The organism is Bacillus sp. K2I17 (assembly GCF_002209985.1).
GTDB classification, from domain to species: Bacteria; Bacillota; Bacilli; order Bacillales; family Bacillaceae_G; genus Bacillus_A; species Bacillus_A wiedmannii.
In genome coordinates, this window is record NZ_NJGF01000006.1 from 1 (window position 1) to 115,343 (window position 115,343).

Below are 115,343 nucleotides of genomic sequence, written 5' to 3' on the forward strand. Positions count from 1 at the left end.
TAACGGCTGATTCCGTCAATAATTACTAGATTACTCGTTCACTATTGAAGTTCAAAGGTGGTAAAACCATTTCTCGTGTTAGGAAGCTCACACCCTTGGCTTCCCTCTCTGTAAACCGTAAAAATGATTTCATGTCCTTATCATTACTTTTCGTTCATGTCTATTTGTTAACTTATTATAGTTATCAACTTTTTAAAAAGCAAGCCTATTTTTACTAACTATTTTCAAAATCTTTTTTTATTATATTTCACAATAACATTTTACAATTGCCGCTCGATTTACCTATTTTGCTATTTCTCCATTTTGTAAATCAACAGTTCATATATAAATATCCCATTCTAAAATGTGTACATATTCACCTTACAAAGATATATTAATAAAGTTTTTTAATACAATCTTTTCGTATAACTTTCTTCTAAAGAACGTGCAACATCTTCTTCTGAAGCATTCACTTTCGCATGCTCCAGCAACATTTTTGCTGCTGAAGGTAATTCTTTTTTATTTAACCAAAATTCTGAATCCCACATCTTAGAACGAATAAAAGCTTTTGCGCAATGAATATAGCATTCCTCTATTTCAACAACAATTCCAAGTAACGGATTGCGTCCATTTGCCTGCATTTCTTGCAAAATTTCTTCATCGTTTGTAATGAATGCTCGGCCGTTTATTCGGAGTGTCTCCCCAAGACCAGGGATCAAAAAGAGTAACCCTACGTGCGGATTTGAAATAATATTCAAAATGGAGTCTATACGACGGTTGCCTGGTCTTTCTGGAATAATAATTTTATTATTATTTAATACGTATACAAATCCAGGTGCGTCTCCTCTCGGCGAAGCATCACACTCTCCTAATTTATTTGCAGTAGATAATACTAGAAAAGGAGATTTAGACAGAAAATCTATGCAATGATGGTCTAATGATGAAATAACTTTTTTCAAAGCTCGCTCACTTGGTCGCCCCAATATTTTTCGTAACTCTTCCTCTGTTGAAATAATCGATTTTATTTCCTTATTCTCTATCCCCACTTATACCTACCCCTTTTTCTTTATTCTCCCAAAATTCAATACAGATATTGTATAATAAAATTTGCAGAAAGGGGAATTTAAATGACAGAGTGGTTAACAATATTTGATACTGAAAGAAATATACTTGGGAAGAAATTACGTGATGAAGTGCATCGTGACGGTGATTGGCATGAAACATTTCATTGTTGGTTTGTAGAAAAAGATGCTGAAGATATGTTTTTATATTTTCAATTACGCTCTAAAAATAAAAAAGAAGCACCGAGTATATGGGATATTACTTCAGCTGGACATATTATGCATGATGAAGAAGTACAAATTGGCGGTCTTCGTGAAATTGAAGAAGAATTAGGACTTTCCTTTCAAACTACTGATTTAGCATACAAAGGTATCTTTAAAATAGATTATGAAATTTCAAATCTTACTGATCGTGAATTTTGTCATATGTATTTTCACAATGTCATCAATACACTTTCATTTGCACCAGGTGAAGAAGTAGACGATGTGATGAAAATACATGCAACTTCTTTTCTACAACTATTAAAAAGAGAGATTTCATCTTTTACGGCTATTTCTGTTTTAAGCAATACACCGATAACAATAACATTTGAAGATATTTATCCATATGATCTTGCATACTATGAATTTGTTATAGAAAAAGGAAAAAACTTACTAGAAAATAATAGTTTATAAATAAAATAGGACTCCCATTTTAAAGTACTTGGGAGTCCTATTCTTTATAGTGGATGATTGACAATACCCGACTGATTTAAATTCCAGTTTATTTTCTCTCTTTCGATGTTTGGAACATACTTGGCAGCGTTACAAAGCGTGCCCCTTTCGTTTTTAACTGCGGAATAATTTTGTCTAGTGCCTCTACAGATCCTTGCAAATGCCCACCTGGTGTTGAATGCTGAAGTATAACACTGCCAGGAAATGAATTCCCTAACACATTATTTGTAATCGTATCAGCGCTTACTCCTTTCCAATCAACCGTATCAACACTCCATTGTACAATCATAAAATTTTGCTCTGTTGCCCACTTCAATTGATTTTCAAGTATTTCACCGTATGGCGGACGAATAAATTTCGGTGCATAACCAGCTAAACGATTTAATATTTCTTCGGTTTTCATAATTTGATTACGGTACTCAGCATCATTTACTTTCGCTAAATTTGGATGGCTATACGTATGATTGCCAATTACATGCCCTTCATTCGCAATACGTTTTACTACATTCGGAAACTTTTCTGCATTTTCACCAAGCAAGAAGAAAGTCGCCTTCACATTATGTTGTTTTAACTTATCTAAAATTTTCGGCGTAAATTCTAAATCTGGTCCATCATCAAATGTAAGAGCGACTTCCGCTTTATTGTACGGCCCTGAAAATGCGTACGCATATTTTTCGACCCACGAAAATGGCGTCCACGATCCACGCTCATATGCTTTCATTTGTACTGTATATTTTTGAGGGATATATGTGTATGGCAATGAACTCATATAGTCTCCATAATAAAATGAGTGATATGGCATATAGGCGTACGAAACATCTCGTTCTAGTCCCCATTCATATGGGGCAAACATTTCTGACGAATAAAAATAATACATAATAAAAACCTCCCTAAAATTTCATATGTGATTCATCTGCACTTTGTTAGAGAAATTATTATTCATGAACAAAAATAAGACTGTCCATAATTAGGACAGTCTTACTGCTATATACAATTAATAAATCGATGCACTATCTTTCGGCAAAGCTTTTACATGTTTTAAATAGCTTGTCACTCTGTCATCATCACCTTGCGGGTATTGATACCCATATGTGTTACCAATTTCGTTCGCAACTTTTCTAAATAAATCGCCCATTACAAAAAACGACTCCCAAATGTCTTCATATTCAGCATTCGAATAGGTCCTTTTAAATTGCTCCCACATATCTTTTTCAATGTATTGCTCGAAAAGCTTTCCAAACTTTCCTGCATTAACTGTAAAGTCTGTTTTCATACCAATATGCCATTCTAACATTACGATGAACATATCCCGCACCGGGCCATCAAGTATTCCTTTCGCATAAGAAAGTTCTTCTCTCCATAGTCCTTTTGCCACATTCGTACTACACCACCAAAATTCATTACAGCAATCTAAAAACTCTTTTTCTGTAGGCTTTTTTATTAAGTAATCCCTATCGCTTGCTGGTGGAAATTCGTCAATACAATTATCTTTATCCAGAAGCAGTTCACTTAAACTATCTTGTCCAATGAACTTATTTATCAAATCAAAGGGAACGAGCGTTAAATCAATTCGGTTTCCATCCATAAACTGCATTAAATACGGAAATTTCCCGTCTTCATCTGGTGGAACTAATGACATTTCTTCCGGCATTTGTACAATCATTATTTCGCCAAATCTATGAATCCAATTATGATTAGACGTAAAAGATTGTATATCATTTACAACATACATAATATCATAGTCTTGAAAACAATCTTTTTTCACATGTTGATTTACACGTGACCCATTCATGATGACAGCTCGAATTCTTCCATCCTCTTTTGCTGTACTAATAATTAAGTCTAACATTTCTTTTTCAGTTCTCATCTATTCCTAACCTCCAATTTTTATATAAACTTATATTTCCAAGTATGTTGGAGGTCCACGAGCTAGCTGTGTTGTACACGATACATGTTATAATTTTTGAAACATCTTTTTCATCTTTTTACCACCTTCCGTCATTCTTTTACGACTGCCATTACAAACCCATCGTATCCTTTACTTCCGACAGTTTGAAGCGCAGTAGCACTTACACGTGGCTCTGCAGCTATTAATTCATAGAAGCGACGTATCCCTTGTACGCGAGGATCGTTACTCGTATTGTCAATAACTTCTCCTTCACGTACTACGTTATCACCAATAATTATAGTACCAGGGCGTGATAGTTTCAGTGCCCATTCAAAATAGGTAGGGTTATTTTGTTTATCAGCGTCTATAAAAATAAAATCAAATGGTTCATACTTCTCATTTTCGATTTGCTGTAAAGAATCTAAAGCTAATCCTGTTCGCACTTCAATTCTATCATTCAAATTGGCACGCTCAATATTGCTACGTGCAATTTCAGCATGCTTTTCACTTGCCTCCAATGTAACAACTCTGCCTCCAGATGGCAATCCCCTTGCAAGCCATATCGTGCTATATCCGCCTAGAGTACCAATTTCCAAAATGTTTCGAGCTCCTTGAATTTGTACTAATAGTTGCAAAAACTTCCCTTGCGTTGGCGATACATCATGTGCTGGTAAATTAGCTGCAGCGTTTGCTTGAAGTACTTCTTCTAATGTAGAATCTTTCGGTATTAATACATCACTCACATATTGATCAACAGCCGTCCATTTCTCAATCGTACTCATGTAAATACCATCCCTTTCAATATTTTTCTACTATTCACATATTATTATACAGAAAATTCTGCCTTATAAACAAAAATAAAGAAGGGACATCTACTCCATTACAGAATAAATATCCCTTCTTTTGTTTATGAAATTATCCCTTACGGATTAGTAGACCAAAGTCCTGCTGATTTAATAAATGTACGTTTATTTAATTTCAGCTGCGCTACGATAAACTCTGCAATATCTTCTGCTTGCATTACTTTATCTGGGTTTCCATCAGTTAATCCTAAATCTACAGCCATATCAGTTGCTACTGTACTTGGAGTTAAAGCTGTTACACGAATATTATGTTTGCGAACTTCCATCGCTAACGATTCTGTTAAGCCAAGAACACCAAATTTAGAAGCACTGTATGCACTTGTTACAGGTGCACCTTTTTGTCCTGCTGTAGATGAAATGTTAATAATATCACCAGATTGTTGTTCAATCATACTTGGTAAAGCTGCACGAGTTGCATAGTATACACCCATTAAGTTTACTTGAATGATTTTTTCCCAATCAGCAACGTCTAATTCTAAAAACTTACCGAACTTAGAAATACCAGCGTTATTAATTAAAATATCGATAGACCCTAAACCATTTTTTAACGTTTCAATTGCAGTCGTTACCTCTTCATATGAAGATACATCAGCAGTCGCAATAACAGCTTTTACGCCTTCTGTTTCTACTTCTTTCGCTACAGCTTTCAAGTTTTCTTCTGAACGAGCTAAAAGACCTACATTTACGCCCTCTTTCGCTAATGCGATTGCTACAGCGCGACCAATTCCTCTACCTGCTCCTGTAATTAAAGCATTTTTACCTTGTAATAATTCTGCCAAGTATAACACTCCTTAATCATCTCAGTTATGTATTATATTAAAATTGTATCTGTGTTTATGTAAAAAGGCAATGATGCACTTTCATGTGCGTAGGTTACTTATAGGTAACTATGGAAAGTTTTTATTGATAAGTCTCATGTTTTTGCCATAATTCATGTAAAATAAAAATAAATCCAGCATAGGAGAGTGTATGTGTATGTGTATGAAAAGAAAGAAATGGTTCTTGTCACTAACTGCAGTCGGACTATGTATCATATTTTTGGCTATGTACTTTATATTTGGTAATCCACTACATTATAAAGTAATAGAAAAAGATACTAGCGACTATCTCTATACTATACAAGGCTATAAGCAAAAAGAAATACAAAGCATAACCGGAAAATATACTCCCATTTATAATATCGGCTATTATGCAGAGGTAGTATATAAAGACGAACCTTATTTTACATACTCTTATACATACGATAATAATAAGAAAATAATACAAGACAACGGCATTTTAGGAAGACATACTGAGTCATTTAAAAATCTTAATTTAAACTGGTCATTGTTTGACGAGTTAGTAGACGGTATCCATACTAACTTGCAAGAAAGAGGTTTAAGCGAAAAGAAAGATTATTCTATACGCTATGTTCAATTCATTGATATCGATGATGATACAAACGGTGCAGAAGCATATGTTGACTTTAAGAAAGATAAAGAATCAGATTATTCATACCGTATGAATGGCCAAGGAACAGCTTATCAATATAGTTGCAGTAACGGGGAATGTATTTTTAAAGAAAAATAGTGTTAGAAGATATCCTCCTAACACTATTTCTCTTCATAATTCGGAATACACACAATAAATTCTGTTCCATTCCCTTCCTCACTCTCGACTTTTATTTCTCCTTGATGAAGGTCAAGTACCTTTTTTACAATGGCCAAGCCTAAGCCACTTCCTCCATAAGCACGATTTCGTGAAGAATCCGCTTTATAAAACCGTTCAAAAATATGTTGTTTTTGTTTTTCAGATATACCAATTCCCGAATCATGGATACGTATTTCTACGTATTTCTCATATTCTTTTAACTGAATTGTAATTGTGCCACGACTTGGCGTAAATTTAATACTATTATGAATTAAATTAATCCACACTTGACTCATACTTTCTTGATCCGCAATTATATACACTTTTTCTAAATCAAGATCTAATTCAATTTCTTTTTCAGCCCAGAGCGGTTCACTATTTAACACAGTTTGCTTTAACTGTTGATCTAATCGATAAGTCACTCTTTCTGGTGTATACTCTTCCGACTCTAAAAGAGTTAGTTTCAGTAAATTTTGGCTTAGTTTAGATAATCTCGTCGTTTCCGTTTCAATAATGGTAAGATAATGCTTTCGTTTTTCCTCGGAAAGATTGTTATCTTGTAGCGCTCTAGCAAATCCTTTTATAGATGTTAATGGTGACTGTATTTCATGAGAAACATTCGATACAAATTCCTGGCGCATTTTCTCCATCGCATTCAGTTCATCTGTCATATCATTTATACTTTTTACGAGTACACCAATTTCTCCATCATACTTTTCTTCATTTCGTATTTTTACGGAGAAGTCTCCTTTTGCAATTTTTTGTATCGGTTCAATAATAGTCCAAATCATTGCCTCTCGTTTTGGTCTCATTAATATCCCAATCAATGTCCAGATAAGAACAATAAATACAAAACCGACCATATCACTAATTAGAAAGGCCACAAACGACGATACGTTTACTTCAAAAGCATTCAATATACTAGTTGCTACATAAAATGCGATAGACCAAATTATAGTGAGAAAAGAAAAAAGCGCTAATACCGCTCCCGTTACTTTCAACATCTTCAACTTACTCATTCGTTTTCTTTTCCTCATTTACTTACCTCTAAGCGATACCCTAATCCTCTTATCGTTTTAATACTAAACTTCGACTTCTCTTCTTGAAACTTCTCACGTAGTCGATTAATATGAACGTCTAGTGTACGTTCATTCCCTTCAAAATCATATCCCCATACATCTTCAATTAACTGCTCTCTCGCACAAGTTCTTCCTGCTTTAGAACCTAAAGTAAAGAGCAATTCGAATTCTTTTAGCGGTAATGTGACTGTTTGTTCTCCGGCTGTAACTTCAAATGTTTTACGATTTAACAGTACATTCCCAATTTGAATCGATTGCGACACTGTAATTTGGTAACGTTTCAATAACGCCTTAACTCTCACTACTAGTTCTATAGGATCAAATGGTTTTACAAGATAATCATCCGTGCCAAGGTGAAATCCTTTTACTTTTTGAGACGTTTCCCCTTTAGCAGTTAGCATCAAAATCGGAATATCATAGTACTTCCTTAATTCAAAACATACATCAAATCCATCCATATTTGGCATCATGATATCAAGAACAACCATATCAACTTTTACTTCGTCTATTTTCTGAAGTGCATCTAGTCCATCAATTGCCTCATATGTTTGAAAACCTTCTCGTTCTAAAAATACAGAAACAAGTTCCCTAATGTGCGGATCATCGTCCACTATTAAAATGTTAGGTATCAAAGAAACCATTTCCTTTCTAATTCGCATCCTTTATAAAACTTTTAAAAATGAATCATTAGTGGAGTAAAAACCCCACTGATGATTCATTTTATAATACGCCCTCTTTAATTTTCAATTGTTGCGTTGCAAATTCACGATACATATCATGTGTCTGTAATAATTCATCATGTGTACCGCTTCCTGTAAGATTCCCTTTTTCTATAAAGATAATTTTATCTGCATCCACAACAGTAGAAAGTCTATGTGCAATAACTAATGTTGTTCTGCCTTTCATTAAGTTATTTAACGCTTTCTGAACGACAGACTCTGATTTACTATCTAGACTGGAAGTTGCTTCATCTAACATAAGAATTTGTGGATTTCGAAGTAACGCTCGAGCAATTGCAATTCGCTGTCTTTGCCCTCCAGAAAGCTTCACACCACGCTCTCCAACTTCTGTTGCATATCCGTTTGGCAAATCATGAATAAATGCATCAACATATGCCATCGCTGCTACTTTTTCAATTTCTTCATCTGTTACTTCACCCTCAACACCGTAGCAAATATTATCACGAATTGTCCCATCAATTAACGGACTATCTTGTGAAACGTAACCAATTTGACGTCGCCATGATTGCAATGAATAACTCGTAATTGAGTCTTTTCCTAATTTAATGGCACCGCTAGTTGGCTCGTAAAAACGTTCTAATAGTGAGAATAACGTCGTTTTCCCGCTACCACTTGGTCCTACAATCGCTGTTACTTTTCCTGATTCAATTGTGAAATCAATATTCTTTAAAACTTTCTCTTCTTCGTTATACTCAAAATGTACATTTTCAAGAACGATTGGCTGCTTAGCATTTGTGACTTTCACACCAGTTTCATGATCTTCTACTTCATATTCTAAAATTGTATTAATTCTTTCCGTTGCACCAATTGCCTTTTGGAATTGTGTAAAGAACATAGATAATTGACTCATCGGCATTATAATTTGAACTAAATATAAAATAAATGCTACTAGTTCTCCTGTTGTTAATGCACCGCTAGAAACTCGCATTCCACCATACCCTACGATAATAACAAGTAATGCCATTAAAACAAACGACATAACTGGTGAAATTAACGCTTGCACTTTTCCCTCTTTCAAGCCAAATTGTAATAGCTTTTCAATACCTTTATTTCCAGTTTCATATTCCTTTTTTTCTGTGTTCGAAGATTTCACTAAACGAATTTCTGATAATACTTGTGTTAATACACTAGTAAAAGAAGCCGTTTCATCTTGAAGTGCTTTTGAAATCTTATACATTTTTCGTCCAAGTGGAACTAAGATGAGTACTGATAACGGAATAACCGTTAAAAGTAAAAGTGTCATTTTCCAATCTAAAACAAATAGTACAATTAATGATCCAACAATTGAAATACCGCCTGTTAATAAATTTGACAAATGCTCAGAAATTAACGTTTTCACAACTCCTGTATCATTTGTCATACGGCTAATTGTATCGCCTGTTCTATTTTGATCATAATAAGTTACCGGTAAAATAAGCACCTTTTTCCACAAACGTTCTCTCAGTCCAGCTACAATCTTCTGTCCTATATAATTTAGTAAATATATAGACAATCCCGCGGCTATAGTTTGCATAATAAAGAATGCAATTAGCCCAACAATTTGTCCTGTACTAATTGACGAAAGTGAAAAATTATCTACTAAGCCCTTCGTTAACATCGGTATAAATAAACTTGCTCCAGTAGAAAGTAAACTCATTAATAACGCAAAAGCAAGAATCCCCTTTGGAGGATTTGTATCTTGAATAAGGCGTAAAAACTGCCTCCATCTCCCTTTTTTCTCCATCTCATTTCTAACTTCCATTTTTGTTCATCTCCTCGTGTTCAACCAAACTGTTCTTTCTAAAAGTAGAATACAATACAAATGTAAACTGAATGTAAACACACTTTTTCTGTTTTTACAAAATATACATACAAACGCATCTTTACAACAGATATAAACATCTGATATTATTACCTGGTACTTAATATTATTCTATGTGAATTATAGATAACTAATTTACAATACTGTATAAATCTCCCGTTATTGAAAGGAGTATCCTTTTTGCAAACAAATATACATTCCGAAAAGGAAACAATCATTTTTATTCATGGATTAGTCGGCAATCGTCGTGCCTTCAAAAAAGAGCATAAGCGATTTTCCGCCTCTTACAACATTATTACTTATGACTTATTAGGTCACGGCGACGATAAAGGAGAAGCTATCGAATTTTCATTACAGCGCCTCGTAGATCAACTATTGAAATTATATGAAAAAGAAGGTATTACAAAAGCTCATATTTGCGCTCTAAGTTATGGCTGTTATATCTCTACAATTTTTGCACAAATGCACCCAGAAAAAGTATTAAGCATTTGTCATATTGGTGGACATTATAATAATCCATCCCTTTTATATAACGTATTTCAAAAATTTTGGGAGAAGCGCGGAGACGAATACTCTAAATGGCTCTCTCAATATGCAAATACCATTTTTCCAAGTGGCATACTAAAGGCAAATCCGTTCGCAGTCATTTCAAGAAATATTTATTACCGTTTCGGATTGCAATTACATTCATCAATTATTTCCCAATCATTACGGCATCGTTTAGAATTCGATTTAAAATCTAAATTAAAATCACTTCCCCACCCTATATTATGGGTAATGGGTGAACATGATCATCTCTATAAATCTTGTCTTTTTGATTTAAAGTCCGTTCTTCCTAACGTTTTATATAAAGAAATACCGTTAGCAGGACATGCAGCAAACTTATTTCGTCCCAACTACTTTCATGACCTATACGCTCGATTTTTAAATGGGAAGTTACAGTAAAAACTACTACATTCCCAATTTACTCAACTATAAAAAGGCTTCCCAAGTTTCCCTGGAAAGCCTTTTCTCTATACGAAAAGTATATAAACTACTTTTTCTTAGTATGCTTTTGTGTAACCTAACATGTGCTTGCTCCAGTAAGAGTTACTTACAGAACTAATACGTACACCAGTTGCATCAGTTTCTGCACTAATGAACTGACCGTTTCCTAAGTAAACACCCATGTGAGAAGGACCTGATTTATAAGTATTTTGGAAGTATACTAAATCACCTGGTTGTGGATTGCTAGTTTTTGTTTTAGAGCTCCAGTATCCAGCAACTGTTTGACGAGCGCCTTTATGACCAGTTTGATTTAATACGTAGTGAATGAATCCACTGCAGTCAAAACCAGCAGGTGTTGTACCAGCAGTTCTGTATGGTGAACCATTTAATGATCTAGCGAATCCAGCGATTGAAGATGTATCTCCACCTGTTGTTGGTTTTTGTACGTCTTTACCTGGTTGTTGAACGTTATTTGTAACGTTATTGTTATTTGTAACGTTGTTTACTCCGCCTTTTACAAACTTAACGAAGTCTGCACTTACGTAACCTGTACGGCCGTTATGGTTAATTTTGTACCAACCATTTTCAGCGCCAGTAACGTTTAATACTTTACCTTGTGTTACGCCACCGATTACAGCGTTGTATGTAGCTGGGCCTGTACGTACTTTTAAAGCACCAGTGTTAACAACATAAGAACCACCAGTTTGAACTGTAGTAGTATTGTTGTTTGTAGTTGGTTGTTTTGTTTCGTTAGATACAGCAGAACCACCTTTTGTTACGAAGTCTTTGCTTACGTATCCAGTTCCACCATTGAAGTTGATTTTAAACCAATCTTGTACTTCTCCAACAACTTGTACTGTTTTACCTTTATTTACAGAGCCTAATACTGTATGAGATGTACTTGGGCCTGTACGTACGTTTAGTGAAGAAACGTTTACTGTGTAAGTACCAGTTCCTTGTTGAACAGTAGTTCCTGTTTTACCACCAGTCGTTACGAAGTCACCACTTACATAACCAGTTTGACCGTTTACAGTTACTTTGAACCAACCGTTTTCTTGTCCAATTACTTGTAGTACTTGACCTGATTTCACTTTAGAAATAACGTTATGTCCTGTACCAGCACCTGAACGTACATTTAATACATCAGCTGTTACCGTGTATTTTAATTCAGAAGTTGTTTCTACCTTTTTTGTTTCAGTTACAGTCGTTTGAGTTTGTCCATTAATTTCTTTTAGCGCCTCATTTGAAACTTGTGCCTGAGCAGAATCCATACCTGGAACTGCAACACCCACTACAGAAGCTGCTGCTAAACCTGCAATTACTTTTTTCATAAGTTGTCTTTACTTCCTTTCCCTACTATCCTCTTAAAAAAACTTATAAACTTAATACATTACAATATTATCAAAGTAAAATATTCATTAAGTTCCATTTTTTAACAAGAGTTTTATTTTTCACACAGAGTTCATTTTAAATGAATGAAGTGAATTCCGTGTGAACTTCATGTGAACTTTACCATTAAACTTATTGTTTTTGCAATGCTTTTTTCAATTCTCTTATGTATTTCATTGAAAATTCGACATTTCATTCATTATCTTAATATACATTTTCTATCCACTTTGAAAAACTCTATTCATCGAATCCAATGCAAAGAATGTATTTTCTAGTAAAGTCCCTTACATAAAGCATACTCTTATCATGACAAAAAATGCTTTTTTAATCAATAGTATAATATTTTCAGAAAACTTTTTTTGATACTATCTATCACTTATAAAAGATTTGACGATTTGTAAGATTTAACTTCAAAAATTCTGTTCTAATTTGGCGAAAACACACACACCACTGCCTATTTTTCACTAACCATGGAATTTATAGGATATTTATATTATCATATATATAGTGGTATTTTAACCAATACAAATTTTATTTACCCTACACTGAAACCTATGGAACTTTTACAGGGCGGTACATTGAATTTTGAGATGGAAGTCTTATTGCCCGCAAATAATGGGATTAAAAAAGGAGGTATATTTATGAAAAACATAATAGATGATCCTATAAATAAAAATATAGAATTGTACTCTGCTTTTTTTCAATTCGTTTCAATTATTACCTTACAAAAAATATCAACTATTGAAACACGTAAAAACGAATTAAAAGATCAGATGAAAAATTCCTATCAAAAAAATCCTTATTACTTATAAAAGGTGAACAGGTTGTATCCCTGTTCACCTTTTATCTCGCATTATTTATAAATTTTCACACGATTTTCTAAAGGTTGGTATTCTTTTTCACCTGCAGGTACCACCGGTTTACCAAACGGCATTTGCGCAGTAAGTTTCCAGCTTTCTGGAACTTCCCATTCTTTTCTCACTTCTTCATCAATTAATGGATTGTAATGCTGCAATGTAGCACCAAATCCTTCAATTTCTAAAGCTGTCCAAATTGCAAATTGTAACATTCCTGAGGATTGCTGTGACCACGTTGGGAAATTCTCTTTGTATAATGCAAAGTTTTCTTGCAGTTCTTCCACTACTTGACTGTCTTCAAAGTATAAAACCGTTCCATAACCACTTTTAAATGCATTCATTTTTTCTTCAGTAGATGCAAAGTTATTTTCAGGTACAATTTTTCGTAACGTTTCTTTCGTAATATCCCATAACTTATCATGTTGTTCTCCTAGCAAGACGACAACGCGGGCGCTCTGAGAGTTAAAAGCTGAAGGTGTATGTTTTACAGCATGATAAATCACTTCTTGAATTTTTTCATCAGAAACTACTTGCTCTTTACTAATCGCGTAAATAGATCTTCTGTCTTCAATTGCTGTGTAAAAATCTTTTGCCATCATAATTCCCTCCAATTTTCATTTGAGGCTTTTTCATATGTATACATCATGTTCCGCCTCTTAAAACTTATCATTAATAAGCTTCTAACTTTATACTATCAACAAACAATAATAAACTCAAATAATAACACTCACATTTTTTACCTTTTTACTTCCTAATACTAACAATAAAAAGGCAATTTATTGTTACCGATAATAAGTAACAACAAATTGCCTTGCTTATATGATGATCCAACTCAGTATTTCAATTAATTAACTAAGCCAAAAGCATAAGACATTAGCTTGTTCGTCTCTGTAAAACGCTGCGTTTTACCTTTCGTTCCCATTACAACAGTAATAATACGAGTATCACCTTGTTTTGCTGTACCCGTAAAACAATACCCCGCGCTATCTGTAAATCCTGTTTTTAATCCGTCTATTCCTTCTATATATAAAGCTTTATTATTTTTGTTTAACATATCATTTGTACTTATAACATTAATATTATTAAATGCTAACTGACTTTGACGTAAGTGAGTCACTTCTAATATTTCTGGATAGTCTTTTATTAGATGATACGCCAAGTTTGCTACATCAGCAGCCGTCATCTTCGTCTCACTTCCATCAGGTTCTTGTAGTCCTGATGCATTTGCGAATTTAGCATAATCCGACATTTTTAACTCCTTCGCTTTTGCATTCATAAGCTGAACGAAATCTTTCTCCGTCTTAGCCATATGTTCTGCTAAAGCCACAGCCGAATTATTTGCCGATTCAATCATTAATGCATGGTACAAATCTTTAACAGTCAATGTGTCATTCACTTGGACTGGGATTCTCGCACCCTCTGTTTGTGCCGCTTTCGTACTCATTTTCACCGGATCTTCCCAGCGAACTTTCCCATTATGTACATTTTCTAATAGAAGATACGCTGTCATCATCTTAGACATGCTTGCTGGCGCAAAAGCTTCTTTTTCATTATGTTGATAAATAACTTCTCCATTACTCGCATCAATAATCATAGCTGCTTTTGCATCAATTTTCGGTGGTATGTACTTTGGTGGCACTACTTTTTCAGCTAATCCTGTTTTAGGTAGTTCTGCCACCTGTAAAGGTTGTCCCTCTATATTTGTTGCACTCTTTTGAGTTCCTTGGAATAAGAACCAACATATCCCTAAAATAATGACTACTAGGATCGTCAGCCTTCCCCATTTTAACCGCTTCATTTCAAAACTCCTTTAGCAAACCTTTTATACACTCACGTTTAACCATAACAATAATTACTTTATATCGTCAAGGTAAAAAGCATATTTATTCATCTAATACATTTATGTTACACTAATTATACCGAAATATAAGAATATTCAATGAAAATATTAGAAACTCATAATTCAATAGAAAGGATTCTTACGATGCTACTTCCAAAACCATTAAAATACGGAGACACAATCGGCATTTATTCGCCCTCTTCACCAGCAACCTACACTTCTCCTAAAAGATTTGAACGAGCGAAATCTTATTTACAACAGAAAGGATTTCACATATTAGAAGGTTCACTAACAGGTCGATATGATTATTATCGCTCCGGCAGTATACAAGAGCGTGCCGAGGAACTGAATGCTTTAATAAGGAATCCTAATGTATCTTGTATTATGTCAACAATTGGCGGTATGAATTCCAATTCCTTATTACCTTATATTGATTATGATGCTTTTCAAAATAACCCTAAAATAATGATTGGCTATTCAGATGCAACAGCTTTATTGCTAGGGATTTATGCCAAAACAGGAATCCCTACATTTTACGGTCCGGCACTCGTCCCCTCCTTTGGAGAATTTGAGCCTTTTGTAGATTATACATACAATTATTTTGTAGAAACATTACTACATGATCAATCGCTTCCTTACAACATAAAACAGCCTTTATTTTGGTCAGATGAATTTATTAATTGGGAAGTGAAAACGAAAGAAAAAGAACTTAAACCAAATAATTGGATTTCCGTAACAAATGGACAAGCTACTGGACGTATTATTGGAGGGAACTTAAATACAATAGAAGGAATTTTGGGTAGTCCTTATATGCCATGTATTCAAAATGGGGATATTTTATTTATTGAGGATAGTTCAAAAGATGCAGCTACTATTGAAAGAAGCTTTTCATTACTTAAAGTTAACGGCGTATTTGATAAAGTTTCAGGTATTATTCTTGGAAAACATGAGCAGTTTGATGATTGTGGTACAAATCGCAAACCTTATGAAATATTATTAGAAGTACTGCAAAATCAAAGAATTCCTTTATTAGCTGACTTTGATTGTTGTCATACCCATCCGATGATCACTATGCCGATAGGTGCTCAAGTGAACATGGATGCAACTAATAAAACAATACATATTTTAGAACAATGGAAGATATAAAAAAACACTTATATTATAGGAAGAAAATATTATAAACTTTTCCATTAGAAAACATAAAAAAGCTCCGTTCATCACAAACGGAGCTTTTTTATTATTGTCCTAAATTTTGAACCTTCTCTTTCAAATCACGAACTTGATCAATCGTCTGCATAAGCTCAGAGTTTTTAAATTGCTCTACATCCACTTTTCCTTCTTCTATCTTCGTCATTGCCGTATCAATTAATATATTTAACTTTTCGTTATATCCGACGATTTGCTGATGAAGATCCTTTGCTACATCAGGTGGTGTTAATTCATTGAAAGCGGGTATATCTTGTTTAATTTCACTAAGCTTCGTTTCTAACTCTTTTCGAGCTTCGCTATCATTAACAGCCTTTTCAGCTAATGCTGGTGCATCATTTGCAAATGCACTTATTTCATTTACATAGTCTGTCGCTTTTTGAGCATAATCTATGGAGTTCTTTCCTTGCTCTACTAGTGAACATCCCATTAAACCAATTGAAACTATACATACTAATAAAATTGATTTGATTTTCATTTTAGACTCCCTTCGCCTTTATAATTGTCTGCAATTTTCTCTATGCATAACTTCTAGCTAAATTACTTATAACCTTTTTCAAATAGCTATTTACCCTCTTACATGCCCTATTATCGTTACAGCATCTATTTCTATATTTACGCTAATAATATCTTCAATTATATCCATATATCCTTGTCCTATAGCTGTTCCATAGTGTAATGTAAGCCCCTTCTTTTCATACACTGACTTTGGCACCGAAAAAATAAACCTCCTCAAGTTACTTTCATCAGCTGGTTCCATAATTAAAACAATCCCATCCTCATCAAACATATATGCTCGCCCTCCAACTTTACATTCACTATGACTCAGTATTGCCTTTGTCAGCTAAATTTAAAACATAATAAGTTAAGATACAACTTTGCTGTATCTTAAAAATAAAAAACATTAATTCTTTTTTGTTAAGAATTAATGCTTTTTAAAAAATCATTTTCTGACTCTAGCATCTTTTTTTGACGAGGTTTTATTTTTTTTACGGGAACTCCAGCATAGATATACCAATCATCTAAACTCTCTTTTACCATACTCATCGCACCAACTGCTGTGCCTTCTCCTACAGTTACATTTGGAAAAATAATAGAATCAGCACCAATAATCGTATGCTTTTTTAAAATAACTTTTCCTGTTTTCACATTCCTATATTGATTCGGGACAGTTGGCCCCATTAATGTATTTCCACTGAAATCATCTAGTACTGCATATACGATTGTTTTAGCTGAGATATTTGCAAAGTCATACATTTCAATCCCAACTTCCCCTCCATATAACGCTGTATACGCTGATATATGCGAATAACTTCCAATTGTGATTTTACCACTTAAAATACAAAAATCATCAATTCTTACATTATTACCAACTGATATAACACCTGGATTATATATACTTGCTTTTTTACTAATCAATACATTTTTCCCAACAGATAAAAATCCAATTTTCTTTAGCTCTTCTTGACTATAAAAACTATTCATCTGCCGACACCACCTTCTGCCCTAAACAGATTACAATTTGTTCTACTATTTCTTTCGTCATTCCTTCCCATAAAGGTAAACTTACTATTCGTTTGGCTATTTTATTCGTTTCTATTAAATCTGTAGACTTATAAGTTCTAAAAAGAACTTGTTGATGGCATGATGGTGAAAAGTATAATCTAGCTTCTATTTTCTGTTTTTTCAGTTCTTCTATTACTTGTATGTTGTGAACTTCTTCCGGACAAAGAATAGGCATAAATTGTTGAATAACTGCTTCTGTCTTTTGGAGTTTCCATCCTTTTTTCATTAATCCATTACTTTGTAACAATTGTTTATACCATTCAGAAATACGGGTGCGTTCTTTTAATTTTTGATTCCATTTTTTCATAGTCGCAATCCCAACAGCTGCCGCATATTCAGACATTTTACAATTAAACCCCATCATCGTACATTCACGATTTTTATCAAATCCGAAATTACCCATTCTTTTAATACGTTGTATATCTTCTTCCTTTTTACTATATATGAGCCCTCCTTCACCAATTCCGAACGGCTTTGTTGCATGAAAGCTATATACGATCATACCACTAAAATCCTGACCGTAATGCATACTTCCATTCATTAACCCAAATCCCGGTGCCGCATCTACGACAACCGGAATACCCTTTTTCTCTAATTCTTCATATTTTTCTAAGTCCATCCATGATCCAAAAGTTGCGTACGGGACAACAATCGCAACCTCTTCTTTTAATTCTTCAATCTTATCCCAAAGTACTGTTTTATCCATATACCAATCATCTATTGAAATATCAATAAAATAAGGTTCCAATCCACACCAAATAGCCGCTAATGGAGTCGCAGGGAATGTAAAACTAGGCATGAGGGCATATTTTCCTTTTCTTCTTTTCTTAAGTTGAATAGCGGCCATTAACCCTAATGTTGCGTTTGCCACCGTTGTAACAGCGCCCCTGTTCTGAAAAAATTCCGACATAATTGTTTCTTCAAAACGTTGATTTATAGGTCCATAATTCGTATATATGTGAGATGTATCTATTTCCTTCAATTCGTCCAAATACTCAATTACAGGTACAGTTGAAGCACGCAAAAAAGGAATATTCTCCATATCTATCTATTCCTTCCTATCATTTTCGGACAATATAGAGCGTATCTGTTTCAGATAATCCAAATTTCCTAGCACTTTTCATTCCTTTTCTTTCAGCTACGTTATATAATTCCACCTTAAACCCTGCATTCATTAATCGTTGAATGAATCCCGATTGATTATAAATTCTCACATGATCTTCTTGACCAAAAGCTAATTTTCTCAATTGTGGTGTTACAATTAATTTATTTTCTATAATAGAATCTACATTCATTACGATTGGTACTTGAATAATTCCCCATCCATTTGGCTTTAATACTCTATATAACTCTCGCATTGCTTTGTCATCGTCAAGAACGTGTTCTAATACATGGCTACATAAAATTACATCAAAAGTATTACTATCATATGTAATGCTTGTAACGTCAATTTCCTTCATTAATGGATCCTTTGGTTCTATATCCCCACATACATACGTAATATTTTTATACTCGTTAAACCAATCTCTTAACTTCTCTTCAGGTGCAATATGAAGCATAGTGTATTCTCTACTTAACAAGTCCGTTTCCATTTCAATGTACGCACGATACAACCTTTCACGATCCATTGAACTACAAACTGGGCATATCCCTGTATCTTTATTCCACATCTCAAATTTATATTTCGGAAAATCATAATGTGCTGGCCAAGGTGAAAATTTTTCAAATTGCTGATTGCAATATTGACAATAACAAGATTCTTTCTCAAACATATGAGCGACTAGCTTGTTTAACCCTTTTTTTATCTTTTCATTATAAATTTGATCTAGTTCCCCATTTCTTACCGCATCCTTAACTATAAATCCCGCATTTTCTAAACAATAAGATAAACTCTCTTTATAATCTCTCTCAGAACTTAAAAATCCACTATTATATGCATCTATAATTAATTCAATCCACTCTTCAATTGTCATTAAAATAAAATGTATTTGTTTTTGATTTTGTCCACTATGTTGTCTAAAATAACTAAGAGGTTCTTGTATATAAACTACTTTTCCTTTCCTCATCATATCTAGCCAAGTTGCAATGTCATTAATAGAAGAATAAGCCTTTCCTTTAAAATACCCAAACTTCCCTTCAAACAAATCTCGATTAAACAGAACAGTTGTCGGCTCACCAACTATATTTTTTAAATTTTTTAATATGTAATTTCCTAATTCTTTTCCTTCAAAAAGTGTAGTTTCTTTCGCAATTTTCATATTCAATGTTGAGGGTGGTAATATCTCTCCATTCTCATCAATCAGTTCACGATATGACGTCACAAATGAAATATTTTCTAACATCAAAAAGTATTTCATCATTCTCTCGATCTTTTCATGATGAAATAAGTCATCATCTAATAAAAAGTTTATATAATCCCCGTTCGCAAGTTCTATACACTTATTAAAGTTTTCAGCAACTAACGGAGTTTCATTTTTAGCATATGTAATACACTCATATTCACGTAAATACGGTTGAATCATAGCATTAACTTCATTATTTGTACTGTCGTCAGAAATAATAATTTCAATATTTTCATATGTTTGATTCAGTGCGCTATTGAGCGCTAATTCCAAGTAATAAGGTCTATTGTAGGCGGGAATAAGTATACTTACTTTTGGTAAAGGAGAATTATTATTTATATGTTGTTTTTTCTTTTCTATGTTTATTTTCTTTCTCCTAATTTTTTGATAATAGTCTAATGTATACAATATCGATGATGGAACTATCCTTCTTGCATAATCTAGAAAATTAGTTATCGCTTTGTCTAATTCTTTTTCGTCGGATAAGAAACCATATTTTTTTCCTGCTATAATACTATGTGAAAAATCTTCTAACCCATCCATCATTTTATTAGATTCATTTAACTGTTGATCTGGATGTAATCGAAAGTAACTAAGTGTCTCTGCTATATATACTGCTTTTCCTTTACTTAATAAAGATAACCATGAAGCTATATCTACGTTACATAGATACCGCCTCTTATCAAAAATCCCATACGGTTCTTGTAAATCATTTTTACGAAATAAAACTGTTGTCGGTTCTCCGATATAATTTTTTTGATCCACAATTACCCTATTTGCTAATTCTGTTCCCTCTATAATCGTATCCTTTTCAAATAAACGGACAGTTGAATAAATATGTCGTAGTTCTTGCCCTTTATCATCAATTACTTGGCGATGAGATGTTACAAGCTTAATTTCATTCTCTAGATCATTCAAAAAATACTTCATCATTTTTTCAATTTTATTCACGTGAAATATATCATCATCCATTAAAAAGTTTACATACTCACCGTTCGTTTCATTAAATAACATTAGCGCATTTTCAAATTGTCCGAGAGTTGACCTGTTTTTTATATAAATAATATTTGAATGATTACATAAGTATTTTTGTAACACCTTTTCTGTTTCGTCATTCGTACTATCATCTCCAACTATAATTTCTATATTAGGATACGTTTGTTCTAACACACTACATAATGCCTTTTCAAAGTAGCGAGGTCGATTATACGTAGGAATTAACACACTTACCAACGGAAGTTGATCTACCACCTCTACAGTTCTTTCAATATGTGTTCTCATTTTACTCTCTCACCTCTTCGCATATTATTTGTATACGCGATGCAAAAATCACATTACTTTAACTGTATGGAGCCTATATACTTTTATGCAAATATGAATCGAAATATCATACTTTTCGTTCCTGAATAAACATATTTAATAACGCGGACATTTTATTTGCACCTTTTTTATTCATATGATCACTATCATAAAAATCTTCATCACAAAATAATGGTGAATCAAATAGATCTATGATTTGAAAAGAATATTGTGCTTGAAAATCATTTATAACTTTATAAAAATCTTCTTTTAATTTCTTACTACTACAATTGAAATAATGTGAAGTAACAGGGAAGACAACAATTAGTGGCTTTATATCATTTTTTAACAGTAATTCTAAATATGTTTTAAAAATCGTTTTATTTTCAACTAAAGTATGAGGATACGACAATTTAGCATGTGAAGCTGCTCTCATTTTCCCATGTTCTTCAAAAGGAATATGAAGGGGAGTGGTATTCCATTCAGCATTTATCCAAGGTAGTATCAATGATTCATCTTTTAGTTCGTCTAATAAAATATATTCAAAATGCAAAGTAAAAATAGAAAAAAGTGGTTTCGGACTATCTAGATGTGAGAATCCATCAGTGGGTAAAGGAGAATGAACTACAGTATGATGACCGTCTTGAAACAATGGATAATATACTTTGTGAATTCTATATGCTTCAGATGATAACGACATGTCAAAGTAAAAAGAGAAATAGGCTATTCCTATCAAACAATATTGAAATGAATGATCGTTTGATAGAAGTTGTGACGCTATTAAATAATCATAGTATAGATCTTGCGATGGAAGTGTTAATTTTATTGACTTTTTTGAGAGGAGCTCCGTACTTATGCCACAATGCGGATAAGACAAACCGGTAGCAAACAATTCATATGTGGGATCACTCTTTACTTTTTTCATAGACATGTATAAAAACATAAGATCCGGATTTATTTGATATATAGAAATTAATTTATTCCTCCATTCATACATGTATTTTGTTAAATTAATAATTTTTTTACTTTGCACGCCCTTGTTTATCAATTCATTTGTAAGTTTTTCTGCGTCCACTCTCCAAATGACTATATATTGAAAAGAATTTTCTATACGAACAATAGTTGAAACGTCTACAACATGAACTATTGTTTTACATTTATTTTTGTCTAATGCATTTTGAATCCTTCCCCCTGATACTTCATCACTTAAAACAATAATTTTATACTGCTCCTTCATGTATATCCCCCTCCATTATATGTATAATATGAAATTCATTTTTCATTCATAATGATCATATACATCTGCAATCCAACATTAAAAAAGAATAGAATATTCATTTCAAAACAAAAATAGCTCCACCATTTGGCGTAGCTATTTTACAATTATTACTTATTCAAACTATATTCCTTTATCTAACTCATACAGCTTTCGATACTTCTCGTTTTCTTTCAGAAGTTGTTCATGACTGCCTTGCATCACAATTTGACCACGATCAAGGAATATAACTTCATCTACATGTTCAATTCCTACAAGGTGGTGTGTAATCCAAATAACAGTCTTTTCTTCTGTTGCAGAAAACATTGTTTCTATTAAAGATAGTTCTGTCTTTGGATCTAAGCCGATCGTAGGTTCATCAAGTACAATAATTGGAGCCTCTTGCATTAGCGTTCTAGCAAAAGCAACCCGTTGTCTTTCTCCACCAGAAAACCTTTTTCCCATTTCATGCATTTTTGTTTGCAATCCATCTGGAAGAGAAGCTATATGCGAAGCTAATTGTGCTTTCTCTAAAGCTGTCCATATCTCTTCATCCGTAGCCTCTGGTTTACCGATTCGCACATTATTTCCAATTGTCGTATCGAATAAATGCGGCTTTTGATTCAATACAGAAATATATTTTGATAAAAGATTCGTATGAGCATGTTCACTATTCAATAAAACTTCACCATGTAACGGGCTTAGCGCACCTGCTAACAATTTTAACAAAGTAGATTTTCCTGTTCCACTTCTTCCTAAAATGGCGATTTTCTTTCCTGCCTTTATTTGCAGTGATACTTCTTTCAATACAAATTCATTACTATCTGGGTAACTATACGATACATTATTTAATTCAATGTCTATATATTTTGATGCAACATAATCTTTATCCTCATGTAATTCCTTTTCATCCTGTAAAACATCATTAGCTTCTACTTTATTTAGACGATGAGCAGATTCTACATATGATGGAATTCGATCGATAGCATCTGAAAGTGGAATTAACGCATTTGTCACAGATAACGTCATTAAGACGAAAGCCGCAATAACGGTAGATGCAATCTGTTCACTTGCTGCCTCATTTCCAGTCCATATGATCATTGAAATAACTACGATTCCCACTACTAATTGAATGATACTGTCCCGAATATGATTCCAGCGCTTCATTCTTTTTTCCGTTTTTAACAACTGAGCATTTTGCTCTACATACTTATCAATGAATTCATCTTTTCTACCACTTGCTTGCCAATCAGATAACCCAAAAACAGCGTCTGTTAGTTGTTGATACAAACGGCTTCTTCCTTGCTTTAAAGTAACATGATGTTGCTTCATTAAAAGTAATGATACAAACGGAAGAAGAAAAACGATAATAGCCAACATACATGCTGCAATAAGTGCAAATACTACGTCAAATGCTCCGATAACAAGTACGAATATGCTATATACAACTAACGCTAATAGACTAGGAAATATTGTACGTAAATATAGGTTTTGCAAATGCTCTATATCTTCGGATAATATACCTAACATATCGCCCGTTTGAAATCGTGAGCGGAAAAATAACGCCTGCGGTTCTACTATTCTGTATAGTTTCGTTCTCATCTTTTCTAATATGCGTAGTACGACATCGTGTCCAACTAAACGCTCTAAATAATGAAATACCGCTTGTCCTATACTAAACGCACGTGTTGCAACAATAGGAACATATACAGCCATTACATTTTCTGGTCTAAGAGCAGATTTAGAGATTAAATAACCTGAAATGAAAAGTAACATCGCACCTGAACTAACTCCAAGAAGACCAAGGAAAATAGTTACAGTCATTCTACCTTTATTTTGCTGTATATAAGGTTTAATCCAGTTACTCATCTCTATCCCCTCTCTTTCCTTTGAAAATGTAATGCCTCATTCTTTAAAAGTTCTTCATACGTGCCGCTTTTTATCATTTCCCCTTTATTTAAAATAAGAATATGATCCATCTGTTTCATCCAGTGAAGACGATGTGTTGCAAGAAATACTAGCTTACCTTCAAACAGACGTAACATCGCTTGCTTTATTTCAAATTCAGTTTCAATATCAAGATGTGCTGTAGGCTCGTCTAATAAAATAATTGGCTTTTTGCTTAAAAGTGCACGCGCCATAGCGACACGTTGTTCTTGCCCGCCACTAAGCATACGTCCACCTTCTCCAATTCTTTCATACATCCCGTTCGGAAGCGATGTAACGAGTGAACGAAGACCAACTTCATTAATAACTCTTTCCACTTCTGCATCAGTTGTATTTGTTTCATAGAAACAAATGTTATCTTTTAATGAAAGCGGGAAAATATAAGGTTGCTGCGGAATATAAGCAATATTCTTTTGCCAATCTTCTCGAGTAGACCCGTCAATTTTCACACCATTTATTATCAGCTTTCCACCCGAAGGAGTTAAAAATCCTGCTAATACGTCAATTAACGTCGATTTCCCTGCCCCACTTTCACCAATTACACCTATAGCGCCGGTGCCTTTCCAAGTAAAATCAATTCCCTCTAATATAGCTTTTTCAGATTCATTATTCTTTATTTTTACATCTTGTAATTTCAAGTTACTAGAGGCATTCCATATTAAACCTACATTAGATTCTTTCGTTCCTATTTCTTTTTGTTGCTGTAAAATCTCTTCTATTTGCTCCATTGCAAGTTGTCCATCTAACGTAGCATGATAATTCGCTCCAACTTGTTTAATTGGCAGAAAATATTCCGGAGCTAAAATTAAAATCGTAAGGGCTGGCAATAGTACAATTGTCCCATCTATTAAACGTATCCCTAATCCGACCGCCACAAATGCAATGGATAAGCTCGTAAAGAAATCTAATGCAAAAGAAGAAAGAAAAGCAACTCGCAAAGTACGCATCGTTGCTTTTCTATACCTTTTACTTACTTTTTCAATCTTTCCTTCGTGTTGTTTACTTTTCCCTAAATACTTTAATGTTTCTAATCCTTTTAACGTATCTACAAAATGATTAGAAAGTACTCGATGTGTTTCATATTGGCTATCTGCCATTTTCTGCGCTGCTAATCCTAGTAGGATCATAAATGTAATTACGATAGGAATCGTTACAACTAAAATGATTCCAGACTCAATATCTAACGTAAAAACATATAGTACAATTAGTCCCGGTACGATACTACTTCTAATCATTTTAGGAATTGTTAATTCAATATATGTTTTAAATTTCTCAATACCTTCAATCGATAAGGTAACCAGATGACCTGTTCCAGCAGTTTGAACATACCGTGGACCTAATGTGAAATATGCCTCTATTAATTGTTTTCGCAGTAGCGATCCTGTTTTTTCAGCGAAACGTTCCACTAATATTTGCGAAATTCGAACTAGCATATGACGTACTGCAAACGTGATTCCAAAATAAACCGTTTCATTTAACACAGATTGCACTGTTTCTCCTTGAAATAAAAACGTAATAGCCCGTGCTAAAAACACTGTTTGCCCAATAATACTTATAGCTTCTAAAATGCTAATGATTGTTAACACTACATATAAAACTCGGCTACCAGGATACGACGGAAGTCCTCTTTTTCTTTTCATTAGTACTCCAAATCTTTATCTGACTTAACAGGTTGTCTAAACACATAGAAACTCCATATTTGACTTCCCAAAACAAATGGCAATATAGCAATTGAAAAATACGTCATCAGTTTTAGTGCATAATCTCCCGATGCTGCATTATAAATCGTTAAATCGTATATTGACCCTAACGAGCTAATTAAGACACGTGGAAACATGCCGGCAAACACACTCGCACTTAGTAAAATGATTGTTAAACTCGTCATAACGAAAGCCCAACCATCTCTTCTTCTTTTATTTAATAATGTTGACGCACATAATGCTACAAAAGCTCCAATCGGAACCATAATCCACTCTGTACCATGACCAGTGAAAATATCTGTTTTCCATAACCCTACACCGGCAAAAATAAGAAGTGCTATAATTGCAAGCGGTGCAATTTTCAACGCAGCAATACGTGCACGTTCTCTTAACTTACCAGTTGTACGTATAGTAAGGAATTGCAATCCGTGAACAATACATAGCAGAAGGAACATAACTCCTCCAAGTAATGCAAATGGATGAAGTAATGGTAAGAATCCACCTACAGCATTTTTCGTTTCATCAATTGGAATACCTACCATAAAGTTAGCAATTGCAACTCCCCAAAGAACAGGCGGTAGTAAACTTCCTAAAAACATACCCCAATCCCAAAAACCTTTCCATTTATGATTGTCTATTTTCGCACGGAATTTAAAGGAAACCCCTCTTATAATTAAAGCAAGAAGCATAAATACAAACGGAATGTAAAACCCGCTAAATAAAGTTGCATACCAGTGCGGGAATGCTGCGAACATAGCCCCACCTGCACAAACAAGCCATACTTCATTCGCGTGCCAAAATGGGCCAATTGTATTTAAGTAAATTCTTTTCTCTAAATCGTTTTCCCCTAAAAACCTTGAAACTATACCTACACCGAAATCGAAACCTTCAAGTACAAAGAAGCCTACGAATAAAACTGCAATAATGATAAACCACAACTCATTAAGAGATAACATACTCTTCCTCCTTATCAAATGGATCATGGCTTTGAGAATCCTGTTTCGCTTTCTTATTCTCATGTCCTTTAATAATACGAACGAATAAGTAAATAGTGATTCCACCTATAATTAAATATAGTGATGTGAATGAAACTAAAGAGAATAATACTTCTCCGAACGTAACATTTGGAGATACAGCATCTTCCGTTTTCATAACACCGAAAACTACCCAAGGCTGACGTCCCATTTCAGTCATAATCCATCCTACTGTATTACCGATAAACGGTAGTGCAATTGCATACACCATTAATTTTAAATACCAAGTTTTTTCAGCTAAACGATCTTTTCTTGATAAGAACCATCCGTATGCTCCTAGAAGAAGCATAAATGTTCCACTCATTACCATCGCTCTAAAACTCCAGAACATAGTGTGTACTGGCGGTATATAATCTCCAGGCCCATATTTTTCTTCATATTGTTTTTGAATTTGATTCATCCCTTCTACTTGACCACTAAATTTATCAAATGATAATAGACTTAGCATATAAGGGATTTGAATTTCAAACGAATTTTCTTGCTTCTCTGCATCAATTTTCGCAAATACTGTAAATGGCGCTGGATCCTCACTCGTATTCCATAACGCTTCAGCTGCTGCCATTTTCATTGGATGCGTCTTAATTAATTGTTGTGCTTGCGCATGACCAAAGAATAATACTAACGCCGTTGTAAGTGTTCCAACAATGATAGAAATGCGGAACGATTTTTTAAACACTTCAGTTTCTTGAGCTTTCGTTATTTTCCATGCACTCACACCCGCAATAAAGAATGCACCAGTTGCAATCGCAGCTGTAATTGTATGCGGGAATTGTACCCATAATTGTGGGTTTTGAATAATCGCTAAGAAATCATTCATCTGTGCACGTCCATCTGCTGCCATTTCATATCCTACTGGCGATTGCATAAATGCACTTGCAGTTAAAATCCAAAATGCTGATAACATTGTTCCAATTGAAAGGAGCCAAATACATAACAAGTGAATTCGCTTCGGTAATTTGTCCTCACCGAATACCCATAAACCTAGGAATGTAGACTCTATGAAAAATGCTAATAAGCCTTCAATTGCAAGTGATGGACCAAACACATCACCTACGAAACGTGAATATGTTGACCAGTTCATGCCAAACTGGAATTCTTGTAAAATACCAGTTACTACACCTACCGCAAAGTTAACTAGGAATATTTGTGTCCAAAACTTCGTCATCTTCTTATAAATTTCTTGTCCCTTTACCACGTATAACGTTTGCATTAACGCAATGATAAAAGCTAAACCAATAGACAGCGGAACAAAAAAGTAATGGAAAATCGTTGTTGATGCGAATTGTATTCGTGCCAATTCGAGCGTTTCCATACTACAATCACTTCCTTCATAATTTTTTATATCGTAATTTCAATTGAGTTGTATGAATAAAACAACTCAAATCTTAGAAATATAGAAAGATAAATTTGTTTATGTACTTTTAGAAAATATAATTTTTCAGTTTTCAAGATAATTACAAAAGAACTTTCTCATAAAATTTACCTTTTCACTATTTCAGTAGTGTTTTATCCGTTAATCGAATTGTATAATATACCTGCATAGTAAATTCAGCTGATTTTTGACGTATTATTGACATCATTTTGTCTGAAATATGTCTTTTGTCATTTTTTTGAATTAGATTTTTCTCATTACTAAAATGTATTTTTTTAATATAAGACTTACTCTCATATCAATAAATAAATCATTTTTCTCTACATACGCTTGACTTATTCGCGAAAAAATGTCCTCTTTACCAATGAAGAAATCAGTTGCTTTTTTGTCAAGAGAAAAATACATTCCTAAAATTCAAACACGAAATAATGTTATTCAAAAATAGAAAATCCCTTCCCTCTTTCTAGACTAAAAATTTATTTTTTTGCCATTTTTTCAAACTAAATTAATACATAAAAAAATACCGAGAATCGATTAGACTCTCGGTATTTTTCAAATTATTTTGCTGTATGTTTTCTAACAGCCGGTAAAATTTCAGTAGCAATTAATTCGATATTTTTCTCAATTTTATTAAGTGGCACACCACCAAAATCAATTTGTGCCATAAAACGTTGTTGTCCAAACAATTCATATTGGTAAAGCATTTTTTCAATAATTTGTTGCGGGCTACCAACCATTAATGCGTCACGATAATCTACTGCATTTGTAAATTGTTGCTTCGGATACCCACCACCACGCAGTGTAAGCATACCAGCATTAATATGAGGATAGTATTCACTAAACGCATCTTGTGAATTTTTTGCTGTATAAAATAAACTCGTTGTTGCAACTGGCAAACTTGCTGGATTAAATCCACTTTGCGCCGCAGCCTCACGATAAGCATCTACTGATCCTTTAAAGTTAATAGCTGGACCACCTAGTGTTGTTATCATCATTGGTACACCCGCACGTCCTGCTTTAATCGCACTAGCTGGTGGGCCACCAACTGCACGCCAAATTGGTAAGTTATTATTTTTAGCTCTCGGAATAACCGATGCATGTGCAAGCGGCGCTCTGAACTGTCCGTTCCATGTTACATGTTCCTCTTTATTAATTTTTAATAAAAGTTCCATCTTCTCTTCAAATAGCTCTTCATAATCATTCACGTCATAACCAAGTAAACTATATCCCCCAATACGAGATCCACGACCAGCCACGATTTCTGCACGTCCATTAGAAATTAAGTCAATTGTAGCAAAATCCTCATACACTCGTACCGGATCAGATGTACTTACTATCGTTGCTGAACTTGCAATTTTTATATTTTTCGTAGCTTGTGCAATAGCTCCTAAAATAACTGTATGAGCTTGCGTTGTAAAATGCGTTTGATGACTTTCACCGACAGCAAATACATCAAGTCCAGATTCATCCGCTAACTTTGCTGTTTCAATTAATTCATGAATTCTTTGTTCTGCACTAATTTTCTCTCCGTTATGTGGATTTAAAACATGATCCCCAATTGAATATAATCCAAACTCTATTCCTTTACTTGTATCCATACGGTATTTTTCCATAGTTGCTCTCTCCTTTAATTCAGTCGTATTCATTTTCTTCAATCACCCATCACTTGATTAGTCAATTGATAGTGAAAAAAAATTACTCTTGCGGCAATTCTTTTTTTTCACTATGCTTATGAACTTTCGTCATCAGCTCGTATAATATTTTCTGCTCTTCTTCATTTAATACATCATCAAAAAACGATGATTGAAATGCAAGTTGCTCTGGCAACGCTCTCTCTAAAGCTGCTTCCCCTTGCTCTGTAAGACTAATTGTTTTCGTTTTCCAATCTTGTTTTCGTACAATATATCCTTCTTTTTCAAGACGAGTTAACATTCGAGAAATACCGCCTTGTGTAACAGTTACCTTTTCAGCTAACTCCATTTGTGTGAGTGGCTGATACGTACGTATTTGCAAAAGCACATCAAATTGAGCTGTCGTTAAATCAAACCGTTTTAAAAACTCATTTGACATCTGATTACTTTGGTTCGTAAATCGTATTAAACGTAACCATATTAATGACCCTATCGTATTATCACGCATATTTGATCACTTCCTATCGTGAATCTCACTATCACTTTACCACTCAAGTGATAGTAATGCAAGAAATAATTACATTTTTTATATAACTCAACTTACTTGTACTTAACTAAAGGCATCAATCGTGTAGTATTAGGTCTACTTGCCATTCTCTACATCTCCATAAAAAAAGGATTAAGCTCCAACGCCAATCCTTATCATGCATTTATTTTTCGTTTTCAAAACAGTATATTTGAAATTCACACCATCTAATCTATTATTTTCTTTTATCGTACCGTAAATTCATTTGAGCATACCGTCTTCATGTAAAACCTGTATAAGTTTGCATAAAAGGCCCTTGTTTACACCAATCGGACTTTTACGGGATAAATCATTTAAGCTCTACTTTTACTTCCTCTTTAGACATAACATCAGGTCTATAAATTAATTCAAGATTAGAATCACCTTTTTTCGCTTCAAATGTTATAGCTCCTGTTAACTTACCGTTTGGATCTACATCTTTAATTTTAAAAATATTTTTATTGCTAGTTGAAAATGTATGGTCCACAATACTTCCATCGCCTCTTTCAAGGTAAAAATCCAATGGGTTAATTCTAACTTTTTGATGACCAATATTCTCTACTGTAACATGAACAATAACAAACTCATTACCTTTTTCCAGCTTATCATATTCTGCCACTTGTGCTATTTGTACTTTATGGACTGTTAATTTTTGATTTCTAATTTCAATAGTTTTTTCAACATTATATTCTCTTGTATCTTCATTCTTCGTATTTTCTTTTTTGGCACTACTTTGCTCTTCCTTAGTATCATTTGATACAGTTTTAGCTACTTCTTTCTTCTCATCACATGCCGATAAACTGAAAGCTAACGTCCCTGCTAAAGTGACTGTCGCGATTTTTTTAAACATAAATTCCCTTCCCCCAATGTGAAAATGATAAAAATCCCCAAAAACTATATACTATACTAACAGATAAACGAACATTATATTGTCGCTATGTGTCGAATGTAGTAAGGCTATGTATAAGTATGAAGTCTTACTTTGCTTCATCTCTCAACTGTTCGACATATGATAAAATCTTAACAATAGATATCTACCTTACTTACGAACTCTTTCTTCCCATAACTATGAGTATCATAAAGTTTTAAATAAGAAAAAATTCAAATAAAATGATAAAATTAAACAAAGCACTAGTATAAAGGTGGGCAGAACATGCATATTTCTAAACAATTTATAAAACCATTTCCTGAATATGAAGACATATTTTATGATGATTTAGAACAACATAAAAAGCACTTTTTACCCATTTGTTCTATAAACTTACAATGTATTGAACCGGAATTGGACGAATGGTTACATATTGTGTCAGCAAAAGAAATCCATGATGGTTGCGTGGGTGATTTCACCAAACCATTTCACACAAATTTTACGAAAGCAGATACATTAGGATTCAATGTCATTAATGGAAAATATAAATTTGAAGCGGATTGGAATTATTTCGAAATCGAACAAAATAATTCTGACATAATAGAACAAGCCTACGAGAGTAATGAAAGAAATTATCAAATCCGTAAAGATTATTTTCAACGTAATCAAAAAATTTATCCTTATTCTAGCTTTAGAAAAGAATTTACATCTGTAGAAGTATTAGAACGAGAGTTTGCCGAAAAACAAACAAATGGCTGGGGATTAAATTATCCCGTGGTAAATGGTATCCTAAATGATGTTCGTTTTATGACAGAAGAAGGTAAAGAATTATTAGAAGACTGCGATAACGAAGACGAAATTTTTGACTTTACGAATCTTCTATATGTACCAAAAGATGAATATGGACATCCATTTACATATGTTGGATTTGTTACAGGATATTATTTTCAAGCTTATGGTGCCGATCGTATTTACTTATTCTTTAATAAAGAATTAAGAAAAGCAGTAATTTGTTTTGAATATACATAAGATAATTAAGAAAAGTCCATTTTGAACATTATTACTTGACTCAAAATGGATTTTTTATAAATAATTTATTTATATTTCAATTCCTCATCTACTGTGAAATGTGTAAAACCTCATATATTGTAATATCCTCCATCTCTTCAATTTCAGGCTTTACTTCATAAAATTCAAACTGACTATATCCCCACTTATCTGGGTTATACACTATTACATTCCCTTTACAATTTTCTGTATTCTGGACATTCTTATTAAAAATATTAAATTGAGTCCCAATCAATGAATTCTTTTGAGAAATACTTCCCACATATTCAACAACATACTTACATTTCTTAAAATCACCACTTAGATTAACAACTAATGGAACACCTATATTTATTTGTTGCCACCCAAAAGATTGTAAAATATTATCGTAATACCCTTCAAAGATAAATTTGTTCATTCCTTCATGACCATTCCAAATATATAAAGGTGCATAACAGTTATAGAAATTCCCTTCCATACCTACCTCAGTAATTAAATATGCTTTGAAATTCAATTCTTGAAAACCATCCGTTTTATGCCCATTATCCTTTACCCTTTTTTTAATAATCTCCATGTCATAATCCTTTGGCAAAATGACTTTATATTGCATTCCAATCATGTTTATCACTCACTTTCTATCTTATATACACAATGATAAACCGGTGATTGACTAACGTAAAATAGGTATAAATTATGTTTGTTATCATTTATAATGATACCGTATAAGGGGCTGTGATAAATGGAAATAAATGATCTTATTATATTCAAAACTGTAGCTAGTGAAGGTTCTATTAGTAAAGCTGCTAAAGAGTTAGGATATGTTCAGCCAAACGTAACTGAGCGAATCAAAAAATTAGAACAAGAATTAGAAACTCCTTTACTACATAGAGATAACAAAGGCGTTTCCTTGTTACCTTCTGGTGACATTTTATTAGGCTACACGAATCAAATATTAACTTTAGTAGAAGAAGCGAAAGATAAAATTAAAACGAGTGGTTCTTCTTATATAATCGCGACGTCACAATCTATTTTGACTAATTATGTAAGTAAGCGTATTAAAGAAAATTTCAGGAATTATCAAATATATGTAGAAAATAGTAGTCATTTACAAAAATTACTGCAACAACAAAAAGTTGATATGGTCATCACTTATGAGGATGATCCCGACGCAGCTTTTAAAAAAGTATTTACTACTTCAATTTCTATAGGCTTATTAAAAACGAAAGAAACACGTACCATTGACTATTCGCAGGAACTCTTCTTCGTTAGTAATGACAAAAAGTGCCCTTTTAGAAATAAGACGATACAATTTCTAAAAGAAAATCATTTATCTCAGCGTCAACTTCAACAATTAGATTCTTATTCGCTTATGGAAGAGTTTATTCAGGACGGAAAAGGAATAGCCTTTTTGCCGATTAGAAATGATACATTGGTACCAATTGAAAATGTTCCAATCGAGAAATTAGCTGTTCATTTTTTTACAAATGAAAACTCTTTAAAACAAATCCCTGATGAACTATTTGATTAATAGAATAGCTATAAACTAATTACATACACCAATAAAAATCCCTCCTTTACGAATTTAAAAGAGGGATTTTCATATTCTATACAATTGATTTTTCACACATTTTGCTCCACTTCTGCACTTTTCTCCTTCTTACTCTGTTTCACATTCTTCAGTCTCTTAATCGTGCCAACTAATCCTTTCGGAAAAACTAGCAAGACGATAATGTACAATAAACCAAGAATAATTGTCCATCTTTCAAAAATCGGATACGCTGTGGCTAGTTCTGATAAATAATATTTCAGTGATTCAATAATTCCAGCTCCAGCAATTGCTCCAATTAACGTTCCAACGCCTCCAATCATTGTCATCAATAATGCATTTAATGTCATTTCAATTGAAAATACAGTCGTATTAACAAAGCGTAGTGTGATAACAAATAAACCACCGCTAATCGTAGCAACTACTCCTGCAACAATACTAGCAATAATTTTATAATGAAGAACTTTATATCCTAATGCTTCAACACGTTGCTCATTTTGTGAAATTGCCTTTAATACTTTTCCAATAGAAGATTTTGTGAAAAGACGTAACAGAATAAAAATGACAATTAAACATATAAGTGTTACATAATAAAACGTAAAACGATCACGGAATAAGTCTGGTACACCAAATGTAAAACCGTCCCCTCCGTGAGTGAGTCCACGCCATTTTTCAGCAAGTACGAAAAACAACTGTGAAATAGCAAGTGTTAACATTGCATAAAAATGACTTTTCAGCCGTAACGAAAGCAAACCGATTATATAACTAACAATTGCTGAAATGATAATTGCAGCTACTATCCCTATTAAAAAGTTCGTTATGGATACTCCTTGCCGATCAAATAAAAGTGCTACCCCATACGCTCCTATTCCAAAGAACATACAATGGCCGAACGATACAATTCCTGTATACCCAAGCAATACATCAAAACTCATTGCAAAAATAGCAAAGATGAAGATTTGAGTGAACAAAATTAACAAGCTCCGTGAATCATTTACGAATGGAAATACACTTAAACAAATGAGCATAAATACTCCGAAGTATACTTTAATTCGATTTGATGTGCTGTTCACCATTTCACCCCTTTTCACTAACAAGTCCATTTGGCTTCACTATTAAGAAAAATAGTAACATTAACATATTGATTGCAAGTGATAAATCCGGTATAAAATACGCTGTAAAAGCACCCGCTAATCCGACAATTAAAGATGCGATTGCTGAACCTTGTACGCTTCCTAATCCTCCAATGATTACTACTATGAAAGCTAAAATCGCATACTGCATACCCATCTCGGCGAAAATAACTCCTGAATACGGTGCTAATAAGAAGCCTCCCAACGCTGCCATCCCTGCTCCTAATAAAAAGACGAAAGAAAATATCGCTTTTACGTTAATACCGAGCGCTTGAACCATTTCTTTATCCATTACACCTGCACGGATCATTAGACCTATCTTTGTTTTTTTAAGCAATAATAGTAAGGAAATATAAATGATGATCCCAATTAAAATTACGAATAGACGATATTTAATTAATATAATACCTTCAAATGTATAACTACCTTGTAACCATAACGGTAATTTAGCACCAATTGGATTTGGCCCCCAAAATACTTTAATACATTCACTAAGTACAAGCATTCCTCCAAGCGTCACAAGAAGCTGGCGAACATGATTTCCATATACCGGTCTAATAAGGAATCTTTCTAAAATGAATCCAAGAAACATCCCCATAGCAATTGCTCCAATTAACGCTAATACATAACTACCTGTCATATTAAATATCCAAACACCTGTAAACGCTCCCCAGGCAAATAAACCACCATGTGCGAAGTTTAGAACGCTCATTAAACCGAAAATAAGTGAAAGTCCTGATGCTAATAAAAAAATGAGCATCCCTGTTGAAATCCCATTTACAAATAAATTGATTAACACATCCATCCTTCTCACCTCGGATTCATGTTAAGAGATTCCTAAATATTTGTGACACATTTCCTTATCCTCTTTTAATTCATGCATAAAACCTTTATGAACAATTCTTCCGTTATCCATAATATAAAAGTAATCACCAATTTGACTAGCCATCATAAAGTTTTGTTCAACGAGTAAAACTGTTGTTTTCTCCTTCATTTTCAAAATGGCTATCATTAATTTTTCTATCATAATAGGGGACAAGCCTTTACTCGGCTCATCAATAAGTAATAAACCATCACTATTAATAAATGCTCTTGAAATTGCTAGCATTTGTTTTTGTCCTCCGCTTAAGAGTCCACTTTTTTTGTGCCAAAACTGCTTTAAATCTGGAAATAGTTCAAGCATCCACTCAATTTTCTCTTCTGCTTCTTCTCCCTTACCCCTAGCAAGAGCGAATGTTTCTTCTACTGTCAGATCGTGAAAAATACCTTGATTTTCTGGTACATAACCTATTCCTTTCCTTGAAATTAAATGTGTAGATAATCCATTTACTTGTGTACGATCATAATAAATTTCACCATGTGCGATATGGTGAAATCCCATAACCGAACGTAATGTCGTCGTCTTCCCTGCCCCATTTCTTCCAAACAGTACAGTAATCGTTCCTTTCTCAACAGCAAGAGATACCCCTTGTAAAATATGAAACTGATCTAAATACGTCTCTATATTATTCACTTGTAATAGTGCCACTATATAATCCCCCTAAATAAGCACTTTGTACACGCTCATCTTTCATCATTTCTTCAGGCAAACCTTCAGCCAATAACTCTCCATGGAACAAAACGATAAGATGGTCTGATAAACCTAGTACCATATCCATCTTGTGTTCAATTAGTACAATTGTACTCTCTGGATGTTTCTTAATATTTTCAATCACTTGTAAAATAGCCGGTACTTCCTCAACTGATATACCTGCCGTCGGCTCATCAAGTAGTAATACATCCGTTTTTAAAGCTAGTAACATCGCAAGCTCTAACTTTCGTTTTTCCCCATGTGCTAAATCTTTCGCTAATACATGTTCTTTCTCGTGAAGTAAGACTGTTTTTAAGAAACGTCTCGCCTCTCCCACTTGTTGCTTAAATTTTGCCGAACTCGGAAAAAAACTATAGTAATCTTGAACAAATGATTGAACACTTAAACGAACATTTTCAAGTACCGTTAACTCTGGGAATATATTTGTAAGCTGAAAAGAACGGCCGATTCCTAATCGAGTTCGATCCGAAATTGATAATTTTGTAATCTCTCGTCCTTTAAAATATACTTCACCCTTTGTTGGAGAAATTTGTCCACTTAGTAAATTAAATAACGTTGTCTTTCCTGCACCATTTGGTCCAATAATGGAAATAAGCTTTCCTTTTTGTACCGTTAAATTCACATCCTTAATAACATGATGCTCGCCAAAAGATACGCTAAGATTTTTCGTTTCTAGCAAATGTGTCACGAAATCCCTCCCTTTAAAGCTTTAAGTATGAAAGAAATACGTATAAAGAGGGCATCCCCCTCTTTATACAAAAACAACAGAAAATTCAGTTTATTTATTTTGAACTGGTGGTTCTGTCTCTTTCATCGTTAATTCTCGCTCTAATACTGGCACCGGATAATCAACACCATCTTGCTTTTTCAATGTGATAGAATAAAGTGTTTGCATCGCTTGGTGATCCTTTTCTCTAAACTTCATCTTTCCTTTCGGTGTATCAAATTCCATTCCTTCCATTTTCTTAATCAACGTATCAACATCTGTATCACCTTTTGTTTTCTTTAAAGCTTCTACAATAGAAATTGCCGCTGACATTCCACCTGCTGTAAATAAATCTGGCACCGCACCATTAAATCGTTTTTTATGTTCTTCAACTAACCAATCATTCACCTTATTTTTCGGGAGTGTATGATAATAAACAGAAAAACCTTGCATTCCTACTAACGCATCCATCGTTTTTAATGCCGGTATATCTGGTGCACCGGTAGAAATTTTAATACCTTGCGCTTCCACATTCATATCTTTCAACTGTTTCCAAGGTGAATTTGCCCCAGCCCAAACGATAAATAAATAATCCGGTTTTGAGCTAATGATATTTTGAATATTTGCAGTGAAGTCAGTCGAATTCGTATCAGCATATTGCTCGTTTACAATATTCGCACCTAATTTCTTCGCTCCAGCTTTAAATGCAGCAATCCCTTCACGACCGTAAGCATTATCTTGTGCTAACGTTGCTATTTTCACATCTTTTTTAGCAATTGCTGCAGCACCAGCTACTGCATCTTGAGATGAATTTCTTCCTGTTCTAAAAATATATTTATTCCAGTTCTTTCCGGTAATACTATCAGCTACTGCCGGTTCAACAACCATAATTTTTTCATATTCTTCAGCTAGTGGTAAAACTGCTAATGTATCACTTGAACTAGACGATCCGACTAAAAAATCAACTTTCTCTTCTTCTAATAACTTCGTAGCTTTCTTCACTGCTACATCTGCTTTCGTTTCCGTATCTTCTACAACAAACTTAATCTTCTTCCCTTCCACTTTCCCAGTCCCACCCGTTGCATAGTCTAACCCTAATTCGAATCCGTTCACTGTTTGTTTTCCATATGATTCTAATGGACCCGTTAATGAAGCAAGAACACCTACCTTAATCGTCTTGTCACCCTCTGTACTTGTTTTCTTTCCTGAACAAGCTGCCGTTATTAATAACGAACTTAAAACACAACCAGTAGCCATCATTCTTAGCCATTTACGTTTTTTCATCGACATTGTGATCCCCCCATACTTTACTTTCTGATAGAGTCAAACACGCCAAAGTTATCCACCCGTAATTATGACTTTTCCTCTGAATCATACAAACAAATCTGTTAAAAAAATTTAATGAAGTACCTTTACATTCGCCGCCATTTTCCAAATACCTCCATTCCCTATGTATTCATCTAGCATTTTTCACCACCTAATTACAGTCGCTGCCCACGTATATCCAGTCCCTGCACTAACTACTACTGCAATATCTCCGGCCTGTAATTTTCCTTGTTCATTTGCAAAGTGAAGACCAATGCAAGGATCAAGCGCTGACATATGTCCATAATGATCTAAATATACAACTTGTTCTTCTGCTAGCCCTAGCCCCTGTATCAATTCTATTAACATAGAACGTTTTGTATGCAGTGGTAACAATACTTTAATATCTTTAGGAGTAAATCCACTTTTTCTTAACGCCTCCCGAATAACCTTGTCAAAATTAGGAGTTGAAACCCTGTCTAGACGTTCTTTCATACTAATAGGATCTATTACATCAATATAATGCTGTCGATTCTCAACTGTATCGTAGCTCGCAACCTGCTTCGATCCACCTGCTGGAATACGAACATCTTCATGAAATGAACCATCTGTTATAATCGCACTTCCTAATATTTCACCGTTTCTAGCGTCTTTTTTCACTAAAGCTGCACTTCCGCCATCAGCGAAATTAAACATAAAACGCGAGCGTGGATTATCATAATCTACAATTTGAGATTCTTTACATCCACCTACTAATAATATATTTTCAATTGAGTTATCGGAGTAGAGCATATCTTTTGCCACTTTGAGAGCAATAGGAAAGCAAGAACTAACATTCATAATTTCAAAAGCATAAGCATTTTTTAATCCAAGTTCATGCTGAATTTTTGGGGCACTAGACCATACGTGGTAATCTTTATGTGGACTGCCAAAATAAATGACTACATCAATAGATTGAGGATCTACTTGTGATAATATTGGCTTTGCAGCAGCAATAGCTAAATCTGATGCATGCATCGTTTCATCTGCGACATGTTTTTCATATAATCCAAACTTTTCTATAATAATGTGCTCAGGAATACCTGTTTTTTTAGATAGATCTGCAGCCGTCTCTACGTCTTTTGGGAAGAAAACACCAGTCGCTTCAATCCCAATATTCATTAGACTACTCCTCCTTCTTTTGGCACCATCATTGTAGCTACACCTGTTAATACTAAATCTCCTTTTTGGTTATGACACTCCGTTAACAATTTCAAAACTCTCTTTTCTATTATAAATTCTTGTACTGTAGCCGTTGCTGTAATTGTATCTCCTATAAAAACTGGTGCTGTAAATTTAATAGTTTGCTCCATATAAACGGATCCTTTTCCAGGTAAATGAATACCAAGCAATTGCGATAATAGACTAGAAGTTAGTAAACCATGTGCTATTCTTTGATTAAATCTAGTTTTTTTCGCATACTCATGATCAATATGGATTGGATTAAAATCCCCACTTAAACCTGCAAATAATACAAAATCCGTTTCTGTTATTGTTTTACTACATGACGCCTTTTGACCCGTGCTGTACATCGTCATCTCTTCACCTACTTTTCAATTGATTTGCTAACTGTGTTTTTTGAATTTTACCAGTTGCATTTTTAGGCAATTCTTTTAGAAAAACAATCTCTTTCGGTATTTTATATTTTGCTAGAAATAAACGACAATGTTCAATGACTTCCTTTTCAGTTAATACACTGCTACTTTTTTTCACAATAAAGGCGATTGGAGTCTCTCCCCACTTTACATGTTGCCTACCAACGACCGCTACCTCATATACGTCCGAAAGCTTATTAATGACTTGCTCTACTTCAAGTGGATAAATATTTTCACCACCGGAAATTATCATTTCTTTTTTTCTACCGACAATGTATACAAAACCATCTTCATCAACTCTAGCTAAATCTCCCGTATATAACCAACCATCTTGAATCGTTTCTTTTGTTGCATCTGGCCGATTCCAATACTCTTTCATTACATTTGGCCCTCTTATAAGTAACTCTCCAACTTCACCAATCTCAACTTTATTTTTGTTTTCATCAATAAGTACATAATCACAAAACAAAACTGGTTTCCCAATTGAGCCTACTTTACGTCTTGCATCTTCTTCTGAAAGCATAAATACGGTTGGTGATGTTTCAGTCATACCAAAGCCTTGACCAAATAAAAATCCTCTATTTATAAATTCTCTCATCAACTCTTCTGGACACGGAGCACCACCGTTATAAAACCAGCGAACTGATTGCAAATTTGTAGTTCCAAAATTCTCACAATTCATTAATGCTTGATGAATTGTAGGTACTCCCATCACTACAGTCACTTTATGTTTTTCTATCATGGAAAGAGCTGTAGTTGGCTCAAATTTTCTCGGAACAATGATTACACCACCTGCAAATAAAGTTGGAAATGCGAATAAGCCAATCCCACCAATATGAAATAAAGGCAGTAATACAATGGAGCGATCGTGAATAGTTAGATCAATCGCAAATGTATTATTTAGCGCATTCCAAAACATATTTTCTTGTGTAAGTACAGCTCCTTTCGGTTTTCCAGTTGTCCCTGAGGTATAACATATAATAAAGGATGCGCTTTCATTTATCTCTTCAAAGTTATCAATTTTTCTATCTTCTATTTCTTTTAAACTTTTAATCGAAATCACACTTTGTACATACGATACCTTCTGCATTGACAGTGCCATATTTTGAAATGTTTCCTCTACAAATAAAACTGTAGTTCCACTATCCCCTAACTGAAATATAAGTTCATTTTCTGTTAACCGTATATTCAGTGGAACAGCAATACATTCTACTTTTGCTATAGCAAATAAAACCACAATATATTCCAAGCTATTTTGCGATAAAATAGCTATCCTTTCTCCTTTTTGCACATGTAAATCGTAAATTAAATATGCAGCTACTTTATTTACATACTCATGTAACTGTTTATATGTCATTTCCTCCTCATCTGTAATAATGGCAATGCGATCTGGATGTAAATAGGCCCGTTTTTCAATCCAATAAGCAATGCCTTGCATATTTTCCCCACTCCCTTATCTCTTTCTCAATCCTTCAAATATTAATGACATCGCTGCTTCAAATACATCTTCCGGAACATCTTTCTCTTCCCAATACCCCCATCGCATTCCTAGAAATTGCCCAATTGACATAAGACAATACGCAATTGTTTCTTTATCAAGTTGTTTAAACTCCCCCGCTTCCATACCAGCCGATAAACTTTTTAAAAATCCATTTGCGAGCTTTGCATAGTACCATCTATATAAGTTATCATCAACAACTACCGCCTGTTGTACAATGTTATATAGATTAGGACGATCTTTCACCCATCGAAAAAATGCTTGAAAACCTCTTCTTTGTGCCTCTTCGTAACTTGATATCCTCTTCATTTCTTCTTTAATAATTAAGCGTAACTCACGGTTCAATCTGCGAATCAATTCACCAAATATATCTTTTTTAGATGGGAAGTAATTATAGAAAGTTCCGTGCGCTACCTTTGCTTCTTGTGTAATATTCACGATAGACGCCTCGTAATATCCTTTACTACCAAACACTTCTTCTGCAGCACACAATAATTTCTCTCTTGTTTCTAACCCTTTTGTTGTTAGATTTTTTACATCCATTATTATCTTTTCTGACACCTGAATCACCTCTTAGATTTGATTATAAATACATTTCTGAATTTTACAATTATTATTGTTAGACAAAATCTGCAAGCATTTTTTATACCCCAACAAAGGTTGTCTTCTTTTGACCAGCTATTAATTAGTAAGAATTTTATAACACATCCCTAATCAGAATGAATCAACGCCCCGTCAGTTAACTTTTTATACTTCCCTCCCTCTTATAACACCAAATATATTTAAGCAATATTCCGAAAGTAAATCCATATTTTACAAAAACTAAATATACCAATATAATAAATAAGTGATTATCACTTAAAAGTAACGGATATGAGTGAGAAAATATTGTTTTATATACTTAGGAGGAATCATAATGAATTTTAAACATGTACTTGCAACAGGCTTAATTACCGCCACATTATTCGGTGCAACGAATGCTCATGCACAAACTGAACGTTTCATCGATGTACCAAAAGGGCATTGGTCTGAAGATTCGATTGACCATTTAACTGAACAAAATGTCATGAATGGTTATGGTAACGGAAAATTTGGATTTGGGGACAATGTAACTCGTGGGCAAGTAGCTGCGATTATTTCAAGATACTTAAAACTAGAAAATACCGGATCTACAAGTAAACATTTCTCTGATATTCATGGGCATATGTTTGAAAACAATATTAAAGCAGTTGCTCAAAAAGGAATCATGACAGGGGACAATAGCACTGACAAGTTTAGACCTGATGATACATTAACTCGATATGAAATGGCTGTTATCTTACAAAAAGCGTTTCATTTACCTGTAAAAACAAACGACCTTTTCTATGATGTTCCAAATAATCATTGGGCAACAAACTCTGTTCGTTCATTGTATAGTAATGGTATTACAAACGGAATTGGAAACTATCAATATGGCGGAAAACTGAATGTAACAAGAGAACAATTTGCAAAGTTTATGTATAGTGCAATTAATGTAAGTCCTTATTTTGTTCCTGATTCTATTCCTGCGAAAGATGAGGATAAGTATAAAGAAATTGAGAATATACTAATTGATTCTGGATTTTTCAAACGCTCTTCGGAATATATATATAATAAAAATGGTAAAGACGGATATGATAACATGATGTATTTTTATTTTTCTTCCTCAGATGATAGCGCATATAGAATGTATATTACAAGTGATGATCCGGTATTAAACGAGCCTGTGAAAAAAATCCTAAACACACTACTACCAACTAAAGCAGATTATCTGTACAGTCTAATTAAAAATCCTACTGCAAGCTCTCGAACAATAGAATTAGATGGTCGCAAAGTTGAAATTAGTAGAGGCTCTAATATAAGTGTTTCTCTTGGAAAACGAAAATACTAAAAGAGTGACTATTTAAAATGAATACAAGTATCTATATGCTTATTCACCAAAAATAAAAAGCTGCCACATAAGTCGTTTTCATCAACTTATGTGGCAGCTCCCTTTAATCTTAATTAGAATTAAGTTCCACTTTCTCTAACCCTTCAGCCAATTGTTTCTTATCTAGCCCTTCTCCTATTACTACCAAGTTCGTTGGGAAACCGAAGTCTTGTTCCAATAAAATCGGTACCCCGAACGAGTATTGGAATAAGTGAGGATATTTATCTCCATGGAATTTCACAAATCCTTTTACACGATAAATACTATCTGGTAAATTCGAAAGCCATTCATATAATTTATCTTGATCAATCGATTTCGTAAATTGATATGTCATCGTTTGTATATGCAAATGCTGTTTGACATGTAGTGTCTCATGTTCCCCATCATTCGTAAATTCAGCTGCTTCTATGTCTTCTAAAGATATATTACAATATTTTGTTTCAAACAATTTCGCATGATTATTTATTGCTTTCACTTCTTCAATTACTTTGTTCTTATCCGCATCTGTTAGTAAATCTGATTTATTAATTAAAATGTGGCTACCAAACTTCAGTTGCTCATGCAATAATTGCTGAACGTTTGCACTTAATACACTTCGATTTAACCACCTTACTGCATCTAAAACGACGACAATTGATTTCACTTCTAGGAAAGGTGCTAAAATTGGTGATACACATGCATCTAACACTTCAATTGGATGTGCAACACCTGTCGTTTCTATATAAATGACATCTGGTCTTTCTTGCTGATATAACGAATGTAATTGTATTTCAAGCTCTTCTTTTAGCGTACAACAAATACATCCTTTCAGAAGCTCTCTTAAAACATTCTCTTTTCCAATAATATCTGTATCTACCGAGTATTCACCAATTTCATTCATTAATACTGCAACTTTTCTATTCTTCTTTTTCTCCGCTAACAATAAATTTTGTAATAATGTTGATTTTCCACTACCTAAAAAGCCACCTAATATATGAATTTCTACTTTTTTCATTTGATCGACCATCCATTTCTTTATTTCAAACGTATTCAAAGCGTAATAATTACGATTTATATTTATTATTTTATTAAAAGAGTGGTGATTTGTAAATATATGTTCACTTTTCGTTTACTTCATGAGCAACTCGAATTCCAGACTCTATTGCTCCTTGCATCCACCCATGTGTTAATGTCGTATGCTCTCCGGCAAAATGCACTTTCCCAGATGGTGGTGTAATATACGGAAATAACTCGAGTTCTTGGCCCGGTTCGAAAGCTGTAAATGCGCCGCAAGAATACGGATTTTGACTCCAGCTAAAAGATGCCCCTGTAACAAACTCACTATAAACGATGTCACCGTATATTTCCGCTAAATTTCTTAATGCATAACGAATGCGTTCACTATTCGGTAAACTATCCCATGTTAACGCCTCATCTGCCCACGTATAACTCGCTAAAACGGTAGCTGCCCCTGGTGTATGAATGCCATAACTCGGATAATATGTAAACCGTATAGGTAAATCTGTAATAGATTTACCGCCACATTGCCCCACTCTTTCCCAAAATCTACTTTTAAACTCTATCGCAATTTTAGTTGCAGCAATATAATTTAATTCACGAATTGCTCGTCTTTTATAATAAGAGAATAAATGATACGGCCGAACTTCTACAAATCGTAACGCTGAAAATGGAATTGTGATAATAGCAATATCACTTGTTATAGTAAATCGCTCTAACGTTTGCTCACGATTTCCTTGTAACATTACTTTATTATCTTCTTGTATAATTTTCTCTACTTTATATGACATAAAAATATTATCCTTTAGCTGTGGCAAAAATGAATTGGGTAATACATCCATTCCACCCGTTATCTCATAATATTTCGTCGTTGAAGTAAAAAAAATCATTTCCCGTAATACTTCAATTAAAGACATTCCCATATAAGCTTCCATATCAAGAAGTACCCCAATCATATCTATTGCACCGTCTGAATAATATTCAGTTAAAAATGAGCCGAGCGAATATGTTTTATACTTTTTTTCAACGATAATCCAGTTTTTATTAGGATCTTTTTTTATAAAATTTAGTATGGGTTCTAATACTACTAACATTAACTCTTCTGCCGTTTTCCCTTTTTCGTTCTCTAAAACAGGATATCCAAGTATACTTGGATTTTTTTCGAATATGCTCAATCTCGTTTTAATATTATTCGTATAAATAATATCTGAAGCGGTTTTATTTATAAACAGATTTAACGGTAATTTAAATTTATGAATATAAGCTAAAGTTAACTCGTGTATTCCAGGAATTCGCATCGGCCCTGCATTAAAATATAAACCAGAGCTAAATGGTTCACGAATCGTATATATTCTTCCGCCTATTCGATTATTTGCTTCTAAAATTGTTATGTTATGCCCTGCTTCTTTCAATAACGATGCTGCAACTAATCCTGAAATCCCTGCACCAGCAATAATAATTTGCTTTGGATTCTTCGTTTTAACGAGCCCCACATTAATAATATGAAGCATTTTTCCCATCGTTAATGGCTGCATCATACCCTTTTCCCCTTTGATAAAGGATTTTATTGCATTATATTCCTTTAACTTACTTCCTATGTTTCATGCAAGAAATTGCAAGGATACATTTTCAAATACTTGAATATCTTTTATAAAATGTAATAAACTAGATATGACTCTATAGAAGTAAGACGTATTATCTTACATAATAAAATCAATGAAATTGCGAGGAATTTTGAAATGAAAAAAGGGATTAACCGTGTTGTATTAGTAGGAACAGGAGCAGTTGGATGTAGTTATGCTTACTGCATGATTAACCAAGCTGTAGCTGAAGAATTTGTTTTAGTTGATGTAAACGAGGCAAAAGCTGAAGGAGAAGCCATGGATTTAAGTCATGCAGTTCCATTTGCTCCAGCTCCAACTAGAGTATGGAAAGGCAGCTACGAAGATTGTAAAGATGCTGATCTTGTAGTCATTACGGCTGGATTACCACAAAAACCAGGCGAAACACGTTTAGATTTAGTTGAGAAAAACGCGAAAATCTTCAAACAAATCGTTCGTAGCATTATGGATAGCGGATTTGATGGTATTTTCTTAATCGCAACTAACCCTGTCGATATTTTAACTTACGTAACTTGGAAAGAATCTGGTTTACCAAAAGAACGCGTAATCGGTTCTGGTACAACTCTTGATTCTGCTCGTTTCCGCTATATGTTAGGTGAGTATTTCGATATTGGTCCACACAACATTCATGCTTATATTATCGGTGAACATGGTGATACGGAACTTCCTGTTTGGAGTCACGTATCAGTCGGTATTCAAAAACTACAAACGCTTCTTGATAAAGACAACACATACACGCAAGAAGATTTAGACAAAATCTTCATAAACGTTCGTGATGCAGCTTACCATATTATCGAGCGAAAAGGTGCAACTTACTATGGTATTGGTATGTCACTTCTACGTGTTACAAAGGCGATTTTAAACGACGAAAATAGCGTATTAACAGTATCAGCTTACTTAGAAGGCCAATACGGTCAAAAAGATGTTTATATCGGCGTACCTGCTGTTTTAAATCGCGGCGGTGTTCGTGAAATTTTAGAAGTAGAATTAAGCGAAGAAGAAGAATTAAAATTCGATCACTCTGTTCAAGTGCTGAAAGAAACAATGGCTCCAGTTCTTTAATATGCATAATAAAAAGCAATCCAATTTATTTTGGATTGCTTTTTTGTTTATTTTCTATTTTTTAATCGCTTCCTCATTATTTACATCAAGTACATCTAAGAAAAAGATGAAGATTGGTATCCCGATAATAAGCCCCCAGATTCCGAGGAAATGTTCTGAAAAGATGAGAATCATAAATGTATAAAAGATTGGTAAATTCGTTTTCGCAGACATAAACTTCGGATTTAAAAAATAACTTTCAAGAGCATGGATTACTGTAATGAACACAAGTATGTATACAACGTACATAACTCCGCCTACGTTATATGCAATAATACAAAGTGGAAACAAGGAAATGATTACCCCGGCAACAGGGATTAATCCAAGTAAGAAAATCATGACAGCTAATACGAGAAGCTGCGGAAATCCTAAAACAATTAATGCAATGACAGTAAGAATACAATTTACAACTGCAATTAAAAACTGCGCTTCAATTACTTTACCGAACGATCTTGCAAACCTTTCACCAAAATATGCAATCTCCTCATAAAAAACCTTCAGACTACTATCTTTAAATTTCGAAGTAAATGATATTATGCGTTCTTTTTCTAACAAGAAAAATAAACTTAAAATAAGTGAGAGTAATATTTGCAAACTGACTTTTCCTATATTTGCAATCGATTGATATATGACATCTACACCTTGTTCTATATATTTTGATACTTCCATTCCGTTAATTGTCGAAAGTGCATATTTAATGATTTCATTATCAGGTGGGTTTTGAAAAAACAATTTAAATTGATAAATCAATTGTGAAATTTGTATCGTTAACACAGGTAAATATTTATATAATGTCGTGCCAATAAAGGAAACTAATATGATATACAAACAGGCGATAACAATTTTCCGGTTCACTTTCAATTTCTTTGAAATAAAACGTTGAAAACGATCCATTAAAAATGTCAGTATAAACGTAATTAATATTAAATTGATCATACTTTTTAATCCATATAATACTAACGCTACTATTATTAAAACGAGAAACCGTTGAAACCCTCTACTTCGAAAGAAATTTTTCACTTCATTCATTAAGATTTAACCTCCCCCTTCAGTGGATGGAAATTGAATATATTACATTTTATGAACTTCTATAGACAATCTTTCTTACTAATTAGAAAGAATCCTTTTTTTCTTTTTATATTGTTAGATTCTATTTACATTAGCCACCTACTTACTTCAATGGAGCTCTTTTTTTCGTTTACCCTTTTACAATTTAGGTGATTTTCTATTTTTAGACTGCTGTTCATACGCATAACCAATATTGAATAGTTCCTTCTCACTGAATTGCTTCCCGACAAACACTGCACCTACTGGCTCTCCATTGTTATCATATCCTGCTGGCACCGCTAATTCTGGATAGCCAGCTACAGCTGATAGAAGAACTTCATCGTTGTTAATCATAACTAAAGCATCCAAACCTTTTTCTACTAAATATCTATCTAGCTCTTTTCTTGCATTTTCTTGACTCGTTTGCACTACTTTTTCAAACTCATCTTTCGTTATAACAGATTTTTCAGACGCCTCAATTAATGTTTGTCCATATTTTATTCGTCTATTACTATCCTTTTTATTAAACGCTATAATCTCTTCTAACGATTTTACCGGTACATTTTTTTGCTGTGAAAAATAATCGTTAACATTATGTTTGAATTCATATTCTAATGTTTGCAGATTATCTACACCCTCGCTGTTTAACTGAATATCATCAGTCAATATCGCACCTGCATCTTGAAGGTCTTTTCTAATCTTTTCTGCTACTTTCTTTCTATTCTCATCTTGTTGATCTATTGAAAAAAGAACCCCTATTTTTTCCCTTTCAATCCATCTATTGATAAATCCTTCGTATAATCAATTCTTTCTTTTTCTTTCATTTTTTCTGTCATAGTATCTTTTTCATCATAACTTACCATTATGTTAAATAACGTTGCCGCATCCTTTACCGTTCTTGCCATCGGCCCTGCTGTATCAAGCGTTTCAGCTAACGGAATAATCCCTGATCTACTCACCATACCTAGTGTTGGACGTAATCCAACTACTGATTGCTGCGTCGCTGGTGCTACAATTGATCCAGTCGTTTCTGTCCCGATTGCAAGCGGCGCAAAATCTGCCGCAACTACTGTAGCAGATCCAGAGCTTGATCCTGATGTATCAAACGTAATCGGACCGTACGGATTCAAATTTTGTCCTTTTTTCCCGCTATATCCGCTAGGCATTGTAAAGGATAAATAATTTGCCCATTCAGACATATTCGCTTTTCCTAAAACAAAAGCACCTTCTTCTTTCAACTTCTTCACGATTGTCGCATCTTCATCTGCAATCCAATCTTTTAACACATACGTGCCCGCACTTGTCGGCATCACCTTTTCTGTTTGTACATTATCTTTTACGATAACCGGCATGCCGTATAAGTTCGATTTCTTATTTGAAGACCTTTCTTTATCTAACTTTCGCGCTTCTTCCATTGCATTTGGATTAATCTCTGTAACAGCATTTAATGATATTCCATTTTGGTCATGTTCTTGTATTCTAAAAAGATAAATACTCGTTAACTCTTCATATGATAATTTTCCATCATCAATCATTTTTTGAAGCTCGTTCACAGTCGCATTTACAACCTCTTTTTCTTTTATCTTCAAATTATCTATGTTAATCCCTTTCAACTGATTATGTATCGGTTTTAACACTCTATCTTTATCATATACGATACGCTCAGGTTCCTTTGGAAAATAATTTTTATACACGTAATATCCTCCGGCACATGTCAATAGGACGATACCCCCAGCAATTGACAGCGTTATCTTTATCCACTTTTTCATGCTGTTTCCTCCGCTCTAAAAGTTGCTCCATTGTATTGAAAAAGAGAGTTATCCTCATAACTCTCTCTAATTAGAATGCTAAATGAAAAAATAAAGGATTTCAATTTCATTACTTCTTTTTTTGCATTTGCTTCGCTAATAATTCTTTCACTTGATTATATGATAATCCCGAATTTTCATTTAAACGTTTTACTTCTTCAACATCAGTACCTACCACTGTATACTTTTTCTCATCATTCATTTTCCCACTTCCCTTTCGATTATTTCTTATATTTTTCCCCTAAACTCTTATTAATTAACACAAATACAAATACGGAAACTGGACGAAATTCAATAGCTAAAGGGAATTCAGTTACATAAGAGGAAAAGATAAAAAAATGTCGAATGTATATACTTGTTAAATTTAAGGGCTTGGAGGGTACATTTTGAAAACATATGAGTTTGAACATAACATTCCAACATTAGAAGAGTACAAATATTTGTGTGATTCTGTTGGATGGACTGATTATATGAATTTTGATGTAGCAGATACTTCACTGAAGAATTCTATTCACTGCATCACAGTGAAAGATAATGAACAAATAATTGGCATGGGGCGAATTGTTGGTGACGGATCTATCTATTTCTATATTCAAGATATAGTAGTTCATCCGGATTATCAGAAACATGGTATCGGGAAAGAAATCATGCATCGTTTAGTTGCATACTTACATGAGAATGCCCCTGATAAGGCGTTTGTCGGTTTATTTGCATCAGAAGGTAAAGAATCGTTCTATGAAAAATTTGATTTTAAGGATTACTCACCAAACATGACGGGGATGTTTACTGTCATTACAAAACAATAAACATAACAGATTTTTAATTGTAAGGAAAAACTTCGATTCATATGAAGGAAATCGTTCTTGCAGTAAGAGTTTAACATTGCATACGAAAGGAGAGTACATATATGACTAATACGTACTCTCCTTTTATTTTACTTTTTATATATTAAATTTCTTAATAAAATTTCACTACATCTTCAGTAGGTAAGAAAGTTCTTTCTCCTGGTTGTTCATTTGGCTCACCAAATGGCATTTGTCCTACTAAGCTCCACTCTGCTGGAATGTTCCAAGTTTCTTTCACTTCAGCATCTACGATTGGATTGTAGTGTTGCAGGGATGCACCAATTCCTTCAGCCGATAATAACATCCATACAGTATGTTGTAACATTGCATTTCCTTGATGAGACCAGAATGGGAACTGATCTTTATATAATGGTGCATTTTCTTGCATTTTTTCTACTGTTGCTTGATCTTCAAAGAATAACACAGTCCCAACACCTGCATGGAAACCTTTTAATCTTTCTACAGTCGCTTCAAAGTTTTCTGCTGGTACGCGGGCTCTTAGTGTTTCTTTAACAATATCCCAAAACTTTTCATGTTCTCCATCCATTAATACAACCATACGACCACTTTGCATATTGAAAGATGTTGGTGCGTGTAAAGCTGTTTGTAAAACTTCTTCAATTCTTTCTTTCGTAATTGCATCGTTTTTTGTTACTTTACGAATAGAACGACGGTTCACGATTGCTTCTTTTAAATTTGTTGTAGTTGCTGACATTTTAATTCCTCCAAATATTTGTTTTATAATTTATTTTGTTATTTCATAACAAGCGAATTAGCAATATCCATCTGTATTACATTGCATACCTTCAAATGAATTTGTTTTATCCTTTTCAATTTCTTTATCGATGACTCTTTGTAGCGTTTCTTTACTAGCAAGCCCTTGAATGACTTCATCTCCAATCATGACAGTTGGAACAGCCATAATATTTGCTTCATCATATGCATGCTGAATTGCTTCTTGATGCTTTTCTTTATATTTACGAGTTACTAAAGCATCTTTAAATTCAGCTTCAGGAAGACCTACTTCTACCGCTAATTTTGTTAAAACATTAATATCTTCAATGTTTTGCTCTTCTTGGAAAAATGCGGTGAATACGCGGTGATGATACTCATTTCCTAGTCCACGTTCTTTCGCAAATTGACATCCTTCGAAAGCTAAATGTGTATATGGATGCGGTGAAACACGCGGCAAACGCATATCGATTCCTAACTTCTTCGCAGTTGGAAGAATAAAAGCATCCCATGAGCCTAATTTTTCTGGCTCATTCCATGGATCTATTTTTGAATATGGACTTGGACGTAATTCAAATGGCATCCATTCAATTTCTACATCTTTCTCTTTCGCTACTTCATCTAATGGACCTTTTGCTAAAAAACAAAATGGACATATAAAATCTGAGTATACTTTCATTTTTATAGTCATACTTTTACACCTTACCTTTATAGTTGTAATTAAATTAGTTACATTAATAACAAAAAAATATAAATATGATTTAAGCATTCATTTTTTCTTGCAAAGTTTCAAACAAATGCCCCATCGTAATATTTCTCAAAATTTCTTCCATCGCAGATTGCGCTTGTATTAATATAACTTCTAACACCGCTTGAATATTTGCTCCAATTGGACAATCTGGATTTGGTTGCTCGTGAATATGAAATAGTTTGTCTTCTTTGACTACATTTACTGCATGGTATACATCTAACAATGTGATTTCGTGTAAATCCTTTAATAATCCGGCACCACCTGGACCGCGATTTACATATACAAAACCAGCTTGTTTCAAGTACGACATCATTTTACGAATGACTACTGGATTTGTGTTTACACTTTCAGCTATATAGTCTGAAGTACAAAGTGAAGATGGATTGTTTTTCAAAATAGATAAAATATGAACAGCTATAGAAAAGCGGCTACTAATTTTCATCGTGATCACCACCTCGATGTAATCATTATAGTTACAATAAAAAGATAAGTCAATCCTTTTCATAGATTCTTTATAAGCAAATTAAAAAGTGTCCCATTATGATATATGAGACACCTCTTTTTATTCTGCAAATAGCGCTTGAAATTCTTCAATAAATAGCTGCACAGCGATTGAGGAATCCTTTAATGAAGGAACAGCTAAAGCAATTTCTCTCCATACTTGTGGTTCCAATTCTCTCGTTTGCACATTCTGTGGTAAATTCGTTAAAGATAATTCGGCTAATATTGCAATACCTAACCCTTCTTGAATCATATTTAAAGCTGTAGTAACGGTCGATATTACATACTCAGCCCGAAGTGGTACGTTGGCTTGTTTAAACATATCAATAATGGGTGGTTCGTATCCACCCTTACATAATATGATCGGTTCATTCTCTAAATCACTAATTGCAATAGAGTCCTTCTTACAAAGAGGATGATCATCTCTTAAGATAGCAACCATTTTCCCCTTCGTTAATGGGACAATCTCCATCTCTTTATTAGGCAAAATGACAATTCCTATATCAACAACCCTCGATACTAACCAATCTTCAACTTCTTTAATCGTTCCTTCACAAAGAACGACTTCTAAGTTCGGATACTTCTCCTTAAAAAGGTTTATCATTTTGGGTAAGAAATGTGCAGAAGCACTCGGAAAACTCCCAATTCGAATCGTCCCAACTTCGTGTCCTTTCTCCATCGCAACTTCTTGTTCAATCTTCTCTACACCGTTCAAAATCTCTCTAATATGCACAAGAATTCTGTTTCCTACATCCGTAACGATTAGCCCTTTTCGTTTATCACGTATAAGAATCGTAACTCCTAACTCTGACTCAATACTTGAAATCGCATGACTTACAGCTGGCTGCGTCATATTTAACACCCGAGCAGCCTTCGTAAAACTACCTAACTCAACAGTTTTTATTAATACTTGCAGTTGTGTAATGGTCATAACTAATCACTTATACTCCTTATAAAAAAGATTCATTTTATTTATTACAGTCGATATCATATCATAGTGAAATGAATAACAACAAGGAGGTCTTACCGTGACACAGCTTTCTCGAACTAAGACGGCCATAATCCTTACCTTTCTCGTTTTCATGTGGGGAATCAATTGGCCTTTATCTAAGTTTGCCCTGCATTATACACCACCCGTTTTATTTGCAGGCGTTCGAACTTTAATTGGAGGATTCATTTTACTTCTTTTCGCATTACCGAAATACAAAGAGTTACACTTAAAAGAAACTTGGCATTTATACGTTATTTCTTCTTTACTTAACATCATTATATTTTACGGATTACAAACTGTCGGCCTTCAATATATGCCTGCTGGGCTATTTTCCGCCATCGTATTTCTACAACCAGTTTTACTCGGCATTTTCTCATGGATTTGGCTTGAAGAATCTATGTACGGTTTAAAAATTTTCGGGCTTGTTCTTGGATTTATTGGCGTAGGTGTCATTAGCTCTAGTAGTTTAACTGGACATATTTCTATTATCGGAATCCTTCTCGCGATAGGATGCGCTATTGGCTGGGCACTTGGAACAGTATTTATTAAGAAGACTGGGCACCGCGTTAATTCCATTTGGATGGTAACACTGCAGCTTATTATTGGCGGGCTTTGCTTAATTGGATTTGGATCAGAGTTTGAAAGCTGGTCTAGTATTGCTTGGAGTATACCGTTTGTTAGTGTACTACTCTTTATTTCATTCTTTGTTATTGCAATGGGATGGCTTGCATACTTCACTCTTGTTGGAGCCGGTGAAGCAAGTAAAGTTGGGGCTTATACATTCCTCATTCCACTAATCGCTATTATTGTAAGTTCAATTTTCTTACATGAGGCCATTACTATTAGCTTATTCATCGGACTATTATTTATTGTTGTGAGTATTTGTTTCGTAAATATAAAGCCGAAAACACTTACTGTAAGGCAGCAGGTTGAAGTGAAATAAAAATGAAAAAGAGCCTGCTGTTTGTAGGCTCTTTTTCACCCTTACTTACCTTTTACGACGTACTACAAAAACACACGCAACTACCGAAGATACAATCGCCAAAATAGATAAAACAATCGCTATCAATTGCAAATTACTAGTACCTTCATTTTTTTCTACATTAGACACTTCACCATGTTCCCCTGTTAATGACGTACCTTTTGCAATTGTAGTAAGTGAATGTGGTTTTTCAGCTTTTTCATCGCCTGTCCATTCAACAATTTCTCCGTCTTTATATTGTTGATATGCATCCCAAGCTATTTTTTGTTCTTTATCCGGATTTTTAGCGACGAAAGTAAATCGCTGGAACTGACCGGTTAAAATCCCCTCTCCTGTTGCTTCCCATACTACAGTTTTAACTTTTCCAGCATTATCTTTCTGCTCTTCCACTTTCCATCCTGGCACTGGTTCATACTGTTGGAACTCTACTCCAGACGGTATTTTCAATGTAACTTTTGTCGTTGCTACATTCTTCTCAACCGGTACTTTTATCGTGTAAGTCTCCCAAGAATTAACGTCCGAAGCTTCTGGTTTCACAGTGACGTGCGCACTAACAGGTAACGAAAAAATCCCCATTGCAATTATTGTTGCGATCATTGTTGTGCCAAATTTTTTTATACGTTTCATTTTCTATTAGCTCCTTTTTATCTATACCTTCTCTTTATCCCGGCTATTCGCCGGATAACCCGATTGATGAGGGCTGATTAAAGTTTCACTTTATCTGCCGCCTACAATAAATTTATAATCCGTATCAAAACTATCAAGAGATTTTGTTAATCCGTGCACTTGCATATTCCAGTTTCCTGTCATGTTAATATACATGCCTTCCGCTTCATATTCTCCTGGTGACACGGCCGAAACTTTAAATGAACCCTTCCCCATATTCATATCCAATGATTGCGTGGTTAAAATAATTTGCTCCATATCAGTAACAGGTTGTCCGTTCTCATCCTTTAAAGTAATATGGAATGTATTTTGTCCTACTTTATTAGGACTTACATGTAAAGTAAGTTCATATCCATTATCTAATTGCTTACTCTCTGTAAAAGGTCCAGTTGGAGGCATCGGCGGTGTTTGTACGTTTGTCATAAAAGCTACGATTACGAAAATGATAATTCCAATGATAAACTCTACTTTCACCGTAGCGCCTAATCCTTGCTCCGCTCTCATTTTCCCTTTCACATAGTGAACAATTCCCAATATCCCCATGAAAATGAATAAAAGTATCTTTGCTAATAAAGCTAATCCATACTTCGTATTAAATAACGAGTGGATAGTTGGAATAAAGAATGTACTGTTAAAAAGACCTGTTATTAAAATCACGATGACAGCACCTGTTGCCCACGGCGAAAAACGCTTAATCATATCCCAATACATATTCCACTTGTCTTCCTCTTTATGTAAAAGAAGAATAATGGATGATAGACCTCCAACCCATAACGAAGCTGCGAATAAATGTAGAAAGTCCATAACGACCGCAATCTCTTTAAACTTTAAACCAAATGCATGACTATTAAAGGCTTTCATAACAAGTATCCCGATAAACAATAGTATTGGAATGCTCCATACTTTAAACGACGACAGCTTCTCACACTTCATCGCAAAATAAGTAACAATTATAAGCGAACTAATAAGAACCATTTGAGTAATCCATACATATCCAAAAATAGAAAGCTGTAATGTTTCTTTTAATAGTAATGGATCGAATGCTTCTAACCATGAAACATCAGCATTTATTTTCGCTTGCAATGGTAGATTGAATAATAAGCTAATCAATATACCCAATAATGAGATCCATATTATGTTCTTACTCCTTGATCGAACCGAGGTTGCATTCCCTTTATACATAATAAGATTAAAGAATAGCACTCCTATAAATAGTGAGAAACTTGTATATAAAACTCCACGTTCCATAATCATATCTATTTTCGGGACATACCCCATCTCTTCTACTTGTATATCGTCTGCTCCCGCTTCTGCTGCCCCAATGCGGAACGGAATAACTCCTTGAATGGGATGCCCATCAGCAGAAATCACTTTCCACTGAATAGAGTAGAGACCGTTTTTCAAATTTCCTTTTAACCCTGCTTCTAATAACTTTTTGTTTTTCTTATCAATATGAGCATCTTTTAAATCTACTCTTGTACCCGAGGTATCTCTTACAAACACTGTATTAAAATTCGAAGCTTGTATATCCTCATCGAATTCAATTTTCACTACAGATGGTGCTTTCTTCAACGTTTCATTTTCAGCAGGGTTTGATTTCACAACGTACGCATGAGCAGATGCACTTTTTGGTATCAATATGATAAGTACACACGCAATTAATAGCCATGCCCCTAATCTTCTCATTACTTTCACAATCATTTCACTTCTTTCTTCCTCATCACTATCTTTTCATTCCTTAAACTTCCCAAGTTTCATTCTCCGACGAAATATTAACCTGATTAAATATAAATTTCTATACAGTGTAACTTTTTATTTCTATCTCACCTCTTAACTTCCAATACAATAGTAACTTCCTTCATAGATACAACTTACATTTTTAAAGCAGATTGTTATTATATCATAAAATATATTTATGTAAGTTCCTAAAGAAGAAAAGTTATCGTGAATCATTTGTGAAAAAAGTGTGAAATACATAAATAAAAAAGGTATTACGTTATTACGCAATACCCTTCTTCCATCATAAAATTTCTTTACTTCTCTTCTGGATAATCACAATACTCAATGATTGTTCCCTCTGTATCCGCTGGGTTAAGATATATTAATCTTCTACCGTGCTTATTAATTCGAAGTGTATGCTCTAACGTTCGAATACCTTGTTCTTTTAACTCTTCTAGAGCCACATCTAAATCATCGACACGATATGCGACGTGATGAACACCTTTACCTTTTTGTTTAATAAAGCGTGCTATTGGAGATGTCGTATTATTCGTCGGTGCAAGTAATTCAATTCTATCTCCATCCACTTCAAGAATGGCTACTTCGCTTTCAACACCAGGAGCTTCACTTACGTAACAATCTATTAAAGTTCCTAACAACACCTTTTCATAAAAACGTATCGTACTATCTATATCTCGAACTGCGATGCCGATATGGTCAATTGTTTTTTTCATTATATTTCCCCTACTACATTATTTTTTTATCCTAATCAATAGTAACAAAAAAAGTTATAGAATCAAATTCTATAACTTTTTTATTTAACCTATTTTCTTATTCGCACTAGCTGGTTGAACTTGATTTTTTACTTTTAAAACACTAATGCCATATCCGATAAATCCACCGATAATCGCTGGGAAGATCCATCCTAATCCTACTTCTTGCATCGGAAGGAATTTAGTGAACACTCGGCTTACTACTTCAATGTTAACTCCAGCTGCACTTAAACCATCGAATAAGCTGATGATAAATGTTACGATTAAGCTCACTTGATAAACTTCAGCTCTTCCTTTGAATAATGAATGGAAAAACGTTAAGAAAATCAATACGATTGCTAGTGGATAAATTGCTGTTAGTACTGGAACAGAAACTGCGATTAATTGTGTTAATCCTACGTTTGCAACAATTGCACTAAATACACATAGCGTGATTGCAATCGCTTTGTAAGGAACATTTGGGAATAACTTATGGAAGAATGAAGAACATGCTGATACAAGTCCCACACTAGTTGTTAAACACGCTACTGTAATCATTAATCCTAATAATACTCCACCATATGATCCAAAATAGTAATTAGAAACTTTCGCTAATACTTCTCCACCATTCTCTAAATGTCCAAGCTTTGCAACACTTGAAGCACCCATATAAGAAAGAGCTGTATAGATAATTGCTAAAATAGATGCTGCAATGATTGTCGCTTTTGCACAAACGATCATAATCTGTGTTTTCGTTTTCGCACCTTTTTCTTTAATTGCATTAATGATGATGATTCCAAATACGAATGATGCAAGCGTGTCCATTGTTAAGTATCCTTCTTGGAATCCTTTAAAGAATGCATGTGATGTATAAGCTTCCACTGGTGCTTGCATATCTCCAATCGGATGTATAAAAGCAACGATTACTAAAATACCAATGAAAGTTAACTTAATTGGCGTTAAGATTTTTCCAACAATATCGACAATTTTCGCAGGATTTAGCGAAAAAAAACAAGTGATGCTAAAGAATACAATTGTGAAAAGAATTAAAGGTGTAGAACCTAATCCTTCTGGCATAAACGGTTTAAGACCAATTTCATAAGAAACATTTCCTGTTCTTGGTATTGCAAATAACGGGCCAATCGCTAAGTATAAAACTGTTGTAAACACAATCCCGAATACTGGGTGTGCACGACTTGCTAATGACTGTAAATCATCTTTACCCGAAAAACCAAATGCCAGTACACCTAGTAATGGTAATCCAACACCCGTTACTAAAAATCCAGCGTTAGCAATCCATACATTCTCTCCTGCCGATTGACCGAGCATTGCCGGGAATATTAAATTTCCTGCTCCAAAAAATAGTGCAAATAACATTAATCCAATAACTACTATGAACGAAAACGGTACTTTATTCGCCATAATATAACCCCCATTCAAATTTCCTTATCTCATTTTCCATTTTTAACTAATTGAATTTTCTGAATATTAAATCCGACTACTAACTATTCTTGAACTCATTATAGTTTGTCATATAATATTTTGCAATACTATTTTCAAACTTTTCTTTTATTTTATAAATATACATTTTTTAACATAGAAATAGACTAAAAAACCAACATGGTCATCCATGTTGGTTTTTTATATTTACTATCAATTAAAATTTCGCCGCTACTTTTTTAACGTTCTCTAAACCTTCTTCAACAATTTGTTGTGAACGATCTGGATATTGATTGTGCCCTTCAATTACAACAGTCTCTGGATTTGTAATTCCCCAGAACCCAAGCACATTCGTTACATAATTAACTGCCATTTCCATAGGCGCCATTTGTTCCGAAGAGTAATCTGAACCACGCGCACCTAACACAACTACTTTCTTACTACCAGCTAAACCTTCTGGGCCATTTGCTGTATATTTAAATGTTTTTCCAGCTTGAGATAGGTATGAAATATATGTGATTAATGGTGCTGGTACTGTGAAGTTCCAAAGTGGGAACGCAAATACAACTTTATCAGCTTCTAAAAACTGATTTAAATATTGATCTACTGTTGCTACAGCCTTCTCTTCTTCTGCTGTTAATTCCATTCCTTGACTACGTTTATATCCACCTGAAATAGCGATATTTCCATAATACGGAAGATCTAATGCAAATAAATCTAACTCCGTAATTTCTGTATTTGGGTTCGCTTCTTTATAAGCACTTACAAATGTTTCATACATTCTTGAACTAACTGCTTGCTCCGCTGGACGATCGTTTGCTTTTACAAATAATACTTTTGACATTGTTTTATTCTCCTCTACATTGTTATTTTCTTCTTTTTTACCAAATAATGAGCTAAATAATCCCATTTTCTTCACCTAAACTTTCTTATCATATTCATTATTCATCATCATAAAAATTCTTATTCTAATAAAAAGTTCCAATTGATACCTTAAGTAAAGATATTCGAAACTTTTTGTTATTTAATTACCTTATGTAAGTGATTGTAATACACATCACTTACTTTAGTCAAGTAACTTTAAATAAAAAATAATATCTCGAATTAAAAATAAAAACCTCGATACAATTAAAACATCCATTGTAACTTTATTATTTGTATAATGGATGTTGAGAGGGCAATTCATATTTAGAAAGGATTTACTCATGAGCACTATAGAAAAGATTCAAACTTTTATTATTCTTTTTGCTGTTACATGCGGCATCGTACTCGGACAATTTAATTTGATACATATGTATGCAGAGCAATTTATTGTCCCCTTCTTATTTTTCATGCTGTATGGATTATTCCTCAGCATCCCATTGAAAGAAATAAAAAATGGATTCCGTAATTTAAAATTTGCTGGAACGAGTCTTACTATTAATTTTTTATGGACACCTTTACTCGCTTGGGGATTAGGTGCACTATTTCTTTCAGATCATCCAGCACTTTGGGTTGGATTTATTATGTTAATGGTTACTCCATGTACAGACTGGTACTTAATCTTTACTGAAATAGCGAAAGGAAATGTAGCACTTTCTACTGCAATTTTGCCTGTAAATTTAATTTTGCAAGTACTACTCCTTCCCATGTATTTATTTTTATTTGCTGGTGTCATGAAGACTGTAGCGGTTTCTGTTTTAGTAGAAAGTATTGTTATCGTAATCGTCTTACCATTTGTACTTGCACACGCTACAAAATTCATTATGAATAAACTGAAAAAAGCTGAAACACTCGAGAATACACTCATTCCGTTTTTCAGCTCTGCTCAAATTGTATTTTTAAGTTTAGCAATCGTAGCGATGTTTGCATCACAAGGAAAATATTTACTACAAAATATGAATGTCGTTTTATTACTACTCATTCCTGTTCTATTGTTCTTCATCATTAATTTTGCACTGGGACAATTTATCGGACGCATAATGCGTTTATCTTATAAAGATACAGTAAGTTTAAACTTAACAACATTAGCAAGAAACTCACCTGTTGCACTCGCCATCGCTGTAACAGCTTTTCCGGACGAGCCTCTTATCGCACTTGCACTCGTTATTGGACCGTTGATTGAACTGCCAGTACTTGCTTGTGTTTCACAAGTGTTGTTACTTATTAAGAAAAAACAGTAATATACATAAAAAAACGTCCTACTTTAGGACGTTTTTTTATTGTCGAGAAATTATAGAAGTAACGATAATTATCAGCTCTAAGGATTTTATACGTTATAGAAAATTAGCTTGTCGTTACATTAACAAAACCTTTCTAATTAAACATTATAGGAAAAGTAAATATAACGAAAGCTGCCCAAAGTCCGTAGATTGGCAAATACTTCGTAACAGCATCTTGGATAGCTGTCGGTCCTGATTTGTTTTGTAGAAAACGCATATAGGAAAACATAATCCAAATGAGATTTGCCCAAATCAGTATGTTTACGCCTAAAACAGCAAGTCTATTAGGTGTAATCCCGTAAGAAGAAAGCCTAAATACGATGGCTGACAATGCGACAGTGTCAATAATAAGCGCCAGAACAATTAAGGCAAAATTTATATAATCTGAAATGCTCTTTTTCTCGTCTGAATCACTCTCAACGATAGAAAATATAGTAACAGCCAATACACCAAGGAGTATTCCGTTGAAGGCCATTAGGAAATTGCGGTCCAAGAATGGATTTTTCCCGACCCAAATTACCGTTATTAGATAGATAAACAATGTGATCAAGACAAGCGGACTAAAAATTTTAGATATGTATGGTGTAATATTTTTAGCAAGTTTAAGATTCAATGATACTAAGTATGCAGCCACTACAGCGAGAGCGGCAGCTCCAAATAAAACAACATTACTAAAATAGAACTCTCCTATATCCAAGTCAACGAAGCTAAATAATCGCATGGTGAATAATGCTAGTATCATTCCGCTCACTGCCATACTCGCGTAGAGAAGACCATATTCTAAATTAAATTTAATATACGCTAATCTTGTACTACCTTTTGAATATTCATTTCCCGTAAACGCAAGTCCCAATAAGCCCCAGAACAATATAGGAAGATGTAAATACGCAAGGATACTGCTGTCTTTATAATTTAATGGCAACATATTAAGATACAACCCGGCAATTAGGAACAACACTGCAAGTAAGTAAATAATACTTTTTTTCGGAGTATTATTGTAAATAAAATAAGCAGCAATAAAGGGAATTACACCAAAAGCCAAGTTAATTGGAGCAATTGCTTCCTGCTCGACAAAGTGGAAAATGATTCTAGTGCTTAGCCCAGCTAGAATAGCTAACATGCCCATGAATAAGAAACCTTTTTGAAACAGCGATATTTTTTCTTTATTTGCCGTCTCCTTGAAATTCAATCTTTCATACCAAGCAGCTAGAAGCTGAGAATCAGGGTTTTCATCCCATGCTTGTGAGAATGACTTTTTAAAAGCTTTCGGGTCTTTTCTATACATTCTCTCCAACTCATGAGGGTTATCCATATTTTCAATAATCAAATTGTGATTGTTCATAGTTTTACCTCCTCTAATAAAAAACAGCGTTGTTAACTTTCTATAAAAAGCACCTCACTGATTTATTATGATATTGATTTTAATACACAATTTATCGTTTTACAATAAATATTTATCAATTACAAAGATTTTTTTATTGTATATTTTATTTTAAATAAAAATATATAGTACTACTTATTCAAAAAAATATCCTATAGAATAGACTTTTTTTAGTGTCTATTCTATAGGATACAGTTTAATTATCATATTTTTTTATTTGTTGAACAACTTAATTCTCAAACACAAAATTAATCTTATTATCTTTCCACTCTAACATCGCATCAAACGTTTTCTCGCCTTTTTTAAAGCCTTTAATTAAATCGGTCTTTTCACCTTTTAAAAGTTTTGTCATATTCTTTTGCGAAATTGTTTTGCTTAATATTTTCTTTGAGATTGTAAAGTCACATTGTGTCGTGTTGTAATTAGAACAACCGTAAAACGTTGACTTATCAATCACATCGCCATCACATTTTTTACAGCTACCAACCTTTTTACCTGTTGTAAATTTCGATCCTTTTCGCTCAATCGATTCAACATGTAATCCAGTAAAATCCCATTTCTCTGACATTTCCACTGCATCTTCAATAATTTTAGCTGATAGCTTTTTCGTTTGTTCCATAAATGTTGCTGGTGATGCTGTGCCTTCACCAATTTCCGCAAGGCGTTGCTCCCATTTCGCTGTCATTTCTGGTGAAGCTAGTATTTTATCACCGATTGCGGTAATTAATACTTTCCCTTTATCGGTTGCATACACTTGGTTCTTCTGCACATCTATATATTTACGGTCTTTCAGCATAGTAATAATACCTGCACGCGTTGCCTCAGTACCTAAACCTTCTGTTTTCTTTAATACTTTCTCCAGCTCTTCATTTTCTAAATACTTACCGGCCGTTTTCATTAACGTAATAAGTTGTCCTTCTGTATAACGCTTCGGCGGCTGTGTTTTTCCTTCTTTCACTTTCACCTTTACAACTTTTCCTTGTTCACCTTCTGCGACAATTGGAAGAATTGTTTCGTCATCTTTATCGTCTTGGAAAATAACTTTACGCCAACCTTCTTGAATTTGCTGTTTTCCTTTTGAAATGAATTCAGCACGTTCGTCTACAAGAGTTGTAATCGTTGTGTAGTCAAAGATTGCTACTTCATAATGCGCCGCAATCAGTCTTCTTACGATCATATCGTAAATTTTCTTTTCATCACCTGATAGTTTGCTTGGATTTGTAACTTGCTCTGTCGGTATAATTGCATAGTGATCTGTAACTTTTTTTTCATTCACATAACGCTTATTATTCATAATCGATTCAATTGGTGCTGGCAATAAACCTTTATATTCATCAAACTGACTTAACTTCTGTAAAATATCAGGGAACGTCGCTGCTTCTCCTTGTGTAACATAGTTAGAATCCGAACGCGGATAAGAAACTATCCCTTTTTGATATAGTGCTTGTGTTATATCAAGCGTCTTTTTCGGTGAAAATTTAAAAGCTTTATTAGCTGTCGCTTGCAGTGCTGATAAATTAAATAAAAACGGGGGCTGAAACTCTTTACGCTCCGTTTTCATTTCTTTTACTACAGCCGGTTTACCTTGGCAAAATGCTGCAATTTTATTTGCCATATCAGGGTCTTTTAAGCGGGATTCACTATCCTTCTCCCATTTCCCCTCATACTTCTTTCCTTCTATATTAAAGGTTGCGAACACTTCCCAAAACGGCTCAGACTTAAAGTTTTCTATTTCTTTTTCACGCTTTACAATTAATGCGAGTGTCGGTGTTTGTACACGACCAGCTGAAAATACATCGTTCATTCCTTTTTTCTTTAGCAAAATACTAAAGACACGTGACGCATTCATACCAACGACCCAATCCGCACATGACCTTGTATACGCCTCATAGTACGTATTGATTGTATCTGCTTCATCTAATAAATTTTTAAATCCCTGATATATAGCTTGTTTCGTTAAAGATGAAATCCAAAGACGTTTCATCGGCTTTTGCACGTTACAAAGATTTATAATGTTTCGTACGATTAATTCCCCTTCGCGACCAGCATCGCCCGCGTGAATAATTTCTGTTACCTGAGGGTTATGTAACAACTGTTTCACAACGTTAAATTGCTTATACTTTGACTTTGTTACCTCAAACTGAAAACGCTCTGGAATCATCGGTAATGTATTTAGTGACCATTTCTTCCACTCAGCGTGATAATGTTCTGGATTACATAACTGCGTCAAATGACCAATTGCCCATGTACAGTACGCTCCATTTGGAAATAACTCATTCGCTTCTACTTCTAAATATCCATCTTTCCGGCGATATTTAAATTGTGAAACAAGAGCCAAACCTTGATCTGGTTTCTCGGCAATAATTAATTTCATTTTATAACTCCCTATCTGTATTCCAGTGTTACTTTCATTGTCTATCTGTTTAGAGGCGATGATAAAAGAACAATCTTATTTATCATTCGCGGGTTACTCCCAGTAATGGGATAACTATAATATTATACGCTTATTCTTTATGGCTTCACAATAGAAACTCATTATATAACAATTTCTTTCTCATGCTTACAAATAAAAAAGATGCTCAAAAAATCAAGCACCTACTTACTTACATTTATTAAATTGTGCAGATAATATGCAGATATAAATAAGCATAAGTAATCTCCATACGAACATATGATGAAATGAACGATAGGACAGGGAGGTATCATAATGTTCGCTTACACATCGACTGCCTTAACACTTTGTTGTATCTCGATTCTTATTACATCATATATTTCTAAACGTAACGGTACCCTAATGGAGTATATGGTATTTATTATGTCTTTTAGTATGAGTATGGGTTTAAGTATAGGTTTTTATTTAGGTATTCTTTTTAAAGGAGAATTATTATATTCTACATTGCTTGCTATTTTGATTAGTGGTTGTATCGGTTTTTTAGTCGGTCTACGTTTTCACCTATTTACTGCTTTAGAAGGAATGTTCTCTGGATTAATGGCAAGTATGATGGGAGCAATGATTACAGAAATGTTAAATGCTCAACAAGCTCATAGTATACTGTTCATTAGTCTCTTACTTACGATAACAATAACTATGTCATGTATAATTCAACTTTTATCAGAAACCTTTTCTACTTTTATCGAACGGCGTTTTTTATTATTACTTTCGATCAGCGTAGTAATTGTTCTTACTGTATTCGTAACATTCCCAGATCATACCCTACCGCTCCCCTCTGAACATGAACAACCTATCCATAAACACTAGCAGCTATAATCGATAATTTTATTTTTTAACAAATGAAAATAAAAAACACTTTTGAATCGTCAGCCCCAAATGAAATGTGGTTTACGGATGCGACTTACTTATTATTTGGAGTATTTGTAGATAATAACTATAGTTTAGCTTCTGGCATGGGATCAGGATTAATAATTATACAGAAAACTAATAAATAATAGCTTTGCATTATATAATAAAAGGTCACAGAATTACAATGCTGTGACCTCTCTTTTTCAAATTAATTCATGTCGTAATCTTCACCATCAATTATTTTTCTACTTTTCTACACTTAATGAACCTTCTAAATCTACATGATTGATAGTATATTTTTTCAGTTCATAGATATTCAATTCTCTTAGTTTGATGAGGTATACAATACCCCCATCTTAAAATAAAAAATTCTTACTTAACTAATATATTGTTTTGGATCCATAGCATTGCTCTTCTGTGCATTCCATTCACCTTTATGGATTTCAAAATGTAAGTGTTGTCCTTCAGATTGTCCTGTATTCCCCATTATGCCAAGTTGTTGTCCTTGCTTCACTTTTTGACCTGCAGTAACAGAACGACTCTTTAAATGAGCGTATACAGTTATATATGTTTGTCCGTTAATATTGTGAGAAATAAACACCACATTACCGTAGCTTGTGGAATAATATGAGCGAGTGACTACACCTTTTGCGGCAACAACAACTGGCACTGTTCCTGAAGCAGCAATATCTAATCCGTGGTGCATTTGCCCACCACGTTTCTCAAATCCAGAAGTATATCTTCCTGCAGCTGGTTGAATAAAGTCATTTGTTTTAATTTCATTAGTTGTATTTACCTCTTGGGATTGTCGCTGCTCCTCTGTATCAGTCTCACTTGTTTTTGATAGAAATTTACTTGATACATAACCGTTTTTACCGTTGTAATTAATTTTCAACCAGCCATTTTGTTCAAATAGAACTTGTACTTTTATTCCTTTTGATAAAGCACCGATTACACCATGATTTGTACCAGCACCGCTTCTTACATTTAACATGCTTACGTTAACATAGTAGTCACCAACTGTTGCTCCAGTAGATGGATTACTTGTTTCAGGTTTTGATGGTGTACCCTCTTTAACGAATTTTACATATTCACTGCTCACATAACCAGTTCTGCCATTATGATTAATTTTCGACCAGCCATTTTCACCGCCAGTTACTTGCAATGTTTGTCCGTTTAATACACCGCCAGTTACTTGCAATGTTTGTCCGTTTAATACACCACCAATTACACTATGGTAAGTAGCAGGACCTGTACGCACACGTAAAGAAGTAGCGTCTACAATGTATGTACCGTCAGTTTGAACCGTAACATTATTTTGTTGTTCATTTGTTTGGTCTACATTTGCATTAGAGCCACTCTTTGAAATGTAATCTTTACTAATATAAGCAGTTTGTCCACTATAGTTAATTTTGACCCAGTCTTGAACTTCACCAGTTACTTGAACAACTTGTCCTTTATGTATAGAGCCTAAAATCGTATGGGAAGTACTTGGACCTGTGCGAACACGGAGGGAGGATACATTAACTTTGTAATTCCCACTCGCTACTTGAACTTTTCCATTGTTATTGTCACTTCCATTTGAGCTATCGTCTATTACAAATTGACTGCTTACATAACCTACTTTTCCATTATGGTTAATTTTCAACCAACCGTTGTCTTCTCCAATAACATGTAAAACTTTCCCTTCATACACGCGCCCCATTATTGCACTAGACGTATTTGGCTGTGTGCGAACACGTAGAACATTCGTGTTTACTGTTACTGGATTTTCATATGTTACTGTATCAGTAGGTTGCTCATGTTTTTTGTCTTTTGGCACTATAGAAGTTTGCGCTTGAGCAGTACCAATAAATGTACTTCCTGTAACAGAAACTACTGCCACACTAGCTAAAATTCTTTTCATAGGTATTAAACACCTTCCCATAAATACATTTAAGTATCATCATATCTTTAGTTTATTATTTTTTATATCAAATGCTTTTCTACTCATGTTGTACTCTTCTTTTCTATCAACCTCTATTTCTAGATATACAACGGAGGTGTTATTCCATTCTTTCGTAACGTACGAAGGCAATTAAGAAAAAAGGAATCGCAAATCCCAGTTTGTAAACTGTAATGTAAATAAATGCTTGATCTGGATTCTTTGTACCAAGCATTAATAATGCGGTCAAAATTGGACCGATGCACGGTGAGACAAATGAAAGCATTCCCGTTCCTAGTACAATCCATATCTTTTAATCTGCTGCATTCATTTTGCCTCTTTTCACAAAACACTACACTGTGTAGTTTAAATTCTTAAAAAAAACCACAAACACTCACCCATAAGTTAGTCACTGTTTTCCAAAAGATGCGGTCACAAGATCATTGGAAGCTTTTTTCCATTCCAATAAACTTAAGCAAAGCACTTCCCATTCCAAAAGGTGACTTTATTTTATCTATCACATACTGTACTACTGATCAGCTAACAATTTTTGATATGTGCTGTAACGTTGTAACATTAATTTTTTCTGCACACTTTTCATTGTGATACCTTCTGAGCACCAAATAATTTCTATGATTTTTGCTTCAAGCGGTCAAAAAAATAATTTATGCCTTATTCATTTCACTTATAGTTTTGCTTGAACATACCCGTCCTCCCTTCGCACTACGAATTGTAGTATAAAATAAAAAAAAGGTCAAATGTAAGGGGCTATTATCTATCCTTTTTGAACTACAACACATTAAATTTACCACTGTAATTTTATCAACTGAGTATACAAAAAATTAGCGATTTCTTCTATTATCTACTTCCAAACCAGAAACGAATATGTTTTTTAAATCCATAAATAACAAAAATCGCATTTTTTATCTTGTAAACTCTTATACAGGGCATTATCGCTCCCGCTTCCTAAACTTTTATAAAAATAATATGCCCAATACACAACATTACATTTAAAAACAGCTTTTTTCATGCTAAAAATCATTAAAACAGCTATCCCTAAGATAGCTGTTTTATATTATCATCAACTCCATAAATTTTATATTATTCTGGCTTATTAGGAATGTTTGGGTTTGGAACATAATCAGATTTATAATCTGTATATTTCACTTCTGTTACCATCCCAGCGGAAGCATGGTGTAAATCATGACAGTGGAACATCCAATCACCCGGATTATCTGCTACAAAGGCTACTTCATATTCTTCACCTGGTTTTAGGTTCAAAGTATCTTTCACAATTGGAGAACCTTCTATCGGTTTTCCATCTTTACTCAACACCTGGAAGAAGTGACCATGTAAATGCATCGGATGATCGTCCATTTTAGAACGATTTACCAATTTTACTTTTACTAAATCACCCTTTTTCACTGGAATCGGGTCAATGTCTGGAAATACCTTTCCGTTAATTGTATATACCATTTCATTTCCATTCATTTGCGTATTCAAGTCCATATTATATGTGGCAGTATACTGCTGATTTAACGTGAAACTACCTAGTTTTTTAGCACCATATTTCGTCATATCTAATTTCGATAATTTTTCTTTTTCATCTGCTTTATCTTTCATCTCTTTGCTGCCATCATATTCAATAACAGCTTTCATTCCTTTTGCACCTTTATTTGCTGAATGGTCTTCAACATACCATTTCCCAGGATTATTAGCAGTAAATTCAATATCATAACGTTCACCAGGTGCGATTGAAATTACTTGATTCTTTATAACTTTTGGATCGTTTATTGGTTGACCATCTGTCGCAATTACTTTTATATCATGACCGTGAACGTGTATATCATGTGATAGATAACCAGCATTAACGAGTCGAAGACGGACTTTATCCCCCTTATTCACTTTTAATGGTTCTACTAAATCCCCGCTTTTACCATTGATTGTGAATAAGTCATACATACTCATATCATGGCCTTCCATCTTCATATTTCCATGGTCCATTCCTGTCATATTACTAGAGTCTTTTTTATCACTGCCCATGTCCATACCGGAATGATCCATGCCGTTCTTATCTTCATTCTTTTTCGTATTTTCATTATCCTTAGATTTATTACCTTTTTGCCCTTTTGTCATTTCTTTTAACTGTTTATTAATCTCTTCTTTATCTGTTACCCATTCATCTAACATTACTGTGTAATCTTTATCATATTTTTCCTTTGTATCTTCTACAATGAGCGCTCCATACAAACCTCTATCTAATTGATTTACAGAATCTTGATGTGAATGATACCAATACGTTCCTGGTACGTTCGCTTCAAACTCATAGGTGAAACTTTTTCCAGATTCAACCGCATCTTGCGTCACACCTGGAATTCCATCCATATTATTTGGGACAGGATACCCATGCCAATGAATAGATACTGGTGCAGATAGTTCATTTTTTAATGTCACTTTCACCTTTTCGCCTTTTTTCACCCGAATTTCTGGACCAGGAGATGAGCCATTAAATGTCCAGACTGGAACAATAACACCGTTACTTAATTTTTGCTTTTCTTCTTTCGCTATTAAAGTAACTTCTGGTCCTATTTCAACTTTCAATGGTTTTGTAGCCGTTTCAGTCTGTGGTGTTTTTTTATCGTTCATATTTTTATGATCATTTGTTGTATTTGTAGTCGCAGAACATGCAGCAATTAAAGATATGACAGAGACTGTAACTGCCGTTAACACAAATCTCTTCATGGAAACCCCTCCTTTTTCTTTTTCAAAATCATTATAAAAAATGATTTTCAAGAAAATATGGAGATATGCAATGAGCTAAATAAAAAGACGCCCAAAATTGAGCGCCTCTTCTAATGGTTATTTCGTAACAACTTCATCTTTTTTTATATTTACATTGTTTTCTCTCATAAACGCTTCAATCTCTTCAACTTCTCTAATAATATCTTTTGACAAGTTTTCATGTCCGTCTTTCGTTACAAGAATGTCATCTTCAATACGAATTCCAATTGCTTCTTGTTCAATATAAAGACCAGGTTCAATTGTTATAACCATGCCTTCTTCTAACACTCTATCTTTATATGTTCCTACATCATGCGTATCTAAACCAAGGAAATGGCTAACACCATGATAATAGTATTTTGATAACTCTTCGTCTTCTTGAATTAAACCAATTTCTTTACACTCTTCTGCTAGTACCTTTTTTGTATGCTCATTTAATGCAGCAAACTTTACTCCTGGCTTAATGAGTTTCGTTGTTTCTTTCAATGCTTTTAATACAATATTATACATTTGTTTTTGGCGACTAGAGAATGTTCCATTTGCCGGGAATGTATAACTAATATCAGCGTTATAGTAGTCTTTTTGAGCGCCTAAATCTAGCAGTACTAAATCACCATTTTGAATTTGTGCATCATTGTCTTCATAATGAAGAACTGTAGCATTTTTCCCACTTGCCAAAATTGTATTGAATGCATGATGCTTAATACCAGATGACTTCAATGTGAAATCAAACTGAGCTTCTAATTCATACTCCATCATGTCTGCTTTTGCATGCTTAAGTACGTTGTAAATACCCTCTTTCGTTACAGCAATTGCTTCTTTTATGATTTCAATTTCTTCTTCTGTTTTAAACACTCGTAATTCACAAATATTCGGATATACATTACCAACTAAAACGTGTGGATACTGTTCTCTTACATGTTTAGCAAAAGCAAGCGTTTTTGTCTCCGTACCATTCCACTCACGACGCTCTAAATCTAAATATAGATGCTTCACATTTTCTGTAAAAAGTATATTTGACATTGTCTTTTCAAAGCTATCTAAATATACAACTTTCTTTATACCTGAAATTTTCTCTGCTTCTTTGTTAGAAACTGTTTTACCGACCCATTTTTCCATGACTGGATCCGATTTTTCAATGAACAGTGTTTCTTCAACACTATTTCCAAACTTCTTCAACATGAAAATAACATTTGGTTCCTCGATTCCTGTTACATAGTAAAAATTTCGATTCGGCACAAATTTATAATGTGCATCCGCCGACATATGAGGTGCTTGTCCAGCAAATAAAATAGTAATAGATTCATCTGGTAATGTGTTTACTAATCGTTCTCTATTTTGAGCAAAAAATGTTGATTTCATAATAATCCCCCTAGCGTTCTATGTATACTTGTAAATCTAATTACCCAATACAATTCATTTTATTATTGTTATAATTTTTCGTCAATTGATAGTACTCATAGAAAAAGGAAAATTTTCATTACTAGTGTCCATTCCAATCTAAATGATGCATACCACTCCACAATTTCTTGACATTTATTCCATATACTTAAAATCTCATATATAGGAAAGGAGCTACAACTTTGAAATATTATGTAGCAACAGGGATAGCAATTACTTCTTTATTCATCATTACAGGATGTTCTAACAACGCCGAAACAGCACCAGTGAAGAAAGACACGGTGCAATCTCAACGAAAACATACAGAAACAGGAAATACGAGTCCGCAAAACTTCTATAAGGAAACTACATCTGGAAAAATCGAGCACATTCATGGAATTGGCTATGCAGGAAATATGCCCGGAGTTTCTATCGCCACTCACAGTGGTATAAAAGTTTATCAAAATGGAAAATGGTTTGAAACTAAGACTGAGCTACATGATTATATGGGGTTTCAGGCAACGAAGAACGGATTCTTTGCCAGCGGCCATCCTGAACCAGGTGCAAATTTAAAAAATCCTTTAGGATTAATGAAAAGTTCTGATGGCGGTAATACCCTCGAGAAGCTAGCGTTTTATGGAGAATCTGATTTTCACAACCTTGCTGTCGGATATAATACGGAAGCAATTTATTTATACAATGAGCGTCCAAATTCTAAATTACAACAAGGTTTTTATTTCAGTACGAACAACGGACAAGATTGGAAAAATAGTAAGTTAAAAGGTCTTTCAAGTACAATTCATTCCTTTTCCGTACACCCTGATCAATCTAGTGTAGTCGCGGTAAGTGCTAAAGATGGTGTTTACTTATCTACAGATTACGGAAATACATTTGAACTATTCTCTACATCACTTGAATCGACAGCAGTTACATTAAGTAATGAAGATGTTTTTTACGCCCCTATCAATAAGCAAATGATAACGAAGAAATCAATTGCTACAAATGAAGAAACAAACATACAAACTCCATCTTTAGATTCTAAAGATGCAATTATGTACATATCACAAAATCCTCAAAATTCATCTGAAATAGTATTTGCTACAATGAAAGCAAATGTGTTCCTTTCTACAGATGAGGGGAAAACTTGGAAGCAGATTACGAAAGAAGGAGCATTTCAATTTAATTAGAAAGGTGAATATAACGTGTTTTCAACAATTAGCGAGTGGAGTTATCAACTCATGTCTCCTTTAATGGATGTCGCGAATACTACGAAATCAATTCCTCTTTTATTTGCATTTTTATTAGGCATTGTAGGTACCCTTGCTCCTTGCCAATTAACAGGAAACATTAGCGCTATTACACTTTATGGGAATCAATCTTTACAAAAGGGACATGCATGGAAACATATATTGTTATTCATTTTAGGAAAAATAATAGCTTTTACGACACTTGGACTATTAGTATGGTTTTTAGGAAAAGAGATTCAGCAAATATTAACTTTGTATTTCCCATGGTTACGAAAAATAATTGGACCTTTATTAATTTTAATGGGGCTAATGTTGGCAGGTATTATAAAAGGAAGCAGTTTCTTCTCGATCAAATTTATACGAAAACAAAATGAGGTTGGCTCATTTTTACTTGGATTCTTCTTTTCCTTAGCTTTCTGTCCGACTATGTTCGTTCTATTTTTCGGAACGTTAATCCCTTTATCTTTCTCATATAATTATGGTTACTTGTTTCCGACATTCTTTTCGATAGGAACTGCTCTCCCTATCGTTATATTAATGTTCATCATTTCCTACCTTGGATTAAATGGAGCACTACTTAAAAAGAGCCGAAAAATAGGAAAACACATTCAACTTATAGCAGGGGTACTACTCATTTTAGTTGGAATTTATGATATATCCTTATATTGGGTATAAATAAAAAAGGTAAGTTCAAGTGATTTGAACTTACCTTTTTTACAAATTATATTTCACTCTTCTGCATGCCCTTTTGTTTCATCTCCCACTTCTTATACAATAGTACTGCACCAAATAAAAATACCCCTGCAATGAATGAACCTACTGGTAACATTTTTATCATTTCATCAGGAAATACGAGCGGAAGTAAGGGAAATGCATACGCTGCTGGAATACGTACTCCAACTATTTTTAATAAAATAAGCATTAATATCATATTGAATAAAGTAACTACAATCCATGAATCAATTGCAAAATACAATAAAGTTCCAACAGTTGCTGATGTAGTTAATACTACTATTTGTTTAAATGCCATTTTTTCATTGTACATCGGTTTTTGAAGTGATTCATACACAACGACTAGAATTGGCGGAATAACCGCTAATTGTTCATAACCAGTTATCCAACATAAACTGATCCAAACGAAATTTAGTATTAGAAATACAGTCATATATTTATACTGTATATTCACTTTTCGCTCAATACCGTTATTCAATTTAAAAATAAGAACACCCATCATTAAAATAAATGTCAAAACGAAGACTGAGATAACAAATGACCATTCCGTCGCATTTGTTACTAATGGTAATAAACCTGTCGCAATAGATGGTGCTAAATTGGACTGAATAACACGTAAAAACAGCATCATCAATACAAGCGTTAAGCTTACTTTCCCTAAATAGGCTATATCCATTTGATTCACCATAAAACCAATTACAGCTGTTATTGACGGTGCAATAAAGATTTTTTCTGGTTGTCTTAGCCATCCCGGCTCACGGTATGCCCATAAAGCGATTGCCATTGCCGCTATTTCCGGCAAAATGACTTCTGGATCATTTAATAACACACCTGCTATTACCATGGCTAAAATAAATAAAATAGCAATCGTATATGAGATGATTGTTTCTTTCTTTGAAATTACTGCATTCATTATTACATACTCCTTTTTGCTTATTACTCTCATAAAGTAAAATAATAACTTTATATACCCTACTTAGGTATTGTATATTAACATCTTCCCTATTTCAAGTATTTGTGGTTTTTTCATTCTTTATCACCCCACACACTTACAAAACAATGAATGTTTATAAGCATTGACACTTATTAAAAGATACGTTACAATAACTATACATTAGTAAGTAACTAATGTAATTAATTGAAACTAGAGGTGAATCAAATGAAAAACATTTTATTCCGTATTAACGAATTATCAAAAAAAGAAAAAGCATATGGATTAACAGTTGATGAAAAACAAGAACAACAAATGCTGCGTCAAAACTATACAAAAACATTTCGTGGAAGCTTAGATTCCATTTTATTAAACACAAAAATTGTTGATCAACATGGTCTTAACGTTACACCAGCCGCATTACAAGATGCTCAAATACGTTTAAAATTAAGCAAATGAAATCAAAGCTAAAAAAACAATCGTATAAAACATAAAAAGAGCCGGAATTCCTATTTAGAAATTCCAGCTCTTTTTATTGTCTTTTCCAATTTAACATATGAGCGATACATCGCAATTCTCCACGAAACAATCATCGCAAATGCAAGTAAGAAAAACATTCCGCTTAACTCTGCTAAATCAATTGATTGACTTAAATACGATTTTAACGCTACTCGTACAGCCAATAAGCCCACTAAAATAAATATGAATGCTTTTGACGGTTTCATATATATATGTTCGTTTCTTATTTCAAACTTAGTTGTTTTAATAAGAAATATAGAGAAAATAAGTCCTATACTAATCGCCTCTACTATTTCTAACGATGTTAATCGAAACTCCGGTAAGAAGTACATCATTGCGCCAGTACTCATAAAAATTGGCGGTAATATAATTTTCTTTTTCGTTACCGGTTTTTTCGCTGCTTTAAAGCGAAGAAACATGACACCAACAGCCATACAAACCGCTACAATACTTGATAAAAGTGCTATCATACTATCCACTCCTATCTATATAATAAACCTATAATTAAGTAAATAAATGCTGCATTATATAATTTCTTCATTTTATTCCTCCTGCTGTAAACTTTCCATATTCGCTGCAATCATTTTACACAAAGTTTATGAACGGAATATGAACAAAATATTACATTCAACTTTTGAAAATAAAAAAGCCATTCCACAATTAATATTTGCGGAATGACTTTTCAACTTATTTTAAATCTTCTATCGAGAAAGCACCTGGAAGTAATTGCTCAACAGTCACTTCTTTTTCATCACCTTTTACATTCGTTAGTAAAACTGGCATTTTCGGTTCACAGAATTCAGCAATTACTTGTCTACAAGCACCACATGGTGATATCGGTCCGTCCGTTTCGCCTGTAATAACTAAGTAACTAAAGTCGCGCTCCCCTTCTGATACTGCTTTAAAGATCGCTGTTCTTTCTGCACAGTTACATAAACCGTAAGAAGCATTTTCTATATTACAACCAGTATAGATTTTACCTTCTTTCGTAACTAATGCTGCGCCAACAGGAAATTTCGAATACGGAATATATGCTTTTGCTAACATCTTATTTGCTTCTTCGATATATTTTTTCTTATCCATATTATTTCCCCCTTAAAGTATGTGTAATTATGATTAGTCAGTAATAACTGTATGAACTAATTTAGGAGCCACTGCTGTTTCAGCAATAGAAATATTTTCATAAATTTTTGCTTTTACATCTTCTACATTTTCACGATTTGCATAGATCGTTACGAATGGCTCGCCTTCTTTTACTGCATCGCCAACTTTTTTACGTAACATTAATCCTACTGCTAAATCGATTTCATCTTCTTTTGTCGCACGGCCAGCACCAAGTAGCATAGCTGCGATACCAATTTCATCTGCAACAATGTTAGAAATAACACCTGAAGTTTTTGCAGGTACATCAATTACATACTTCGCCTGTGGCATTTTTTCTGGATTGTCTACAATTGAACTATCTCCGCCTTGATTGCTTAAGAACTCTTTAAACTTCTCAGTTGCTTTTCCGTTTTTCATAACTTCAATTAGCATTTCACGAGCTTCTTCTAACGTATTTGCTTTTTTCGCAAGTACGACCATTTGACTTCCTAATACAAGTACTAATTCCGTTAAATCTTCTGGACCTTCACCTTTTAACGTATCAATCGCTTCTTTCACTTCTAGAGCGTTACCAATTGCAAATCCAAGCGGTTGTGACATATCTGAAATAACAGCCATCGTTTGACGTCCTACATTATTTCCGATACGCACCATTGCATGTGCTAATTCTTTTGCATCTTCTTCTGTTTTCATAAATGCGCCAGCACCTGTTTTTACATCAAGTACGATTGCGTCAGCACCAGCTGCAATTTTTTTACTCATAATTGAACTCGCGATTAAAGGAATTGAGTTTACTGTTCCTGTTACATCACGTAATGCATAAATCTTTTTATCTGCAGGTGTTAAGTTTCCAGTTTGTCCAATAACAGCTACTTTGTCACGGTTTACAATATCAATGAACTGCTCTTTCGTAATTTCAACGTGGAATCCTTCTACCGCTTCTAATTTATCAATTGTTCCGCCTGTATGTCCTAAACCACGACCAGACATTTTTGCTACTGGTACATCTAAAGCAGCTACTAATGGTCCTAATACTAATGTTGTCGTATCACCAACACCGCCAGTTGAATGTTTGTCTACTTTAATTCCTTCAATTGCTGATAAATCGATCGTTTCTCCAGACTCAACCATCGCCATCGTTAAATCTGCACGTTCGCGATCTGTCATATCTTTAAAGAAGATTGCCATTGCAAGTGCACTCACTTGATAATCAGGAATACTTCCGTCTGTATATCCATTAATAAAGAATTTGATTTCTTCAGTCGTTAATTCTTTGCCGTCACGTTTTTTCGCAATAATATCTACCATTCTCATTACAATCACCATTCCTTTTTATATGATATGAATCTGTTAAAATAATAAGCCTACGATTGTTGCTGATAAGAAACTTACTAATGTTGCACCGAAAAGTAATTTCAAACCAAATCTTGCGACTACATTCCCTTGCTTTTCATTTAAGCTCTTAACTGCCCCTGCAATAATTCCAATTGAAGAGAAGTTTGCAAATGAAACTAAGAATACAGATATAATCGCTGTCGTTCTATCTGAGAAATTAAAGTTTCCTTGTGCTAAATCTGTCATAGCGACAAATTCATTTGATACTAATTTTGTTGCCATAATATTTCCGGCATTAACTGCTTCATGCCAAGGTACACCCATAATAAATGCAAATGGTGCAAATACATAACCAAGAATTTCTTGGAATGAAATACCGATTACACCTTTAAATACTGCATTAATGAATGCGATTAAAGCAACGAAACCGACTAACATAGCTGCTACTGTAATTGCAACTTTAAATCCATCTATAATGTATTCCCCTAATACTTCAAAGAAAGTCTTTTTCTCTTCTTCTTGTACTTCTAACATATCTTCTTCTTCAGTAACTTCATAAGGGTTAATGATAGAAGCGATAATAAAACCACCGAATAAGTTAAGCACTAAAGCGGTTACAACATATTGTGGTTTTAATAACACCATATATGATCCAACGATAGACATTGAAACGGTAGACATTGCAGATGCACATAATGTATACATTCTTTTCTCTGGCAATAATCCTAGTTGTTTCTTAACTGAAATAAACACTTCAGATTGTCCTAAAATCGCAGAAGCAACAGCGTTATATGATTCTAGTTTCCCCATTCCATTTACTTTACTTAATGCTAGACCAATAGATTTCACAATAATAGGTAATACTTTAATGTGTTGCAAAATACCTATTAAAGCTGAAATAAATACGATTGGCATTAATACACTTAAAAAGAACGAAAACTCTTTTTGATTTACTAATCCACCAAATACGAAATTCACACCGTCAGCGGCATATTTTAATAGCTCTCCAAAACCATCTGCTATTCCGCTAATTAATATATTCCCTACACTTGTATTTAATAATAAAAACCCCAAAATGAATTGTAATATAACCATCGTTATGATTGGGCGATATTTGACTTTCTTTCTATCATTACTAGCAAGCCAAGCGATACCTAAAATCAATACGAGGCCAAAAATACCGATTAAATATTTCATAAGCCGTCTCCTCCCATTCGTATCCGCTTACATTTTTTTCAATTGTTAAAGCAATAGATACACTTTACTTTGTGTATCTATTGCTTTTAACTTCATTAATGATTAGTAGTTATCTGTAGCACCTTTTGCATCATTTAATACGATTGCAACACTAGCACTTGCTCCAACGCGAGAAGCTCCAGCAGCTACCATTTTGTCTGCATCTTCACGTGTACGAACGCCACCAGATGCTTTTACACCAACGTTTGGTCCAACTGTTTTGCGCATTAATGCGATGTCTTCAGCAGTTGCTCCGCCAGTTGAGAATCCAGTTGAAGTTTTTACGAAGTCAGCACCAGCTTTTACTGATAATTCACAAGCGCGTACTTTCTCTTCATCTGTTAATAGGCAAGTTTCAATGATTACTTTTACAAGAGCTTTTCCTTTTGCTGCTTGTACTACTTCATAAATATCTTTTTCAACGAACTCGTTATCGCCATCTTTTAAAGCGCCTACGTTGATTACCATGTCAACTTCAGTTGCACCTTTTGCGATAGCATCTTTTGTTTCGAAAGCTTTTGTTTCAGTAGTGCTTGCTCCTAATGGGAAACCGATTACAGTACAAACATCTACATCATGCCCAGCTAACTCTTCAGCAGCTAGCTTCACCCATGTAGGATTAATACAAACAGAAGCGAATTTATATTCCTTTGCTTCTTCGATTACTTTCATAACATCTTCTTTAGTAGTATTAGCTTTTAAAATTGTATGGTCAATTAACTTTGCAATATTCATTATCTTCACTCCTCATATCTTTTAACAACTTCATTCTAACTCTTAGTTGAACAAATGTAAATACACTTTTGAAATTTTGTTCATTCTTTTCAGAAAGGAATTTTTCAATAGTAAATAAAGCGCATTCTAACTAAGAAACAATTCATATTTAAAATCAAAACTTTTATATTAACAATGGTAGTATGTATCTCAATATCCATAATTATTTTTAAAAAGGCAATTTGTATTCAAAAAACACTCCCATAATTCATACATAACAAAATAAAAGGCTTTCTCAAAATTAACATCTTGAGAAAGCCTTTTATTTCTAACCTTTTTGATAATGTAACAATTCTTTTGCTGTATGCTGATCGATAATTAATACATTTGCATACCCGCCACGTAACGCACCATCAATTGCTTTTATTTTTCTATTACCACCAGCAACTAAAATAGAACGTTTCTTTAATTTCAGTTCTTCTAACTCAATTCCAATTGTACGCTGATTAATCTCTTCGCTACTAATCTTTCCGTCTCCATCAAAGAAACGTGAACAAATGTCACCGACCGATTGTTTTTTGAGCAAATTCGTTTCATCCTTATCGAAATAACCTAATCGGAATAATAGTGCTTCGTCTCTCACTGTTCCTACAGTGAAAATTGCAACATTCGCTTGTTTCCCCATTTCGATAATGTGATGAATATGTCGATCCTGCTCTACTAATTGTTTTGTCACTGCATTATCAAATATAACTGGAAGGGGTAGATTTCTTGGTGTCGTTTGAAAAGCATCTGCAAATAAAGCAATCGTTTCATTCGCATATGTATTTACACTCGAATGACTAATACCACCTTTTAACTGAACAACTTCTACACCTTTTACATGTTGTGGTACAATTTTTCTAGCGATTTCATACATCGTCATTCCCCAGCTTACACCAACGATATCACCAGTTTTAACCGTCTTTTCCATATACTCAGCTGCATATTTACTAATATACTCTGTAATCGTTGCATATTCTGGCACTGGAGAAAATACGACATGTGCCTCTAACAAGTTGTACTTTTCTTTCAGTAAATTTCCAACGTTATCTAAATCAGCAAATGGATCGGCTATGCTAATTTGAACAAATCCTTTTTCTTTCGCGTACTTTAATAATCTAGAGATAGTCGGCCTTGAAATATTTAATTTATTAGCAATTTCCTGCTGACTATAATCTGACTGATAATATAATCTTGCAACTTCAACGCTTAATTGTTGTTTATCTTTATCCATAGTAACTCATTACATATCCTTTCCTGTATTTCCTTTTCGTTACAAGCATTATACAGCTTTATGCAAGAAATTTCGACTACCGAATTTTATCTAACTGAACTTCTACTACACTTCGTATTTAAAATGAAACTTTATTGTATATATTTACAACCTCAGCATAGATACACTTGAAACATATAAATCGATTTATATGTAATTCATTCTTTTTTGCTTTTTCTGTAGTAACGATAACAAAGCCTTTCAATAAGAAACATGAAACATCGTCTAAAAAGTTACCTTTACTAATAACTATTCAAATACCCCTCATAAACAGAAAATACTGTTTATGAGGGGTATTTATTCAATTTAAGTCTATAAAAATTGGATAAAAACAATGCAAGTTTTCACTTATTTAGAATAAGTGACAAGATGATGTTTTATTTGTTCAATAAAATAATGATGGTGTATATTATCGTTAGATACTCGACTTGCCATAATAGCTCCCTCCATTGAAGATGTAAGAAAAGAAGCAAGTGATATAATGTCTATATCTTCTTTAAGTTCTTGTTTCTCTATTCCTTCTTTTATGAGAGAAGCCATTAACATTACTGTATCGTCATAACCTTCTGCTGCTGCTTTTTGTAATTCTGGAAATACTCCAGTACTTTCAATTGCACTATTAAGTAATGGACAACCTCCAGCAATAGGAGGATTATTAGCTGCATCTTGATATACAAGGAATATTGCAAGGATTTTATCGATTGCTGTCTTTTTATTTTCCATTGCTTTATGAAAATGACTCCACATAATCTCACCACTTTTGTCGTAGGCAGCAAGGACAATTTCTTCTTTATTTTTGAATCTACGATAAATAGATCCTTTAGGTAGTTCAGTAGCTGTCATTATATCCTGGATGGATGTGCGAGTTATCCCATTTGTATTAAATAAATATAAAGATGTTTCAATAATTTTTTCTTTTACCTTATCAACTTTAGTCATGCTTTGTAATCCTCCTAATAAAAACGATCTTAATATTCCAGGTAATGTTTACCTCTATTTTCTTAATTTTTTTGTAAGTATAAATAAATTTGGAACAGAAATATCTTATGGAAACCTCAAACAATACAGTTTGAAAAGAGGTTAATCAAATTGTATTATCCGTATAATCAGAGTGAATTTTCTGCCAAAAACAACATGACCAATTGTTTAATTCAGTCATTTTATTCAACTAATTTTACCTAAAATCGTAGAAGATGTAAAAATATATATTTTAGTGTATAGACATATGATTATTATATATAATCTCTATTAATATGTTTAGCTAAAGTGTTTGAACTACCCCCACTTTCACTTCATATATTAGGATATCTACCGCATTCCTTGCGGTTAAAAGCCTTATCACTTCATTCTTTAAAAAGGAAATCGTTAATAATTAATGAGTACTGAAATTTAATTGTAAATAAGAAACTCACATATAAGTATTTTGTATTTTTGTCATTTTGATTTTGTTAATACTTTGTAAAAAGGATTAACAAAACTAGAAACTTATAGTATCATTAGTTTTCGGACCGAACCGTCCGGTTTGGAATCTTATATAAATATATTTAGAAGGAGAACTTAATGCAGAAAGAAAATTCAAAGATTGTAGGTAATTTAATTAGGAGGATAATAAAATGAACTTTATAAAAATGAATAAAAAAGAACTTACTATGCTAATAATCTTTACACTGTTTGTACCATTTCAAATTGGCTTGTACATATTATTTGGCATATCACTTTTAGCTAATGTCAATTTAGTTGAATCAGAATTTGTTCTTAGTGCCATCGGTTTTACTGTACCTGCTATTATAGGAATAATTTTCTTTAGGAAAGAAATCATTCAAAGTTTTACTTATTTTAAAGAGAAGACAATTTTGAAAATAGTAAGTATTCCTATGGTGGTTTTATTTACGGTAATTGTGGAACAGTCTATTATGCGTTTTCTAGCAACTGGTCAGCCAGAGAACCAAGAACAGCTTCTTGAAACGGGTGCAGAGGTACCTATTATATTTACATTGCTTATATTTGGTATTCTGGGACCAATACTTGAAGAAATTGTGTTTCGTCACATATTAATAAATCGTTTTTCTTATCATATTGGTACTGCTATTGCATCTATCATTTCGATCATTATTTTTACACTTCTTCATACAAACCAGCTTTCGGATATTGCTATTTATTTACCTGGCTCGGTGATACTTACTGTGGCTTATCTTATTTCTAAAAGATCCATTGCATATGTAATAGCGATACATATATTAAACAATTGCCTTGGTTTCATTCTATAAGAAATTAGACTTAGTTCTTTTGCAAAGTAAAAAAATAGAAACAGATATTGATAAATGAGGAGTACAATTTAGACAGTGACTAATGATTTATGAAATTCCTTGTACGTCGAAATACCGCAGTTTGGATGTAAACTGCGGTTTCTTTTATATAGGGGGGCCCACTGCATCACAATTAAACTAAAAAAGGAAATACCATGACTAATATATGTTCTCCTTATATCCCATTACAGTAAACATTTTTGGAAAATATCCAGAATTTTATTAGCGAGTTAGTAGTTGAAGAAAAATTTGTTCCTCAGCCCTTAAGTTATAATACATAAAAATTAAATTGCTTAGTTAAGAGAAAAGATGAAGTATCAATTTTGCTTAAAGTATCTAAACTACCTTGATTTTTTCTTATACAGCAAACTATATCAAGTGATTAAGGAACTCATTTTTGAGGCTCAAGTTAGATATGTATATAAAATTAGTATGAAGGTGTGAAATCAATTATAAAATAGTAGCTTTAGAATAAATGAAAAGAGAAATAAATAACCACCATTATTTATTTCTCTTTTCATTTACATATTTATTTTTGGAAAAACAATCTAACTCCAAATACTAATAATACCGCGCCTGTAATACCCTCTATTGTACGGTTCACTCTTTCTTTTCTTAAAAAAGTTCTTAATTGACGTATGAGTGAGATATAAAGTAAATACCATATTGCTGTCAAAGTCGTAAATGTGACTCCTAATAATAGAAATTGTAGGAAATGATTTTGATTACTTACAATAAATTGGGGTAAAAAACTAAGGAAAAACACAGCGGTTTTTGGGTTTAAAATTGCCGTAGTAAATCCTTGTCTAAAGCTTTTAATTGCCCCAATATCCTTAGAGTACATTTCTACTGAACCTGACATATCTTCTTTTTTATGTAAGGCACTTTTAATTGACTTTACAGCTAAGTAAATTAAATAAAAAGCCCCAGCATATTTTATAAATGTAAATAACATAGCAAATTTCATTAGGATGGCAGAGAGTCCTAGCGTAGCCATTATTGTATGAATCATCATTCCAGATATCGTTCCTAAAACAGTCTTTATCCCACCATTTTTACCATGCGAGATAGTGTTTTTTGTAACTAGTGCAAAACCAGGACCAGGCATTATTATGATTAGCATTGCTGTAAGAATAAATAATAGATAATTTTCCATGTTCTAGTATTTCCTTTCCAATTTTTAATTTTACTTACAGTATAGCTTTTTTCATTAAAACATTAAAATTAAAAGACTTGATCAAGAGTTCCGACAGGAAAATGCGGATTTACAACGATAAAGAAATTCTAATATAAAAAAAACAACTTTTCAAATGCTTCCACACATTCATTAACCAAAGTAGTAAATTCTTTACATGCTTTCATTCGCTTATTTCGTATCCACGCCCCCCTTACTGATAATGCACTCTTCTGTTCACTCATCATTCATCCTCCTCCAAAATAAAAAGTACCCGAATGGATGCTTTTAAATTTACTCAAATATTACTGTAACTAGTTTAATATTTTCGAAGTCTTCACTTAAAAATAAAGTTTGTTATCTTCACTTTCGGCAATAGCTTTTAAAACTTCTTGAAGAGCACTCGATGCTACCAAAGAAATATCTTGATTTTTATTATTTAACTTTATCATCTCCTCTTTATGGCTTCATTAAGCTTACATTATATATCTATAATATAATTAAAAGTTACTTTTATGACAAAAAAGAGCAACCCATTAGTTACTCTTAAATGACAAAAAAACTGGCATCCTAAGATATAGGAATATACAGGATTTTAAAAAATAGGAATTATAAAAATCATAAATAATCTTTATTCTGGTGTTTCCGCACCTTTCAACGTACAGCAGAAGAATATAATATTACCCGACTGCCTTTCATTTGCTGTACGCTCAAAGGAAAGGAAAACCCTTCCCCGTATATGAAGTTACTATTAAAAAGTGGAATGAGCCCACTTATTTATTTTTACATAATTTCACCACTTAAATATTTATATTTTTTCCTTTTAAGCAGAAAATGAATATTACAAAAGAGTAACCATGCATCAGTTGTACTTTCGTCAATTTCTTATATTTTTACAGTAATTCCCTTTAGAATCAAATTAGGTCTTACTCTCAATTACAATTGTCTTGTCCCGATGAACATTTGAAATATTTTTGGTCATCAAACTGACTATTACTAAAACTACAATATTCACAAATAAAGCGATAATCCCTTCATTCAAATCTTTAATAACCTGAGGAAAACCAGGGAATAGTTTACCAATACTAATATTTCCTAAGTCCATAATTGAGACTAACAACCCTCCTGTAATAATCCCAGCAAATGCCCCTTGTTTAGTCACAAAGTTCTTTCTCATCAAACTCGCAAAAAATGCAGGAGCGAGTTGTGTAATGAAATTATAAGCAATTAGAGCTAGACTAAACAGGGTATTCCCTCCTTTAAAGGTCAAATAAATTCCTACAAGAGAAATAAATGGGACTAAGTATTTTACCAATTTGCCAAGCTGCATTTCCGTTACAGATGGATTAAATACTTGATATATATTTTTGGCAAGCAATGTTGATATTGCCATTAATAATAATGAACTTGGTACTAGTGCCGCTAACACTCCCGCTCCGCCAATTACACCAACAAACCATGGGTCAAAAGCTTGTTTAGACAGTTGCAGCAAGATAGTATCAATATCACTACCATTTAATCCTGGCATCCGCAAGATTGCAGCAAATCCAACGAAAAAGGCAAATAGTAAAATTAATTGATACATTGGCATTAAAATTGCATTTTTTCGTAATGCTTTTTCACTTGATGCAGCAAAAATGGGTGAAAAACCATGTGGCCACATATAAAATCCAATAGAGCTTAATATTACTGTTGATATATACCATGATATACTCATCCCCTGTTCAGGCAGTATGGTAAAGTTCGGTTTTACTTTTTCAATTGCCTCATACATAGGTTGAATCCCACCATAATAATGAATAGGAAAATAAAGTCCTAAAAATACGACAATCCCAAGAATTAAAATATCCTTTAAAATCGATGTTTGCGCAGAGCCATGAATACCAGAAACCATCACAAAAACAGTTACCCCTATCGCTCCAAACCAAATAGCTGTTGTAGAAGATATAGCACCGTAAGATGTTGCAGAAACGATATATCCTAGTCCCTTCAATTGCAGTACTAAATAGCATGTACAGGCTATTACACCAATAACTGCAACAAGTACCCCAAGATAAGGACTTTGATATTTTTTCACAAAAAAGTCCGACTGTGAAACTAACTTATGTTTCTTTGCATACCTCCAAATAACAGGAAAGGTCCAGTAGGAGATTACCGTTGCTAAACAACCATATGTTATGATACTAAAAATAGATCCCCCCTCTCCATAAGCTGAACCACTTGCCCCTAAAAAGGTAAAGGTCGTATACATTTCGCCTGCAGACAGAAGGAAAATCAACAGGGCTCCCATTCCACGACCTCCAACCGACCATTGCTCTAAATCCATTTCTTGCCCCTTTTTAGCACGAATACTAATCAAAATAGGGATGACGAAAAAACATAAAATGAATAACACTGAAATATTCATCTTGAATCCCCTTTCCGGTTAGTGGGATCTATTTTATAAATAATCGATAAGATAACTGTAGTTATAAGTGACCAAAGTACAATCCAAAAGTGGAAGAATGGCATTCCAAAAACATAAGGATTTACCTTATTTGTAAATAAAGCCCCTACAATAAACCCTAAGAATGGAATAAAGCTAAGCCAATGTATGATTTTCATACTTTTATCCCCCTAATACGCTAGGTTTAACATCTTATAAGTACCGTGAACTAATAACTGTACTCCATATCGTAAAGCTTGTTCATCAATAGTAAATCTGGGATGATGGTGAGGATAGATAATTCCTTTTTCTTCATTACGAGCCCCTATAAAAATATAAGATGATGGAGTCATATATTGGTAGGCAGAGAAATCTTCACTCCCCATAATTGGTTTTAAAATCTCTCGATTGTCTTCACTAAATACTTCACATACTGTCTCATCCATCAATCTTGTTACTTCTTCATCGTTTATAGTCGGAGCATAGCCAAACTGATAATTGAATTCATATGTAGCTCCATGTGCTTCTGTAATTCCCTTTACTATTCGTTCGATAAAAGTTGGAACTTTTTCTCTTAATTCTGGATTAAAACTTCTAACAGATCCCCCTATGCTTATCTTATCTGGAATAACATTAATTGCACCTCCTGCATTAAACTGAGTCACTGAAATTACAAGTGTTTCCTGAGCGTCTCGATATCTCGAAACAATATGTTGGAGATTAGTAACAATTTGAGTTCCAATTACAATGGGGTCAATCGTTAATTCAGGTTGCGATGCGTGTCCTCCTTCACCTAACACCGTAATATTAAAAGTATCTGCTCCAGCCATCATTGGACCGTAACTTAAGCCGATCTTACCCACAGGAAGCGCCGACGACAGATGACTTCCAACAATCATATCTACTCCATTTAGTACACCAGCTTGTACTAACTCTTGAGCACCACCAGGTGGAAGTTCTTCAGCGTGTTGAAATATAAAACGAATCTCCCCTTTAATTTGATTTTTTAATTGTGCAAGAACCCATGCCGTACCCAGTAACATTGCCGTATGTCCATCATGTCCACAAGCATGCATTACGCCTTTCTTCTGTGACACAAAGTCAAAATCATTCTCCTCCACAATTGGAAGCGCATCCATATCTGCCCGTAATGCAATTACCTTTCCTGGCTGCTTACCAATTAAACGAGCCATAACACTTGTGTTTGTCGGACGTGAAATTTCTAGATTACCAAAGCTTTGTAGCTTTTCAAAAACAAATTGTGCAGTATTTTCTTCTTGAAATGATAGTTCCGGATATTTGTGCAAATGCCTCCTCCAACTAACAACTTCACCTTGAATATTTTCAATTAAATTATGAACTCTTTCTATTTGAGACATGTATTTCAACTCCTTTTCAATTTAAACTTCATTAGAAATTCTATTTTAGGTGTATTTAAGGAAAAAATTCCTTAAATGAAGTATATTAGTTATTAAAAGAAATTTCAATATTTTCAGATAAATAAAATCTTGTATGAATTACAAAACAAATAAGCACCCCTAATGGATGCTTATAACAATCGATAAATTTTACTTGGTCTCCCACGTGTTGCATAGGTCTCTTGCCCGATACATTGTGCCAATTCAACCTCGCACATATCCGTAACAATACGTCTCACATTCCGTTCTGTCATCTCAAGATGTGTCGCTAATTCCTTTGTTGTGAAGCAATTCCATTTCATTTTATCTATAAGAGCCGATATTTTTTTATACGTTTTCACACTTATATTTCCTTTTTTTAATTTCTCTAAAAGGAATTCACTTTGGGTACGAATTGTAAAACTTAATTCTTTTTTATCACCCGGCGATTCAACAATTGTACCATCATCTTGAACAATTACAATCCCACGCTTTTTCATTCCCTTAGAATGCTGAATTGCACGAAAAGCATTAATTTCTGCCGAATATGCAGTCTCACCAAAACCAATTCCAACGGCAACAGTTGTATCTGCTTCAAACGCTAATCTCTGAATAGCATCTTGCAGCATCTGTATTTCTCTTTCAATTGCACCACGAGAGCTAAAAATCATATATCTACCGTTGCCCTTATCTGAAACAGACCCGTTAATTGTTTCACCAAGCTGAATCATTATTTCTTTCAATCTAATCTCCAAGTATTGCAAATGATATGGAGTCTTCATTTCCTCCGCAACTTTATTAAAATACTCAACTTCAATGATTTCGACACCAATTTGTGCATCTTTAAAATAGGCGGCTTTTACTTTCTCAGAAAGTATTCTGAGTGTCTGGCGAATTTCCATCTTACTCATCGACATTCTATAAGATGGAATTCCACGCTCTCTTAGGGAATCACATACTGACGGGAAACAAGTTAAGACTCCTGATATTTTTCCTTTTTCCCATAAATCCATGTGAAAATTTAATAATTCCTCCATATCAATATCCAAATCAAATACTTTCGTATAAATCTGTGGCTTCTTTATATGTAACTGTGATAAAGCTTCTTCACTAATATTATTTAAAGACATTGTATCGATACTTAGTTTCTCAATAATTCTCCCCTGTTCATAAATCATCTCTAAAAGAGATTTATATAAGCCTGATTCTGTAGCAGGAACATAAACCATTATTTTATCGGTGCCTATATATTTTTTTGCAATTTCATAGGGAAGCGGGCCAGAAAAAAGCCACGCATGGACATGAGGAGTATATTCATTTACAATTCTCTCTATTTCCTCTATTTGTTCATAGGAATAAGAGGTAAATTCCAACTCATGTTTGTATTCTTCTACCATGCCTAGAATCTGATCTATAGAAGTTTTTAAACCGATTAATCCAACTTTATACATACTATATTCACCGCCTTTACCATATATATGTACTCATATTATATAGGATACATACAGTATACTATAAAACTTAGACTTAGGACTTACGATTATAAGGCAGTTATCCCTTACCTAAAGTTCTAATTTTATACCTTCTCATTTTCCGACAGAAGATCTCTCTCTTGAAAATGCGGAGGTATAAAATAGTTACTCTAAAACATCCTTACTCACTCTTAACTCGATAGCAACATAATACTTCTGAAATATGCACATTAGTAAGAAGGCATTCGTCTAAATACCGTTTTTAATCAAAACGTATATCTAAATCATCCTCCCTCTCGCTTCATGTCACCATATGTTAGAGATACATAGAAAAAAAAGAGCAATGTATAGCTATTGCTCTTTTTAACTCTCATATCAAAATGTTACTAGACTTTTTAATTTTCACATATCCATCTAAGTACTGACCATCAATTACAGCTGCATAAGCAACCAGTTCATGTGTCTCTTCATTTTTATATAAATTTAAAATTATATATCCCCAGACTGAAACTTTGCAATACCGTCTGCACTATTCCCATGAGCAATCACAAATCCATTACCTGCCGTTGCCCTAGATGCTATTCTATTTATTTAATATACCGATTTCATAGCGATTATAAACATGAAATAAACTTTATCTATTCACCAAACTCATGGCCATTCAAAGTGATTCATCCTAATAGAGGTATCTACTTTTGGATACCAAAAAGAACCCTTCCGTTTCGGTTAGGTTCTCTTTGGTATACTGCTTATAATGAAATTATCCTCATTATTTTCGGTCCTTATTTCTTCTTCTTTTAACTCCTAAATAAAGTACCCAAATAATTACAGCGAAGATCAAAATACCTACCACAATTCCCAATAAGTTAGAAAAAACATAGGTAATGAACATAAGTGAAAATATAACATGAATCATTGCTACAATTATTGATACAACTCTTACAGTTGTAGGATCCATATCCTCATAGTTATCTTTCAATATATCTTTTAACCATAGCCATATCATTACAATATTAAAAACTAAACTTAAAAGATTTATAGCCAATGTCCACATCATGTCTAAACTTCCCCGGCCATTAAATATACTGCTATAAAAGCCTTTTACTGTTTCTATTCTTATTTCTTGAAATCCAAAAATCGCCACAATACCTATAATGATTACAATTAATGAACCTACTGATTTTCCTAAACGATTTTTAAAGGTATCTAATACTTTCTCCATAATATCTCTCCTCGTACTTTTTATGATAAATACGTTAATAGGTGAATCACACCGTAAAATTCCTCTATCCTTTCATCTAGGATAATCTTTATAGTAGTTTGGTGTTATTCTAACTTCCCTATACCTATTGAGTGCATATAAGCCTCATCATTGACAAATCCAATTCTACTTCATATTTTTTCATTAGTTTCTAAAATTCATTTCCCCTTGACCCTCACATTAGACTATCATAAAAGCTATTATTTCTTACATGTTTAATGAGTTTCTTCTGTTGCTTACTTTTTCTACACTTTCATTCCAACAAAATAACCATCATAAGGATCCATTGCAAATTTTATAAAGAGTATAAATAGAACGAAAGCACTCAGTTAATCGACTTAAATGATAAATAGCCCTGCCTTGGATAAACAGAGCTTTTCATCAAAAGTAGTGCTATGTATAATAAATACACTAGGGTAGGGTATTTAAACACCTTTCAACGTACAGAAGAATATGCCGACATCTCACATGTTTTTCATCTTGTTGTAGACTCAAATGAACTTAATATATCGATTATCGCATAATCACACTGTGAGTTTTTATCTATTTTTTCGTTAATATACGCAAAAATAGAATTTATTATTAGAATTTTAATTTATTCAATTGATTACATGTTTTTTTACATTAATTGTGCAAAATTTGTATTTTACATACAAGCGATCACTGTATATCTAGAGAAAACTCAAAATAAAAAGGAAAGGTTTTTCCCTTTCCTTTACACTAATTTATATTTTTTACTTGTACCAATTCATCCGTTATGATAATACTCTTCGAATTATCTAAAACAGATATACATGTCACAAGAGTTACTTCTGTCTTACCATGATCTTCTATCACTTTTCACTGTTCAGGTGTAACTTTTAATATTCTCGTCACGATATGTTATTATTCTGTACCGTTGTCATATAGATAAATTTTATCATTCTTTTTTAATTTTGATAGCTCACTAAACAAAACCACTATGCACATAGGATAGTGGTGTTATTCCCTACATAAAGAAATAAGTAACATATCGCAAATTACCCATCATTGAAAAGCAATTCTATTTTAACAAACTTTAAAGGTAAATTTAAAAACATTTTTTCTTTATTAATGGACGCTCCTCCTTTTAGAAATACATACTTTGAAAACCTTGAAGTATTTGAAAATCAATTTTATCTGCTTTTGTCCTTTGAATTATAAAATCCAATACATTATTAACATTATCTGCATATTTAGGCATTACTTCCAGAGTATCTGCCAATGGTTTAGTGAAATCATCCCAATGTATTGGAATAACAAGTTTCGGTTGCACCTTTCCTACCGTTTGTTCGTAATACCTATTTAGAAACGTACTTTCCTGCTTTCCTAATCCCCCTACTCCTAAAAATAAAACATCAGCTTGAATATTATCTAATCCCCCTTCTATATAGTTAGCACTTGGTTTAACAAGGAAAGCTTTATTATTATGTGTAATTAAGAAATCATATGAAGAGTCCTCATGATAATCTAAAGCTTTAGCTGGTTGTTTTAATGGCTTCGTTATTTTTTCCCCTTCGTCAAAGGTTGGTGAATGTTTTGACGGAAGGACAGTGATAGTAAAGTCACCAAACTCTATAGCCTTATTTATCTCGTATACAGACATCTGTTTCTTATTTATACCACCACCAAGACCTACATTGATTGTTGATTCTGAACCATATACATATGTTCTAGTTCGTTTAGCAATATAAGCTAAATCAAATGCATGATCATAATGTGTATGTGCGATAAACAATCCCTTAAGTTTATTATTATCAACCCCTATTCTATTAAAAACTCTATCTACAGTATCTTCATCTGTTTTTAAACTGCTAAACACTATCCTTGGTAAAGATGGCCTAGAAATAAAACCATCAATCATTAATTGTGTATTACCATCATCAAATAATAATGATGATGTTCCTAAAAATGTGACCTTTACCTCTCCTTGATTCAATACTTTTTGTATTGTCTTTGGAGCATAATATTCCTTGTATTGCTTAATATCTGCTGAAGGCGTTAAAAATTTATAATAAACAAAAATGGAAGCAATTATCACCAATACTAATAACCCTATAAAAATACCCTTAACTTTTTTTCTTAATATATATTTCAAAAAACAATCTCCTTTTCTAGACATAATATATTATTAACACATATTTTACAGCGATATTACCGGATAACCAAACATATTCATTCCATAAATGGGGTACCACCACATCTCCATCAAGCTAAAAAATTGTATCCATAAAACACAAAAACGCGATTCTTTTTGTAGAAATATACAGAAAGAGTCGCGTTTTTTGTATGAGTTTATCGATTTCTGATGAATTACAATTGTTTTCTAAAGCATTACAGCAACTTAATATTACCTTTCTCTTCTAAATCTTTCTTTTTCACGTATCCCCTAATCAGGTATTTCAAACAGTTTAATGATAGGACATACACAACACAAAAGATAAACAGTTCTGAATCACAATCTCAGCGACTCTTTCTATAAAGTCACATCACTTCCCCATAAAAGAAAGTAATTACAGTTTTGTAGATTTCAAAAGTATAATTAACTGTAAATTTCCACTATAAAAAATATGACAATTTATAAAAAAAACGAAAATTACAACATAAATAAATTGAAGATTTTTTACTAGCCATTACAATCTTATGTTTGTAAAATAAATTCAGGGTATTTTGTAAAGCTATGTAAATTTTTAGGAATAGCTTTAGGAGAGACAATCTATGAATATACTTGTATCAAGCTTAATTTATAACAAATCTGCAAAAAGAAAAATTCAAATCCTTGAAATACTAAGTGGAGAACAAAAATCCATATCCTCCATTGAATTGGCAAAACAAATTAACTGTTCAAATCGGACTATTACAAGTGAAATTAGTGAACTTAATATTTCGCTTCCTGAAACTTGGGATATAATCGGAGAAAAATCTAGGGGCTACATGTTACAAAAACCAACAACTGACAGTCTTTCTCCAATTATTATGTCATCCATAAAAGACAATATGGTTTTCAAAATCCTTACAGAAATATTCATAAATAAGTATTATTCTTTAGAAAAGTGGTCACAAATTTTATATATAAATAAATCCACATTACGGAGTAATTTAAAGGATTTTGAAAAATCTATATTAACTCCCAATAATTTAGAATTTAAACTAGGCTTGATTAAAATTAACGGAGAAGAAATCAATATAAGATTTCTTTATAAAGCTTTTTTCTTTAGTATAGAACAGTATACAAATGTAATTTCACTACCAAACGATTTAACGGAAAATATTAACAACACTCTTAATTCGCATAATGTAAAAATAGATTCTAATTTATTAAAAGTAATTATTTATGTCTCTATTCAGAGAATTATTGGCAAGCATTTCGCAGATACTAAAATTAAGTTCCCTGTTATTTTTACATTCGAACAATCACTTTGTTTCAATGAAATAATTTCGATCATTGAGGATTACTGTATGGTGAACCTACCTCAGGACGAAATAGACACATTAAATCTTGCTTTCTTTCTTTGTTCAACTAGTATTACGCAACAAAAAGTCAAAACTCTTAAATATCTTGAGAAAAAAAACGAAAACTATTATCAAGATTTTTTAAAGCTTGTGGATATGATTATTTCTAATAATAAAAGACATACTATCAAAAGTGACTATTTAAAATCGGAATTATGTATCTATTTTTATAAACTTTATGTTGCTAAACAGTATAAATTCTCAATGGACTGCTTTTATACACAGCCAGATTACCTAGTTCCCAGCTTAAAAGAAATGTATGATACAAATCATCTTATTATTTCTAAGTGGAATACTACCATCAACGAGAATAAATTTAATGAAAATGACATTAGTCACCTAGCACAACACACAATTCATATTCTTTACTCCACCTATTCCAGAAAGAATGTATTATTTTCTTTTTCAGGAAATCCAGCGTATGCAAAACTTGCCAATATGACTTTAAAGGCACACTTTGAAGAGTCTATAAATATTCATTTAAACCTAGACAATTCAACAAAATACGATCTTATAATTACCAATGATAGAACAACTTCTTACCCTAATGATTCACCGGTTTATTTCATTCATCAATTTATTACTAAAAAAGATATCCAAGATATTAATGATTTACTATTTGATTAAAAGTTCATGCCATAACAACATGGGGTAGCAAACCCTGATTTTCTTCCAAATAAACCGACTCACGCAAAAAAACAAAGTGAGTCGGTTTATTCTTGACATAATGAAATGAATTTTAACACGCAAACGCATATAAATGAAAGATAGTCACAGTTTAATAAACTTCAATTATTATTTATTATTTAGCAAACAGATGATTTCCAATTTGTGCCACAGTTTGACGTGTTGTAATCCATTTGTCAGTGGATGTTTGAGGATTATAGAAATAGAGCCAATCCGAATTTGTTTCTTTGGAAGTGAGAGCCTCTTCTACTGCCATTCTTGCTTCCTGAGTAGCAGGCTGATTAATCCTACCGTCTGTAACAGGAGTAAATGCATAACCGTTTTTAATGGGTTCATAAATTACGTCTTTAATTGTATTTGGAAAGCCATTAGTGTTAACCCGATTTAACACTACCTTTGCAACCGCAACCTTCCCTGCATAAGGTTCCCCTCCTGCTTCTGCATTTACTAATCGAGCCATTAAGTCCACTTCTTGTAATGAAATACCAGTATTGATCTTTAAGTGCTGACCGACAAAAATATGATTTCCGTCTATTTTATTGTTTTGTTTTATAGACTCTATTGAAACCTTATATTGTTGTGATATAGAACTTAATGTATCTCCGCTTTTCACCTGGTAAATTGCTTGATATGTATTAGTTGAAGCTGTTGAAGTATTCTTTTGAACATACTCGTTTGCAGTTGACGATCTTGGTATTGTTAAACGTTCTCCAATATTAATTTGATCATTTGCTTTGCTATTAGCTTGTTTAAGTAATTGTACGGATACTCCATATTGTTTACTTATCGCTTCCATAGTATCATTCTTTTGAACCGTATAGACTGTTGAAGCTGCAGCCCCTACTGGATTTGATATTATTGTAATCATTGCTGCAGATAGTGGTAACCAGGTTTTCACCTTACATAACTTCATTCAAAAAAACCTCCTAAAAATATTCAAATAAGCTTTATTATGTTTAAGCTGAAAACAAATCAAGCTAGTTATAGCGTAACAAAACATATAATTTTAGTCATTGCATTTGTATTTCTATATACATAGTTGAATTGCCGATGATATTAAAATGAATTATTATCGTTTAGATTTCAATAGAACCGTATAATCTGTTCTAATTCTCAAATTAAAAATGGTGAATATAGAGACTTTAATTTTTAACGTATTCCCCGAAAGAATTCTCCTTCCTCAAGCATGTGAAGGGCGTAGCCCAACGATAGGTGGGATAATTGTTTCGGTTTGGCATAGCCAAAAACTTTTGATAAATTAGCTATATGAAGTTCTTTGATAACTTGATATAGAAGGTTGCAGGAAGAAAATAGAGTGCGAAAACCAAGGCATTCGGTTCCTCCGTAAAATATCAACCGTACCAAAAGAGCGCCTATGCGTTGAACATCTAGGGTTGGAACACCCCGAAGTAACGCTCAGGGAGACGAAAGGTTACTTTCGTCTCGGAACTTGAGAAGCTCCCACTTTAAGTTTTGCTAAGTGGCGAGTAGTTTACATCCCGCTTTTTAAATAGAAAACCCCTCAATAGTATTGAGGAGTTTTCTTAGTAAACAGTTCATAAACTAACACTTATAATCAGAAAGTATACATCTCCTATGAAAACATGGAGATACTTAAGGATTAAATCTATTATTTCATGAAAAAAACTTTAAAAATAATATAAAATTTCCTGTTACAAGCAAAAATAGGTTTCCTAAAATTTATCCTTATGTGTTAAAATGCATGTTTATATTTCAAGCATTACTATTCTCATTAATTGTATTGAACCTATTTTAAATACCTATTATTAATCTAGTCAAAAATATTTCTTAATTAGCTACAAAAAAAACAAACATACATTGGATATGTTTGTTTTTTTGTATACAAATTCTTTAGGCACATGAGACGAATACCAAAGAAAAACTTCTTATATTTATTCTATCAAAGTAATTCTTCAAAAAAATTAATGATTTTTCTCTTGATACGGAAATTTCGCATCACATTATTCTTATTTTTTAAATCATTTTTTAATAATACACAAAGGTACATCATTGATTCTAATAATAATCAATTTCGAATATCTGAGTTTTTCATATTAGCAAAAGTAAAGGAGGAAGCAAGATAGATTCTCTATTTATATTGGAAGAAACCTCTTCTGGCTAGGAATGCAGAAGAGGTTTACAATAAGGGATCTTGCTCTTGCAATTTTTAAGGAGACAACCTATTTAGTTGTCAGTTATTATTATTACACAGATCCTTTTCAATAAGTTTTCTTAAATTTCCTTATTAGAGGAAAAAATGAAAACGTTTAACAAATCCCATTAAGTTATAATATAATTGCAAAGATGGGAAAGCAATAATAGATATTATGACACGGAAAAATAACCGATACTCAATTCGAGTACCGGCTATTTTTGTATTTATATAGAAGACTCACTAAATTAATGAATTTTATTGACTCTACATATTTTCTTATATTAAATGAAAATGCCTCCAATTCCAATTGGAGGCATTTTCAAATCATGGCAAAATATAACGTTTTCTCTTACTACTTGAAGTGGATACTATTAATTATCACATCAAGCTATCTTTATCACATTATAAGACAACGTGTTTATTAAAAATAGATAATGTTATTTCTCAGTATTCAATAAAGATTTCCCCACCATAGCAGCAGCGATTCCACCTAAGGTTGGAGCAATAATGAATACCCATAATTGAGAAATAGCTTCTCCACCAGCAAATAATGCTGGTGCAAAACTACGTGCAGGATTAACAGAAGTTCCTGTTAATGAGATACCTAATAAGTGCACTAACACTAAAGTAAGACCAATTACAATTCCAGCTAAATTAGTAATCCCCTTGTTACCAGTTACAGCGATAATAACTAAAATAAAGACAAATGTTAACACGAATTCAACTATGAATGAACCCGATGCCCCTAAATTTCCAAAACTATTCTGACCTAAGTTACTTAATGTCATTCCCGATGATTTTAAAATGGTTACTAAGGTTACAGTTCCTAATAAAGCACCTAAGATTTGTGCTACTATATAATACGCAAGCTCCTTAGCCGTCATCCGTTTATTTATAAACATGGCAATAGATACCGCAGGATTAACATGGCAACCAGAAATTGTTCCAATGCTATATGCCATAGCAACAATTGATAATCCAAAGGCCATCGCAATTCCTAAAATACCGATTCCTTCCACTCCTTCACCTATTACAGCTGTTCCAGTTCCAAATAGTACCAATACAAATGTACCAATACATTCAGCAATTGCTTTGTTTATCATGATTTTCCTCCTTTAAATATGCATGAAACGATTTTATAGGGTTTTAAATCGTTTCATGCTAATTAAGTTCTCTTTAATAGAACTACAAATTAAAAAGCATTCACTTTTATTACAAGTGAATGCTTTTTAAAACACAGTGAATAAGATACTGAACTTGAATAAATACAATACAGTTCATAAAAAACTCAATTAAATTATAACAAACACAAAATAGTATTTTCGCTACATTTTTTCCGGTTAAGCGGTAAAATTATAACGAAAATTATTTATTTTGACTTTTTTATCCTATCGTTACCAATACCTATTCCACTAATTAATCTACATTACCTATAATAAACTTCTCATATTTAAGAATAGTAAAAAATTCATAAGTAACCTCTGGTTCTACATAGATTACTGTTTTTGTCTGATTTCCTATTTCTATTGTTACTACCGAATTTCAGTATACAACATGAACTTATAGAAACAGTAAAGGTTAATTCAAATGATAAATACAAATTTTAATTCAATTAATGTCACCTTCCGTTAACTTTCCTGAAAAGTATATAATTGGGGTTTTTGTTTTAGTTAGAAAACAAATGATTAATAAATTTTTTAAGAAGATCCATAATACGGCTCTTTTTTATTAATAAAACTAATTCAAATAAAGCTTTTGTTTAATTACCTTTCAGTGTTAGTTGTTTCATGTCCCTAACCCCATTGAACGAGATATAATTTTCTTCTTATCTGCCTGCCCCATGGTTAATGCAGCGATTTCTTCATGTACTCGTCTTCTATGGGACTGGCGACCACCTGCTTCGCAAGCACATGATCCCAATGGATACCTACTATCCACTCCAATACCGTTTTGAGTTACCCCTGTTCCGTTACACGCGTAATCGTCACCCTTTCTTATTACAACCTCGAAATTACGTTCTAATATCTAAGCTACTGAAAAAGCTAAGTTGTTATGGCGAGCAATGCTTAAATGTAGTTTGTTAAAGGTATATAACAATCATTTATCAGAAAGTCCAATCTTTTAACCTGTTGGCTGTCTTACTAAATGCACTTCTATTTTTTCAAGTACATCGATTTCTATACCGAATTCCCCATCTGCTATTTTCTAATGTACTTCCCCTATATTTTTTCGATATCCATAATGCTTGCCAACCACTTTTATTAAATCGAACAATATTTTCATTTCAATCCTTCTAACAGTCGGATTAACGTAGCATATTGAGCAAACTGTTATCATTTTTTCTTCAATCGTTCATTTTCTGATTCAATGATAGGTTTTTCTTATTCTGTGCTGTAGCAGATAGGACATGTCGGATAACCACCGTTTATTCCTTTTACACATAATTTCTTAAACGGATTTTATGATTTTTACTTTTAGTACAGACATCAGAACTCATACTGGAATTCACTTTTTTGACTAAATGTTTTATTACAGGATTCGTTTCTATTTGAATGACTTCCATTCTTGTCATCTGAAGCTTAGACCCTATTTTCTAACAAGATAGTTATAACTGCAAAAGAACGTCCTTAACGTAAGATGCAACTAGACTTTCAAATTAAAAATTATTAACATACGCATCTCACATTACTTTGGATATTGCCTTCTTATAATCCAATCGTTCTATTCATTACTTTTTTACGCTTTACAAAGGAAAAATGTATAACAAAATGGATGACCTTAATTTGTTATACTTACTTTAAATATTTTATTTGAGAGATATAAAGATGAAATAATTCAGGACTTATAACTGGGTTTTAATCGTCGATAATGAACAAATCGCTTTCAAATCTTCAGAAGTGTTGGACATTAGCAAGAGGATTGTAGAGATATAATACCAGGATATTAAGAAAATCAAATTTAAGAAACCTAAGTCACTAACTAACGGTTATATTCACTTCGAATTGATTAGTAAATCGGGTACAAAAAGAACTAAATTAGAAGTAACAAGAGAAGAAAACGCCGTATTTTTCACAAGGAAGCTAAAAAGCTGGTTGAAAGTCATCTGTAAACGAAGGAGCATAATAATGAAAAAAAATTACTTACAGCATTAACTTTTAGCGCATTACTTATGGGGGTGGTTGCTTGTAACCCAGATGAGAAAACTACAACTGAATCAAAGTCATCTGAACCTACATACAAAAAGGATGAAACAAAACCAAAAGGGAAATTAGCATTTCAGGATATGACTACAGATCAATATCTGCAAAACTACAACAATATTAAAGACGATTCAGTTAATCAAGGTATTCAAATACTACCTTTTAATCTTGAATATGAAGAAAGCACTGAAACTCATCGTTTTTATTACACAAAAGCTGAAGATAGTACATCAGAAGCTAAATGGGTTAGTGTGAGCCTGAGAAGAGATGATAAAACAATTAACAGTATTTTATATAATGGCGCTCCAGACCTAGACACTGTTAAAGCCATGATAAAAGCTACAGGGTTAACATGGTCAGACAAACTAGATAGAATGGTTGAAGGAAATGAATCAAATAAAGATAGCAATGAGATAGTAGTTGATGCTGTAAAAATCTCTATTTTCGGAAGTCCTACTACTATCAATGTTTCAATCGATGCACCGGCAAGCATTTAACATGGTTAATATCAATTCGGAGGAAGGCACCTTAGGGTATCTTTTTTCCCTATTCTGCTGCAAATGATTAGAGTATTACACTAATAATAAAAAAGAGCTATAAAATATATTATTTTTATACAAAAATAATATATTTTATAAGATTGAAAACAATTTACTTATTTCAACTTCTACCTTTACTTTGTTTAATAATTACTCTTTAATTTACTTGGAGAATACCATTTTAATTCAAAAAATGATCTCGTTACATTCTTTAAGACCATTGAAACTTTCTTAACATGGTTAAAAATGAGGGGATCGGCTTAAAAATGGACTTAGCGTTGTAAATCCCCATTTTTCTGATGGTACCCCATCAGAAATTCATCTATGTTATTAGTATCAATTTGTCTAAATGTTATTAATAACATAGATAAAAAACACAGAAAATTTATATATCAAATTACAAGTCCAACTCTCACAAAAAACAGGATAAAAAAATAAACAGCGGAACTAGTCCACTGTTTACTTCGCCACGCCTTCATGTAATTTTTCTGTATAATCTTTTACATCTTTCCAGCTATCTTTCGCTGTATGTAAATCTTCTTTTATGAAGGTAAATTCTTCAGGGCTGATTCCTTTTACGTTTTGCAGTAAATTATTATACTTTGCCCCTACTGTATACCATTGATTTGATATATTTTGCAATGCTGTAATTGCTGCATCAATTGTTTCAGTCATATTTGTTGTTTTATTTTTTACATCTGTCAATATTGCCACTTCAGCTTGTGCGCCAGAAATTCTATCTTTTAAATTGGAGATTTCTCTTTCTGCATTTGCGATATCTTTTTTCGCAATCGCAATCATCGGTCCGCCAGCAAGACATGTTATTAGTGCTACGCAAAGTACGCCACCAGCAATGACCATATCATTACTCTTTTTGATTGAATCGTTATATGTATTTATTTGTTGCTCTAGAGCCGGAATGCCAGCATTCGTACTTGCTAAAATTGCTGTTAATTGATTTGTATCCTCTTTAAAACTATTTGTGTCTTTCGCCATTCTATCGCGAAAAGCTTTCAAATCCCCTAATAATACATCTACCTCATTTTGATTCTTTACAATATCCGCATACAACTTTTCTAAATCCGCTTTTAATTTTCCACTATCCTTTTGTTCAATCGCTACTAGCATGCTATTATAATACGCTTGAAAAGTATTATTGTAATTAATAATATTTTGATCTGTTTTCATAATTTGAGGCTTCATATAATTTAACCAATACGCTGCGTTAATTTTTGCATCTCTTTGGTGCTGAATCATATTTCCTTTAAACTCACTATTAATGGAACTTATTTTACTCAAATCAGTCTCTTGCTGATTTTGAATTAATTTTGCATATGAATCCATTGCAAATATGCTCGATGTCGTTTGCGCCATAACATCTTGGAATCCAGCTGGCCCTAGCGAATAATTTTCCGCACTTTCTTGCAATGTTTTTACGTTTTGTTCTGCTGCAAAAGGATGTAAAGGAAATGCGTTACTCGTTGCCACTCCAGCAATCATTAACGTTAAAAGACATTTTTTATAAAATCGTTTCTGCATACTTTTCACCTATCTTCTTTATAAGGGTATAAAAAGCTCCTGCTCACAACTGAACAGGAGCTTCAAATCACTCATCAATACTTAACGCTCTAACGATTCGTATCCGATTATGCTTTTTTCGTATCTACTACTTTAATATCTTCAGCATAAATCTTTTCTGCATAGTCTTTAATGTTTTTCCAGCTATCTTTCGCAATGTTTAAATCTTCTTTAATGAAAACAAGGTCGTTTGGACTAATTGAATCTACATTTTGAAGTAAAGAATTGTATTTTGATCCCATTGTGTACCATTGGTTTGAAATGTTTTGCAACGCTGTAATTGCAGTATCAATTGTATTTGTTAAATACTCCGTTTGTGTTTTAATGTTCGTTAACCCAGCTACTTCTAATTGAGCAGTTGTAACTTGTCCTGTTATTTTTTGAATTTCAGCTTGTGCATTATCAAGTTCTTTCTTCGCTAATACGATTCCAGCTGTACCACCGCCTACAGCTGCGGCACCACCTGCAATTAATGCGACTCCTAGCGGCGTTCCTGCACCTGTAGCAATAACTACTGCACCACCGATAATTGCAATTGGTCCTAGTGCTGTTGCAACAGATGAACCGATAATAATTGCATTATATTTACTAATTGCTTCATTGTACGTTGTAATTTGATTTTGCAGAAGCGGAATTCCAGCATCTTGACTAGCTAATATAGATGTAATTTGATTTGCATCACCTTTAAAGTTTTGCGTATCGGACGTCATTTTGTTTCGGAATTTTTTTAAGTCTTCTACTAACTGATCTACTTGCGCTTTATTTTCATTAATACTACTTGATAATCTAGTTAACCCTTTCGTAAGAGTCGCTTTATCCTTCGAATCCACCGCAGCAACTAACGTATCATAATAGTTTTGGAATTTCGTATTGTAGTTAATGATATTTTGATTCGTTGAAATAAGCTGCGGCTTTAATACATCTAACCATTGTTTCGCATTTCCTCTAGCTGTATCCTGGTGCTGAATTACTTTCCCTTTTAGAGCCGTATCAACAGAGGATACATTACCAAAGTTAACATTCCCTTGTTTAATAATTGTTAAAGCGTACAGATCCATTACTAAAGCGTTTGAACCTGTTCTTTCCATTGCATCTTTTAGGCCTTCTGGTCCTAATGAGTATTCTTCATAGTCATTATAAGCTTTTGCTACCGCATGAATTGGAGCTTGTTTCACTGTACTTTCAGCTGCATACGTATGGGCTGGCATGATATTTCCTGCTGCAAATACTGCCATAAGTGCTGATAGAGCCATTACTTTATAAGGTTTTTTTGTCATTTTTCTTCTCTCCCTATATCGTTACTTATTTTTAATGTATTTCAACGTTTGTAACGTAATCTTCAAATTGATTCGTTTGTTTATTCATTTCATCACTTACTTTTTTAATTTGATTGAAATGTTTTTGAAGTAAACTACTATCTGTATATGTGCCTTCTTCAACATTCTTTTGAATTTGGATCATATTATTGTTTAAAACTTTCCAATCCGTTAATAACGTTTCTAGAGTTGTAATTTGACGATCGATTAGTTCTGTAAAGCTACTTACTTGATCTTCAACGAATGTAATTTGTGTCGCCTCTGCTTCAGTTTGTGATAACTTTTGAATAAGTGGTAGTAGCTCTTTTTGCTTTTGCTGAATGCGAAGAGCTGCTTCTCTCGTTTGACTATCTGCAGCATTTACAATTTCATTACTTAAAGTACCGATAGAAACGAAATCAATTGTTTTCGTTTGCGCAGTTTGATTTGTAATTGTAAATACTTGTTTACCGATATTAATAGAACCTTTAATAATTTCTTGAGGTCTATTCAAAATAGTCGTTAATTCCGCTTGGATTTCTCCTTGAATTCTTTTAATATCTTCTCTTAATTTCACAATATCCCCACTTGATCCTTGCAGTGTTTTTATTGCTTCATCAGCTTTAAGTGATAAGTTGCTACTATCTTTGTCTAATACCGTTTTAAATCGATTTAACTCTAATAAATCTTGCTCCATACTCTCTTGGATGCTTTGTACTTGCAATTGTAATTTTCCATATGCATTTGTAAAATCTGCTTTTGCCTGTTCATCTTCATTGACGTTTCCTGCTAGTTCATAGAGCTTACTATAATAACTATTAAATCTAGTACTATATCTCATCATCTCTTGATTTAAGTCGATTAGCTTCGGATTATATTCATCAATCCACTCTCTTACATTTGCCTTTGCAAACTTTTGATGATTCGTCAAACTACTCATCGCATTCACCTTAATGTCTGGCTGCTGTAAAATCACTAGTCCATATGCTTGTATAAGCGGTGACTGTGATCCTAACATTCTAATTGAATTGGATAATGTATTTGGAGCAATTACATTTTGTGCATATACTGTTTTCACTTCTGTTTGCCCTTCCTTAGCGTAAGCGCTTACAGGAATAAAACAACTCGTAGATACTGCTGTAACCAATAACCCTGTAATTAAAGTCTTTTTCACTTTAACTCCTCCTATGTATTAGCAACTATTACTATCGCATTTTATTATTCTATTTTCTTGCATATAGTTTGAGATGGTTAAAATAGAGAACGTTCTCACCGCGATCCATGTACGAACCACCTCTCTCAACTTTTATTGCTACAGTACTTACTTATTGTTATAAAACATTTCATATGTGATTAGTATGAATAATATTGTATAAAATTTCTATTTTATAGCCATTCTCACATTCACACAGTGAATATATTACATAAAAATATTATTCATTTTAAACTAAATAACGTACGTAAATATGAAATTCCGTTTTGTTTTCATGTAAGTTTTGTACTGTAAGGTCATTTAAACACAGCTATTTATATAACGTAAAGAAGTATTTTCATTCCCTTTATTTTCAAGCTTTCCTGTCCTTATTTCAAAATATAATCCACTTCACTTTTTCAATTGAAATATCCATATATCACAACAAAAACCTCTACTTATTCATAGATACAAAAATTATATCGATATATCTTTCAGACCCATATGCAATTATGCATAGTGTATACACAAAAAGGATAGCTTCACTTTCGTAAAGCTATCCTTAAAAAATCTTCTTACTTTTTCAAATGATATGGAACTGTCGTAATAACAACATTTCTTTTATAGAGTAAATACGCACGAATGAGTAAACTAGACTGATTATGAAGAATGTTATGCCAACCTTTTTTCGGAATGAACTGTGGTATAACTACAGTAACTCGGTAATTTGACTCACTCGCTTTATATTGTACTGTATCAATAAACTTTGTTAGTGGCTGAATAATACTTCTATAATGAGAATGTAAGGTAACAAGCCTTACTTCAGGTTGCCACTTCTTCCATTTCTCTTCAAATTTCTTTTCCTCTTCTCTGTCAAAAGCAACATATACAGCAATAACTTGATCTGCCGAAAGAGCCTTCGCATAGTTCAATGAATTTTCTACTACATGCGTCATACCAGCTACAGGAACCACAATTACATTTCCCTCAATTGGAACAAGTCGCTCACAAGTTTTTAAACTTAATTGATCACCCACTGCATCGTAATGCTTCTTAATTCTATGGAACAAGAAGATGATGGCAGGTAAGAAAATAAGGATTGACCAAACTTGTGCGAACTTAGTTAAAAAGAACATACTCATTACAATAAAACTAATGACTGCACCAACTAAATTGACCGTTAATCTCAAAGCCCATCCTTCAGGTTTGTCACGAAGCCATTTTAATACCATCCCCGTTTGAGAGAGTGTAAACGGAATAAATACACCTACTGCATATAACGGAATTAAATGTTCTGTTTGCCCTTGGAAAGCTACAATTAAAATAATCGAAGCAATTCCAAGTATAATAATACCGTTTGAGTAACCTAGGCGGTCTCCTCTAATCGTAAACATTCTCGGTATAAATTTGTCTTTTGCAAGGTTAACTGCTAATAGCGGGAATGCAGAATACCCTGTGTTAGCAGCAAGAATTAATATTAAAGCAGTTGTACCCTGTATAAAATAGTACATGAAATTACGCCCAAAAGTTTGTTCAGCAATTTGTGAAACGACTGTTACTTCCTTACTTGGATTAATTCCGTAATAATAAGCTAAGAAAACAATTCCTGAAAATAAAACTGCAAGTAATGCCCCCATTGCGAGCAATGTTTTCGCTGCATTGTTAGGTGCAGGATCCTTAAAGTTTGGAATTGCGTTAGATATTGCCTCAACACCCGTTAAAGCAGAGCTTCCTGAAGCAAATGCTCGTAACAGTAAAAATAAACTAATTCCTGCAACTGGTGTTCCAATCGGTGAATGTAATGTCGGTGAAACTTGACCAGTTATAATATTATAAATACCTACACCAATTAATATAAATAGTGCTAAAACGAATAAATAAACAGGATATGCTAAAACGGAAGCTGATTCCGTTACCCCTCTTAAATTTAAAATAGTAATCAATATAACAAATATAATCGCAATGATTACATTATGTGCATGTAAACTAGGGAAAGCTGATGTAAGCGCATCTGTACCTGCTGATACACTTACTGCAACAGTTAAAATATAATCAACTAATAAAGATCCTCCAGCTATTAACCCTGGATTCATCCCTAAATTTTCTTTTGATACTACGTATGCGCCCCCGCCGTGCGGATAAGCAAAAATAATTTGTCGATAAGATAAAATAAGGGCTGTCAATAATACTAATACCCCAACAGCGATAGGAATAGAATACCAATAAGCTACTGCTCCTAGGCCTGCTAGTGCGATTAATATTTGCTCTGGTCCGTATGCGACCGATGACAATGCGTCAGAAGATAAAATAGCTAACGCCTTCGTTTTATTAAGCTTTTGCTCTCCTAACTCAGTTGATTTTAACGGCCTTCCAATTAAAAACCTTTTGATTGATGAAACCACTGCTGTCCACTCTCCAATAATTTTGTACGAACTTTTCTGCTAGTTACAGCGGGTAAACGATTTCTTCAGAAAACAAAAAATGTCTACAAGCCATAACGAAATAGACTTGTAGACATTATTTTTTTTGTCGCACAAGCTCCACCTTCCTTCTCAATATAACGCTTACGAGGTTAGCTGTCGGATTCGGGCCTATGAGTAGCCCTACCTTTTTCAAGGATTCACCCCATTGGATTAAGTACTAATCCATAAGAACGGGTCCCCCGCACCATGCGGTTTCAGCGATTTAGAAAATTGAAACTGTGGATTATAATACTCCTTTATTTTCAAAATGTAAACAAAAATTTTTAAAAAGAAAAAATTTAAATGATTGCGCATAATCCGCTGGTAAATATACATAATGAATACTAAAAAATCGATAAAGGAGACTCATATGTCTAAAGAAAAGAAGCCTATTTTTTCCGATTCCTATTTAGATGCATTAGCAAATGAAATTAATCAATTATACGGTAAACGTGAACAGGAAATAAATTTGACAGATAGAACGAAAAGAAATAAATAATTTGTCATAAAAAAGAAAGCAATACACTTATATATTGCTTTCTTTTTTATTTTTTCATACATCCAATTGTATTGCTGATCTGTTAAAGGTCATTTCTTCATACACTTTCAAATTTTGATATACTGCCCCTAATAATGGTGCTTCTATAGAAAATTGTTCCGCTACATCTAGTAAGTATCCTTGTAAGTGCTCGCCTTCAACGAACGAACCTTTTTCCATATCACGCTGCATCGATGACTTCATATCATACGAAATTTTATCGATTGTTTTCATATGTTCTTGGGCAATTCCATCCTTAACTGGAGCTTTCATAGATCTCATGATTTGCACACATTCTTCAAATAAGTTTTGGATAAAATCGCGTCCACCTTCACTTTCGCGAATCGGTCCTATCGGTGCACGCATTAATGTCGTCACACCCGACATTACAGTAATAAATAAATATTTATGCCACATATCTTGCATAATATTTTCACTTAAAACAAAACTAGATTTCGTACCTGCAAATGCTTTAGAAATATGCTTTATTCTCTCTGAATCTTGAGACTTCATTTCTCCAAATACAATTCTGTTGGCAACACTCGTTTGTACAATCTCTCCTTGATCGTTTAACGTCGTCTCGATAAAGCATAAACCGCCAATTACTTTTTCCACGCCAAATTCCTTTTGTAATAGTGATAAATGAGCAATACCATTTAACAATGGAATGATGACAGTATTTTCACCTACAAACGGCTTCAAATCTTGAATCGCCTCGTTTAAGTGATACGCTTTTGTTGAAAATAAAATAACGTCAAACGGAGAAGTTCGATCTTCTTTCGTTATTAATTTCGGTTGGAAGGAAAAATCCCCGTTAACACTACGAATAACAAGTCCCTTTTCCTCTAATTGTTGTTTTCTTTTACTGCGGACAAGAAACGTAACATCTTCTCCTTTTTCGACTAATCGACCTCCAAAAAAGCCTCCGACGCCACCAGCTCCTAATACTAAAATACGCATACAACATCCCCCTTTTCAAAATACAATTTTATAACATTTAATATACATAACATTATACATGTCCCCTACTAAATAAGCTGAATTTTCATTCTTAATCGAGTATAAAACAGTGGTTATTTTCAAATAAATTTGGGTATGTTGTTTTTATAGCATATATGGAAAGGAAACAATGTAAATGGAGGCAATACAAACAATCGAGGAAAAAGATGTAACAACAGCTATATTTCAATTTATATTCCCGTTTTCTTTTAAAACTGGATATGAACAAAATATGTTCCCTTTCTTACAGAAAAATGATTTCCGCCCTTTTCGACTCGATCATCTTGAAAATGAAAATACATACTACGGAAAGTTTCAAGTTTCACATCAAAATATGGAAGCATACTATCTTTCATTTACAAATAAAATTCTATTTCCTCACTCAGAGCATCAAAAAGGATTACAACGCTATTCTAAAGACCTTAACTTAACTGGACATTTAACAACAAATTTGATTTCTGTTCCATTCAAGATTCATTCTATTGATGTAACTCTTTGCCCTTATGAGCTTGGCTTCTTAACAATTCGGACAGAAGTAGAAACCGCTCCAAACATGACATTATCAGAAGCAATCGAATTCGCCGCCCGCTTCCGTGTACTCGAAACTAAAAATGATACAAACGAGACTATTTGTATTGAATGTAACGGAAAACAATACTCACAAGTGGAAAAACTTATATTCGGTGATTTATTTCATGGTGTAACAGACTTCTTTGAGAAAAAGAGATTGAGGAGCTCTTACTTTCAAACCTTTCCTTTCTTTGAAGACCAAAGAATGTATGTACAAACTTTATTATCCGTGAATAAAGAGTCAGACCTTCATATAATCGATGTATACCGAACTTCCAGTCTTTCCGGATTAACAGACGATGGCAATCCGTATATTAGCGCAAATAACATCCCTTATATTCAAGATTATTTAACAAAACATTCTTATCAAAGATGGGCTCCTAATCGCTACTTTGTTATGGAAGAACATATTTTTACATGTATAACAAATGAAGGTGAACACGAATTCGCTAAACTTGCTAGTCAAATGTACGGGGAGTTTTATTACGCTTTATTATTAAACTTATTTCATAAAGTTGTTTTATTAAAGATGGCCAACGCTTATGCCGAGTTAAATATTGAACAAGATACAAATGAAATAGAGAAATTAATTTATTCAATCAATTCATTTACAGCAAATTACTTCTCTTTAGAGTTAGTATCCCAATCACAGAGTGAAGATATTTTCTTCCGCTTAAGAAAACTATTTAACATTGAGGTACTATACTCGAATGCAAAACAAAATCTTGATAGTTTGTTTAAATATCAAGAAAATGTCGCTTCTAAAAAAGATAGTCTTTTACTATTAATTTTAACGCTCTACTCTGTAGTAGGCCAAATGTTAGGGTTTACTATGATTGATCTTTTAAGAAACACCGATTCAAACAAAATATCGTCTCCACTTGAATTTTTCGCACTTTTAATAGCAATTAGCGGTATAGTCATTTCACTTATTTTAGGTGCGCAAAGTTTATACCAATGGAGTCTACAACATAAACGAAGAAAATCATGGGTAAAACAAACTGTACTTTCTGCTGTGAAAGAGAAAGATGATAAACATTAAAAAGGGTGGTTTTCAAATTACAAATACGTAGAGAATTTCAGTGAATGAAATTTTTATCAGCGATTTTTAAGATATATCGACTTAACTCAAATTATATCAGCGATTTTTCGAATATATCGGCGCAACTCAAATTATATCAGCGATTTTTAAGATATATCGACTTACCGACAAAACCTGACAAAAACACATAGTAAAAAAAGTACTCCAAAATAAAATTTGGAGTACTTTTTTATTACAATAATTTAGCTTACTTCCCTGCTTCGATTTTCTCTAATGCAGCAGCTACTTGCTCTTCAGTTAATTCGTGTTGAACGATATAACGATTACGTGGGTGTACACGACATTCATGAGAACATGCACGTAAATGTTTCGCTTCGTTTTCTTCAGAACATAAAATTTTCTTATTACATTCTGGATTTGCACAGTTTACATAGCGCTCACAAGGTTCACCTGTAAAGTGGTCTTTACCAACGATAACATGCTCTTTTTGGTTTACTGGTACAGAGATACGCTCATCGAACACGTAACATTGTCCATCCCAAAGCTCACCTTGTACTTCTGGGTCTTTTCCGTACGTTACAATACCGCCGTGAAGCTGACCTACATCTTCGTAACCTTCACGAACTAACCAACCAGAAAACTTCTCACAACGAATTCCGCCTGTACAGTATGTTAAAATCTTTTTACCTTCAAGTGTTTCTTTGTTTTCTCTAATCCAATCTGGCAACTCACGGAATGATTCAATATCCGGTTTAATCGCACCTTTAAAGTGACCTAGATCAAACTCATAATCATTTCGTGCATCAATGATAACTGTATCTTCTTGTTTCATGGCCTCATAGAATTCTGTTGGCTCTAAATATTTACCAGTTATTTCTTTCGGATTAATGTCGTCTTCTAGACGAAGTGTAACTAACTCTGGACGAGGGCGTACGTGCATTTTCTTAAATGCATGTTCATCTGCCTCATCAATTTTAAAAACGATTCCAGCAAAACGTGGATCATTGTTCATTGCTTCCATGTATTTCTCTGTTTGCTCAACAGTTCCAGAACAAGTTCCATTAATTCCTTCTGTCGCTACAAGAATTCTTCCTTTTAACTCAAGTGATTTACAAAATTCTAAATGCTGTTCAGCAAATTCTTCTGGATTTTCAATTGTTGTGTACATGTAATATAGTAATACTCTATATGGTTTTGTAGTTGCCAATTTATTTCTACCACCTATCTAAATTTTAAAATCATGTATAAGTTAACGTTCATATCAAAACATATATAATAAGAAAATACATACTAAATTGTACTTAGCCTATTTTCTTCTATTTACAATTTTTTCTATAAGTTAACAAAAATAAAAACAAGATTACATCACAAAACACTATGGTTATGTTGTAATCCCAATATATTATATATCATACAATTTCATTTCCATCAATTAATATGCTGTAATATAGGCTCTATGTTCACATAAATTTCAAAATTAGTCCTTTAATTCATTATGTTTCCCCATGTGATCACACCATAAACTCCCATTTTTTTATAACACGACACCATCTATTGCGGCAAGGCATATAATTTGCACTAAGGAAACATTTGTGTTCAAATAAAAATATCATCTCATACATTTAAATGTATTGAAATAAACAATAAGAATACTTACAATAATTTCATCAAGTTAACATTTCAAAGGGGAAAACTACTATGAATAAAGATATATCAAAAGATGAACAAGTCCCTTCTCAAAGTACAACTGTTCAATCAGCACACTTAGCTTTAAGTGGAGAAACGAAAGGCTGGAAAAGACTGTTACCGTTTTTAGGACCCGCTTTTATCGCATCCGTAGCTTATATTGACCCTGGTAACTTTGCTACAAATATCGCAGCTGGTTCACAATATGGATATTTACTATTATGGGTTATATTCGCCTCTAACTTAATGGCAGTATTAATTCAAACTTTATCAGCTAAATTAGGAATTGCTACGGGAAATAATTTACCTGAAATCGCTCGCGAACACTTTCCAAAACCTGTGTCTATTGGCTTATGGATTCAAGGTGAACTCGTTATTATGGCTACAGATTTAGCGGAATTTATCGGGGCAGCACTCGGATTGTATTTATTATTTGGAATTCCGATGTTACCAGCTGCTTTAATTACAGCAGTCGGATCATTTATTATTCTTGAGTTTCAACGCAGAGGATTTCGCCCACTAGAAGCTATTATTACAGGGATGATTTTTATCGTAGTAATAGCATTTGGGATTCAAGTTTTTTATGCAAAACCAGAATTAAGTCCCCTTCTTTCAGGACTATTTATTCCAAAATTCCAAGGTGTAGACAGTATATTACTTGCAGCAGGGATATTAGGTGCGACAGTTATGCCACATGCAATCTATTTACATTCTGCATTGACACAACGCCGCGTGATCGGAACAACTGATGAACAAAAGAAAAAAATTTTCCGTTTCGAGTTTATTGATATCATTATCGCAATGGTTATCGCTGGAGCAATCAATGCGAGTATGTTAATTGTTGCTGCCGCACTATTCTTTAAAAATGGTTTACATGTTGAAGACCTTGATGTTGCTTTTAACCAGTTCAGTACTTTAGTCGGTCCTGTATCAGCTGCTTTATTTGGAATTGGGCTCTTATCAGCAGGACTATCTAGCTCGTCTGTCGGTACAATGTCAGGTGATATTATTATGCAAGGTTTCATTCGAATGCATATTCCGTTATATTTACGACGTTTCATTACAATGATTCCACCATTAGTTATTATCGCTTTAGGTGTAAATCCAACTTACGCACTAGTCATGAGCCAAGTCGTCTTATCATTCGGTATTGCTTTTGCATTAGTGCCACTTATTATGTTTACAAGCAATAAAAAAATTATGGGTGCGCTCGTTAATCACCGCATAACAACCTTTATCGCTTGGATCATCGCTGCACTTGTTATCATTTTAAATATTTTCTTACTTTATCAAACATTTGTAGGGTAATGAGAAAAGGTATTCCAATAAAACTGGAATACCTTTTTTCATTACCACTTATGTATGTACCTCTTTCTGGCATTATCGTACCTTTTTCAGTTCGAAAGTAAAGTGGTAATCCTTCCGAAAGAAATATGCTCACCTTGGATGGATCCTGCCTTTGATAATGAATATGTAAATGCGGCTCACTTGAACTTCCTGAGTTACCAACTTGAGCAAGTACATCTCCTTCATTTACATGTTGGCCTTCCCTCACTTTAATTGATCCTTTTTTAAAATGGGCAAGAATCAAAAATGTCCCTGATTCATCTAGTTGCAAATAAATATGATTCCCCGCCATTGACTCAAAATTATCCTCTCCCGGAACTACATCTTTTTCATCATTATTGATGGATACAACTGTTCCAGAAGCTGGTGCCATTACTTTCGCTCCATATATT

At 33.5% G+C, this 115,343-nt stretch carries 101 protein-coding genes, 3 pseudogenes and 1 riboswitch (1 of these 105 running past the window's edge); of the genes and pseudogenes, 22 read left to right on the forward strand and 82 right to left on the reverse strand.

Annotation, left to right across the window (positions count from 1 at the left end; genetic code table 11):
- Positions 1-386: 386 nt before the first annotated feature.
- On the reverse strand, positions 387-1,025 hold the full coding sequence (locus tag CER22_RS09315) for a pyridoxamine 5'-phosphate oxidase family protein (RefSeq protein ID WP_088608616.1): 639 nt from the start codon (positions 1,023-1,025) through the stop codon (positions 387-389).
- Positions 1,026-1,106: 81 nt separating this feature from the next.
- Here CER22_RS09315 and CER22_RS09320 point away from each other — a divergent pair, with 81 nt between their 5' ends.
- Positions 1,107-1,715, forward strand: coding sequence for an NUDIX hydrolase (locus CER22_RS09320; protein WP_088608617.1), 609 nt, complete (start codon positions 1,107-1,109; stop codon positions 1,713-1,715).
- Positions 1,716-1,803: 88 nt separating this feature from the next.
- Here CER22_RS09320 and CER22_RS09325 read toward each other — a convergent pair whose 3' ends face one another.
- From CER22_RS09325 to CER22_RS09340, 4 genes are all read right to left on the reverse strand, one after another.
- Positions 1,804-2,631 (reverse strand): peptidoglycan-N-acetylglucosamine deacetylase, encoded by an 828-nt coding sequence (locus CER22_RS09325; RefSeq protein WP_088063072.1) that lies wholly within the window; start codon positions 2,629-2,631, stop codon positions 1,804-1,806.
- 117 nt (positions 2,632-2,748) lie between these two features.
- On the reverse strand, positions 2,749-3,621 hold the full coding sequence (locus CER22_RS09330; protein ID WP_088063071.1) for an aminoglycoside 6-adenylyltransferase: 873 nt from the start codon (positions 3,619-3,621) through the stop codon (positions 2,749-2,751).
- A gap of 131 nt (positions 3,622-3,752) precedes the next feature.
- Positions 3,753-4,424 carry an O-methyltransferase gene (locus CER22_RS09335; protein WP_088608618.1) on the reverse strand — a complete coding sequence of 224 codons (672 nt, stop codon included), beginning with the start codon at positions 4,422-4,424 and terminating at the stop codon, positions 3,753-3,755.
- 140 nt (positions 4,425-4,564) lie between these two features.
- Positions 4,565-5,284, reverse strand: coding sequence for a 3-ketoacyl-ACP reductase (locus tag CER22_RS09340; protein WP_142293453.1), 720 nt, complete (start codon positions 5,282-5,284; stop codon positions 4,565-4,567).
- Positions 5,285-5,486: 202 nt separating this feature from the next.
- On the opposite strand from CER22_RS09340, the gene CER22_RS09345 reads away from it, so the two are divergent.
- The gene (locus CER22_RS09345) at positions 5,487-6,074 is read left to right on the forward strand and encodes a DUF3139 domain-containing protein (protein ID WP_131933543.1); all 588 of its coding nucleotides are present in this window, start codon (positions 5,487-5,489) and stop codon (positions 6,072-6,074) included.
- Between the two features lie 23 nt (positions 6,075-6,097).
- Here CER22_RS09345 and hitS read toward each other — a convergent pair whose 3' ends face one another.
- The 3 genes from hitS to CER22_RS09360 form a co-directional block, all read right to left on the reverse strand.
- Complete coding sequence (gene hitS / locus CER22_RS09350) at positions 6,098-7,171, reverse strand: envelope stress sensor histidine kinase HitS (protein WP_142293454.1); 1,074 nt, start codon at positions 7,169-7,171, stop codon at positions 6,098-6,100.
- Entirely contained in the window at positions 7,168-7,845 is a 678-nt protein-coding gene (hitR, locus tag CER22_RS09355; RefSeq protein WP_217993520.1) for a response regulator transcription factor, read from the reverse strand. Before hitR ends, hitS begins: the two co-directional genes overlap by 4 nt.
- An 88-nt stretch (positions 7,846-7,933) precedes the next feature.
- Entirely contained in the window at positions 7,934-9,694 is a 1,761-nt protein-coding gene (locus CER22_RS09360; RefSeq protein ID WP_088608620.1) for an ABC transporter ATP-binding protein, read from the reverse strand.
- Between the two features lie 240 nt (positions 9,695-9,934).
- Between CER22_RS09360 and CER22_RS09365 the strand changes: the two genes are divergently transcribed.
- On the forward strand, positions 9,935-10,699 hold the full coding sequence (locus tag CER22_RS09365) for an alpha/beta fold hydrolase (RefSeq protein WP_088063066.1): 765 nt from the start codon (positions 9,935-9,937) through the stop codon (positions 10,697-10,699).
- 98 nt (positions 10,700-10,797) lie between these two features.
- On the opposite strand, the gene entFM is transcribed toward CER22_RS09365, so the two are convergent.
- Complete coding sequence (entFM, locus tag CER22_RS09370; protein WP_088608621.1) at positions 10,798-12,072, reverse strand: enterotoxin EntFM; 1,275 nt, start codon at positions 12,070-12,072, stop codon at positions 10,798-10,800.
- Between the two features lie 699 nt (positions 12,073-12,771).
- Here entFM and CER22_RS09375 point away from each other — a divergent pair.
- Complete coding sequence (locus CER22_RS09375; protein ID WP_048543210.1) at positions 12,772-12,942, forward strand: hypothetical protein; 171 nt, start codon at positions 12,772-12,774, stop codon at positions 12,940-12,942.
- 41 nt (positions 12,943-12,983) lie between these two features.
- On the opposite strand, the gene CER22_RS09380 is transcribed toward CER22_RS09375, so the two are convergent.
- Both CER22_RS09380 and CER22_RS09385 read right to left on the reverse strand, forming a co-directional pair.
- Positions 12,984-13,586 (reverse strand): nitroreductase family protein, encoded by a 603-nt coding sequence (locus CER22_RS09380; RefSeq protein ID WP_170968397.1) that lies wholly within the window; start codon positions 13,584-13,586, stop codon positions 12,984-12,986.
- Between the two features lie 245 nt (positions 13,587-13,831).
- Positions 13,832-14,785, reverse strand: coding sequence for a D-alanyl-D-alanine carboxypeptidase family protein (locus CER22_RS09385; protein WP_088121899.1), 954 nt, complete (start codon positions 14,783-14,785; stop codon positions 13,832-13,834).
- A gap of 186 nt (positions 14,786-14,971) precedes the next feature.
- On the opposite strand from CER22_RS09385, the gene CER22_RS09390 reads away from it, so the two are divergent.
- On the forward strand, positions 14,972-15,973 hold the full coding sequence (locus CER22_RS09390; protein WP_088608622.1) for a S66 family peptidase: 1,002 nt from the start codon (positions 14,972-14,974) through the stop codon (positions 15,971-15,973).
- Between the two features lie 91 nt (positions 15,974-16,064).
- Here CER22_RS09390 and CER22_RS09395 read toward each other — a convergent pair whose 3' ends face one another.
- From CER22_RS09395 to CER22_RS09455, 13 genes are all read right to left on the reverse strand, one after another.
- Positions 16,065-16,511: a DUF6376 family protein gene (locus CER22_RS09395; RefSeq protein ID WP_088608623.1), complete on the reverse strand. Its 447-nt coding sequence runs from the start codon at positions 16,509-16,511 to the stop codon at positions 16,065-16,067.
- Between the two features lie 90 nt (positions 16,512-16,601).
- Positions 16,602-16,823 carry a hypothetical protein gene (locus tag CER22_RS09400; RefSeq protein ID WP_087982911.1) on the reverse strand — a complete coding sequence of 74 codons (222 nt, stop codon included), beginning with the start codon at positions 16,821-16,823 and terminating at the stop codon, positions 16,602-16,604.
- Positions 16,824-16,951: 128 nt separating this feature from the next.
- The gene (locus CER22_RS09405) at positions 16,952-17,518 is read right to left on the reverse strand and encodes an acyltransferase (RefSeq protein WP_088608624.1); all 567 of its coding nucleotides are present in this window, start codon (positions 17,516-17,518) and stop codon (positions 16,952-16,954) included.
- Positions 17,511-18,641, reverse strand: coding sequence for an aminotransferase class I/II-fold pyridoxal phosphate-dependent enzyme (locus CER22_RS09410; RefSeq protein ID WP_088063063.1), 1,131 nt, complete (start codon positions 18,639-18,641; stop codon positions 17,511-17,513). The genes CER22_RS09405 and CER22_RS09410 overlap by 8 nt, the downstream gene beginning before the upstream one ends.
- Before the next feature lie 19 nt (positions 18,642-18,660).
- Positions 18,661-21,222 carry a glycosyltransferase gene (locus CER22_RS09415; RefSeq protein WP_088608625.1) on the reverse strand — a complete coding sequence of 854 codons (2,562 nt, stop codon included), beginning with the start codon at positions 21,220-21,222 and terminating at the stop codon, positions 18,661-18,663.
- Positions 21,223-21,328: 106 nt separating this feature from the next.
- Positions 21,329-22,477 carry a hypothetical protein gene (locus CER22_RS09420; protein ID WP_088608626.1) on the reverse strand — a complete coding sequence of 383 codons (1,149 nt, stop codon included), beginning with the start codon at positions 22,475-22,477 and terminating at the stop codon, positions 21,329-21,331.
- 162 nt (positions 22,478-22,639) lie between these two features.
- Entirely contained in the window at positions 22,640-24,364 is a 1,725-nt protein-coding gene (gene cydC / locus CER22_RS09425; RefSeq protein WP_088608627.1) for a thiol reductant ABC exporter subunit CydC, read from the reverse strand.
- 2 nt (positions 24,365-24,366) lie between these two features.
- Positions 24,367-26,082, reverse strand: coding sequence for a thiol reductant ABC exporter subunit CydD (gene cydD / locus CER22_RS09430; protein ID WP_088608628.1), 1,716 nt, complete (start codon positions 26,080-26,082; stop codon positions 24,367-24,369).
- Positions 26,082-27,098 (reverse strand): cytochrome d ubiquinol oxidase subunit II, encoded by a 1,017-nt coding sequence (gene cydB / locus CER22_RS09435; protein WP_000950075.1) that lies wholly within the window; start codon positions 27,096-27,098, stop codon positions 26,082-26,084. Before cydB ends, cydD begins: the two co-directional genes overlap by 1 nt.
- Complete coding sequence (gene cydA / locus CER22_RS09440; RefSeq protein WP_000448888.1) at positions 27,085-28,488, reverse strand: cytochrome ubiquinol oxidase subunit I; 1,404 nt, start codon at positions 28,486-28,488, stop codon at positions 27,085-27,087. The genes cydB and cydA overlap by 14 nt, the downstream gene beginning before the upstream one ends.
- Positions 28,489-29,105: 617 nt before the next feature.
- Positions 29,106-30,161, reverse strand: coding sequence for an LLM class flavin-dependent oxidoreductase (locus CER22_RS09445; RefSeq protein WP_087982925.1), 1,056 nt, complete (start codon positions 30,159-30,161; stop codon positions 29,106-29,108).
- An 82-nt stretch (positions 30,162-30,243) separates the two neighbouring features.
- Positions 30,244-30,687 carry a MarR family winged helix-turn-helix transcriptional regulator gene (locus tag CER22_RS09450; protein ID WP_001205523.1) on the reverse strand — a complete coding sequence of 148 codons (444 nt, stop codon included), beginning with the start codon at positions 30,685-30,687 and terminating at the stop codon, positions 30,244-30,246.
- 367 nt (positions 30,688-31,054) lie between these two features.
- Entirely contained in the window at positions 31,055-31,594 is a 540-nt protein-coding gene (locus CER22_RS09455; RefSeq protein ID WP_088608629.1) for a DUF4352 domain-containing protein, read from the reverse strand.
- A 303-nt stretch (positions 31,595-31,897) separates the two neighbouring features.
- On the opposite strand from CER22_RS09455, the gene CER22_RS09460 reads away from it, so the two are divergent.
- Positions 31,898-32,641: a siderophore biosynthesis protein gene (locus tag CER22_RS09460; RefSeq protein WP_088608630.1), complete on the forward strand. Its 744-nt coding sequence runs from the start codon at positions 31,898-31,900 to the stop codon at positions 32,639-32,641.
- 88 nt (positions 32,642-32,729) lie between these two features.
- Here the strand turns inward: CER22_RS09460 and CER22_RS09465 are convergent, their stop codons facing one another.
- A complete protein-coding gene (locus tag CER22_RS09465; RefSeq protein ID WP_088063056.1) occupies positions 32,730-33,278 on the reverse strand; it encodes a DUF4865 family protein in 549 nt (182 codons plus the stop codon).
- A 120-nt stretch (positions 33,279-33,398) separates the two neighbouring features.
- Here CER22_RS09465 and CER22_RS09470 point away from each other — a divergent pair, with 120 nt between their 5' ends.
- The gene (locus tag CER22_RS09470) at positions 33,399-34,187 is read left to right on the forward strand and encodes a LysR family transcriptional regulator (protein WP_088063055.1); all 789 of its coding nucleotides are present in this window, start codon (positions 33,399-33,401) and stop codon (positions 34,185-34,187) included.
- Between the two features lie 92 nt (positions 34,188-34,279).
- Here the strand turns inward: CER22_RS09470 and CER22_RS09475 are convergent, their stop codons facing one another.
- From CER22_RS09475 to CER22_RS09515, 9 genes are all read right to left on the reverse strand, one after another.
- A complete protein-coding gene (locus tag CER22_RS09475; protein WP_131933559.1) occupies positions 34,280-35,233 on the reverse strand; it encodes a branched-chain amino acid ABC transporter permease in 954 nt (317 codons plus the stop codon).
- Positions 35,234-35,282: 49 nt separating this feature from the next.
- Positions 35,283-36,143 carry a branched-chain amino acid ABC transporter permease gene (locus CER22_RS09480; RefSeq protein WP_088063053.1) on the reverse strand — a complete coding sequence of 287 codons (861 nt, stop codon included), beginning with the start codon at positions 36,141-36,143 and terminating at the stop codon, positions 35,283-35,285.
- Between the two features lie 21 nt (positions 36,144-36,164).
- Positions 36,165-36,866, reverse strand: coding sequence for a branched-chain amino acid ABC transporter ATP-binding protein (locus CER22_RS09485; RefSeq protein ID WP_088063052.1), 702 nt, complete (start codon positions 36,864-36,866; stop codon positions 36,165-36,167).
- A complete protein-coding gene (locus CER22_RS09490) occupies positions 36,844-37,617 on the reverse strand; it encodes an ABC transporter ATP-binding protein (protein WP_088063051.1) in 774 nt (257 codons plus the stop codon). The genes CER22_RS09485 and CER22_RS09490 overlap by 23 nt, the downstream gene beginning before the upstream one ends.
- Positions 37,618-37,707: 90 nt before the next feature.
- A complete protein-coding gene (locus CER22_RS09495; RefSeq protein ID WP_088608631.1) occupies positions 37,708-38,925 on the reverse strand; it encodes a substrate-binding domain-containing protein in 1,218 nt (405 codons plus the stop codon).
- Positions 38,926-39,105: 180 nt separating this feature from the next.
- Positions 39,106-40,101: a 3-oxoacyl-ACP synthase gene (locus tag CER22_RS09500; RefSeq protein WP_088608632.1), complete on the reverse strand. Its 996-nt coding sequence runs from the start codon at positions 40,099-40,101 to the stop codon at positions 39,106-39,108.
- On the reverse strand, positions 40,101-40,517 hold the full coding sequence (locus CER22_RS09505; protein ID WP_088608633.1) for a MaoC family dehydratase: 417 nt from the start codon (positions 40,515-40,517) through the stop codon (positions 40,101-40,103). The genes CER22_RS09500 and CER22_RS09505 overlap by 1 nt, the downstream gene beginning before the upstream one ends.
- A gap of 4 nt (positions 40,518-40,521) precedes the next feature.
- Complete coding sequence (locus CER22_RS09510; RefSeq protein ID WP_088608634.1) at positions 40,522-42,012, reverse strand: o-succinylbenzoate--CoA ligase; 1,491 nt, start codon at positions 42,010-42,012, stop codon at positions 40,522-40,524.
- Between the two features lie 15 nt (positions 42,013-42,027).
- Positions 42,028-42,633 (reverse strand): TetR/AcrR family transcriptional regulator, encoded by a 606-nt coding sequence (locus tag CER22_RS09515; protein WP_142293455.1) that lies wholly within the window; start codon positions 42,631-42,633, stop codon positions 42,028-42,030.
- 355 nt (positions 42,634-42,988) lie between these two features.
- Here CER22_RS09515 and CER22_RS09520 point away from each other — a divergent pair, with 355 nt between their 5' ends.
- Positions 42,989-43,981: an S-layer homology domain-containing protein gene (locus CER22_RS09520; RefSeq protein ID WP_088608635.1), complete on the forward strand. Its 993-nt coding sequence runs from the start codon at positions 42,989-42,991 to the stop codon at positions 43,979-43,981.
- A 109-nt stretch (positions 43,982-44,090) separates the two neighbouring features.
- On the opposite strand, the gene CER22_RS09525 is transcribed toward CER22_RS09520, so the two are convergent.
- Both CER22_RS09525 and CER22_RS09530 read right to left on the reverse strand, forming a co-directional pair.
- On the reverse strand, positions 44,091-45,014 hold the full coding sequence (locus CER22_RS09525; protein WP_088608636.1) for a CobW family GTP-binding protein: 924 nt from the start codon (positions 45,012-45,014) through the stop codon (positions 44,091-44,093).
- A 103-nt stretch (positions 45,015-45,117) separates the two neighbouring features.
- On the reverse strand, positions 45,118-46,554 hold the full coding sequence (locus tag CER22_RS09530) for a flavin monoamine oxidase family protein (RefSeq protein WP_088608637.1): 1,437 nt from the start codon (positions 46,552-46,554) through the stop codon (positions 45,118-45,120).
- 201 nt (positions 46,555-46,755) lie between these two features.
- On the opposite strand from CER22_RS09530, the gene CER22_RS09535 reads away from it, so the two are divergent.
- Positions 46,756-47,700 carry an L-lactate dehydrogenase gene (locus CER22_RS09535; RefSeq protein ID WP_000715320.1) on the forward strand — a complete coding sequence of 315 codons (945 nt, stop codon included), beginning with the start codon at positions 46,756-46,758 and terminating at the stop codon, positions 47,698-47,700.
- A gap of 54 nt (positions 47,701-47,754) precedes the next feature.
- Here the strand turns inward: CER22_RS09535 and CER22_RS09540 are convergent, their stop codons facing one another.
- From CER22_RS09540 to CER22_RS33605, 3 genes and pseudogenes are all read right to left on the reverse strand, one after another.
- Complete coding sequence (locus CER22_RS09540; RefSeq protein ID WP_088608638.1) at positions 47,755-48,768, reverse strand: AI-2E family transporter; 1,014 nt, start codon at positions 48,766-48,768, stop codon at positions 47,755-47,757.
- A 177-nt stretch (positions 48,769-48,945) separates the two neighbouring features.
- A pseudogene (locus CER22_RS09545) lies at positions 48,946-50,555 on the reverse strand (amidase family protein).
- 109 nt (positions 50,556-50,664) lie between these two features.
- Entirely contained in the window at positions 50,665-50,796 is a 132-nt protein-coding gene (locus CER22_RS33605; protein WP_000997338.1) for a hypothetical protein, read from the reverse strand.
- Between the two features lie 184 nt (positions 50,797-50,980).
- Between CER22_RS33605 and CER22_RS09555 the strand changes: the two genes are divergently transcribed.
- Complete coding sequence (locus CER22_RS09555) at positions 50,981-51,400, forward strand: GNAT family N-acetyltransferase (RefSeq protein WP_088063045.1); 420 nt, start codon at positions 50,981-50,983, stop codon at positions 51,398-51,400.
- 151 nt (positions 51,401-51,551) lie between these two features.
- Here the strand turns inward: CER22_RS09555 and CER22_RS09560 are convergent, their stop codons facing one another.
- From CER22_RS09560 to CER22_RS09575, 4 genes are all read right to left on the reverse strand, one after another.
- Positions 51,552-52,154, reverse strand: coding sequence for a nitroreductase family protein (locus CER22_RS09560; protein WP_088063044.1), 603 nt, complete (start codon positions 52,152-52,154; stop codon positions 51,552-51,554).
- Positions 52,155-52,211: 57 nt separating this feature from the next.
- The gene (locus CER22_RS09565; RefSeq protein WP_088063043.1) at positions 52,212-52,862 is read right to left on the reverse strand and encodes a DsbA family oxidoreductase; all 651 of its coding nucleotides are present in this window, start codon (positions 52,860-52,862) and stop codon (positions 52,212-52,214) included.
- A gap of 70 nt (positions 52,863-52,932) precedes the next feature.
- Entirely contained in the window at positions 52,933-53,364 is a 432-nt protein-coding gene (locus CER22_RS09570) for an Rrf2 family transcriptional regulator (protein WP_088063042.1), read from the reverse strand.
- Between the two features lie 120 nt (positions 53,365-53,484).
- Complete coding sequence (locus tag CER22_RS09575) at positions 53,485-54,354, reverse strand: LysR family transcriptional regulator (RefSeq protein WP_088063041.1); 870 nt, start codon at positions 54,352-54,354, stop codon at positions 53,485-53,487.
- Positions 54,355-54,451: 97 nt separating this feature from the next.
- Here CER22_RS09575 and CER22_RS09580 point away from each other — a divergent pair, with 97 nt between their 5' ends.
- The gene (locus CER22_RS09580) at positions 54,452-55,357 is read left to right on the forward strand and encodes a DMT family transporter (RefSeq protein WP_000192803.1); all 906 of its coding nucleotides are present in this window, start codon (positions 54,452-54,454) and stop codon (positions 55,355-55,357) included.
- A 45-nt stretch (positions 55,358-55,402) separates the two neighbouring features.
- Here CER22_RS09580 and CER22_RS09585 read toward each other — a convergent pair whose 3' ends face one another.
- The 5 genes from CER22_RS09585 to CER22_RS09605 all read right to left on the reverse strand — a co-directional run bounded on the left by CER22_RS09585 (position 55,403) and on the right by CER22_RS09605 (position 60,883).
- Positions 55,403-56,023 (reverse strand): YcnI family copper-binding membrane protein, encoded by a 621-nt coding sequence (locus CER22_RS09585; protein ID WP_088608639.1) that lies wholly within the window; start codon positions 56,021-56,023, stop codon positions 55,403-55,405.
- A 90-nt stretch (positions 56,024-56,113) separates the two neighbouring features.
- Complete coding sequence (locus tag CER22_RS09590; protein ID WP_142293457.1) at positions 56,114-57,763, reverse strand: copper resistance CopC/CopD family protein; 1,650 nt, start codon at positions 57,761-57,763, stop codon at positions 56,114-56,116.
- 332 nt (positions 57,764-58,095) lie between these two features.
- On the reverse strand, positions 58,096-58,515 hold the full coding sequence (locus tag CER22_RS09595) for a VOC family protein (protein ID WP_088608640.1): 420 nt from the start codon (positions 58,513-58,515) through the stop codon (positions 58,096-58,098).
- Between the two features lie 84 nt (positions 58,516-58,599).
- Positions 58,600-59,955 carry a branched-chain amino acid transport system II carrier protein gene (gene brnQ / locus CER22_RS09600; protein ID WP_088063038.1) on the reverse strand — a complete coding sequence of 452 codons (1,356 nt, stop codon included), beginning with the start codon at positions 59,953-59,955 and terminating at the stop codon, positions 58,600-58,602.
- 235 nt (positions 59,956-60,190) lie between these two features.
- Positions 60,191-60,883 carry an FMN-dependent NADH-azoreductase gene (locus CER22_RS09605; protein ID WP_088608641.1) on the reverse strand — a complete coding sequence of 231 codons (693 nt, stop codon included), beginning with the start codon at positions 60,881-60,883 and terminating at the stop codon, positions 60,191-60,193.
- 295 nt (positions 60,884-61,178) lie between these two features.
- Here CER22_RS09605 and CER22_RS09610 point away from each other — a divergent pair, with 295 nt between their 5' ends.
- The gene (locus CER22_RS09610; RefSeq protein ID WP_088608642.1) at positions 61,179-62,135 is read left to right on the forward strand and encodes an arsenic resistance protein; all 957 of its coding nucleotides are present in this window, start codon (positions 61,179-61,181) and stop codon (positions 62,133-62,135) included.
- 133 nt (positions 62,136-62,268) lie between these two features.
- Here CER22_RS09610 and CER22_RS09615 read toward each other — a convergent pair whose 3' ends face one another.
- Complete coding sequence (locus CER22_RS09615) at positions 62,269-63,516, reverse strand: DUF4153 domain-containing protein (RefSeq protein WP_088608643.1); 1,248 nt, start codon at positions 63,514-63,516, stop codon at positions 62,269-62,271.
- Positions 63,517-63,784: 268 nt separating this feature from the next.
- The gene (topB, locus tag CER22_RS09620; RefSeq protein ID WP_088063034.1) at positions 63,785-65,929 is read right to left on the reverse strand and encodes a DNA topoisomerase III; all 2,145 of its coding nucleotides are present in this window, start codon (positions 65,927-65,929) and stop codon (positions 63,785-63,787) included.
- A 333-nt stretch (positions 65,930-66,262) separates the two neighbouring features.
- Here topB and CER22_RS09625 point away from each other — a divergent pair, with 333 nt between their 5' ends.
- On the forward strand, positions 66,263-66,814 hold the full coding sequence (locus tag CER22_RS09625) for a hypothetical protein (protein WP_088608644.1): 552 nt from the start codon (positions 66,263-66,265) through the stop codon (positions 66,812-66,814).
- A gap of 418 nt (positions 66,815-67,232) precedes the next feature.
- Here the strand turns inward: CER22_RS09625 and CER22_RS09630 are convergent, their stop codons facing one another.
- The 5 genes and pseudogenes from CER22_RS09630 to CER22_RS09650 all read right to left on the reverse strand — a co-directional run bounded on the left by CER22_RS09630 (position 67,233) and on the right by CER22_RS09650 (position 72,923).
- A complete protein-coding gene (locus CER22_RS09630; protein WP_088608645.1) occupies positions 67,233-68,762 on the reverse strand; it encodes an SH3 domain-containing protein in 1,530 nt (509 codons plus the stop codon).
- Between the two features lie 139 nt (positions 68,763-68,901).
- Positions 68,902-69,066: a cytochrome c biogenesis protein CcdA gene (locus CER22_RS09635; protein WP_088608646.1), complete on the reverse strand. Its 165-nt coding sequence runs from the start codon at positions 69,064-69,066 to the stop codon at positions 68,902-68,904.
- A 291-nt stretch (positions 69,067-69,357) separates the two neighbouring features.
- Positions 69,358-69,449: pseudogene (locus CER22_RS09640) on the reverse strand (BlaI/MecI/CopY family transcriptional regulator); the annotation flags it as partial.
- A 432-nt stretch (positions 69,450-69,881) separates the two neighbouring features.
- Positions 69,882-71,522: a multicopper oxidase family protein gene (locus CER22_RS09645; protein ID WP_088608647.1), complete on the reverse strand. Its 1,641-nt coding sequence runs from the start codon at positions 71,520-71,522 to the stop codon at positions 69,882-69,884.
- 117 nt (positions 71,523-71,639) lie between these two features.
- Positions 71,640-72,923, reverse strand: a complete 1,284-nt coding sequence (locus CER22_RS09650) for an aminopeptidase P family protein (RefSeq protein WP_088608648.1) — start codon at positions 72,921-72,923, stop codon at positions 71,640-71,642.
- Positions 72,924-73,144: 221 nt separating this feature from the next.
- On the opposite strand from CER22_RS09650, the gene CER22_RS09655 reads away from it, so the two are divergent.
- Together CER22_RS09655 and CER22_RS09660 are read left to right on the forward strand one after the other, a co-directional pair.
- Positions 73,145-74,128 carry a F510_1955 family glycosylhydrolase gene (locus CER22_RS09655; protein ID WP_088608649.1) on the forward strand — a complete coding sequence of 328 codons (984 nt, stop codon included), beginning with the start codon at positions 73,145-73,147 and terminating at the stop codon, positions 74,126-74,128.
- Positions 74,129-74,143: 15 nt separating this feature from the next.
- Complete coding sequence (locus CER22_RS09660; protein WP_256943715.1) at positions 74,144-74,863, forward strand: sulfite exporter TauE/SafE family protein; 720 nt, start codon at positions 74,144-74,146, stop codon at positions 74,861-74,863.
- 46 nt (positions 74,864-74,909) lie between these two features.
- Here the strand turns inward: CER22_RS09660 and CER22_RS09665 are convergent, their stop codons facing one another.
- Positions 74,910-75,833, reverse strand: coding sequence for a hypothetical protein (locus tag CER22_RS09665; RefSeq protein ID WP_142293458.1), 924 nt, complete (start codon positions 75,831-75,833; stop codon positions 74,910-74,912).
- A gap of 246 nt (positions 75,834-76,079) precedes the next feature.
- Between CER22_RS09665 and CER22_RS09670 the strand changes: the two genes are divergently transcribed.
- Positions 76,080-76,310, forward strand: a complete 231-nt coding sequence (locus CER22_RS09670) for a DUF896 domain-containing protein (protein WP_088063027.1) — start codon at positions 76,080-76,082, stop codon at positions 76,308-76,310.
- 50 nt (positions 76,311-76,360) lie between these two features.
- Here the strand turns inward: CER22_RS09670 and CER22_RS09675 are convergent, their stop codons facing one another.
- The 7 genes from CER22_RS09675 to CER22_RS09705 all read right to left on the reverse strand — a co-directional run bounded on the left by CER22_RS09675 (position 76,361) and on the right by CER22_RS09705 (position 83,013).
- Complete coding sequence (locus tag CER22_RS09675) at positions 76,361-76,840, reverse strand: CcdC family protein (protein ID WP_088063026.1); 480 nt, start codon at positions 76,838-76,840, stop codon at positions 76,361-76,363.
- Between the two features lie 217 nt (positions 76,841-77,057).
- Entirely contained in the window at positions 77,058-77,453 is a 396-nt protein-coding gene (locus CER22_RS09680) for a cytidine deaminase (RefSeq protein ID WP_000358522.1), read from the reverse strand.
- A 33-nt stretch (positions 77,454-77,486) separates the two neighbouring features.
- A complete protein-coding gene (locus CER22_RS09685) occupies positions 77,487-78,788 on the reverse strand; it encodes a pyrimidine-nucleoside phosphorylase (protein WP_001983022.1) in 1,302 nt (433 codons plus the stop codon).
- Between the two features lie 36 nt (positions 78,789-78,824).
- Positions 78,825-80,006: a NupC/NupG family nucleoside CNT transporter gene (locus CER22_RS09690; protein WP_000876170.1), complete on the reverse strand. Its 1,182-nt coding sequence runs from the start codon at positions 80,004-80,006 to the stop codon at positions 78,825-78,827.
- Between the two features lie 102 nt (positions 80,007-80,108).
- Entirely contained in the window at positions 80,109-80,780 is a 672-nt protein-coding gene (gene deoC, locus CER22_RS09695) for a deoxyribose-phosphate aldolase (RefSeq protein ID WP_001017444.1), read from the reverse strand.
- A gap of 307 nt (positions 80,781-81,087) precedes the next feature.
- The gene (locus CER22_RS09700; RefSeq protein ID WP_088608651.1) at positions 81,088-82,035 is read right to left on the reverse strand and encodes a sugar-binding transcriptional regulator; all 948 of its coding nucleotides are present in this window, start codon (positions 82,033-82,035) and stop codon (positions 81,088-81,090) included.
- A 387-nt stretch (positions 82,036-82,422) separates the two neighbouring features.
- Positions 82,423-83,013, reverse strand: a complete 591-nt coding sequence (locus CER22_RS09705) for a TetR/AcrR family transcriptional regulator (RefSeq protein WP_088608652.1) — start codon at positions 83,011-83,013, stop codon at positions 82,423-82,425.
- 674 nt (positions 83,014-83,687) lie between these two features.
- Here CER22_RS09705 and CER22_RS09710 point away from each other — a divergent pair.
- On the forward strand, positions 83,688-84,341 hold the full coding sequence (locus CER22_RS09710; RefSeq protein WP_088608653.1) for a CPBP family intramembrane glutamic endopeptidase: 654 nt from the start codon (positions 83,688-83,690) through the stop codon (positions 84,339-84,341).
- A 568-nt stretch (positions 84,342-84,909) separates the two neighbouring features.
- Here CER22_RS09710 and CER22_RS09715 read toward each other — a convergent pair.
- From CER22_RS09715 to CER22_RS09745, 9 genes and pseudogenes are all read right to left on the reverse strand, one after another.
- Positions 84,910-85,536 carry a LysE family translocator gene (locus tag CER22_RS09715; RefSeq protein WP_088608654.1) on the reverse strand — a complete coding sequence of 209 codons (627 nt, stop codon included), beginning with the start codon at positions 85,534-85,536 and terminating at the stop codon, positions 84,910-84,912.
- A 128-nt stretch (positions 85,537-85,664) separates the two neighbouring features.
- Entirely contained in the window at positions 85,665-85,799 is a 135-nt protein-coding gene (locus CER22_RS33610; RefSeq protein ID WP_255288424.1) for a hypothetical protein, read from the reverse strand.
- 674 nt (positions 85,800-86,473) lie between these two features.
- Complete coding sequence (locus tag CER22_RS09720) at positions 86,474-87,961, reverse strand: sodium:solute symporter family protein (protein WP_088608655.1); 1,488 nt, start codon at positions 87,959-87,961, stop codon at positions 86,474-86,476.
- Positions 87,958-88,158 carry a DUF3311 domain-containing protein gene (locus CER22_RS09725; RefSeq protein WP_088063020.1) on the reverse strand — a complete coding sequence of 67 codons (201 nt, stop codon included), beginning with the start codon at positions 88,156-88,158 and terminating at the stop codon, positions 87,958-87,960. Before CER22_RS09725 ends, CER22_RS09720 begins: the two co-directional genes overlap by 4 nt.
- Before the next feature lie 12 nt (positions 88,159-88,170).
- Entirely contained in the window at positions 88,171-89,358 is a 1,188-nt protein-coding gene (locus CER22_RS09730) for a M20 family metallopeptidase (RefSeq protein WP_088063019.1), read from the reverse strand.
- Between the two features lie 170 nt (positions 89,359-89,528).
- On the reverse strand, positions 89,529-90,827 hold the full coding sequence (locus CER22_RS09735; RefSeq protein WP_088063018.1) for a hypothetical protein: 1,299 nt from the start codon (positions 90,825-90,827) through the stop codon (positions 89,529-89,531).
- A gap of 790 nt (positions 90,828-91,617) precedes the next feature.
- Complete coding sequence (locus CER22_RS09740) at positions 91,618-92,070, reverse strand: hypothetical protein (protein WP_088063017.1); 453 nt, start codon at positions 92,068-92,070, stop codon at positions 91,618-91,620.
- Positions 92,071-92,829: 759 nt separating this feature from the next.
- Positions 92,830-93,066: pseudogene (locus CER22_RS33615) on the reverse strand (sortase); the annotation flags it as partial.
- A 151-nt stretch (positions 93,067-93,217) separates the two neighbouring features.
- Positions 93,218-94,225 (reverse strand): MBL fold metallo-hydrolase, encoded by a 1,008-nt coding sequence (locus CER22_RS09745; protein ID WP_088608656.1) that lies wholly within the window; start codon positions 94,223-94,225, stop codon positions 93,218-93,220.
- A 620-nt stretch (positions 94,226-94,845) separates the two neighbouring features.
- On the opposite strand from CER22_RS09745, the gene CER22_RS09750 reads away from it, so the two are divergent.
- Positions 94,846-96,267: a helix-turn-helix domain-containing protein gene (locus CER22_RS09750; protein WP_088608657.1), complete on the forward strand. Its 1,422-nt coding sequence runs from the start codon at positions 94,846-94,848 to the stop codon at positions 96,265-96,267.
- A gap of 175 nt (positions 96,268-96,442) precedes the next feature.
- On the opposite strand, the gene CER22_RS09755 is transcribed toward CER22_RS09750, so the two are convergent.
- The 3 genes from CER22_RS09755 to CER22_RS33620 form a co-directional block, all read right to left on the reverse strand.
- Entirely contained in the window at positions 96,443-97,240 is a 798-nt protein-coding gene (locus tag CER22_RS09755; RefSeq protein ID WP_088063015.1) for a cell wall hydrolase, read from the reverse strand.
- Between the two features lie 1,700 nt (positions 97,241-98,940).
- Complete coding sequence (locus CER22_RS09765) at positions 98,941-99,606, reverse strand: aquaporin (RefSeq protein ID WP_088608659.1); 666 nt, start codon at positions 99,604-99,606, stop codon at positions 98,941-98,943.
- A 682-nt stretch (positions 99,607-100,288) separates the two neighbouring features.
- A complete protein-coding gene (locus CER22_RS33620) occupies positions 100,289-100,423 on the reverse strand; it encodes a hypothetical protein (protein WP_255288423.1) in 135 nt (44 codons plus the stop codon).
- Positions 100,424-101,672: 1,249 nt separating this feature from the next.
- Between CER22_RS33620 and CER22_RS09775 the strand changes: the two genes are divergently transcribed.
- Entirely contained in the window at positions 101,673-102,200 is a 528-nt protein-coding gene (locus CER22_RS09775; protein WP_088608660.1) for a hypothetical protein, read from the forward strand.
- Positions 102,201-102,701: 501 nt separating this feature from the next.
- On the opposite strand, the gene nheC is transcribed toward CER22_RS09775, so the two are convergent.
- From nheC to CER22_RS09800, 4 genes are all read right to left on the reverse strand, one after another.
- Complete coding sequence (gene nheC, locus CER22_RS09780) at positions 102,702-103,781, reverse strand: non-hemolytic enterotoxin NHE subunit C (protein WP_061673168.1); 1,080 nt, start codon at positions 103,779-103,781, stop codon at positions 102,702-102,704.
- Positions 103,782-103,888: 107 nt separating this feature from the next.
- Positions 103,889-105,097 carry a non-hemolytic enterotoxin NHE subunit B gene (nheB, locus tag CER22_RS09785; protein WP_087982994.1) on the reverse strand — a complete coding sequence of 403 codons (1,209 nt, stop codon included), beginning with the start codon at positions 105,095-105,097 and terminating at the stop codon, positions 103,889-103,891.
- Positions 105,098-105,128: 31 nt separating this feature from the next.
- The gene (nheA, locus tag CER22_RS09790; protein ID WP_088608661.1) at positions 105,129-106,289 is read right to left on the reverse strand and encodes a non-hemolytic enterotoxin NHE subunit A; all 1,161 of its coding nucleotides are present in this window, start codon (positions 106,287-106,289) and stop codon (positions 105,129-105,131) included.
- A 593-nt stretch (positions 106,290-106,882) separates the two neighbouring features.
- Positions 106,883-108,709, reverse strand: coding sequence for an APC family permease (locus CER22_RS09800; RefSeq protein WP_087982998.1), 1,827 nt, complete (start codon positions 108,707-108,709; stop codon positions 106,883-106,885).
- A gap of 144 nt (positions 108,710-108,853) precedes the next feature.
- Positions 108,854-109,000: riboswitch (cyclic di-AMP (ydaO/yuaA leader) on the reverse strand.
- A 139-nt stretch (positions 109,001-109,139) separates the two neighbouring features.
- On the opposite strand from CER22_RS09800, the gene CER22_RS33625 reads away from it, so the two are divergent.
- Positions 109,140-109,268, forward strand: a complete 129-nt coding sequence (locus tag CER22_RS33625) for a hypothetical protein (protein WP_000031869.1) — start codon at positions 109,140-109,142, stop codon at positions 109,266-109,268.
- 54 nt (positions 109,269-109,322) lie between these two features.
- On the opposite strand, the gene panE is transcribed toward CER22_RS33625, so the two are convergent.
- Entirely contained in the window at positions 109,323-110,267 is a 945-nt protein-coding gene (gene panE / locus CER22_RS09805) for a 2-dehydropantoate 2-reductase (RefSeq protein ID WP_088608662.1), read from the reverse strand.
- A 175-nt stretch (positions 110,268-110,442) separates the two neighbouring features.
- On the opposite strand from panE, the gene CER22_RS09810 reads away from it, so the two are divergent.
- Positions 110,443-111,918 carry a hypothetical protein gene (locus CER22_RS09810; protein ID WP_088608663.1) on the forward strand — a complete coding sequence of 492 codons (1,476 nt, stop codon included), beginning with the start codon at positions 110,443-110,445 and terminating at the stop codon, positions 111,916-111,918.
- Between the two features lie 247 nt (positions 111,919-112,165).
- Here CER22_RS09810 and trhO read toward each other — a convergent pair whose 3' ends face one another.
- Complete coding sequence (gene trhO / locus CER22_RS09815) at positions 112,166-113,125, reverse strand: oxygen-dependent tRNA uridine(34) hydroxylase TrhO (protein WP_000246241.1); 960 nt, start codon at positions 113,123-113,125, stop codon at positions 112,166-112,168.
- Between the two features lie 491 nt (positions 113,126-113,616).
- Here trhO and CER22_RS09820 point away from each other — a divergent pair, with 491 nt between their 5' ends.
- Positions 113,617-114,912, forward strand: coding sequence for an Nramp family divalent metal transporter (locus CER22_RS09820; RefSeq protein WP_048543263.1), 1,296 nt, complete (start codon positions 113,617-113,619; stop codon positions 114,910-114,912).
- Here the strand turns inward: CER22_RS09820 and CER22_RS09825 are convergent.
- Positions 114,869-115,343, reverse strand: partial view of a M23 family metallopeptidase gene (locus tag CER22_RS09825; RefSeq protein WP_088608664.1) — the 3' portion only. It continues 467 nt past the right edge of the window; the window shows 475 of its 942 coding nt (coding positions 468-942); its start codon lies beyond the right edge, outside the window — the gene reads right to left on this strand; its stop codon occupies positions 114,869-114,871. The genes CER22_RS09820 and CER22_RS09825 overlap by 44 nt on opposite strands.

Coding starts and splice junctions, on each gene's coding strand:
- CER22_RS09320 (WP_088608617.1), top strand. CDS start 1,107: ATGACAGAGTGGTTAACAATATTTGATACTGAAAGAAATATACTTGGG.
- CER22_RS09325 (WP_088063072.1), bottom strand. CDS start 2,631: ATGTATTATTTTTATTCGTCAGAAATGTTTGCCCCATATGAATGGGGA.
- CER22_RS09330 (WP_088063071.1), bottom strand. CDS start 3,621: ATGAGAACTGAAAAAGAAATGTTAGACTTAATTATTAGTACAGCAAAA.
- CER22_RS09335 (WP_088608618.1), bottom strand. CDS start 4,424: ATGAGTACGATTGAGAAATGGACGGCTGTTGATCAATATGTGAGTGAT.
- CER22_RS09345 (WP_131933543.1), top strand. CDS start 5,487: ATGAAAAGAAAGAAATGGTTCTTGTCACTAACTGCAGTCGGACTATGT.
- hitS (WP_142293454.1), bottom strand. CDS start 7,171: ATGAGGAAAAGAAAACGAATGAGTAAGTTGAAGATGTTGAAAGTAACG.
- CER22_RS09360 (WP_088608620.1), bottom strand. CDS start 9,694: ATGGAAGTTAGAAATGAGATGGAGAAAAAAGGGAGATGGAGGCAGTTT.
- entFM (WP_088608621.1), bottom strand. CDS start 12,072: ATGAAAAAAGTAATTGCAGGTTTAGCAGCAGCTTCTGTAGTGGGTGTT.
- CER22_RS09375 (WP_048543210.1), top strand. CDS start 12,772: ATGAAAAACATAATAGATGATCCTATAAATAAAAATATAGAATTGTAC.
- CER22_RS09380 (WP_170968397.1), bottom strand. CDS start 13,586: ATGATGGCAAAAGATTTTTACACAGCAATTGAAGACAGAAGATCTATT.
- CER22_RS09385 (WP_088121899.1), bottom strand. CDS start 14,785: ATGAAGCGGTTAAAATGGGGAAGGCTGACGATCCTAGTAGTCATTATT.
- CER22_RS09390 (WP_088608622.1), top strand. CDS start 14,972: ATGCTACTTCCAAAACCATTAAAATACGGAGACACAATCGGCATTTAT.
- CER22_RS09395 (WP_088608623.1), bottom strand. CDS start 16,511: ATGAAAATCAAATCAATTTTATTAGTATGTATAGTTTCAATTGGTTTA.
- CER22_RS09400 (WP_087982911.1), bottom strand. CDS start 16,823: ATGTTTGATGAGGATGGGATTGTTTTAATTATGGAACCAGCTGATGAA.
- CER22_RS09405 (WP_088608624.1), bottom strand. CDS start 17,518: ATGAATAGTTTTTATAGTCAAGAAGAGCTAAAGAAAATTGGATTTTTA.
- CER22_RS09410 (WP_088063063.1), bottom strand. CDS start 18,641: ATGGAGAATATTCCTTTTTTGCGTGCTTCAACTGTACCTGTAATTGAG.
- CER22_RS09415 (WP_088608625.1), bottom strand. CDS start 21,222: ATGAGAACACATATTGAAAGAACTGTAGAGGTGGTAGATCAACTTCCG.
- CER22_RS09420 (WP_088608626.1), bottom strand. CDS start 22,477: ATGAAGGAGCAGTATAAAATTATTGTTTTAAGTGATGAAGTATCAGGG.
- cydC (WP_088608627.1), bottom strand. CDS start 24,364: ATGAGTAACTGGATTAAACCTTATATACAGCAAAATAAAGGTAGAATG.
- cydD (WP_088608628.1), bottom strand. CDS start 26,082: ATGAAAAGAAAAAGAGGACTTCCGTCGTATCCTGGTAGCCGAGTTTTA.
- cydB (WP_000950075.1), bottom strand. CDS start 27,098: ATGTTATCTCTTAATGAGTTGTGGTTTATCATTATTGCAGTTTTATTC.
- cydA (WP_000448888.1), bottom strand. CDS start 28,488: ATGGAAACGCTCGAATTGGCACGAATACAATTCGCATCAACAACGATT.
- CER22_RS09445 (WP_087982925.1), bottom strand. CDS start 30,161: ATGGAAAAATACCGTATGGATACAAGTAAAGGAATAGAGTTTGGATTA.
- CER22_RS09450 (WP_001205523.1), bottom strand. CDS start 30,687: ATGCGTGATAATACGATAGGGTCATTAATATGGTTACGTTTAATACGA.
- CER22_RS09455 (WP_088608629.1), bottom strand. CDS start 31,594: ATGTTTAAAAAAATCGCGACAGTCACTTTAGCAGGGACGTTAGCTTTC.
- CER22_RS09460 (WP_088608630.1), top strand. CDS start 31,898: ATGCATATTTCTAAACAATTTATAAAACCATTTCCTGAATATGAAGAC.
- CER22_RS09465 (WP_088063056.1), bottom strand. CDS start 33,278: ATGATTGGAATGCAATATAAAGTCATTTTGCCAAAGGATTATGACATG.
- CER22_RS09470 (WP_088063055.1), top strand. CDS start 33,399: ATGGAAATAAATGATCTTATTATATTCAAAACTGTAGCTAGTGAAGGT.
- CER22_RS09475 (WP_131933559.1), bottom strand. CDS start 35,233: ATGCTCATTTGTTTAAGTGTATTTCCATTCGTAAATGATTCACGGAGC.
- CER22_RS09480 (WP_088063053.1), bottom strand. CDS start 36,143: ATGGATGTGTTAATCAATTTATTTGTAAATGGGATTTCAACAGGGATG.
- CER22_RS09495 (WP_088608631.1), bottom strand. CDS start 38,925: ATGTCGATGAAAAAACGTAAATGGCTAAGAATGATGGCTACTGGTTGT.
- CER22_RS09500 (WP_088608632.1), bottom strand. CDS start 40,101: ATGAATATTGGGATTGAAGCGACTGGTGTTTTCTTCCCAAAAGACGTA.
- CER22_RS09505 (WP_088608633.1), bottom strand. CDS start 40,517: ATGACGATGTACAGCACGGGTCAAAAGGCGTCATGTAGTAAAACAATA.
- CER22_RS09510 (WP_088608634.1), bottom strand. CDS start 42,012: ATGCAAGGCATTGCTTATTGGATTGAAAAACGGGCCTATTTACATCCA.
- CER22_RS09520 (WP_088608635.1), top strand. CDS start 42,989: ATGAATTTTAAACATGTACTTGCAACAGGCTTAATTACCGCCACATTA.
- CER22_RS09525 (WP_088608636.1), bottom strand. CDS start 45,014: ATGAAAAAAGTAGAAATTCATATATTAGGTGGCTTTTTAGGTAGTGGA.
- CER22_RS09530 (WP_088608637.1), bottom strand. CDS start 46,554: ATGATGCAGCCATTAACGATGGGAAAAATGCTTCATATTATTAATGTG.
- CER22_RS09535 (WP_000715320.1), top strand. CDS start 46,756: ATGAAAAAAGGGATTAACCGTGTTGTATTAGTAGGAACAGGAGCAGTT.
- CER22_RS09540 (WP_088608638.1), bottom strand. CDS start 48,768: ATGAATGAAGTGAAAAATTTCTTTCGAAGTAGAGGGTTTCAACGGTTT.
- CER22_RS33605 (WP_000997338.1), bottom strand. CDS start 50,796: ATGAATGATGAGAAAAAGTATACAGTGGTAGGTACTGATGTTGAAGAA.
- CER22_RS09560 (WP_088063044.1), bottom strand. CDS start 52,154: ATGTCAGCAACTACAACAAATTTAAAAGAAGCAATCGTGAACCGTCGT.
- CER22_RS09565 (WP_088063043.1), bottom strand. CDS start 52,862: ATGACTATAAAAATGAAAGTATACTCAGATTTTATATGTCCATTTTGT.
- CER22_RS09570 (WP_088063042.1), bottom strand. CDS start 53,364: ATGAAAATTAGTAGCCGCTTTTCTATAGCTGTTCATATTTTATCTATT.
- CER22_RS09575 (WP_088063041.1), bottom strand. CDS start 54,354: ATGACCATTACACAACTGCAAGTATTAATAAAAACTGTTGAGTTAGGT.
- CER22_RS09585 (WP_088608639.1), bottom strand. CDS start 56,023: ATGAAACGTATAAAAAAATTTGGCACAACAATGATCGCAACAATAATT.
- CER22_RS09590 (WP_142293457.1), bottom strand. CDS start 57,763: ATGATTGTGAAAGTAATGAGAAGATTAGGGGCATGGCTATTAATTGCG.
- CER22_RS09595 (WP_088608640.1), bottom strand. CDS start 58,515: ATGAAAAAAACAATTGACCATATCGGCATCGCAGTTCGAGATATAGAT.
- brnQ (WP_088063038.1), bottom strand. CDS start 59,955: ATGGCGAATAAAGTACCGTTTTCGTTCATAGTAGTTATTGGATTAATG.
- CER22_RS09605 (WP_088608641.1), bottom strand. CDS start 60,883: ATGGGATTATTTAGCTCATTATTTGGTAAAAAAGAAGAAAATAACAAT.
- CER22_RS09610 (WP_088608642.1), top strand. CDS start 61,179: ATGAGCACTATAGAAAAGATTCAAACTTTTATTATTCTTTTTGCTGTT.
- CER22_RS09615 (WP_088608643.1), bottom strand. CDS start 63,516: ATGAACAATCACAATTTGATTATTGAAAATATGGATAACCCTCATGAG.
- topB (WP_088063034.1), bottom strand. CDS start 65,929: ATGAAATTAATTATTGCCGAGAAACCAGATCAAGGTTTGGCTCTTGTT.
- CER22_RS09625 (WP_088608644.1), top strand. CDS start 66,263: ATGTTCGCTTACACATCGACTGCCTTAACACTTTGTTGTATCTCGATT.
- CER22_RS09630 (WP_088608645.1), bottom strand. CDS start 68,762: ATGAAAAGAATTTTAGCTAGTGTGGCAGTAGTTTCTGTTACAGGAAGT.
- CER22_RS09635 (WP_088608646.1), bottom strand. CDS start 69,066: ATGCTTTCATTTGTCTCACCGTGCATCGGTCCAATTTTGACCGCATTA.
- CER22_RS09645 (WP_088608647.1), bottom strand. CDS start 71,522: ATGAAGAGATTTGTGTTAACGGCAGTTACAGTCTCTGTCATATCTTTA.
- CER22_RS09650 (WP_088608648.1), bottom strand. CDS start 72,923: ATGAAATCAACATTTTTTGCTCAAAATAGAGAACGATTAGTAAACACA.
- CER22_RS09665 (WP_142293458.1), bottom strand. CDS start 75,833: ATGAATGCAGTAATTTCAAAGAAAGAAACAATCATCTCATATACGATT.
- CER22_RS09670 (WP_088063027.1), top strand. CDS start 76,080: ATGAAAAACATTTTATTCCGTATTAACGAATTATCAAAAAAAGAAAAA.
- CER22_RS09675 (WP_088063026.1), bottom strand. CDS start 76,840: ATGATAGCACTTTTATCAAGTATTGTAGCGGTTTGTATGGCTGTTGGT.
- CER22_RS09680 (WP_000358522.1), bottom strand. CDS start 77,453: ATGGATAAGAAAAAATATATCGAAGAAGCAAATAAGATGTTAGCAAAA.
- CER22_RS09685 (WP_001983022.1), bottom strand. CDS start 78,788: ATGAGAATGGTAGATATTATTGCGAAAAAACGTGACGGCAAAGAATTA.
- CER22_RS09690 (WP_000876170.1), bottom strand. CDS start 80,006: ATGAAATATTTAATCGGTATTTTTGGCCTCGTATTGATTTTAGGTATC.
- deoC (WP_001017444.1), bottom strand. CDS start 80,780: ATGAATATTGCAAAGTTAATTGACCATACAATTTTAAAAGCTAATACT.
- CER22_RS09700 (WP_088608651.1), bottom strand. CDS start 82,035: ATGGATAAAGATAAACAACAATTAAGCGTTGAAGTTGCAAGATTATAT.
- CER22_RS09705 (WP_088608652.1), bottom strand. CDS start 83,013: ATGACTAAAGTTGATAAGGTAAAAGAAAAAATTATTGAAACATCTTTA.
- CER22_RS09710 (WP_088608653.1), top strand. CDS start 83,688: ATGAACTTTATAAAAATGAATAAAAAAGAACTTACTATGCTAATAATC.
- CER22_RS09715 (WP_088608654.1), bottom strand. CDS start 85,536: ATGGAAAATTATCTATTATTTATTCTTACAGCAATGCTAATCATAATA.
- CER22_RS33610 (WP_255288424.1), bottom strand. CDS start 85,799: ATGAGTGAACAGAAGAGTGCATTATCAGTAAGGGGGGCGTGGATACGA.
- CER22_RS09720 (WP_088608655.1), bottom strand. CDS start 87,961: ATGAATATTTCAGTGTTATTCATTTTATGTTTTTTCGTCATCCCTATT.
- CER22_RS09725 (WP_088063020.1), bottom strand. CDS start 88,158: ATGAAAATCATACATTGGCTTAGCTTTATTCCATTCTTAGGGTTTATT.
- CER22_RS09730 (WP_088063019.1), bottom strand. CDS start 89,358: ATGTCTCAAATAGAAAGAGTTCATAATTTAATTGAAAATATTCAAGGT.
- CER22_RS09735 (WP_088063018.1), bottom strand. CDS start 90,827: ATGTATAAAGTTGGATTAATCGGTTTAAAAACTTCTATAGATCAGATT.
- CER22_RS09740 (WP_088063017.1), bottom strand. CDS start 92,070: ATGGAGAAAGTATTAGATACCTTTAAAAATCGTTTAGGAAAATCAGTA.
- CER22_RS09750 (WP_088608657.1), top strand. CDS start 94,846: ATGAATATACTTGTATCAAGCTTAATTTATAACAAATCTGCAAAAAGA.
- CER22_RS09755 (WP_088063015.1), bottom strand. CDS start 97,240: ATGAAGTTATGTAAGGTGAAAACCTGGTTACCACTATCTGCAGCAATG.
- CER22_RS09765 (WP_088608659.1), bottom strand. CDS start 99,606: ATGATAAACAAAGCAATTGCTGAATGTATTGGTACATTTGTATTGGTA.
- CER22_RS09775 (WP_088608660.1), top strand. CDS start 101,673: ATGGGGGTGGTTGCTTGTAACCCAGATGAGAAAACTACAACTGAATCA.
- nheC (WP_061673168.1), bottom strand. CDS start 103,781: ATGCAGAAACGATTTTATAAAAAATGTCTTTTAACGTTAATGATTGCT.
- nheB (WP_087982994.1), bottom strand. CDS start 105,097: ATGACAAAAAAACCTTATAAAGTAATGGCTCTATCAGCACTTATGGCA.
- CER22_RS33625 (WP_000031869.1), top strand. CDS start 109,140: ATGTCTAAAGAAAAGAAGCCTATTTTTTCCGATTCCTATTTAGATGCA.
- panE (WP_088608662.1), bottom strand. CDS start 110,267: ATGCGTATTTTAGTATTAGGAGCTGGTGGCGTCGGAGGCTTTTTTGGA.
- CER22_RS09810 (WP_088608663.1), top strand. CDS start 110,443: ATGGAGGCAATACAAACAATCGAGGAAAAAGATGTAACAACAGCTATA.
- CER22_RS09820 (WP_048543263.1), top strand. CDS start 113,617: ATGAATAAAGATATATCAAAAGATGAACAAGTCCCTTCTCAAAGTACA.